The sequence below is a fragment of the Paenibacillus sp. PK4536 genome, assembly GCF_028594455.2.
Lineage (GTDB): Bacteria > Bacillota > Bacilli > Paenibacillales > Paenibacillaceae > Saccharibacillus > Saccharibacillus nuruki.
The window spans coordinates 2,600,105-2,715,447 of record NZ_CP126313.1 but is presented as its reverse complement, the minus strand read 5'-3'; the positions used below and the strand labels follow the sequence as shown (position 1 = coordinate 2,715,447).

The 115,343-nt window shown below is 39.9% G+C and carries 108 protein-coding genes, 2 tRNA genes, 1 riboswitch and 1 other annotated feature (2 of these 112 running past the window's edge); of the genes, 30 read left to right on the top strand and 80 right to left on the bottom strand.

The annotated features are described in order from the left end of the window. A protein-coding gene (locus PO903_RS12185) for an NAD(P)H-dependent flavin oxidoreductase (RefSeq protein WP_273593542.1) crosses the window boundary here: on the top strand, positions 1 to 291 show its final stretch. Its footprint begins 681 nt before the window's first position; 291 of the gene's 972 nt are visible here — the last part of the coding sequence; its start codon lies off the left edge, out of view; it ends in the stop codon at positions 289 to 291. A 109-nt stretch (positions 292 to 400) separates the two neighbouring features. Here the strand turns inward: PO903_RS12185 and mqnC are convergent, their stop codons facing one another. The 4 genes from mqnC to metA all read right to left on the bottom strand — a co-directional run bounded on the left by mqnC (position 401) and on the right by metA (position 5,393). Beyond that, on the bottom strand, positions 401 to 1,537 hold the full coding sequence (gene mqnC, locus PO903_RS12180) for a cyclic dehypoxanthinyl futalosine synthase (RefSeq protein ID WP_273593541.1): 1,137 nt from the start codon (positions 1,535 to 1,537) through the stop codon (positions 401 to 403). A gap of 502 nt (positions 1,538 to 2,039) precedes the next feature. Continuing rightward, entirely contained in the window at positions 2,040 to 3,206 is a 1,167-nt protein-coding gene (locus PO903_RS12175; RefSeq protein WP_069326894.1) for a trans-sulfuration enzyme family protein, read from the bottom strand. A gap of 6 nt (positions 3,207 to 3,212) precedes the next feature. Continuing rightward, positions 3,213 to 4,403: an aminotransferase class I/II-fold pyridoxal phosphate-dependent enzyme gene (locus tag PO903_RS12170; protein WP_069326893.1), complete on the bottom strand. Its 1,191-nt coding sequence runs from the start codon at positions 4,401 to 4,403 to the stop codon at positions 3,213 to 3,215. Positions 4,404 to 4,451: 48 nt separating this feature from the next. After that, the gene (gene metA, locus PO903_RS12165; protein ID WP_273593540.1) at positions 4,452 to 5,393 is read right to left on the bottom strand and encodes a homoserine O-acetyltransferase MetA; all 942 of its coding nucleotides are present in this window, start codon (positions 5,391 to 5,393) and stop codon (positions 4,452 to 4,454) included. A gap of 136 nt (positions 5,394 to 5,529) precedes the next feature. After that, positions 5,530 to 5,665: riboswitch (SAM riboswitch) on the bottom strand. 466 nt (positions 5,666 to 6,131) lie between these two features. Between metA and corA the strand changes: the two genes are divergently transcribed. Beyond that, positions 6,132 to 7,067: a magnesium/cobalt transporter CorA gene (gene corA, locus PO903_RS12160; RefSeq protein WP_069326891.1), complete on the top strand. Its 936-nt coding sequence runs from the start codon at positions 6,132 to 6,134 to the stop codon at positions 7,065 to 7,067. Between the two features lie 239 nt (positions 7,068 to 7,306). Here corA and PO903_RS12155 read toward each other — a convergent pair whose 3' ends face one another. The 14 genes from PO903_RS12155 to PO903_RS12090 form a co-directional block, all read right to left on the bottom strand. After that, positions 7,307 to 10,090, bottom strand: a complete 2,784-nt coding sequence (locus tag PO903_RS12155) for an HAD-IA family hydrolase (RefSeq protein WP_069326890.1) — start codon at positions 10,088 to 10,090, stop codon at positions 7,307 to 7,309. Positions 10,091 to 10,270: 180 nt separating this feature from the next. Continuing rightward, positions 10,271 to 10,735, bottom strand: coding sequence for a disulfide oxidoreductase (locus PO903_RS12150; protein WP_273593539.1), 465 nt, complete (start codon positions 10,733 to 10,735; stop codon positions 10,271 to 10,273). A gap of 4 nt (positions 10,736 to 10,739) precedes the next feature. Continuing rightward, positions 10,740 to 11,483 (bottom strand): DsbA family protein, encoded by a 744-nt coding sequence (locus tag PO903_RS12145; protein WP_069326888.1) that lies wholly within the window; start codon positions 11,481 to 11,483, stop codon positions 10,740 to 10,742. Then, the gene (locus PO903_RS12140; protein ID WP_069326887.1) at positions 11,473 to 12,375 is read right to left on the bottom strand and encodes an ROK family protein; all 903 of its coding nucleotides are present in this window, start codon (positions 12,373 to 12,375) and stop codon (positions 11,473 to 11,475) included. Before PO903_RS12140 ends, PO903_RS12145 begins: the two co-directional genes overlap by 11 nt. A 122-nt stretch (positions 12,376 to 12,497) precedes the next feature. Then, on the bottom strand, positions 12,498 to 13,583 hold the full coding sequence (locus PO903_RS12135) for a phosphodiester glycosidase family protein (RefSeq protein ID WP_273593538.1): 1,086 nt from the start codon (positions 13,581 to 13,583) through the stop codon (positions 12,498 to 12,500). Beyond that, a complete protein-coding gene (locus PO903_RS12130; RefSeq protein ID WP_069326885.1) occupies positions 13,584 to 14,462 on the bottom strand; it encodes a 5'-3' exonuclease in 879 nt (292 codons plus the stop codon). It abuts the gene before it with no gap. Positions 14,463 to 14,610: 148 nt separating this feature from the next. Continuing rightward, entirely contained in the window at positions 14,611 to 15,054 is a 444-nt protein-coding gene (locus tag PO903_RS12125; RefSeq protein WP_273593537.1) for a GNAT family N-acetyltransferase, read from the bottom strand. 252 nt (positions 15,055 to 15,306) lie between these two features. Then, positions 15,307 to 15,669 (bottom strand): arsenate reductase family protein, encoded by a 363-nt coding sequence (locus tag PO903_RS12120; RefSeq protein ID WP_069326883.1) that lies wholly within the window; start codon positions 15,667 to 15,669, stop codon positions 15,307 to 15,309. A 15-nt stretch (positions 15,670 to 15,684) separates the two neighbouring features. Continuing rightward, positions 15,685 to 16,677 (bottom strand): RluA family pseudouridine synthase, encoded by a 993-nt coding sequence (locus tag PO903_RS12115; RefSeq protein WP_502921640.1) that lies wholly within the window; start codon positions 16,675 to 16,677, stop codon positions 15,685 to 15,687. Between the two features lie 9 nt (positions 16,678 to 16,686). After that, positions 16,687 to 17,253, bottom strand: coding sequence for a cob(I)yrinic acid a,c-diamide adenosyltransferase (locus PO903_RS12110; RefSeq protein ID WP_273593536.1), 567 nt, complete (start codon positions 17,251 to 17,253; stop codon positions 16,687 to 16,689). Between the two features lie 31 nt (positions 17,254 to 17,284). Continuing rightward, entirely contained in the window at positions 17,285 to 17,830 is a 546-nt protein-coding gene (locus tag PO903_RS12105; RefSeq protein WP_273593535.1) for an LPS-assembly lipoprotein LptE, read from the bottom strand. A gap of 170 nt (positions 17,831 to 18,000) precedes the next feature. After that, positions 18,001 to 18,207: an aspartyl-phosphate phosphatase Spo0E family protein gene (locus tag PO903_RS12100; RefSeq protein WP_241669322.1), complete on the bottom strand. Its 207-nt coding sequence runs from the start codon at positions 18,205 to 18,207 to the stop codon at positions 18,001 to 18,003. A gap of 162 nt (positions 18,208 to 18,369) precedes the next feature. Continuing rightward, complete coding sequence (locus tag PO903_RS12095) at positions 18,370 to 19,572, bottom strand: aminotransferase class I/II-fold pyridoxal phosphate-dependent enzyme (protein ID WP_273593534.1); 1,203 nt, start codon at positions 19,570 to 19,572, stop codon at positions 18,370 to 18,372. 90 nt (positions 19,573 to 19,662) lie between these two features. Beyond that, positions 19,663 to 20,163 (bottom strand): Lrp/AsnC family transcriptional regulator, encoded by a 501-nt coding sequence (locus PO903_RS12090; RefSeq protein WP_069327277.1) that lies wholly within the window; start codon positions 20,161 to 20,163, stop codon positions 19,663 to 19,665. Positions 20,164 to 20,392: 229 nt separating this feature from the next. On the opposite strand from PO903_RS12090, the gene PO903_RS12085 reads away from it, so the two are divergent. Beyond that, entirely contained in the window at positions 20,393 to 21,643 is a 1,251-nt protein-coding gene (locus tag PO903_RS12085) for an NAD(P)/FAD-dependent oxidoreductase (RefSeq protein ID WP_069327276.1), read from the top strand. Positions 21,644 to 21,718: 75 nt separating this feature from the next. Here the strand turns inward: PO903_RS12085 and PO903_RS12080 are convergent, their stop codons facing one another. From PO903_RS12080 to PO903_RS12070, 3 genes are all read right to left on the bottom strand, one after another. Then, on the bottom strand, positions 21,719 to 22,339 hold the full coding sequence (locus PO903_RS12080) for a hypothetical protein (protein ID WP_069327275.1): 621 nt from the start codon (positions 22,337 to 22,339) through the stop codon (positions 21,719 to 21,721). A gap of 41 nt (positions 22,340 to 22,380) precedes the next feature. Continuing rightward, entirely contained in the window at positions 22,381 to 22,779 is a 399-nt protein-coding gene (locus PO903_RS12075) for a DUF350 domain-containing protein (protein ID WP_137222510.1), read from the bottom strand. 107 nt (positions 22,780 to 22,886) lie between these two features. Beyond that, the gene (locus PO903_RS12070) at positions 22,887 to 25,259 is read right to left on the bottom strand and encodes an endonuclease MutS2 (protein WP_069327273.1); all 2,373 of its coding nucleotides are present in this window, start codon (positions 25,257 to 25,259) and stop codon (positions 22,887 to 22,889) included. Between the two features lie 248 nt (positions 25,260 to 25,507). Between PO903_RS12070 and PO903_RS12065 the strand changes: the two genes are divergently transcribed. Continuing rightward, positions 25,508 to 25,954 carry a cytochrome c oxidase subunit II gene (locus tag PO903_RS12065; protein ID WP_245703465.1) on the top strand — a complete coding sequence of 149 codons (447 nt, stop codon included), beginning with the start codon at positions 25,508 to 25,510 and terminating at the stop codon, positions 25,952 to 25,954. Between the two features lie 89 nt (positions 25,955 to 26,043). Here PO903_RS12065 and zapA read toward each other — a convergent pair whose 3' ends face one another. The 6 genes from zapA to PO903_RS12035 all read right to left on the bottom strand — a co-directional run bounded on the left by zapA (position 26,044) and on the right by PO903_RS12035 (position 36,486). After that, on the bottom strand, positions 26,044 to 29,682 hold the full coding sequence (gene zapA / locus PO903_RS12060) for a cell division protein ZapA (protein ID WP_273593533.1): 3,639 nt from the start codon (positions 29,680 to 29,682) through the stop codon (positions 26,044 to 26,046). 181 nt (positions 29,683 to 29,863) lie between these two features. Next, complete coding sequence (pheT, locus tag PO903_RS12055) at positions 29,864 to 32,305, bottom strand: phenylalanine--tRNA ligase subunit beta (RefSeq protein WP_137222240.1); 2,442 nt, start codon at positions 32,303 to 32,305, stop codon at positions 29,864 to 29,866. Positions 32,306 to 32,324: 19 nt separating this feature from the next. Then, the gene (gene pheS, locus PO903_RS12050) at positions 32,325 to 33,338 is read right to left on the bottom strand and encodes a phenylalanine--tRNA ligase subunit alpha (RefSeq protein ID WP_069327295.1); all 1,014 of its coding nucleotides are present in this window, start codon (positions 33,336 to 33,338) and stop codon (positions 32,325 to 32,327) included. A 94-nt stretch (positions 33,339 to 33,432) separates the two neighbouring features. Next, positions 33,433 to 33,735 (bottom strand) — a binding site (T-box leader). An 84-nt stretch (positions 33,736 to 33,819) separates the two neighbouring features. Continuing rightward, positions 33,820 to 35,823 (bottom strand): ribosomal protection-like ABC-F family protein, encoded by a 2,004-nt coding sequence (gene abc-f, locus PO903_RS12045; protein ID WP_273593532.1) that lies wholly within the window; start codon positions 35,821 to 35,823, stop codon positions 33,820 to 33,822. A 506-nt stretch (positions 35,824 to 36,329) separates the two neighbouring features. After that, a tRNA-Gly gene (locus PO903_RS12040) sits at positions 36,330 to 36,400 on the bottom strand. Between the two features lie 9 nt (positions 36,401 to 36,409). Continuing rightward, positions 36,410 to 36,486: transfer RNA gene (locus tag PO903_RS12035), tRNA-Pro, on the bottom strand. A 161-nt stretch (positions 36,487 to 36,647) separates the two neighbouring features. Here PO903_RS12035 and PO903_RS12030 point away from each other — a divergent pair. Next, positions 36,648 to 36,971: a YbjQ family protein gene (locus tag PO903_RS12030; RefSeq protein ID WP_069327269.1), complete on the top strand. Its 324-nt coding sequence runs from the start codon at positions 36,648 to 36,650 to the stop codon at positions 36,969 to 36,971. Next, on the top strand, positions 36,968 to 37,228 hold the full coding sequence (locus PO903_RS12025; protein ID WP_273593531.1) for a hypothetical protein: 261 nt from the start codon (positions 36,968 to 36,970) through the stop codon (positions 37,226 to 37,228). The genes PO903_RS12030 and PO903_RS12025 overlap by 4 nt, the downstream gene beginning before the upstream one ends. 109 nt (positions 37,229 to 37,337) lie before the next feature. On the opposite strand, the gene PO903_RS12020 is transcribed toward PO903_RS12025, so the two are convergent. From PO903_RS12020 to leuB, 7 genes are all read right to left on the bottom strand, one after another. Next, the gene (locus tag PO903_RS12020; protein WP_069327267.1) at positions 37,338 to 38,309 is read right to left on the bottom strand and encodes an aldolase catalytic domain-containing protein; all 972 of its coding nucleotides are present in this window, start codon (positions 38,307 to 38,309) and stop codon (positions 37,338 to 37,340) included. 113 nt (positions 38,310 to 38,422) lie between these two features. Further along, positions 38,423 to 39,757 carry a hypothetical protein gene (locus PO903_RS12015; RefSeq protein ID WP_273593530.1) on the bottom strand — a complete coding sequence of 445 codons (1,335 nt, stop codon included), beginning with the start codon at positions 39,755 to 39,757 and terminating at the stop codon, positions 38,423 to 38,425. Then, on the bottom strand, positions 39,754 to 40,917 hold the full coding sequence (locus tag PO903_RS12010; protein WP_273593529.1) for a DUF58 domain-containing protein: 1,164 nt from the start codon (positions 40,915 to 40,917) through the stop codon (positions 39,754 to 39,756). The genes PO903_RS12015 and PO903_RS12010 overlap by 4 nt, the downstream gene beginning before the upstream one ends. Next, on the bottom strand, positions 40,918 to 41,916 hold the full coding sequence (locus tag PO903_RS12005; RefSeq protein ID WP_273593528.1) for an AAA family ATPase: 999 nt from the start codon (positions 41,914 to 41,916) through the stop codon (positions 40,918 to 40,920). It abuts the gene before it with no gap. A 126-nt stretch (positions 41,917 to 42,042) separates the two neighbouring features. After that, positions 42,043 to 42,447, bottom strand: coding sequence for a hypothetical protein (locus PO903_RS12000; RefSeq protein WP_137222228.1), 405 nt, complete (start codon positions 42,445 to 42,447; stop codon positions 42,043 to 42,045). Positions 42,448 to 42,629: 182 nt separating this feature from the next. Then, positions 42,630 to 43,178 carry a peroxiredoxin gene (locus PO903_RS11995; protein WP_069327262.1) on the bottom strand — a complete coding sequence of 183 codons (549 nt, stop codon included), beginning with the start codon at positions 43,176 to 43,178 and terminating at the stop codon, positions 42,630 to 42,632. 265 nt (positions 43,179 to 43,443) lie between these two features. After that, positions 43,444 to 44,538 (bottom strand): 3-isopropylmalate dehydrogenase, encoded by a 1,095-nt coding sequence (leuB, locus tag PO903_RS11990; protein WP_273593527.1) that lies wholly within the window; start codon positions 44,536 to 44,538, stop codon positions 43,444 to 43,446. A 377-nt stretch (positions 44,539 to 44,915) separates the two neighbouring features. On the opposite strand from leuB, the gene PO903_RS11985 reads away from it, so the two are divergent. Beyond that, positions 44,916 to 45,896, top strand: a complete 981-nt coding sequence (locus PO903_RS11985; RefSeq protein WP_069327260.1) for an aldo/keto reductase — start codon at positions 44,916 to 44,918, stop codon at positions 45,894 to 45,896. A gap of 297 nt (positions 45,897 to 46,193) precedes the next feature. On the opposite strand, the gene PO903_RS11980 is transcribed toward PO903_RS11985, so the two are convergent. The 13 genes from PO903_RS11980 to PO903_RS11920 all read right to left on the bottom strand — a co-directional run bounded on the left by PO903_RS11980 (position 46,194) and on the right by PO903_RS11920 (position 61,545). After that, the gene (locus PO903_RS11980; RefSeq protein ID WP_273593526.1) at positions 46,194 to 47,273 is read right to left on the bottom strand and encodes a hypothetical protein; all 1,080 of its coding nucleotides are present in this window, start codon (positions 47,271 to 47,273) and stop codon (positions 46,194 to 46,196) included. A gap of 191 nt (positions 47,274 to 47,464) precedes the next feature. Next, the gene (locus PO903_RS11975; protein WP_069327258.1) at positions 47,465 to 49,009 is read right to left on the bottom strand and encodes a 2-isopropylmalate synthase; all 1,545 of its coding nucleotides are present in this window, start codon (positions 49,007 to 49,009) and stop codon (positions 47,465 to 47,467) included. Positions 49,010 to 49,155: 146 nt separating this feature from the next. Next, positions 49,156 to 50,148, bottom strand: a complete 993-nt coding sequence (gene ilvC, locus PO903_RS11970) for a ketol-acid reductoisomerase (protein ID WP_069327257.1) — start codon at positions 50,146 to 50,148, stop codon at positions 49,156 to 49,158. Positions 50,149 to 50,320: 172 nt separating this feature from the next. Continuing rightward, entirely contained in the window at positions 50,321 to 50,809 is a 489-nt protein-coding gene (gene ilvN / locus PO903_RS11965) for an acetolactate synthase small subunit (protein ID WP_069327256.1), read from the bottom strand. Next, a complete protein-coding gene (gene ilvB, locus PO903_RS11960; RefSeq protein WP_069327255.1) occupies positions 50,806 to 52,554 on the bottom strand; it encodes a biosynthetic-type acetolactate synthase large subunit in 1,749 nt (582 codons plus the stop codon). Before ilvB ends, ilvN begins: the two co-directional genes overlap by 4 nt. A gap of 970 nt (positions 52,555 to 53,524) precedes the next feature. After that, entirely contained in the window at positions 53,525 to 54,487 is a 963-nt protein-coding gene (locus PO903_RS11955; RefSeq protein ID WP_069327254.1) for an ABC transporter permease, read from the bottom strand. After that, on the bottom strand, positions 54,487 to 55,566 hold the full coding sequence (locus tag PO903_RS11950) for an ABC transporter permease (protein WP_069327253.1): 1,080 nt from the start codon (positions 55,564 to 55,566) through the stop codon (positions 54,487 to 54,489). The genes PO903_RS11955 and PO903_RS11950 overlap by 1 nt, the downstream gene beginning before the upstream one ends. Beyond that, positions 55,559 to 57,097 carry an ABC transporter ATP-binding protein gene (locus tag PO903_RS11945; protein ID WP_273593525.1) on the bottom strand — a complete coding sequence of 513 codons (1,539 nt, stop codon included), beginning with the start codon at positions 57,095 to 57,097 and terminating at the stop codon, positions 55,559 to 55,561. The genes PO903_RS11950 and PO903_RS11945 overlap by 8 nt, the downstream gene beginning before the upstream one ends. A gap of 203 nt (positions 57,098 to 57,300) precedes the next feature. Continuing rightward, on the bottom strand, positions 57,301 to 58,338 hold the full coding sequence (locus PO903_RS11940; protein WP_137222218.1) for a BMP family lipoprotein: 1,038 nt from the start codon (positions 58,336 to 58,338) through the stop codon (positions 57,301 to 57,303). A 407-nt stretch (positions 58,339 to 58,745) separates the two neighbouring features. Beyond that, complete coding sequence (rplT, locus tag PO903_RS11935; protein WP_069327250.1) at positions 58,746 to 59,105, bottom strand: 50S ribosomal protein L20; 360 nt, start codon at positions 59,103 to 59,105, stop codon at positions 58,746 to 58,748. Between the two features lie 26 nt (positions 59,106 to 59,131). Beyond that, a complete protein-coding gene (gene rpmI / locus PO903_RS11930; protein WP_069327249.1) occupies positions 59,132 to 59,332 on the bottom strand; it encodes a 50S ribosomal protein L35 in 201 nt (66 codons plus the stop codon). 15 nt (positions 59,333 to 59,347) lie between these two features. Continuing rightward, entirely contained in the window at positions 59,348 to 59,842 is a 495-nt protein-coding gene (gene infC, locus PO903_RS11925; protein WP_069327248.1) for a translation initiation factor IF-3, read from the bottom strand. Positions 59,843 to 60,297: 455 nt separating this feature from the next. Then, positions 60,298 to 61,545, bottom strand: a complete 1,248-nt coding sequence (locus PO903_RS11920; RefSeq protein ID WP_069327247.1) for a glycosyltransferase family 2 protein — start codon at positions 61,543 to 61,545, stop codon at positions 60,298 to 60,300. Between the two features lie 696 nt (positions 61,546 to 62,241). On the opposite strand from PO903_RS11920, the gene PO903_RS11915 reads away from it, so the two are divergent. Beyond that, positions 62,242 to 62,769 carry a phosphatase PAP2 family protein gene (locus PO903_RS11915; RefSeq protein WP_069327246.1) on the top strand — a complete coding sequence of 176 codons (528 nt, stop codon included), beginning with the start codon at positions 62,242 to 62,244 and terminating at the stop codon, positions 62,767 to 62,769. A gap of 119 nt (positions 62,770 to 62,888) precedes the next feature. Further along, a complete protein-coding gene (locus tag PO903_RS11910; RefSeq protein ID WP_069327245.1) occupies positions 62,889 to 64,022 on the top strand; it encodes an MGDG synthase family glycosyltransferase in 1,134 nt (377 codons plus the stop codon). 37 nt (positions 64,023 to 64,059) lie between these two features. Here the strand turns inward: PO903_RS11910 and trmB are convergent, their stop codons facing one another. After that, positions 64,060 to 64,767 (bottom strand): tRNA (guanosine(46)-N7)-methyltransferase TrmB, encoded by a 708-nt coding sequence (gene trmB / locus PO903_RS11905; RefSeq protein WP_137222215.1) that lies wholly within the window; start codon positions 64,765 to 64,767, stop codon positions 64,060 to 64,062. Between the two features lie 469 nt (positions 64,768 to 65,236). Here trmB and mnmL point away from each other — a divergent pair, with 469 nt between their 5' ends. From mnmL to PO903_RS11880, 5 genes are all read left to right on the top strand, one after another. Next, on the top strand, positions 65,237 to 66,193 hold the full coding sequence (mnmL, locus tag PO903_RS11900; protein WP_137222213.1) for a tRNA modification radical SAM protein MnmL/YtqA: 957 nt from the start codon (positions 65,237 to 65,239) through the stop codon (positions 66,191 to 66,193). Position 66,194: 1 nt separating this feature from the next. Continuing rightward, on the top strand, positions 66,195 to 66,788 hold the full coding sequence (mnmM, locus tag PO903_RS11895; RefSeq protein WP_273593524.1) for a tRNA 5-(aminomethyl)-2-thiouridylate-methyltransferase MnmM: 594 nt from the start codon (positions 66,195 to 66,197) through the stop codon (positions 66,786 to 66,788). 54 nt (positions 66,789 to 66,842) lie between these two features. After that, positions 66,843 to 67,232, top strand: coding sequence for a VOC family protein (locus PO903_RS11890; RefSeq protein WP_137222208.1), 390 nt, complete (start codon positions 66,843 to 66,845; stop codon positions 67,230 to 67,232). Positions 67,233 to 67,317: 85 nt separating this feature from the next. Next, positions 67,318 to 68,286 (top strand): type I phosphomannose isomerase catalytic subunit, encoded by a 969-nt coding sequence (locus PO903_RS11885; RefSeq protein WP_069327240.1) that lies wholly within the window; start codon positions 67,318 to 67,320, stop codon positions 68,284 to 68,286. A gap of 154 nt (positions 68,287 to 68,440) precedes the next feature. Further along, positions 68,441 to 69,397, top strand: a complete 957-nt coding sequence (locus PO903_RS11880; RefSeq protein WP_273593523.1) for an alpha/beta fold hydrolase — start codon at positions 68,441 to 68,443, stop codon at positions 69,395 to 69,397. 56 nt (positions 69,398 to 69,453) lie between these two features. Here PO903_RS11880 and PO903_RS11875 read toward each other — a convergent pair whose 3' ends face one another. From PO903_RS11875 to PO903_RS11780, 20 genes are all read right to left on the bottom strand, one after another. Further along, on the bottom strand, positions 69,454 to 70,092 hold the full coding sequence (locus tag PO903_RS11875; RefSeq protein WP_273593522.1) for a LysE family translocator: 639 nt from the start codon (positions 70,090 to 70,092) through the stop codon (positions 69,454 to 69,456). Positions 70,093 to 70,271: 179 nt separating this feature from the next. Beyond that, positions 70,272 to 71,672 (bottom strand): phytase, encoded by a 1,401-nt coding sequence (locus PO903_RS11870; RefSeq protein ID WP_273593521.1) that lies wholly within the window; start codon positions 71,670 to 71,672, stop codon positions 70,272 to 70,274. Positions 71,673 to 71,798: 126 nt separating this feature from the next. After that, positions 71,799 to 72,263: a GNAT family N-acetyltransferase gene (locus tag PO903_RS11865; RefSeq protein ID WP_273593520.1), complete on the bottom strand. Its 465-nt coding sequence runs from the start codon at positions 72,261 to 72,263 to the stop codon at positions 71,799 to 71,801. Positions 72,264 to 72,282: 19 nt separating this feature from the next. Beyond that, on the bottom strand, positions 72,283 to 72,588 hold the full coding sequence (locus tag PO903_RS11860; protein ID WP_273593519.1) for an antibiotic biosynthesis monooxygenase family protein: 306 nt from the start codon (positions 72,586 to 72,588) through the stop codon (positions 72,283 to 72,285). Between the two features lie 165 nt (positions 72,589 to 72,753). Further along, the gene (locus PO903_RS11855; protein WP_137222195.1) at positions 72,754 to 73,491 is read right to left on the bottom strand and encodes a Bax inhibitor-1/YccA family protein; all 738 of its coding nucleotides are present in this window, start codon (positions 73,489 to 73,491) and stop codon (positions 72,754 to 72,756) included. 87 nt (positions 73,492 to 73,578) lie between these two features. Then, the gene (locus tag PO903_RS11850) at positions 73,579 to 74,307 is read right to left on the bottom strand and encodes a YgaN family protein (RefSeq protein WP_069327235.1); all 729 of its coding nucleotides are present in this window, start codon (positions 74,305 to 74,307) and stop codon (positions 73,579 to 73,581) included. Next, positions 74,304 to 74,798 (bottom strand): NUDIX hydrolase, encoded by a 495-nt coding sequence (locus PO903_RS11845; RefSeq protein WP_069327234.1) that lies wholly within the window; start codon positions 74,796 to 74,798, stop codon positions 74,304 to 74,306. Before PO903_RS11845 ends, PO903_RS11850 begins: the two co-directional genes overlap by 4 nt. A gap of 13 nt (positions 74,799 to 74,811) precedes the next feature. Then, positions 74,812 to 75,582: a tetratricopeptide repeat protein gene (locus PO903_RS11840; RefSeq protein ID WP_273593518.1), complete on the bottom strand. Its 771-nt coding sequence runs from the start codon at positions 75,580 to 75,582 to the stop codon at positions 74,812 to 74,814. A 27-nt stretch (positions 75,583 to 75,609) separates the two neighbouring features. Then, positions 75,610 to 76,140: a peptide-methionine (S)-S-oxide reductase MsrA gene (gene msrA / locus PO903_RS11835; protein WP_069327232.1), complete on the bottom strand. Its 531-nt coding sequence runs from the start codon at positions 76,138 to 76,140 to the stop codon at positions 75,610 to 75,612. 171 nt (positions 76,141 to 76,311) lie between these two features. Continuing rightward, positions 76,312 to 76,434, bottom strand: coding sequence for a hypothetical protein (locus PO903_RS11830; protein ID WP_273593517.1), 123 nt, complete (start codon positions 76,432 to 76,434; stop codon positions 76,312 to 76,314). A gap of 141 nt (positions 76,435 to 76,575) precedes the next feature. Then, the gene (locus PO903_RS11825) at positions 76,576 to 76,887 is read right to left on the bottom strand and encodes a hypothetical protein (protein ID WP_069327231.1); all 312 of its coding nucleotides are present in this window, start codon (positions 76,885 to 76,887) and stop codon (positions 76,576 to 76,578) included. Positions 76,888 to 76,918: 31 nt separating this feature from the next. Continuing rightward, positions 76,919 to 77,350, bottom strand: a complete 432-nt coding sequence (locus tag PO903_RS11820; protein WP_273593516.1) for a GNAT family N-acetyltransferase — start codon at positions 77,348 to 77,350, stop codon at positions 76,919 to 76,921. A 96-nt stretch (positions 77,351 to 77,446) separates the two neighbouring features. Then, complete coding sequence (locus tag PO903_RS11815; protein ID WP_273593515.1) at positions 77,447 to 77,947, bottom strand: DinB family protein; 501 nt, start codon at positions 77,945 to 77,947, stop codon at positions 77,447 to 77,449. A gap of 39 nt (positions 77,948 to 77,986) precedes the next feature. Further along, entirely contained in the window at positions 77,987 to 78,793 is an 807-nt protein-coding gene (locus tag PO903_RS11810; protein ID WP_273593514.1) for a YhfM domain-containing protein, read from the bottom strand. Between the two features lie 127 nt (positions 78,794 to 78,920). After that, positions 78,921 to 79,634 (bottom strand): DUF4309 domain-containing protein, encoded by a 714-nt coding sequence (locus PO903_RS11805; protein ID WP_273593513.1) that lies wholly within the window; start codon positions 79,632 to 79,634, stop codon positions 78,921 to 78,923. A 104-nt stretch (positions 79,635 to 79,738) separates the two neighbouring features. Then, positions 79,739 to 80,809 carry a hypothetical protein gene (locus PO903_RS11800; RefSeq protein WP_273593512.1) on the bottom strand — a complete coding sequence of 357 codons (1,071 nt, stop codon included), beginning with the start codon at positions 80,807 to 80,809 and terminating at the stop codon, positions 79,739 to 79,741. After that, positions 80,806 to 82,644 carry an HSP90 family protein gene (locus PO903_RS11795; protein WP_273593511.1) on the bottom strand — a complete coding sequence of 613 codons (1,839 nt, stop codon included), beginning with the start codon at positions 82,642 to 82,644 and terminating at the stop codon, positions 80,806 to 80,808. Before PO903_RS11795 ends, PO903_RS11800 begins: the two co-directional genes overlap by 4 nt. Positions 82,645 to 82,667: 23 nt before the next feature. After that, the gene (locus tag PO903_RS11790) at positions 82,668 to 83,105 is read right to left on the bottom strand and encodes a DUF7716 domain-containing protein (protein ID WP_273593510.1); all 438 of its coding nucleotides are present in this window, start codon (positions 83,103 to 83,105) and stop codon (positions 82,668 to 82,670) included. 30 nt (positions 83,106 to 83,135) lie between these two features. After that, on the bottom strand, positions 83,136 to 83,762 hold the full coding sequence (locus PO903_RS11785) for a hypothetical protein (protein ID WP_273593509.1): 627 nt from the start codon (positions 83,760 to 83,762) through the stop codon (positions 83,136 to 83,138). A 297-nt stretch (positions 83,763 to 84,059) separates the two neighbouring features. After that, entirely contained in the window at positions 84,060 to 84,731 is a 672-nt protein-coding gene (locus tag PO903_RS11780; RefSeq protein WP_273593508.1) for an HD domain-containing protein, read from the bottom strand. Positions 84,732 to 85,048: 317 nt separating this feature from the next. Here PO903_RS11780 and PO903_RS11775 point away from each other — a divergent pair, with 317 nt between their 5' ends. Beyond that, positions 85,049 to 85,957 (top strand): methyl-accepting chemotaxis protein, encoded by a 909-nt coding sequence (locus tag PO903_RS11775; protein ID WP_502921639.1) that lies wholly within the window; start codon positions 85,049 to 85,051, stop codon positions 85,955 to 85,957. Between the two features lie 175 nt (positions 85,958 to 86,132). Here PO903_RS11775 and PO903_RS11770 read toward each other — a convergent pair whose 3' ends face one another. The 4 genes from PO903_RS11770 to PO903_RS11755 form a co-directional block, all read right to left on the bottom strand. Continuing rightward, complete coding sequence (locus tag PO903_RS11770) at positions 86,133 to 86,429, bottom strand: hypothetical protein (RefSeq protein WP_273593507.1); 297 nt, start codon at positions 86,427 to 86,429, stop codon at positions 86,133 to 86,135. A 65-nt stretch (positions 86,430 to 86,494) separates the two neighbouring features. Then, complete coding sequence (locus PO903_RS11765; protein ID WP_273593506.1) at positions 86,495 to 87,289, bottom strand: PP2C family serine/threonine-protein phosphatase; 795 nt, start codon at positions 87,287 to 87,289, stop codon at positions 86,495 to 86,497. A gap of 15 nt (positions 87,290 to 87,304) precedes the next feature. Continuing rightward, a complete protein-coding gene (locus PO903_RS11760) occupies positions 87,305 to 87,955 on the bottom strand; it encodes a DUF3885 domain-containing protein (RefSeq protein WP_273593505.1) in 651 nt (216 codons plus the stop codon). 8 nt (positions 87,956 to 87,963) lie between these two features. Next, positions 87,964 to 88,434 (bottom strand): VOC family protein, encoded by a 471-nt coding sequence (locus PO903_RS11755; protein WP_273593504.1) that lies wholly within the window; start codon positions 88,432 to 88,434, stop codon positions 87,964 to 87,966. Positions 88,435 to 88,563: 129 nt separating this feature from the next. Between PO903_RS11755 and PO903_RS11750 the strand changes: the two genes are divergently transcribed. Beyond that, positions 88,564 to 89,100, top strand: a complete 537-nt coding sequence (locus PO903_RS11750; protein ID WP_273593503.1) for a hypothetical protein — start codon at positions 88,564 to 88,566, stop codon at positions 89,098 to 89,100. Between the two features lie 158 nt (positions 89,101 to 89,258). Here the strand turns inward: PO903_RS11750 and PO903_RS11745 are convergent, their stop codons facing one another. From PO903_RS11745 to recQ, 4 genes are all read right to left on the bottom strand, one after another. Further along, entirely contained in the window at positions 89,259 to 91,028 is a 1,770-nt protein-coding gene (locus PO903_RS11745; protein WP_137222167.1) for a B12-binding domain-containing radical SAM protein, read from the bottom strand. After that, on the bottom strand, positions 91,025 to 91,750 hold the full coding sequence (locus PO903_RS11740) for a thioesterase II family protein (RefSeq protein ID WP_273593502.1): 726 nt from the start codon (positions 91,748 to 91,750) through the stop codon (positions 91,025 to 91,027). The genes PO903_RS11745 and PO903_RS11740 overlap by 4 nt, the downstream gene beginning before the upstream one ends. Before the next feature lie 78 nt (positions 91,751 to 91,828). Beyond that, entirely contained in the window at positions 91,829 to 92,653 is an 825-nt protein-coding gene (locus PO903_RS11735) for a hypothetical protein (protein ID WP_273593501.1), read from the bottom strand. A 163-nt stretch (positions 92,654 to 92,816) separates the two neighbouring features. Further along, complete coding sequence (gene recQ, locus PO903_RS11730; protein ID WP_137222161.1) at positions 92,817 to 94,700, bottom strand: DNA helicase RecQ; 1,884 nt, start codon at positions 94,698 to 94,700, stop codon at positions 92,817 to 92,819. 168 nt (positions 94,701 to 94,868) lie between these two features. Here recQ and PO903_RS11725 point away from each other — a divergent pair, with 168 nt between their 5' ends. The 5 genes from PO903_RS11725 to PO903_RS11705 all read left to right on the top strand — a co-directional run bounded on the left by PO903_RS11725 (position 94,869) and on the right by PO903_RS11705 (position 101,296). Beyond that, positions 94,869 to 96,533, top strand: coding sequence for an AraC family transcriptional regulator (locus PO903_RS11725; RefSeq protein WP_273593500.1), 1,665 nt, complete (start codon positions 94,869 to 94,871; stop codon positions 96,531 to 96,533). An 86-nt stretch (positions 96,534 to 96,619) separates the two neighbouring features. Then, positions 96,620 to 97,600, top strand: coding sequence for an ABC transporter substrate-binding protein (locus tag PO903_RS11720; protein WP_273594648.1), 981 nt, complete (start codon positions 96,620 to 96,622; stop codon positions 97,598 to 97,600). Positions 97,601 to 97,618: 18 nt separating this feature from the next. After that, positions 97,619 to 98,626 (top strand): FecCD family ABC transporter permease, encoded by a 1,008-nt coding sequence (locus PO903_RS11715; protein ID WP_069327212.1) that lies wholly within the window; start codon positions 97,619 to 97,621, stop codon positions 98,624 to 98,626. After that, entirely contained in the window at positions 98,619 to 99,644 is a 1,026-nt protein-coding gene (locus PO903_RS11710) for a FecCD family ABC transporter permease (protein WP_273593499.1), read from the top strand. The genes PO903_RS11715 and PO903_RS11710 overlap by 8 nt, the downstream gene beginning before the upstream one ends. A gap of 41 nt (positions 99,645 to 99,685) precedes the next feature. After that, a complete protein-coding gene (locus tag PO903_RS11705) occupies positions 99,686 to 101,296 on the top strand; it encodes an alpha/beta hydrolase (RefSeq protein ID WP_273593498.1) in 1,611 nt (536 codons plus the stop codon). A 72-nt stretch (positions 101,297 to 101,368) separates the two neighbouring features. Here the strand turns inward: PO903_RS11705 and PO903_RS11700 are convergent, their stop codons facing one another. Together PO903_RS11700 and PO903_RS11695 are read right to left on the bottom strand one after the other, a co-directional pair. Beyond that, positions 101,369 to 102,295 carry an alpha/beta hydrolase gene (locus tag PO903_RS11700; RefSeq protein WP_273593497.1) on the bottom strand — a complete coding sequence of 309 codons (927 nt, stop codon included), beginning with the start codon at positions 102,293 to 102,295 and terminating at the stop codon, positions 101,369 to 101,371. A 39-nt stretch (positions 102,296 to 102,334) separates the two neighbouring features. Further along, positions 102,335 to 103,252: a LysR family transcriptional regulator gene (locus PO903_RS11695; RefSeq protein WP_273593496.1), complete on the bottom strand. Its 918-nt coding sequence runs from the start codon at positions 103,250 to 103,252 to the stop codon at positions 102,335 to 102,337. A 112-nt stretch (positions 103,253 to 103,364) separates the two neighbouring features. Between PO903_RS11695 and PO903_RS11690 the strand changes: the two genes are divergently transcribed. Continuing rightward, positions 103,365 to 104,678, top strand: a complete 1,314-nt coding sequence (locus PO903_RS11690) for an APC family permease (protein WP_273593495.1) — start codon at positions 103,365 to 103,367, stop codon at positions 104,676 to 104,678. A gap of 124 nt (positions 104,679 to 104,802) precedes the next feature. Here the strand turns inward: PO903_RS11690 and PO903_RS11685 are convergent, their stop codons facing one another. Next, a complete protein-coding gene (locus tag PO903_RS11685; RefSeq protein ID WP_273593494.1) occupies positions 104,803 to 106,767 on the bottom strand; it encodes a fibronectin type III domain-containing protein in 1,965 nt (654 codons plus the stop codon). Between the two features lie 243 nt (positions 106,768 to 107,010). Here PO903_RS11685 and PO903_RS11680 point away from each other — a divergent pair, with 243 nt between their 5' ends. The 7 genes from PO903_RS11680 to PO903_RS11650 all read left to right on the top strand — a co-directional run bounded on the left by PO903_RS11680 (position 107,011) and on the right by PO903_RS11650 (position 113,447). Further along, on the top strand, positions 107,011 to 107,721 hold the full coding sequence (locus PO903_RS11680) for a hypothetical protein (RefSeq protein ID WP_273593493.1): 711 nt from the start codon (positions 107,011 to 107,013) through the stop codon (positions 107,719 to 107,721). A 200-nt stretch (positions 107,722 to 107,921) separates the two neighbouring features. Further along, positions 107,922 to 108,665 carry a response regulator transcription factor gene (locus tag PO903_RS11675; protein WP_273593492.1) on the top strand — a complete coding sequence of 248 codons (744 nt, stop codon included), beginning with the start codon at positions 107,922 to 107,924 and terminating at the stop codon, positions 108,663 to 108,665. Next, on the top strand, positions 108,665 to 110,026 hold the full coding sequence (locus PO903_RS11670) for a HAMP domain-containing sensor histidine kinase (protein WP_273593491.1): 1,362 nt from the start codon (positions 108,665 to 108,667) through the stop codon (positions 110,024 to 110,026). The genes PO903_RS11675 and PO903_RS11670 overlap by 1 nt, the downstream gene beginning before the upstream one ends. A 37-nt stretch (positions 110,027 to 110,063) precedes the next feature. Beyond that, entirely contained in the window at positions 110,064 to 111,092 is a 1,029-nt protein-coding gene (locus tag PO903_RS11665) for an RluA family pseudouridine synthase (protein ID WP_083243433.1), read from the top strand. Between the two features lie 113 nt (positions 111,093 to 111,205). After that, positions 111,206 to 111,721, top strand: a complete 516-nt coding sequence (locus PO903_RS11660; RefSeq protein ID WP_137222140.1) for a hypothetical protein — start codon at positions 111,206 to 111,208, stop codon at positions 111,719 to 111,721. A gap of 391 nt (positions 111,722 to 112,112) precedes the next feature. Then, positions 112,113 to 112,934, top strand: a complete 822-nt coding sequence (gene speD, locus PO903_RS11655) for an adenosylmethionine decarboxylase (RefSeq protein WP_273593490.1) — start codon at positions 112,113 to 112,115, stop codon at positions 112,932 to 112,934. Positions 112,935 to 112,940: 6 nt separating this feature from the next. Next, entirely contained in the window at positions 112,941 to 113,447 is a 507-nt protein-coding gene (locus PO903_RS11650; protein WP_273593489.1) for a DUF6985 domain-containing protein, read from the top strand. A 96-nt stretch (positions 113,448 to 113,543) separates the two neighbouring features. On the opposite strand, the gene PO903_RS11645 is transcribed toward PO903_RS11650, so the two are convergent. Then, positions 113,544 to 114,200: a cyclodeaminase/cyclohydrolase family protein gene (locus PO903_RS11645; protein WP_273593488.1), complete on the bottom strand. Its 657-nt coding sequence runs from the start codon at positions 114,198 to 114,200 to the stop codon at positions 113,544 to 113,546. 277 nt (positions 114,201 to 114,477) lie between these two features. Between PO903_RS11645 and PO903_RS11640 the strand changes: the two genes are divergently transcribed. Continuing rightward, positions 114,478 to 115,343, top strand: partial view of a Gfo/Idh/MocA family protein gene (locus PO903_RS11640; protein WP_069327200.1) — the 5' portion only. It continues 121 nt past the right edge of the window; 866 of the gene's 987 nt are visible here — the first part of the coding sequence; its start codon is at positions 114,478 to 114,480; its stop codon lies beyond the right edge, outside the window.

Below are 115,343 nucleotides of genomic sequence, written 5' to 3'. Positions count from 1 at the left end.
AAGATCGTCGATTCATCTGCATCTGATTTATTACTTTACCGTACTTTGCCAGCATATTATCGTTCATTATCTACCCCACTTGTTGAGAAATTAGTCGAAATGGACAAGCAAGGCGCATCTCGAGAAGAAATTGCCAGTGCTTCTGGTGGTTCGAGTGCTATACGTATAGGGATGCTTGATGGTATTGGTGAAGGTGGTATTATTACCTTGGGGACTGGGATTACACCAATCAAGCAAATCCAAACGGTGCAAGAAGTGGTTGATGAATTAGCAGTAGGTATTCCACAATAATATAACTTCAGTATTACAATAATATCTTTTATATAGTTAAATGAAATACAAAAAAAGCTCAGCGATCCCTTTAAAAGGATCGTTGAGCTTTTTTATTTATATCTGTTGATTAGTTCTGCATAATAAAGTCATGAGCGACTTTTTGACTTTCATCATTAAACACTTTAAGGATATTGTACTTCGTATCACGTTGAGCAGGAATTTTGCCAGCTTCACGAATAATCTGCAATGTTTGCTCAATATTCACTTTATGCGTGGTACCCGCCGCAGAGACTACATTTTCTTCCATCATCGTACTACCGAAGTCATCACATCCATAATGAAGTGACATTTTACCCACTTCAGGTCCCATCGTTACCCATGAGGATTGGAAATGCTTGATATTATCAAGCACAATACGACTAATCGCTACATTTTTAAGATATTGTTCTGGAGTTTGCTTTTCAGCTTTCATATTGGTGTTATCCGGTTGGAATGTCCACGAAATAAAAGCAAGGAAGCCTTCAGAATCATAACCATTACGGATACATTCATCTTGTGCTTCACGTACACGTAATAAATGAAGTGCACGTTCTTCCATCGATTCTCCGAATCCAATAACCATCGTAGCTGTTGTGTTCATCCCAATTTTGTGAGCGGTCTGCATAACGTCCATCCAATCACGCCATGAACCTTTCAAACGGCTGATTTTACGACGAGTACGATCATCTAGAATTTCTCCACCGCCACCTGGCAATGAATCAAGTCCAGCTTCATGAATTGCACGTACAGTCTCTTCGAGCGACATGCCTGAGATTTCTTTCATTTTCATAATCTCAGCAGGTGAGAAAGAGTGCATCGTAATGTTAGGGAAGTTCTTTTTAATCTTTTTCAATAGATCGATATAGTATTCAAAAGGAAGATTTGGATTCACTCCACCTTGCATCAAAATTTCAGTTCCGTTCACATCTTCGGTTTCCTGAATTTTCTGCAAAATCACTTCATCCGATAATACATAACCCTCTTTCGAATTCGGGCTACGATAGAAAGCACAGAAACGACAAAAAACGTCGCAGACATTCGTATAGTTAACATTACGCCCAATTACAAAGGTTGTAATCGGATCTGGATTTTTGCGTAACATTAATTGATTGGCTACATGACCCATTTTCTCGATCTCATCGGACTCATATAGCATAATAGTTTCTTCTAAATCTAAGCGTTCGCCCCGTTCGGCTTTTTCCAAGATACGGTTTACCGCGCTCATATTGCAGCCTCCCTTATCCTATTCAGACATCTTACTGGTGTCTGAAGGTGAATTTGAGCATTGTCCTATATATAACCCATTTAGGCACAAAATGCATATCTAAAAATTGAAATAATGACAACACATTTATCGTACCATATTTCACAAATGAAAAATAGTCGTGTCGTGTGACAGGAAGGTGATATTTTTTAAGAATAATTATACATATGATATACAATAAATGCTGATTAAATAAAGGGATTTAGCGATTTTAGAGTTTGAAAATAATTTATTTTCATTTTAGAGTATGATATAGTATGACTATATACAACATTATATTTTGAATTAGATGCTTGTCGATTTTTAGATGTATGCTATAAAAAAAGCAGGAAAGATGTTAGCGCATCTTTCCTGCTTGGCAACAGTCTGCTTTAAGAGCAGTCGGCAGTTCAGGTAGATCTAATTTGTTGAAATAGACCGGTTCCTTGCTACAGGCGGTCTATTTCTTTTTGGTTTGTATTTGTTACTCTTGCAAAGCTTGCTCCAGATCAGCAATCAGATCGTCAATATCTTCCAAGCCTACAGAGAAGCGCAGTAGCCCATCCGTTATTCCACGTTCTTTGCGTACTCCTTCACCCATAGCAGCATGAGACATTGTTGCTGGATACGATAAAATACTTTCAACAGCTCCTAAACTCACAGCGACTAAAGGGATCTGAACGTTATCAAGTACTTTTTTGGCACGCTCGCCTGAACCTACATCAAAAGAAAGCACAGAACCTGCTCCTGAAGATTGAGAAGCATGAATAGTTGCTCCTGGATGACTTTCTAATCCCGGATAATAGACAGCTTCAATATCATCACGCTCATTCAACCATTGTGCTAGCTTGGCTGTACTTTTTTCAGAATGATTCATTCTTGCGGCAAGTGTCTTCATGCCACGAATCAATAACCAACAATCTTGAGGGCCAAGTACTGTTCCCAGTCCATTTTGTAAATGCTTCAGTTGAGCTCCAATCTCAGGTGTGCGGGCAACCGCAAGTCCTGCAAGCACATCACTATGTCCACCCAAGAATTTGGTAGCACTATGCAGAACAATATCGACACCCATTTCAATCGGACGCTGATAATAAGGGGTCATAAACGTATTATCTACCATGGTCAGCAAATGATGTTCTTTCGCCCAAGCCGTTACAGCACCGATATCTGTAATTTTCAATGTAGGGTTCGAAGGAGTCTCCATATAGACCGCTCTTGTATTCGGACGAAGTGCATGTTTCACTTGATCCAGATCGGTCATATCTACAAAGCTAATCTCAATATTCATTCGATTCAATACTGTAGTCAAAAAGCGATACGTTCCACCATATACATCTTCAGTCACAATCACATGATCACCAGCAGATAGAATCAGAAATGCAGTCGAGATCGCTGCCATTCCTGAAGCAAAAGCATATCCTTTGGCTCCTCCTTCTAGCAAAGCAATATAATCTTCCAATGCTTGACGAGTTGGGTTACCTGAACGACTATAATCATGAAGTGGCGGATTAGAGATATCTTCTTGGTGGAAAGTAGACGCCTGATAGATCGGTACACTCGATGCGCCTGTTGCTTTATCAAAAGCAGCCCCAAAATGAATTAGTTTAGTATCGATTTTGCGAGAAGATGAATGATCTGAAGAATAAGCCATACTCGATCACACTCCTTCTACTTCAATACGTGCAACTTCCAGCGCTTGATCTAGATCGGCGATCAGATCGTCAATATGCTCAATCCCTACAGAAAAGCGTAAAAGACGATCATCAACACCTATCGCTTCGCGAATCTCTGTTGGAATATCAGCATGTGTTTGTACTGTTGGATATGTCATTAACGATTCGACTCCGCCTAAACTTTCAGCAAAAGCAATCAATTGAATACTGCGCAAAATCGGTTCAATATAACGTGCATCTTTCACTTTAAACGAAAAGATACCTGTATTTCCGCTAGATTGGCGGTTCTGGACATCATAGCCCGGATGATCTGGTAATGCTGGATAAAACACTTCGGCAATTTGTGGATGATCTACTAAATGCTTAGCCATTGCTGTTGCATTGTATTCATGACGCTCCATCCGCAATGCTAATGTTTTCATTCCACGCATTAATTGATACGAATCGGTTGGGGACAACACAGCTCCGATTGAGTTGTGTAGAAAAGCCATTTCAGCAGATAACTCTTCCCCTTTGGTCATAATCAATCCTGCTAATACATCGTTATGTCCACCTAGATATTTGGTAGCACTATGAATCACAATATCTGCTCCCAGTTCAATCGGACGCTGGAAAAAAGGAGTCAACAGCGTGTTATCAACGATCGTCAGCAATTGATGACTTTTCGCCCATGTAGCAACGGCTTGAATATCAGTTACCATCATTAAAGGATTGGTTGGCGTCTCGATAAATACAGCTTTGGTATTGGGCTGAACTATTTTTTCTAATGCTTCTAGATCATTGGTATCTACATAAGAAGCAGTTACTCCAAATTTGGATAAAATACGTTCCAAAAGACGATATGTGCCGCCATACAGATCAAGCGATACGACCAGATGATCTCCCTGACCGAACAGCGCAAAGATCGTTTGCAAAGCAGCCATACCGGAACTACAGGCAAATCCTGCATCTGCTGATTCTAATGCTGCTGCGGCTTGTTCAAGTACAGCGCGAGTTGGATTGGTTGTACGAATATAATCAAAGCCTGTACTTTTACCAAGAGCGGGATGACGGAATGCGGTCGATTGATAAATAGGAAAATTAATCGCTCCGGTTGTCGGTTCATTGATAGAACCGATCTGTGCCAATCTGCTTTCAATGTTAAGAGTTCGTTCGCTTGAATGATGATCCGTCATACTATAATTCCTCCTCTGGAATAACAATCGATTGGGTTTATCACAAATTTAGATACAGTAATTACCAGCTTCAGCTTTAGCACTTTCCAAATCATACGGTGTTTCTTGGTATACATAATAATTCAGCCAGTTGGAAAATAATAAGTTCGCATGTGCACGCCATGTGGATGGTGGTGTACGCGATGGATCATTATTTGGAAAATAATTTTTCGGTGGTGCGACATCCATTCCTTTGGCGATATCACGTTCATATTCCCATTTCAGTGACAATGAATCATATTCCGAATGCCCTGTCACAAAAATTTGACTGCCGTCTTTAGTTGCCGCTAGATATACGCCAGCTTCTTCTGATTCTGATAAGATTTCTAATTCAGGAATCTTGGCAATATCTCCATGACGTACTTCGGTATGACGAGAATGAGGCGCAAAGTATAACTCATCAAATCCTCGTAGTAATTTTACATTTTCTTTATTTAAAGTGTGTGGAAATACACCAAAACATTTTTCTTCCAAATCTACTTTAGGTACGCCGAAATGATGATAAAGACCTGCTTGTGAAGCCCAACAGATATGCATGGTTGAAGTGACGTTCTTTTTACTCCAATCAAAAATATCTTGAATCTCTTCCCAATAATTCACATCTTCAAAATCCATCGTTTCTACAGGAGCACCCGTCACGACCAGACCATCAAAACGAAGATGTTTGACTTCTTCAAACGTTTTATAAAATAAGTTCAAATATTCAGTAGATGTATTCTTCGATGTATGCGATTGCGCATGTAATAAATAAATATCGATTTGAAGCGGACTATTTCCTAGCAAGCGCAATAATTGGGTTTCGGTTGTTTCTTTCGTAGGCATTAGATTTAAAATAGCAATCCGTAATGGACGAATATCCTGTTGAAAAGCTTGACTGTCGTCCATGACGAAAATATTTTCACCTGTTAATACTTCTTTGGCGGGTAAGCTATCCGGAATCTTAATTGGCATCTTCATTCACTCCTTGGATGTGTGTATTTCTTATCATTCAGGAGAAAGCTTCATTATGCGTATATACAAAAATGACCTTTCTCCTGATACTTGAGAAAGGTCATTTGCGATATTGTCGCGTATATAATAGACGCCTCTCTCATCTGTCAGCAGATATTAAGTCTAAAATAATGCTCTCAAACTTATATCTCTGCAAGAATTAGCACCGTGCGGTCATACCGCCGGTTGCCGGGTTTCATCGGGCTAGTCCCTCCACCTGCTCTTGATAAGATTTGCTTATTCAATTTGTAATTACATTAATTCAATACTTTTCTTATACCATAATTTATACTATTCTACCGTCTGTCGTCAAGTGCTGTCAAAAATGTCTTGTTTTGAACCGATAAATAGGTTGTTGGTAACTGTATTGGTTGATTTCCAAGCAGGATTCTTATTTAAGCTTGAAAGGCTTCCATGACCACGGTATACTTAACAAGTATTTGACGTTTTTTCATAGTTTTCATAAATATATAGATAACAAAGAGGTGAATTTCAAAATGGAAGGCGACCCGAGGCCCAGTTGGCAGCAGGACGGATGGACAAATTGCAGGAAACAAACGACAACCATAGGGCACTTGAGTAACGCGCCATTATTGAAAAATCTTCTCCGTTTTTCATAAATTATAGCGAAGCTTTGTAAATAAGTGTGCGGTTGCCGCTTCTTTCCCTGCTCATTTCATAATAAAGGGGTAGAACACAATGAAAGTTCGGCACGTCAATGCTGGAGCATTCACTCCAGTAGAAAATATTACCGACACACTGATTGCACCTGAAGAAGGATTTTATTGGATCGATGCAGATTTGGAAGATTTGATTGAATTACAACCGCTCTTTATGCTCCATGATCTGGCTGTAGAAGATTGTCTAAGTGAAGAAGAACAACGCCCGAAGATCGAGATTTATGAAAGTCATTACTTTATTGTCGTGAACAGTATTCGTTTTGATAACGAAGAGATTTTTTTGCGCGCCTTGAATATTTTTCTAGGACGGCATTATATTATTACAGTCACCAAGCAGAAAATTAATGAGTTACGTGTACTCAAACCTATTTTATGGGAAGAAGAAGTGAGTCGCGCCGATAAATTTATGTATTTATTAGTCGATCTGGTGGTTGATAATTACTTCGCTGTTGGTGATCGGATTGAAGATCAGATCGAACTGTTGGAAGAAAATATATTGATGCATACCAAAAAGTCGCATTTGAATGAAATTATTGGTCTACGTGGAGAAATTCTATGGCTCAAGCGTGTATTGGGACCACAGCGTGAAGTAATCAATACATTGAACAAAAAAGACTTACGCTTAATTGACGATCAATTGCAAAAATATTTCAGTGACGTATACGAAAATGCTGTCAAAGTCTCTGAGATGTTCGATACGTTCCGCGATCTGATGGGTAACTTACGAGAAGCTTATCAGTCCAGTATTTCGAATCGAGCGAATGAAATTATGCGTGTCTTTACAGCTATTACAACGATATTTATGCCATTGACTGTGATTACCGGTATTTATGGGATGAACTTTGAAGATATGCCTGAATTACATTGGCGCTTCGGTTATCCGCTCGTTATCGGGATTATGATCACGTTAGGTCTAACGATGTTTTTCACCTTCCGCAAAAAAGATTGGATCTGAAAAGATTAAAGCTGCCCTTATTCATCGTCATGTGATGAAAAAGGACAGCTTTTTTTGATTGTACTGGGTCGCGCTTATGGTGCCAAGCGCGGGTTGTAAGATATTTTGCTGGCGCAAAAATCACTTTCTCATTTTATGGGTCGCGCTTATGGTGCCAAGCGCTGGTTGTAAGATATTTTGCTGGCGCAAAAATCATTTTTTGATTGTACTTGGTCGCGCTTATGGTGCCAAGCGCGGGACTAAGGAAGTTGCATCCAGCGGATCATTGTTTCTAGGTTAAGTCCGTCCAGTCCTGGCACTGTGAAGTGTGCGCTATCGATTCGAGATTGGGAACTCACAGCGATAGTTTTCATTCCTATTTGGCGAGCAGATTGGATAGATTCAGTAGAATCTTCAATCACCATCGTATGGTACGGATGAATATTAACAGCATTTGCCGCTTTGATAAAAATCTCAGGATCAGGCTTACCATAAGCTACATCATTTGCTGTAATGATTCTGTTAAAGTGTTGGCGAATTCCTAGCTGTTCTACTACTTCTTCTGCATCATGACGATCGGATGCAAGCACAACAGCGATATTATGATCAGCAAAATGTTGTAGTAAGTCTTCGACTCCCGGTAACAACTCTGCTTTTTGCTCGGCATCTGCTTCTTCATCAATGACAGAAGTAACCACACCTTCTAATCCGAATACAATCGCACACAGATCACGATTGTTTGCTTCAAGCGGTTGGGTCATCGCAATAATATATTCTTGACCGTAATGTTCTATTGTCAATGGTTCTCCACGTACAATACTATATGTTGTTTTATTGCCTTCGACATTTACATTGACAAGGCGATCCTGAAATTGAACACGGAATGAATATTCTGTCCAACTTGGAGGTAATTTCGGTTCAAAATGCAAACGACCATCATACTGACGCATCCCTGCGAATCCGCCGATAATTGTCAGCCAGCTACCTGCCATCGAAGCCGCATGAATACCGTCTTTGACATTTCCATGAATATCATCCAGATCCATACGTGCTGATTCGATAAAGAAGTTATATGCATGATCCATATTACCAAGTTCGGCTGCAATAATCGCATGGATCGCCGCAGACAATGAAGAATCATGTGTGGTCAAAGGCTCATAATAGGCATAGTTTTTTACTTTTTCCAATTTAGTAAATTTCTCGCCAAGCAAATAGAATGCAAGAATAAGATCGGCTTGCTTAATCACTTGCTGACGATAGATCACTAATGGATGATAATGTAGCAACAACGGATAATTTTCAGCAGGTGTATTATCAAAGTCCCATACGCCTTTATCAAGGAAAGAATCATCTTGACCGATCAATCCATTTTGACGATGGATATAAATTTCATCTGCTGCACGAGACCAATCTGCTAACTCTTCTTCTGTTAATCCCATAAGACTGTGCATCGCTAGATAAGAATCTGGTGTTAATTCTTCCCATTGTTTTAGTTCATGTACAGTGAATTCCAGTGCATCTTTGACCATAATGTTGGTATACGTGTTGTTATTCACAATCGCCGTATATTCATCAGGGCCTGTCACTCCATTAATACAGAATCCTTTGCCTGTAATCCAATTCCCAACAGATAAGAAAAATCTTGAAATCTCGATCAACATCTCTAACCCTTTGGTCTGCAAAAAGTCTTGATCGCCTGTCGCTTCAACATACTGAATAATCGCATGAGCTACATCGGCATTGATATGGAATTGAGCTGTTCCCCCCGGATAATAAGCCGAAGCTTCTTCTCCATTAATTGTACGCCACGGGAACAATGCGCCTTCTGCTGCCATTTCAACTGCACGTTCTCTTGCTTTGGGCAATGTATAATAGCGATATTCTAACAGACGTAAAGCTAACTCAGGCTTGGTATATAAGAAGAATGGTAACATATACGTTTCCGTATCCCAGAAGTAATGTCCTTCATACCCTTCTCCCGTGATCCCTTTAGCACTGATATTGGTTTTGCCATCCCGACCTACAGATTGGAATAATTGATATGCATTGTATCGTAATCCCTGTTGTAACAGTTCATCGCCTTCTACATTCACATCTGCAATTTCCCAGAATTCATCCAAATATTCTTTTTGTTTTATCGTTAAAGCGTCCCAGCCTTTGGCTTTGACTTCTTTTAATGTAGATTGAGCCAAAATCAGCAAGTGATCGACTTCGTAATCTTTAGACGAATAATAAACGATCGATTTATCGAGTGTAACCGATTGTCCTTCGTCCACTTGCATGGTAAATGCTTTCGCTATACGCTCATCTTCTTGGATCGTAGATAACGTATATTCGTAATCTAACGTATGCTCTGCGCCACACAATAAATGAAACTCAGTTTCTGTCGTACGTTGCTCTAGAGCCATAAACGTATTTTCTTCATACGACTGAACCGTATGTAATACTTGCCCTCCAAAAGCCGATCCTGCTCGCGGATCATCTGCTGATATTTCATTGGTTACTTTACCATTCAATGCAGATACCAGTTTAATTTCACCTGTAAAATTAACAGGCTTCACCGTATAACGAACCATCGCTACATGTTTATTATCAAAAGAAATTAAACGCTGAGTATTCACTTCTACTTGCTTCCCTGTACCACTTTCCCATACAACATGACGGGATAATATCCCTTTTTGCATATCCAAAATGCGTTCGTATTCAATCACACGTCCACTCAATAAATTAAATTGTTCCCCATCAATAAACAATTCAATAATTTTGCTATCCGTGACATTGAGCATCGTCTGACGTTTGCGTGCATAACCAAAAGCTTCTTCTCCATACGTAATATCTGCTGAATCATAAAATCCATTCAAATACGTACCATTCAGTGCATTAATACCTGCACCTTCCAGTCCTTCTTCAAAATGACCACGCATCCCTAGATACCCGTTAGCGACTGTAAAAATAGTTTCTCCTCTACGGTTGTGAGCAGGGTCAAAAGAAGATTCACGTATCGACCACGGCTCAACTTCATATATTGAATTTCCTTCTCTCATGAGACATTCCTCCACTTTTTTCTAGTTATTGAACAGTATTCTCTTACTATAGTTAACCTTTAAACGTACTGATTACATCAAATCCATCAAAATTGATTAAAATCATGTTTATAAAAAAAGCCTTCTTTTCAACAATAGATGCTAAAAAGAAGACTTTGTACTGCTTTCAAAATGTAATGATTATTCGATTTCTTCATCTTCATAAACGATAGCGTCTGCTGCACGACTACCTCTCCACAGCAATAACGCAATCAAAATAAAAGCGATCAGTGCCATAAAAGGAATCGTAATAAAACCAAACCACTCAAAATAAGGCTTATTACAAGGAACCCCTGTTGTACATGGTAAAATTCGACTTAATGCTGGAATATGTTGCTCTGCATAATGGTAAATCGCTACACAAGCACCCAGAATAATGAGTGGCATTGAATATCTGACAATACGACGATCATTATGATATGCTGCAATTCCAAGTAAAATTACCTGTGGGTACATAAAAATACGCTGATACCAGCATAATTTACAAGGCTCCAGTAACATCACATCACTCAAATACAGACTTCCACCAGTGGCTACAATAGCTACTATCCATGCTAGAAATAAATAGTACCGTGCTAAAAAAGATGGAGGCGTTTCTGTATTCATAGGATTAGCCCTCCGATCCAGCTTCAGTTTTGGCTTTCTCGATAGCTGCTTTGAGTGCTGTATAATCTCCCAAATCACCTGTATATTCTACTCCGTTGATATAGATTGATGGTGTACCCGGCAGATTTAACTCTTTTCCTTTATCATATTGAGCTTGTATCTCTTTAGCATACGTTTTGTTCTCAATATCTTGACGAAGCTTAGTGGTATCAATAGAGGCATCTGCTTTTTTAGCTAAATTCACAAGGAAATCGGTAGTTGCCCATTCTGTGTTTTCATCTCCTTGATTGGTATAAACCGCATCAAAGAATTTCCAGAATGCATCATTATTTTGATGATAAACAGACTCTACAGCTAATGCAGCTGTGGTTGAATCCGGTCCCAAAAATGGGAAGTTCATAAAGTACATAGCTGCTGTTCCATTAGCGATAAAATCTTTTTGAATTTGCGGAACAATGATTTCGTTAAATTGCTTACAAATTGGACATTTGAAATCGCCAAATTCTACAATTTTGACAGGAGCTGTTTTTTCACCTTTCACCGGAAGCTGACTGTAATCAAAAGTAGTCGCTTCCGCTGTTTTGTTATTCGGTATAAAAACAATCAATAACACAATGACTGCTATAACAGCTACTGTTCCAATAATCAGATTACGCATTAACTTCTTTTGGCGTAACGCTTCTTTTTGTTTGTATTCTTGCTGTTGCTGTCTTTTGATTGCCGGATTTACTTTTTTCTTATTCGCCATGGGTTGCACCCGTTTCTCCTGATAATGCTAGATCAGCCAACGCAAGAGCTCCACACAATCCAGCGTTGTCTCCCAATTGTGGAGGAACAATAAACTGATCAATCTGTTCATTCAAGCTAGGATGTTGTACATAACCTGCTAATAGTTTTTGTAATTTTTCACGAATGAGTGGGAATAATTGATCTTGCTTCATCACGCCGCCACCCATTACAATTTTTTGCGGGGATAAGATCAATACATAGTTCATCAAGGCTTGCGCAAGGTAGTAAGCTTCCATTTCCCATGCAGGATGATCCGTTGTTAATTCAGAACCTTTAACATTCCAACGTCTTTCAATCGCAGGGCCAGCAGCTACACCTTCTAAGCAATCGCCATGATAAGGGCAGAAGCCTTCAAAATGATCGTCTGGATGACGACGAACTAGAATATGTCCCATTTCTGGATGCGATAGACCATGTAGCATTTTACCATCGACTACAGCGCCTGCACCAATACCTGTTCCTACAGTGATATAGATACAGCTATCTAACCCTTGCGCTGCACCCCATTTATGTTCTCCTAATGCCGCTCCGTTCACATCGGTGTCAAAGCCGATTGGTACATCAAAATGTTCTTTCATATGTCCAACAATATTGTATTGTCCCCAGTGTGGCTTCGGTGTAGTCGTTATGTATCCATACGTCGGGCTTCCTTTGATCGGATCAATCGGTCCAAAAGAACCGATACCAATCGCTTCGACTCCTTTGCCTTCAAAAAAGGAAATTACATTTTTCATCGTAATCTCAGGTGTCTCGGTTGGGAAACTGACTCTTTCTAGAATCTCCCCATTTTCTGTACCGATTCCACATACAAATTTAGTACCGCCTGCTTCAATAGCCCCTAATTTTTTCATAAATGACATATCTCCTTTGAGTTATCCGATAAGGATAGATTAGTATTCAAATAGATTAGTACAGAAATGCTCTATGTGGATCATATATGATATTGAAGTCGAGCTTATGTCGACGCTGTTACTTATGAACCGCTAGCACCAAAAATTAGCGTATTACTTAGTAATCGCCCGGGTGCAGTCTTGATACTTCCATTGGCATACATGCCCGATGAAGCGCCTCCATCTAAATTCATCGCTTGTCTGGCTCCAAGCTTTTGCATAATAGCTGCCCATTGCTTCATCGTTGCTCCGGGAACTGTCACTAGCATAATTGATCCATCTGCCATAATAGCAATACCACTACGAGCACCTGAATCTGTCAAAATTTTGGGATCTTGAAATCCTTCTGCCGCCGCATTTAAAGCGATTCGACTATCTTTTACTAAGCGAGGACCTGCACCGACCGCAGTGACTACCTTTTGCCATGGAATATCTTTACCATTGATATCTTGATAAGCAATATTCTGTTGCACTGTAGCCCCAACTGTAAATCGATCAGCCGCATATTTCTGATCACCTGTGTACACCAGCACATATCCATTAGCTGGAATAGGTGCTTTGTTATTATTGCCTTTACGAATCACTTTGCCATTCGCTACCGTTACTGCAATGCCTCCTGTAAATCCTGTGTTTTTACCACGATCAGGTGTATAGATAATCGAAGTACTGGACGTTCCCGGTAGACGATTCACCCAGATAGCATACCAGCTAGAAGATTTGCCATTGGTAGATTGAACGGTTCCTGTTATAGAAAGCCGTAACGAATCCATAAGAGCTGTACCATTCGCCAAAAAGCCAATAGTGGTTCCATATCTGCCTAGATGAGCAATACGTCCGCCTGTAATTAACGTTCCATAAGGATCAGGTGCGCCACCATAAGCTTCGAAAAAAGCACCGTTGATCGCTGCTTGAGCGTTATAGCTTTTAACGATGGAAGATAATGAAGACGTTTGCCCAACTTGTCGATCAGCTAGACCTACTCCTGTTGAAGTTCCTTTAGGAATATGCACCGTCTGGACTGTAAATGTACGTCCAGCAGCAGATACGTTTTGAGTCGAAGCTTTGATTCCAGATCCTGCTGCTACCGCTGAAGAACCAGCAGTAGGAAGCAAGCACAGAATCATCATTAGAGTGAGAACACCGATACCTAGACGAGACTGTATTTTCATTTAAAATACACCTACGCCTAACATCGAACAAAGACTTTTGATCTCTAATTCTTCAAATTTAGTTAGGATAATCTCATCTTCCAAAAGCAACAGACTCGCATCCAAAGAACAAACCACAGGCACTTCACGATGAATCGCTGCTAGACGATGCGATAGATGAAGCATCTCTAGATCATTTTCGATCTTTTTGCGAATCGATGGAGTTAATTGATCCAGATTTTCTAAGATACCTGCGATTGTACCGTATTCTTTGACCAGCTTAGTTGCTGTTTTTTCACCGATTCCTTTGACTCCTGGATAGTTGTCGCTAGCATCGCCCATCAACGCTTTCATATCAATAATCTGAGAAGGTGTTAATTCTTTTTCTTCCATTAACGATTCAGGAGTATAGACTTTGTAATTACCATAGCCTTTTTTCATAATAATGACGCTAGTCCGTTCATCCACTAGCTGTAATAGATCATGGTCTCCTGTCAAAATAAGAACTTCCATATCTGCTTCCAGTTCACGGGAAATCGTACCGATACAATCATCGGCTTCATATCCGGGTGCACTCAGATTAGGAATGCCCATACTTTCAGTCACTTCCAAAATCAAATCAAACTGTGGAATCAGATCATCCGGTGCAGCCGAACGATTGCCTTTATAAGCGGCAAATTCTTCGGTACGAAATGTTTTACTACTGACATCCCAACAACAAGCAATATGCGTAGGATTGTACAGTTGCACAGCGTCCCATAGATAGCGTACAAATCCATAAATGGCATTAGTAGGAATACCCGATTTTGTACGACGAATATAACCGGATTGTGCTGTTGCATAATAAGCTCGGAATAACAGCGCCATTCCATCGACTAGCATTATTTTTTGATCTTTCATTAGCTTCACTTCTACCTTCTCTCTTCAATACAGATGAATCCAATCTGAGTATATCATACCGAATTTCTGCGATACTGTACAAGTATTCACATACCTTTAAATTTTACCACTATTCTGGATGATGTTCTTTATTATGATACTATTTTTTTCAAATCGTACGACTCATAAATATATCTACTTCATCTTCACGATCCAGTGTAAATCCAAAGCGTTCATATAGCCTTCTAGCCGGGCTACCTTGTAACACATTAAGATGAACTACTTTATCTTGCAGATGCGATTGCGATAGCAATTGTTCAAGAGTCTGACTTCCTATCCCTTGACCTTGATAGACAGGATCAATATAAAAATGCTCTAACGTATAATCATTCGTATCCGGCTTTAAAGCCACGCAACCGGCTATCTTTCCTTCTACTTCGATCAACCATGTATCATTAGGTTCAAAAGCATCACGAAAGCGCTGACGAACTTTATACTCATCAAACCGACCCAGACGGGTAAGATCGTCACGAAGAACAACCGCTCTCAATTCTGCTAGCGATGCCATATGTATCGGTAATGCCTGACTCCAATCAATTTCTAATTTGCTCATAATCGCCATCCTTTATTGATCAACATGTATAACAATCGCTTTAGACCTAATTGATTATGCTATAGGTTCAGATCTAAAGCGACTCCAATATATTATATATTATTGTTTTTTAATTTTGTATATGTGTACCAAAATCGAAAACAAAAAAGCCTTTGAACCGGCAGATGACTGCTCAGTAAAAGGCTTTTGCTTAAAAGGTAATCTTATCATTATCTAGATCATTGTGTTTACTCCAAAATAGAAGTTCCGATTTTACGCTTTCCATGTTTCTTCGTACGTTGCTTCTTTGAAGCCTACAGTCACTCGATCGCCATCCGTCACAATCGGACGTTTGATCAATTTACCATTTTCGGATAATAATTGTAGTTGTTCTTGAGCACCCATGGATGGTAATTTTTCTTTGAGATTCTGACTTTTATACACTTCACCACTGGTATTGAAAAATTTCTTCAGTTCCAGTTCACTGTGTTCAACCAATTCCCGCAGTTGTTCTGCTGTTGGTGGAGACTCTACAATATGAATCAAGTTCAATTCATGCCCTTCTGCACGTAGCCATTTGATCGCATTACGGCATGTACTGCATTGTGGATATTGATATACGGTTAATTTACTCATTCGATTTACACTCCTTTAGTCCTTTGATTCCAGTCCTCGCAATTCCGCATCCAAGTTAGCCAAATCTTCTGGTAAAGGGGCTTGAAAAAGCATCTCTTCGCCTGTAACAGGATGAACAAAACCTAATTCAACCGCATGTAATGCCTGTCTACCTGCCAGTTGATCAAGTTGCGATATCGATGTAGATACATCTAAGTTCTTGTCTGGTCGTGCATAGCCATACAACCGATCTCCTACAAGTGGACAACCAATATGCTTCATATGTACTCGAATCTGATGAGTACGTCCCGTTTCTAATTCCAATTCAACCAAGGCTATATCTCGATCTACAAAAGATTCTAGCACTTGATACCGAGTGGCTGCGGCATATCCATCTGGAGTGACTACACGCATATGAGGTTCGATCAGATCACGATCTATTGCCCCTTCTATTCTGCCTTGCGATACAGTCGGAATATGATGCACATACGCATGATACCTTTTCTGAACCGAATGATTGATCATTTGCTCGGAAATGTGTTGATGTGCATATGGATTTTTAGCGATAGCCAGCACACCCGATGTATCCTGATCTAAACGATGGACAGGACGAAAACGGAATTTCTCTCCACGTTCTTGCCAGTAATGCACAACACCATTTGCCAGCGTATCGGTATAATGTCCACTGGTAGGATGCACAATTACGCCTGCTTTTTTGTTCACAATCAATAGATGCTGATCTTCATAGATCACATCAATCTGCTGAGCTTGTGGCAGAATATCATCGGATTGTTCACGTTCCATCCGAATCTCTAACTTATCGCCAGCCTGCACTTTGGTACTAACATAGACATGCTGACCATTGAGCATCACACCTTGATCCGTCATTTTGAGACGGGATAATAATTTGCGTGAAATTCCCATCCGCTTTTGCATAATATTTTTAAGAATCATACCTTGATCTTGCGGTTGTATAATATACAATATTGGATCGTAATAATCATTCGTTTCGTGCTTAGCATTAATCACAATAATCCCTCAATCACGGCGAAATACTTTTTGACTGCGGATATATTCAATATCTGTTATGCCTGAACGTACATTGGCAGTACGAGCAATCACAAAAAAATAATCCGACAGTCGATTTAAGTATTTACGCACATTTATATTAATATTTGTTATTGCACCTAAGGTAACCACTCGTCGCTCCGCACGCCGACATACGGTACGGCACACATGTAGTGAAGCGGCTAATGGATGTCCGCCAGGCAAAATAAAGCGCTCTATTGGAGGATTTTCAGTCTCATATTGATCAATCCATTGTTCCAGTTGATCTACTAACTCCGCATGGACTTTATATTTACTTTCGTCTAATGATACAAAAGCTAGATCGGCTCCGCAATCGAACAACTCATGCTGAATCGCTAACAATTGTTCTCGTACATCGGCAAGAGATTCTCCTTCTGCCATTGCCAGTGCTTGACCTACAAAGCTATTGAGTTCATCAATCGTCCCATAAGCTTCGACACGAGCATCGTCTTTACTTACTCTACCACCGATTACTGAAGTCTGTCCTTCATCACCTGTGCGTGTATAAATATTCATTTGTAGCCCTCCCCTCGATGATAAAGCGATATTATTCTGTCATAGCTTTTAAGATTTTGAGAGATTTATTGTAATCTGCAAAAACAGGAATCGCTGCATACAGATTATCCGGTGTATATTTGATTTTTTTGAACATACTCATTTGATCGACAGGAATCGAGAATAGATGCTTTTCTTGTTGATCTACATCTTCTTCAGATATGCTACCCATCGTTACACCACGCGAATACTTTTTGGAATCAAAATCTTTATCCAACATCACATGTCCACCATTAACCGAATAAGCTTTCATATCGTTCTCTGGCAAAATAATAATATCATCCTGACGATCCACATATTCTAGCGTTAATTTTTCAGCGGAGTAAATCGGTGTTGTATTCACAGTTACTTTCATCGTGCTACCTAGCTTGGTTTGCAACTCTTGTTTGACTTGTTCTGCTAGCTCTTGCGAGAATCCTTCACTGCCCATAATAAAGACAGTCACTTGATTAGGATCTTTCGGTTGATCTCCACCACAAGCGGTCAGCAGAAATACTATACTCATGCTTAACAGTAATCCTTTTATCCACAATTTCACCGAACGTTCCTCCTTCAATTCACTATATCCCATCATACCACAGCTATTTGACGTAAAAAAAGAAGCTCCTCTGTAAGGACCCCCTGTTGATTTAGGCTATACCTAATTATAGTAAGCACTTCTCATATGATGGATTCATCAGTCACTTGCAAAAAGAACCCTAAACGTGATTAACGTTTTTGATGAGAGCGCATATATTCATTAATTTTCAAGTCTAATAACATACTAATCTCAATCACTAACTCCGATGTGAACGATTGTTCTTCCAGAAATAGTTGTTCCATTCGCGTACGAAGTACATAAATTTCATCCTCTAGGGAAAGTATCTGTGAGGACTCTCCTGAGGACGTTGACCATACTTCATTATTCTCAGCAATAATATGTCCGCGATATTCTGGCAAATTATATTCGGCACAATACAAACAATCCCCTCCCTTGAGACATGATTTCCTGCTTCCAAAGACCCATTATATCATAGGATCGAGCAAATGAAAGCAGGAAAATTGTTAATTCAAGGAAAAAAGAAGATTATGTGACAATTATTTTATTTTAGCTACAAAGGAACCTATTCTTTCCAATGCTTCACTTAATTGTGCGACAGATGTAGCATAAGAACAGCGAATAAATCCTTCTCCACCTAGTCCAAAAACAGTGCCCGGAACTGCTGCAACTTTGCCCTCAACCAGAAGCTGTTGCGCGAACTCTTCCGAAGTCAGCCCTGTATTCTGAATACTTGGAAAAGCATAAAAAGCACCTTGAGGTTCATGACATTCCAGACCGATACTCCGGAATCCATCGACAATCAGACGGCGACGACGATTATACGACTCGACCATCTTATCTTTTTCACCTAATCCATTTGTTAAAGCTTCAAGTGCTGCCACTTGTCCCATTACAGGAGCACACATTACTGTGTATTGGTGAATTTTGAGCATCGCTGAAATCAAATCACGATGTCCGCAAGCATAACCCATCCGCCAGCCGGTCATTGCAAAAGCTTTGGAAAATCCACTAACCAAGATCGTCCGTTCTTGCATACCCGGTACAGATGCAAAGCTAACATGCTTGGTACCATACGTCAGTTCAGCATAAATTTCATCTGAAATTACAATCAGATCATGCTTTTCTACTACTTTAGCGATCGGCAACCAATCTTCATAGGTCATAATCGCACCTGTTGGATTACTTGGATAGCACAAAATCAAAATTTTGGAACGTGGCGTAATCTGTGCTTCAAGTGCTTCCGCTGTTAATTTGAAATTATCTTTAGCAAAGGTCTCAATACCAACAGGGATACCTCCACCAATCGCTGTAATCGGTGAATAAGAGATATAACAAGGTTCAGGGATTAGAATCTCATCTCCCGGTGTAATTAACGCCCGAAGAGCTAAATCGATCGCTTCACTACCGCCGACAGTAACCAGAATCTCGTCTTTGGGATCGTATGCGGTTTTAAATTCATTTTCCAGATAACCTGAAATAGCTTCACGAAGTTCAGGCATTCCGGCATTAGACGTATAACGTGTATATCCACGCTCTAACGAATAGACGCATGCTTCACGTACATGCCACGGTGTAATAAAATCAGGTTCCCCTACACCTAACGTAATAATATCTTTACTCGCACTCACCAGATCAAAAAACTTCCGAATACCGGAAGGCTTAATATCTTGAACCAATGGAGAAAGGTAAGAAGTCATCGACTTGGATGATCCGATCTGTTGTTCATTATTCACAATCATGGCAATCCTCTTCCTTCAGCGCTTTATAATCTAAGCGCGATTTCTTCTACTCTTATCTAATATAGATGGGTATAACGATATTGGTTACGTTTATGGAGAAATGATCAGGCGACGGTCATCTTCATGTTCTTCGAAGATAATGCCATCCTGCTTATATTTTTTAAGTATAAAGTGAGTTTTGGTAGACAGTACCGATTCAATAGGAGATAAACGATCTGAAACGAAGCTTGCTACTTCTTTCAAATTGGTTCCTTCAACTTCAACTAGAAGATCATAGGCGCCAGACATTAAATAGACCGATTTTACTTGTGGATACAAATAAATGCGTTCTGCTATTCCTTCAAATCCTCTACCACGTTCCGGTGTAATCTGTACTTCGATTAATGCTGTGACTTTCTCATCATCGACTTTACTCCAGTTCACCACAGATGTGTATTTCACAATCACATGCTCATCTTCTAATTCACGAATCGCTTGAGTCACTTCTGCTTCATCGACACCAAGTAAGGTAGAAAGAAGTTGTGGTGTGCGTCTTGCATCTTCTTTTAACAAATCTAATATTTGTAATTTAAGGTCGCTCAATTCTTTCATAACGTAATAGCCTCCAAGTGCGCAAGATTAATCATAAGTATGACATGAATCGCCCATTTCTGCCAACCCTTTGATTTGATCATTGCCTTCTGCTGACGTGCTTCTATACTTCTGTCAAACGATTATCTGAGCGAACTGCTTCAAGTGGATAACAATCAGGTTACTTAATCTTATTACTTAGACAGTCAGCATAGGTAGTACATTATTATACCTTGAGGAGCGAAACATTATGGATCTGCACACTAACCGTACCGCATGGGACAAAACTTTACCTGAATCTGAAACTCCGAAATATCAAGCGTTACATGACAATATTTCCTGTGATGTACTTATTATTGGTGGCGGAATGGGTGGAGCTTTATCAGCACGTGAACTTGCACACCGAGGTATCAATGTAGTACTTGTTGAAAAATCAAAAATCGGTCAAGGTAGTTCTGTTGCCAATACCGGTTTACTTCAATATACGAATGATAAAATGATGACTTCCTGTATTAATACATTTGGCGAACAAAATGGTGTACTATTCTACCGCTTGTGCCAGCAAGCGATGGAATATCTGATCGATATTGCTCCAACATTACCGATCGATGCCCAATTAATCCCACGCAGTAGTCTATATTATGCAAGTAATCCAGAAGATGTACCTGCGCTCAAAGAAGAGTATGAAAATCTAAAACGTTTTGGATTTGAAGCAGAATACTGGAATGAAGAAGAAATTGCGAAGCGTTTCTCTTTTCAAAAAGCTGGCGGATTGTACACTCATGGTGACGCTGAAGTAAATCCATATCGCTTTATCCATGCATTGATGGCAGATGCGATGAATCATGGAGCACAGTTATATGAAGGTGTTGAAATTACGAATCATGTGGCAGACGATACAGGAGTGACCTGTTATGCAGGCGATATCGCTATTCGTGCCCGTACTGTAATTTATGCAACAGGTTATGCGACCCAAGAAATGAAAAAAGAACGCGGTGCTTTTCTAGAAACCACTTATGCGATTATGACTAATCCTGTAGAAAGCTGGGAAGGTTGGCATGAACAAAGTATGGTCTGGGAAACGACTCGTCCTTACCTTTATATGAGAACCACTGCGGATAATCGGATTGTAGTCGGTGGATTGGATGAGCCTTTTACTGATCCTGAATGGCGTGACGTCCGAATGGTAAAACAATCGCAAAAATTACTGGAAGAAGTACAGACGTTATTTCCAAATGTAGGCGAGTTGTCAATCGATTATGCTTGGGCAGCTGTATTTGGTTCCAGCCGTGATGGATTGCCTTATATCGGTGGACATCCAGATTATCCTCACTGTTACTTTGTAGAAGGATATGGTGGTAATGGAACAGTCTATAGCGCTATTGCAGCACAATTACTAGCGGATACAATCACTGGAATCGAACGTCCTGAATTAGAACTGTTTGGCTTAACACGTACAACCAAGCCTTCCCCTGCAACAGTTGACGATATTGTTGTGTAATTGATAGCAAAAAGCTCTTATCCTCAACCATCATCGGGTCGAGAATAAGAGCTTTTTATATAATATTTGAATGGCTTATTGTTCGTTAAGATTGGTAATTTTATCAATAATCGCTACACGCTCATCTTCGCACAGACTTTGATGAACATGGAAGCAACTTGGGCAGACATATACATTGACTTTAAATGTAGAAGGTAAGATCGCAACATTATTAGCTGTTGCAGGCAAAGGAGTAAATCCAGTTCCGCCCATCTCTTGTGTTCCTGCAAGCAACATATATTCCTGACAATGCGGACATTGTGGAATCTCTTCTTGTTGATCCAGCAATTGTTCTACATTTTCTTCATATTGCACCATATTAAAGTTCTCATCACCATACTGCTCAATCGTTTTGAGTGAAGATAGACTTGGTTGTGTAAATAGCTCTGCATCATTTAACAGACTGGTCGCACGTGATGCAAACGATTGTTGCTGTTCTTCTTGCGGAGCAACAGGGGCTACAGGAGCTCTCCGAACTTCAGCAGGTGGCTTCTGTCCGCCTTCAACATATTCCTCATCTTCGTCTTCATCTAAAGCAATATTAAGCGTACGATAACCATTTAATTCATTATGACAGTGCGGGCACAATTCTTCCGGTCCAAATTCGGGGTCCCATACAATCTCACTATCGCACCAAGGACATATTGTTGTATCCATGTTGTAATTCCTCTCATCGCTTATATTTCTGTTCAAGCTTATTATAAAATAGTTGCCCCTATCACGTACGATAAGGATATAGAGATAATCATAGAGATTAAGCCAACAGCTTTGTTATCGGCTGCAATCTCTTCATCAATCTTAAATACAGGTGTCAAAAATTCAAATATAAAGTAAGCCGCTAGCAGTAAAAGAAAACCGATCACAGACCATCCAAGACTTTCATAGACTGTACTATGCGCTTCGATCGAAAAACGCATAATATTACAAATCCCAAAAATCTTACCGCCTGTTGCCATCGCGACAGCTACATTACCGCGTCTTATTTCATCCCAGCACTTATATTTGGCGACCATTTCGAAACACCATAAAAATACGATAAGCTGTAGTACAGCTACCGAGAAAAAACCGATCATCATCCCGACCGGATGTGCAAGCATCGGATCAATATAATCTTTCACACTACCTCATAGCCCCTTCCGGTACTGAAATCATCTACAGACATTTCTATTCATTACGCATGAACGCTGCAATGGTTTCAGCCGGATTATTTCAATACGGCTACAGTTACGCCGTTACCGCCTTCGTTATATTCACCAGTACGGAAACTTTTGACATGCTTATGACGACGTAAGAAATCTTGAATCCCTGTTCTCAGTACGCCTGTGCCTTTACCATGGATGATATAGATTTGCCCTAGATTAGCCAAAAAAGCTTCATCTAGAAAACGATCCACTTCCATTAATCCTTCTTCTACATTCGCACCCCGTAGATCTAGCTCAGAACGCATATTATCTTCGCGTGACCGTTTGATCGTTGTTGCTTTCTTCTGGGGCTGTGCATTGATCGTAGCGGCTGACTGTACTAATTCTAGATCACTTAATGCTACTTTCATTTTCAAAATACCCATTTGTACGACAGCTTCTTTGGTACCTGATAATTCTACGATATGTCCACGTTGATTCAGACTATAGACCATAACATCATCGCCAGGACCCAGTGGTTTTACTTTTTTCGCTTCGGTTGACGACGTTGATTTCTTCTTCGTACGTTGCCCTGGAGTCGCATCATCCAATTGCTTACGAGCTGCAATCAGCTTATGGTCTTTGACAGCTGCTCCTTCTTCTTGAGCAAGCTGACGTAAAGAGCGAATCACTTCATCGGCTTCTTTGCGTGCTTTTTCGATAATCTCACGTGCTTCTTCATCGGCTTTTTCCAGACGTTTGTCCCGTTGTTCTTCTAATTTGGCAAGATCACGCTCATAACGACCACGTAATTTCTCCATATCCGATCGTAACGTTGCTGCTGTATTGCGATCTTCTTCTGCACTCAGACGATTGCTTTCGAGAGAAGCGATCATATTTTCAACACGTTGATCTTCTTCGCCCACTTCACCACGAGCCACATCGAGAATCTTTTCAGATAATCCTAAACGTGAAGCGATAGCAAATGCATTACTACGTCCCGGCACACCAATCAATAAGCGATACGTAGGGCTAAGTGTATTGACATCGAATTCCATACTCGCATTAATCACGCCTTTGCGATCATAAGCATAAGCTTTCAATTCGCTAAAGTGAGTCGTAGCAATCATACGACAACCTTGAGAATGAATATGTTCCAAAATCGCAATCGCCAATGCTGAACCTTCTGCGGGATCGGTTCCTGCTCCCAATTCATCAAATAGCACCAGACTTTTCGGTGTCATATGTTCTAGAATTGAAATAATATTGGTCATGTGACTTGAAAATGTACTTAGATTTTGTTCGATACTTTGTTCATCACCGATATCTGCATAGATTGCATCAAACACACATAATTGACTGCCTTCATCTGCTGGAATAAATAGACCAGACATCGCCATCAGACTGAGTAATCCGACTGTTTTTAAGGTTACTGTTTTACCACCGGTATTCGGCCCGGTTACAATAATACTGGTATGTTCGTTACCCAGTTCCAGATCCGTAGGCACCACATGAGCAAGCGGAATCAATGGATGACGTGCTTTTTTTAATTTCAAAAATCCACGGTCATTCATCTTCGGCATTGTAGCGTCCATCGAACGAGCTAATTTAGCTTTGGCAAAAATAAAATCAAGGTCTGCCAAAATATCAATATCATAATTCAGCAATTCAACTTGATCGGATACTTGCGCAGTGAGTTTCTGCAAAATCACTTCGATCTCACGTTCTTCACGCAACTTCGCTTCACGTAGCTTATTGTTCATCGCTACAATCGCTTCAGGCTCAATAAATAATGTTGCTCCTGAACCTGATTGATCATGAACGATACCGCCAAAGTGAGCACGATACTCCGCTTTGACCGGAATGACAAAGCGATCGCCACGAATGGTGACTAATTGATCTTGCAACATTTTGGCTACACTTTGAGAACGAATCATACTATCCAGCTTCTCCCGAATACGTACTTCGCCTGAGCGTAGTTCACGACGTACTGCGGCAAGTTCAGGGCTTGCAGAATCCATCACATGAGCAGAATCATCGATACAAGCACGGATCGCTTTTTCCAGTGGACGTTGATCGGAGATCAGTTCTACTAGATCAGCTAGCATCGGTACAGGATTTTCTTCATGTACCATCTCAACATGGCGACGTGCACGTCTACCACCCATGATTGTATTTGCAATGCCTAATAATTCACTTGGATTCAGTGTTCCACCTATACGTGCACGACTAACCGCCGCACTAATATCAACGATTCCACCAAAAGGTGGTGTTCCTTTGAGGCGATCTACTAATGTCGCTTCATCCGTCGTTTGAAGTAATTTTTTGACATGCTCCAAATCCGTATCCGGTTGCAACGCCAGCGCTGTACGTTTACCGATCGAAGTGGCTGCATGTGAAGATAATGTATTCAAAATTTGACCATACTGCATGGTATGGAATATTTTTTCGTTCAACGTAATGACACTCCTCTAACTAACAAATTACTTTATAATATAATGCACTACTTCTTATTATACATCTAGACCAAATATTCACAAAATACTTAAATACCAAATGATACATTAGACTTATCATTTCTTTATTTAGCCATATTTGATTTAAATTTTGATCATATCGGTTACTCTTTATGTAGATCAGAGTTATACTATTTATGAATATTACGAACAACTATCATCATATATCACTATAGGAGGAATAATACATGTATACACCGTCTAACCCTAATCACAAAATGAGTCATTATAAAAGAACACTAATCATCGTTAGTATGATGATCGCTGTTATGGTTCTTTTATCTGCTTGTGGTCAAAAAAATGAGTCTGCTACTAATCCACCACAAAGCGGTGTCACCGAGACCGGCGTAGCGCCTGCGGATGGTACAGAACAATTGATGATCAAAGCGACTAATTATGCATTTGATCAAAAAGAATACCATGTTAAAAAAGGGCAACCTGTACAGATCGTTTTTGAAAGTGTACAAGGTAATCACGGCGTGATGATTCCTGCTCTCAATGTCGATCTTGATTCTCAAAATACAACAGCAACCGTCACTCCACAAGAAGCAGGTCAATTCGATATTGCTTGCTCGATTATGTGTGGTTCTGGTCATAGCACAATGGTTGCCAAATTGATCGTAGATGAAGCTTAATCGACTGAACTCATTTTAGTAGCCAAAAAATCCCTTTCTGTTTCACTACACCAGTATGCGTAGTGATAAGCAGAAAGGGATTTTGCTATCTAATTCTGATCCTGCTCGATCAATTCCATCCATTCATTGTACTCAATTTCCAAACGATGATGCTGTTCACGAAGCTGTTCAAGTTCACGAATAATACGTTCTTTCTCTTCACGCTGATCTTCCAGTTCAATATGAACCAATCTCAATTGATGTGAAGACACTTCATATTGTTGCAAAATTTCTTGCATTTCTTCAGACTTCTGCGCTTCTACTGTAGACAGTTGTCCTTGCTGTTCACGCCATTCACGTTCTTGTTGTTCCAACTGTAAAATCTGTTGGGCTTGCTGTTGTTGAACTTGTTCTGTCTCCTGAATACGTTGTTGCCATTCATTTAACTCTTGACGCAACTGATGACTTTGCTGTTCTAAACGCCCGATTTCTTCCAAATATCCTTCTTCATTACGACTCACTGTCCGATAATCTTCTTCCAGTTGAGTATATCGGTTGTTCCATTGATCGATATGGGTATTCGCTTCTTGCAAAATATGCTCTTGTTGCCCGAGCTTATCTTGTAAAGAAACCAATTCTTGATTCAATGTTGCTACTTGAGCTTGTGCATCTTGATGATGTTGCTGTTCTTGTGACCATTGTGCTTGTACTGTATTCAGCTCATCTTCTTGTTCACTAACACGCTCACGCCACATTTCCATCTCTTCTTGAATCGTCGATTTCTGTTGCTGTAATTCTTGCAACTGATGAATACGCTCCGATTGCAATTCTTCCAAGTCCTGATATTGATATTCCAACATCTGACGTTGCTCTTCATTCACACGTAGTTGTTCTTCCAAATTCTCACGCTCGGCTTGAGCCGCTGTTAATTGAGCCTGAAGACGATGAGCCTCCTCTTCTTGTTGAGTAGAAAGGTCACGCCATGTTGTCGCTTCTTCTTCGGCTGTTGTCAGCTGTTGTTGGATGCCTTCTAATTGTTGATGCAGTGTCGATTGCTGTGTTTCCAGTTGAGCACGTTGTTCTTCCAGTGCACGCAACTGCTCTTCCAACTGCTCAACCTGCTCACGAATTTGAGACGATTGGGCTTGAGCCTGCTCTACTTCTTGCTCTTGCTGGTTAGACAGTTCACGCCACGTGTCTGCTTCTTCTTGAGCACTGATTAACTCTTGCTGTGTCTGCTGAAGTTGTTGATTCAGAGCGATATGTTGCTCTTCTAACTGTACGCGCTGTTGTTCTACTGTACGCGCTTGTTCTTGAGTGTCTACTAATTCCGATTGAATCCGCTGGGCTTCTTGCTCTTGCTGTCCAGATAGCTCACGCCATGTATCTGCTTCTTCTTGAGCAACAGTTAATGTTTCTTTGATCTCTACTAATTGTTGACTGAGGTCAGATTGCTGTTCTTCTAATGTGTGCACTTGCGCTTGCATAGCTTCATATTCTGCTTGTACAGCATCATACTGCTGTTGCAACAATACCCGTTGTTCTTGGCTATTTAATAATTCCATTTGCATTTGAGCTACTTCTTGTTCTTGTTGATCCGATAATTCACGCCAAGTAGTCGCTTCTTCTTGTGCAGTAGTTAATGTAGCTTGTAGTTCAGCTAGTTGTTGCTGTACATTCGATTGCTCTGTTTCCAGTACATGCACTTGATTTTCCAGATCATTACGTTCGGTCTGGATACGATTAGACTGTTGCTGTAATGCTGTATATTGTTCTTGCACCTGAGCTAGTTCGGCTTGAACTTGAGTCACTTCTTGTTCTTGTTGAGCGGATAACTCATGCCAAGTACTAACTTCTTCTTGCGTTACTGTTAATGTTTCTTGGAGTTCTACTAATTGTTGCTGTAGATCGGACTGCTCTGTTTCCAGTACATGCACTTGATTTTCCAGATCATTACGCTCGGTCTGGATATGATCAGACTGTTGTTGTAATGTTGTATATTGTTCTTGTACTTGAGTTAATTCGGCTTGAACATCAGTGACTTCTTGTTCCTGTTGTCCCGATAATTCACGCCATGTACGTGCTTCTTCTTGCGTCCGTGTTAATGTTTCTTGAAGTGTAAATAATTGTTCATTCAGCTGAGTCTGTTGTTCTTGTAAAGTCTGTGCTTGATTCTGTAGTGATTCATGCTCGGTTCGTAATAATTCACTTGTTGCTTGTAAAGATTCATGTTCTGCATGCACAGTATCGTACTGCTGTTGCAGAGCTGTATATTGTTCTTGTACCTGTGCCAGTTCGGCTTGAACAGTCTGTAATTCTTGTTCTTGTTGTTCAGATAATTCGTGCCATGTAGATACTTCTTCTTGGATCGTTGTATTTTCTTGTCGTAGTTCTGTTAACTGCTGATCCAGTTCTGACTTTTGTTCTTCCAATTCACCCAGTTGTTCTTCGATTACCAAACGCTGTTCTTCGAGTACTACTTGCTGTTCTTGTGCTTCAGATAATTCGGCTTGAATACGTGCAACTTCCTGTTCTTGTTGACCGGATAGTTCACGCCACGTTTCCAATCTTTGCTTGGTTGCAGATACTTCGTTTTTGGCATCTGCTAATTGTTGATGCAAAATAGAGATTTGTTCTTTGGCAGCATTCGCTTGTTCTTCTAACGTATGACGTTGTTCTTGAACTTGAGTTAATTCGGCTTGTACTTTCTGTACTTCTTGCTCTTGTTGTTGCGCCAATTCATACCAGCGATTCGATTCCTCTTTGGATGATTCTATTTCTTGTTGCGCTGTATTCAATTGCTCTTGTACCTGTGTCAATTCTTGTTGAGACGTATTTAGTTGTTGTTCTAATCCTTGTTGTTGCTCTTGCAAAGTAGATAGATTTGTCTGAACAGTCTGCAACTCTTGTTCTTGTTGTACAGACAATTCACGCCATGTCTCTGATTCTTCTTGCGCTTCAGACAATTCTTTAGTGAGTAGCTGTTGCTGTTCTTCTAACGCTTTTAATTCAGTTAATGTGCGGTTATTATTTTCCTCCAGTTCGGCATGATCTTGTTGAATACGATCATGTTGTTGTTGTAAAAGCTGTACTTGCTCCTCTAACTCCATCACTCGCAAACTGGCAACTTCTTCATTTTCAGTCAAAAGGTTAATCTCACTGCGTAAATTTTCTGTTGTTTGTTGCAGATTCTGCTCTAGATCTACATTCGACTTCAATGCTTTTTGAAGTGCTTCTTCTGCTATTTTCCATTTATGCTGTATTTGTTCATTATTTAATTTGTGTTCTTGGTTTTGTTGTTGTAATTGTTTGTTTTGTCCTTCTGTCGACGCCAGCTTTTGCTGAGTCTGTGTCAATTGAGCCGATGTTTCTTTAACACTCTTTTGCAACTGTTCATTAGTACTGACTTGTTGTTTATTTTCCTGTTGCAATTTCTGTATTAATTCCTGTTGTTGCGCTTGTACGGTCTGTAGTTGCTCTAATTCTGTATTTAAACGCTGTTGTTCTGCAATCGCTTGATCAAATTCGGATTGATTCACTTGAGCATTAATTGATTCTTCTGCCATGTGTACTGCTGCTAATACAGCCAATTTGGCTTTATCTAAATGAGAATGGGCTTGCGATATATCGTTCATATGCTCGTCTACATAACGAGCAATTTGTCTCATATAATCGGCACTCGTGCCAACTAATTTATAAGTTGTTCCATAAATATCCACGTTTACTCTAATGCGTTCGGGTGTCGTCACAATCGTGCCCTCCTTTACTTCTTCTGTTTATTCTAGTTGGATGTAGACAAAAAAGCCACATCGATTGTTATTCGATGCGACCCTTGTCAATTCCTGCTATAGTCCCTAACAAACATGATTCTTTAATAACAGAGTCATTTAAGTAGGGACTCTAAGCAGTATGATTATAGAGCAAAATGTATTATTTACGTAATTCTGCACCAAATTGTTCAGATAATACAGTCAATACTTGATCATGCACAGCCGTTACTTCTTCATCTGTTAAGGTATGCTCAGCGTGACGATATACGATCGCAATCGCTACACTCTTCTTACCTTCGCCTACACGGTCGCCTGTGTACACATCAAAGACTTGTACCGTTTCTAACAATTCTTTCGCTGTCAAACGAATAGAAGCTAGTAATTCTCCTGCGGCTACTTCTTCATTGATTACAACAGCAATATCACGTTGTACTGAAGGGTAACGTGGCAATTCGCTGTATACGATTTTCTCATCGGCTTCTTCATACAATGGAGCCAATTGAATCTCTGCTACATACGTATCTTCAAGATCGGATTCGCGCTGAATATCAGGATGAATCTGTCCAATCACACCAATCCATTGTTGCTGACTACCTACTTGTAAATATACAGAAGCAGAGCGTCCTGGATGAAATCCTTGTGGTTGATCTGCTTTGTACGTAATCAGTGATTGTAGTCCTAGATATTGAAGTAGACTTTCGAGTGCACCTTTAAGATCAAAGAAATCGACACGTTCGTTACCTGTATTCCATTGTGCTTGTTGGCGTCTACCTGTAAGTAGCAATCCAAGCAAAGGAACTTCTGTCGGTTGACGAGTCAATTCTTGCTCAGAACTGAAGAACGCACTTCCGATTTCAAATAAAGCTAGATTTTCCTGTTTACGATTGCGGTTAAATGAAGCTGTTTCTAACAACTGCGGAATCAACGTACTCCGTAGCACACTACGATCTTCACTCATCGGCATCGCAAGGGCAACTTGTTGTTGCTCTCCACGTAATTGCGGGAACAGATCATTTTTGGCTGGATGTGTGAACGAATACGTGATCGCTTCTTGATATCCACCATGAGTTAGCAAATGACGCACAGTACGACGTAAGCGTTGAGACTTAGTCAATGCTCCTGGTGTTGTTGTGCCTTCGATCGAAGTCGTTGGAATATTATCATATCCATATAAACGAGCTACTTCTTCGATCAAATCTACATCGCGTACAATATCACCACGACGTGTAGGAACACGTACTTCTAATAAGTCTTGTGCTACATCGCCATAAGGGAATTGAAGACGGGAGAAGATCGTTTTAATTTCAAGTAAAGACAATTCTGTACCTAAATAACGATTTAATTTGCTCAAAGACAACTGAAGTGTTTTCTCTTCTGCTACTTGTACCACTTCTTCTACAATACCTTCGTGAATCAATCCATGACCATAACGAACGATCAATTCAGCTGCACGATTAAGCGCTGGTACTACCGCAGATGGATCGACTTCTTTTTCAAAACGTTGACTCGCTTCTGAACGAAGCCCAAGACGACGTGATGTTTTGCGGATTGTTCCACCATCGAACTTAGCAGATTCTAGCAAAATATTAACAGTAGAGGCTGTCACTTCTGTATCAGCACCACCCATAACGCCAGCAAGGCCTACAGGCTGTCCGCCACTTGTAATCAGTAACATACGATCATCTAATTTACGTTCTTGATCATCTAATGTGTTAAGAACTTCACCTTCACGTGCCATCCGTACTTCAATTGCACCTTGATTTAATTTGTCTGCATCATAAGCATGTAGAGGTTGTCCGTATTCTAACATCACGAAGTTGGTAATATCGACAATATTACTAATCGGACGAATCCCTGCTGCAATCAGACGGTTTTGTAACCATAGTGGAGAAGCTCCAACTGTGATCCCGCTGATATAACGAGCTGAGAAGTGACTACATTGCTCTGTCGCTTCAATGTTTACCGAAATATGATCTGCCGCTGCATCACCAGCTTCTACAAAATTCAATTCTGGCAATTGTACATCACGACCTAGAATAGCGCCTACTTCATAAGCTGCACCTAGCATACTCAAGCAGTCAGAACGATTCGGTGTTAGATCGAAATCAAGTACAGCATCGTCCAAGCCAAGTAATTCTACAATCGGTGTACCGATTTCTGTATGTTCAGGTAGAACCAAAATACCTTCTTGTTGATCTTTAGGAAGCAATTTATCGTTAATACCTAGTTCTTTGGCAGAACAGATCATCCCTTGAGATAATACGCCACGCAACTTGGCTTTTTTGATATCCATACCGCCCGGTAATTTAGCACCTACAAGAGCGACTGGAACTTTTTGTCCAGCATCGATATTTTTAGCACCACATACGATCTGTAAGTCTTCACCTTGTCCGGCATCAATTACACAGACGTTTAATTTGTCTGCATCTGGATGCTTTTCTTTACTTTTCACATAACCAACAACAACGTTTGTAATCCCTTGATTACGGTATTCAACGCTATCGATTTCGATTCCAGAACGTGTAATGCGCTCTGCTAGTTCTTCTGGAGTGACTTGATCCAAAGAAACATATTGAGACAGCCATTGTGTAGATACTTTCACTGCTATTCACTCCTTTATATTAGATACGTGAGAATTGTTTAAGGAAACGCATATCGTTACTGTAGAAATGACGAATATCGTCAATACCGTATTTTAGAATAGCTATCCGTTCTACGCCGATACCAAATGCAAATCCACTATATACTTCAGGGTCAAAACCGCCCATTTCTAACACTTTAGGATGAACCATACCGCAACCTAACACTTCGATCCAGATGCGTTCACCATTCTTTTTCACAAAGGTAACGTCAACTTCTACGCTAGGCTCTGTGAAAGGGAAAAAGCTAGGACGCAAACGAATTTCAGTAGACTCTCCGAACATTTCACGAGCAAATTGAAGTAATGTTCCTTTAAGATCACTCATACGAATCCCTTTATCAATCACCAATCCTTCGATTTGGAAAAATTGGAAAGAGTGAGTCGCATCGTCATCATCACGACGATATACAGCACCCGGGCAAATCACTTTCAAAGGTGCTTTTCCTTTAGCCGCTTCCATCGCACGAATCTGCACAGGAGAAGTATGGGTACGCATCAACAATTCATCGGTCAGATAGAAAGAATCTTGCATATCACGAGCAGGGTGATTTTTCGGCAAATTCAATGCTTCAAAGTTATAATAATCACTTTCTGCTTGAGGACCTTCAGCTACGCTGTATCCCATGCCTAGGAAAATATCTTCCATTTGTTCGATTACTTTGTTGATCGGATGGATACCGCCTTGTGGCAATCCACGACCAGGCAATGTTACATCGATTTTTTCAGCAGCAAGACGTTCGTTCGTCTCTGCACGTACAAATTCTTCTTGTTTGCGATTGATCACTTCTTCGATCGCTTCACGCACTTCATTAGCCACTTGACCCACAACAGGACGTTCTTCAGCACTAAGCTTACCCATACCACGTAAAACTTCGGTTAAAGCTCCTTTTTTACCAGAGTATTTAACACGTAGATCTGCTAGTTCTTTCGGTGTGGCTACTTTTTCTAATACTTCCAGTGCTTCGGATTTCAAAGCAAGCAAATGTTCTTGCATTTGGACGATTTCGCTCATCGTTGTTAAGCCCCTTTCTTCCTATCACGCAGTGTGTAAACCTTATTAAAACAACAAAAAAAGGCCTTCTCTCCCCTTAAGGGACGAAAAGACCGTGGTACCACCCTTGTTAGAAATTTATAATCTGTATCTCAATATAGAGTCTCCTCTAAATCAATCACATGTAGATTATAAGCTTCTCGCTCGAAACGACGATAACGGATCGTTACACCGGCTATTCCTAATCTATAGATCAGCTTAATCATACAGCTCACTTATATTTCAGAACGCTGCTCCAGAGTGAACTTCAACAGTCTGCTTCTGTAAAAATGCTCTCAATCTAATGGCATTTTCTCCCTGTACGACAGTACTGTTTACTCTTCTCTTTCGTTGCAGATGTCATAGTGAAAATAGATACTCACTATTTTACAAATAACCAGCCTTCCCGTCAACGATTGTTATGCAAAAAGAACTTTCTATTTATTTAAGACTGAGACGAATAGGACGCTAACTCTTTGCGCAACGATTGAATTTCTTGCCAGACTGGATCATTGTTGTTCTGTTCCAAGTTGAGATTCTCAATCGATTGTGTAGCATTAGGCAAATGATCGCTTGATCGAGATATAGAAGGATTCGTCTTTTTCTGATCGGCAAGTCCAGATAATAACTGAGACAGACGCAACTCAAGCATCATACGCTGTTGATTCGCTTCTACCCCACCTGCTTGCACTTCTTGTTGCTGATGTGCCTGAGCAGCTTCATACTCCTCTACAGTGCCTTCAAACCATTGATATGGACGATCACGTTCCAGCTTCAACAGACGAGTCGCTAATCGCCGAACTAACATCCGGTCATGAGAAACCATAATAATCGTTCCTGTATACTGTTCTAACGCAGACTCGATCACTTCTTGGGCAGCGATATCGAGATAGTTGGTCGGCTCGTCTAGAATTAATACATTAGCACCACCAAAATATAAACGGATTAATGCCACTCTGCACTGTTCTCCCATACTTAAATGACCAATCTGCTTGTACACATCTTCTCCACGGAATAAAAAGCAACCTAGAATCGTCTGTGCTTCTGTTCGTGTCATCGCTGGTAATACCAATAGACTATCTAGCAGAGTCATTTCTAAAGGCAACCCTTCCAGTTCCTGTGAAAAATACCCTATATTTAATGCTGGATGATGCCATAGCTCACCGCTAGAAGGTTGTAATTGTCCGAGGAGTAACTTGATCAATGTTGTTTTGCCCGAGCCGTTCGGCCCTGTAATCGCTATCCGATCGCCACGTTGTACATTCATATCCAGATGTTGAATTAAAGCGTGTTTGCTATAATCACTATGCTGATCTTCTTGATCTGAATGGTTTGAATAACCAAAGCTTACATCGTCCAACCGAATCAACGTATGCCCTTTAAACTCACTAGCTTCTAGTTCAAAATTCATTTTGTCCGTAGCACGCGGTTTTTGCACACTTTCGGTATCTAACCGTTCCAGTGCTTTTTCTTTGGCGTGATAACGTGAAATATTTTTATTCGCTTTGTCTCTGTAGTAGCTTTTAGTTATTTTCACTTCATTTTGCTTCCCTGCTGCATGATGAGCCTGTTCAAACCACTGTTGATAATTGCGAATCGATTCTTGTAATGCTTTACGCTGTTGTTCTTGCTTTTTGTACAATGATTCTTGTGCTCGTAACTCACGCTGTTTGTGTTCACGGTAATCACGGTATCCACCTTTATATTTGGTCATTCCTGTAGAAGTTAATTCACAGACAGACGTTGCCATCCGATCTACAAATTCTCGATCATGGGATACAAATAACAGTGTACCTGTATACTGATGTAATCTCTTTTCTAACCATTCCATCGTTTCGGTATCCAGATGATTGGTCGGTTCATCCAAGATCAATAACTGGGTATCCCGTGTTAACACAGAGGCTAGACGTACTCTGGTCTTCTGACCGCCGCTTAACTGAGTATAAGGTACATTCCATAGCTCTGAAGCAATGCCGATCACTGTCAATTGCTTTTCGACTTCAATCTCCCATAAGAATCCGTTGTTTTTTTCATACGTTTCTAACGTACTCCCATATTGTTCTAGCACTTCATTGTAAAGTTCACCTTGTTGTTCAACCGAAATATTTTGAAGTTGCTGTTCTAATTCATCTAGTTGCTGACGCAAATCCCATAACTCAGGCTTCCCTTGACGAGCTATTTCTAAAGTAGTCCATCCTTGCCCAATATGCTTTGCATCATCTTGCTGTCTCATCCAATCCCACTGTGTTAACGGTAAAAATCGTTCGATTTTGCCTTCTGTGCCTTCAGTATGATTCATCAGCAGTTGGATCAGTGTACTTTTGCCACTTCCATTTTCACCGATAAGAGCTAAACGCTCGCCTGCTTCTATTTGTACATTCACTTGTTCAAAAATCCGTTTTCCATTCCAGTCTTTCGCTAAATTGCTTACTTTTACGATGGTTGTCATTGAACATCATCCTCTCTGAAATCATAAAAAAACCGCCAGAGCAGATGCCCTCGCGGTTGATAATGCTAACGTCAGATCGTTCATCATCCATATGTAAAATAAGCAAAAGGATATAAGTGTATAGTGCTTCTACTTTACGATTATTCATGCCTCTTGCTAGCCTAAGACATCGTTAATCGTCAAAGTAAAACCATCTTCATCCTGAACTGTTTATCATAACAGTTTCCTATTGCTATCCATGGACATACGTATCCCGTTTGCATCAGCCGCTTGAGCTGTCTGCCTGCTTCTATCCTGTGCAGTTCGTAGGGAAATTCGTATGTTTACTTCATTGGACAATAGGACCCTCTCATTTCTTCAGAATGGTCAGCTTAAAAAATATAAGGTGTATCATTACCGCTGACAACGACAGTATAACAAAATTTTGGAGAAAAACCAAATTTCAGTGAAATAAACAACAAAAAAAGCCTTTGCTTATGCAAAGACTTCCTCTTGGTATTTCGGTAAGCGGGTGATGGGAATCGAACCCACGCTATCAGCTTGGAAGGCTGAAGTTCTACCATTGAACTACACCCGCATGAATGGATGGTCGGGATGACACGATTTGAACATGCGACCCCCTGGTCCCAAACCAGGTGCTCTACCAAGCTGAGCTACATCCCGAGGTCACGTTTGGAAAGTCATTAGGCTTTCTTAACGACAAGATATAATATATCATATTCAATTTTATCTTGCAACTTCTTTTATTTATGTATCGTTTCAGATCGCGTTACGTATATAAAAAGTATAGTATACGCTTTATCAATCAGATGGGAGTGATCGAAATGATTATTGTAACGACTGAAAATATTCCCGGTTACCGAGTAACTAACGTTCTGGGCTCGACTTTTGGTGTCGTTGTGCGTGCACGTGGAATAGGTGGCGATATTATGGCTTCTTTTAAAGGATTAGTCGGTGGTGAAATCAAGCAATATACTCAAATGATCGAAGATGGTCGCCGTCAGGCATTAGATCGAATGGTTGAAAGCGCTCATACCATGGGTGGTAATGCAGTGGTGATGATGCGATTCGATAGTGGCGATATCGGTAGTAGTATGAGTGAAATTGTTGCTTATGGTACGGTTGTGACCATTGAGCCGATCACATGAGTTTTTTTAATGTAGGAGCTATCTATTTTACTTTACAAATTGGTGGTTTCCTGGCTCTTCTTTTAATAAGCTGGTACTTTTTTGATAAACGATATAAAGGAAAACAGCGCTCTTCCCAACAACAAGATGATCTTCTCAAGCATTCACATCCTACTTCTGAAGTCTTTGTCGATCCTGCCGATGGTAAAACATATCGAGTCTATTATCATGAACAGACAGGTACACGTTCATATGTTGAAGAATATTCTCAATCTTAAAATATCCTAAATGGATCTTTACTTAGAAAAATATATACAAAAAGAGCAATCTTCCATACTAACTGGAGATTGCTCTTTTGCTATATTGAGTATGCCTTTTTAGCTAGTTTTACTTATTGCCTTTAGAAGAATCAAAGCTTACTTCTGGAGTCGTCAACTTATCGTAGAAATCAACAGAATTGTCTTTGTCATCTGAAGCACGAAGTGCCATTGCAGAACGTGGATGCTCATCCAATGATCCTGTGATCATATAAGGAATGATATAGCCCCACTCTTCTTTTTCACGCAAAGCAATCATATGCTTGTCGATCATTTCTAAGACTGGACGCAATGTATACTTGGTATTTTTTAAATGAGTCACTAGCAATTCAGTCGGACAGTTACCTGCTGCACGTCCCATACCGTATACAGAAGCATCTAGTAATTCAACGCCATGTTCTGCTGCTACAAGAGTGTTAGAGAACGCCATTTGCATATTGTTATGGGTATGTACACCCAGACGTTTGTTAGGCAAGTTGGTTTTGAATTTATCTACCAAGTAAAGCATGTCTTTATAATCTAGACTGCCGTAGCTATCTACAATATAAACAACATCAACTACACTTTCGTTGATCAATTCAAAAGCTTCTAGCAATTCATTTTCCATTACATTAGACAAAGCCATAATATTGATTGTTGTCTCATATCCGCGATCATGGAACGTCTGTACCAATTGAAGAGCTTTGTCTACATCTTTGATATAACAAGCTACACGGATCAGATCTAACATACTTTCTTCACGTGGCAAAATATCTTCTTCAGCTACACGACCGATATCTACAAGCGCAGATAATTTAGTTGTTCCTTTTTGAGGAATAACCGTACGCAAGAAATCGTCGTCTAGAAAGCGCCACGGACCTGCTGCTTCTGCACCTTTAAGTAGTTTGGGAGAGTTTTTGTAACCAATCTCCATATATTCTATACCTGCTTCGTTCAGACCTTTATACAAATCCTGTACAAATTCTACGCTGAAATCCCAGTTATTCACCAGACCTCCATCACGAATCGTACAGTCTACAATTTTGCTTGGATTAAGTTTCATTGTTAATCTCCTTTCAACCTTTTCATTCTCTCCATGATACTGTAAGCATCCTTTAAAAGTAAAGAATTTTCTAACACGCTTTAAAGCTTCACATGAATAAATTCATTAAATATTCAACCTTTTTTCTCCCAGACTTTCAGTTCTTCGGCATCTATAGACTTAGCGCCATAACGAATCTGATTGTACCAACGAATCAATACAGATATACGCTGTTCAGAATCCATCGATGTCTCTTTTTTATTTAAATGAATCATTTTGCGTCCAAGTATAGTCGGTGTATCGCCTTGATGTTGATCTAGACCATGTTTGAGTCCACGACGAATCAATTTTTCATAATGATAACGAACTCGCTCAGCAGGATCGTCCGGTACTTTTCTTTTCAAAGGAATGCGGAAAGACGATGGTTTGGAGTGAATCTTCTCTGTCTGATCTACATATCCAGCAGATGGTTCCTCAGCCGGTAAAGGAATAGCACTTTCGATCCCCAGAATACGCAATAACCATCGCCAGAGTGGTGGGCCATACTTACGAATTAGACGATATATAAATAGCCCTACGCCAATCATAAAAGCGGCTAACGCAGCAATCATAATGATCTGAGCGATTCGTTCAATCCAAGCAGGGTCCAGAATAGATGGGCTTTGCTCAGGTAGATCCATTGGTGGTAACAAAGGTGGCGGGTTCATCGGCTCAATCATTTGACTAGGTATAACTGTTTCATTGGATTGAAAAAGAGAAAGTATCTTCTGCCACAACCAGCTCAGCATCATAGATAATTGTGTACTGCCTCCAATAATAGCAATGACTCCTATTAAGATCCATGTCCAGCGCCGACTTCGACGGATAACCAACTGTAATGCTGCGATTGGAAATCCATCTTCCCATACCGAATAGTTAATCTGGCGTGCACCACACCGCATAAGAATAGCAAATAAATGAATCATACCTGCGATATAAATAGAAAAGTGCGCAGATGACAGATCACCTGCTGAACCTGTAATCACATAAAATATCCATGCTACGATCAGCAAGATCAATTGTAATGTTAATGGAAATAACCGATCCCAATCGCCCATCACTAGCATATTGCCCCGGAATAATCCGACGACTAATAGACTTATGCTGGCTATCCATATAGATGTCCAACTGACATGATCCAGCATCATCCAACATACCAAGGCTCCTATAATGATCCATACTACAAACCAGCTTATCGTTTTCCATTGGACAGCAGATCGTCTGACAGCGATACGTAATGTCATACCTAGCCCCCCTGCACATAGAAGCCACAATGCCCATAAAACAGGTTGACCAGTATGAAATAAATATCCATCTAGCAGAACAAGAATAGGAAAGCATGCCGCTACTTCTGCCAGCATATAAGCAAGAGGTTGCCAGTGACTAGAGATCGAATAACCTACTGCTTTGGAAGAATCCTGAGTTGTCATCCGCTCACCTTCCTGCTTGGTTTATCGTATACACTCTGATTCCAGTGGGACTTCTTCAACTGCTCTATATCAGGTACATTCAAAATACTAACTGTTGACCCCGCCTGCTCTAATATCGTAATCGCCTGCTTGATCGGTTGAGATACATGCGGAGTGACGATTAAAATATCCATTTTGTGGATAGGTTCATTTTCCTGACTGGATTGGGGTACAAAAGATTGCAAAAATTCATGAAATGGCTGTCTGCTTTTTAATTGTACTTCTGCCATACATTGAAGTAATGCAGATAATTGTTCACTGCCATAAGCAGGTAGAATCCGGGCATCTTGCTCATCTTCTGTCGCTATAATCGCATTGTGTCCAAATCCTGCTTTCATTCCTTTACCAATGAGATCAGCAGCAATCGTTGCACAACAACTCAGACCGTACTCTGCTACCATCGGTTCTGTTACGACTCTCCACATCTGTTCATTGATTTCAATATTGAATAGAATCATGACTTCTGGATCAGCACTATACCCTTGACGATACACTTGTAACTGACCTGTACGTGCTGTCGCTTTCCAGTGAATCTGATTCATCGGATCACCTGAACTGTATTCTCGCACTCCTGTAATCAAAAAAGGATCTTCATTTGTCCAGCGTCTCACTTCGACTTCTCCTTGCCAGCTTCGATAAGCTTCTGGCATGTCATCTATCGCTGTATAAGCAGGATAGACAGTCATACGGGTCTCAATACGTAGTGGACGATTGGCACGAGCAAGTCCAAATACATCGCCGGCACTCATTAAAGCGCTATCCATATGAAAAACACCACGTTGTCGGCAAGTAATCTGATGTGTGCGTGTAATACGTGTCTGCGCAGATAAGCTAAACAGACTGGTATGATTCTGGTATAGCGTGCCTTCACTGATCGCCGTCTCTGCTTGATGTCCAAATTGGAACCCCGCAGGTAAAATCGATTCTAATCGGAGCCAGGGTACAGGAATACGGCGCTTATTCTGAATAATCTCAATCATCTCAATATCATCGCCCACATGACAGTGACTTCGAGATAATTTGCGTTCATAGTCAATCTGCCTAAGAGATCGTCTGCCTAGGACTAGAGCTTGAAGCAATACAACGACTCCAGCAATCAGAAGTAGCCAGAAAAACTCCATTTACTTCACTCTACTTTCCAGATTAGCTTCAGTCGGTACAACTTCAGTGTCCAAAATCGATTGAATCAATACATGTGCTTTATTTTTATCATTTTGATGTCTATTTTTGAATACGAGACGATGAGACAATACCGGCGAAGCCATTGTCTGAATATCATCAGGCAATACATAATCTCTACCTTGTATAGCCGCATAGGCTTGAGCAGCTCGCAGTAAGGCTTGTGTTGCCCGCGGACTGGCACCTAGAGCAATCTCTTGATGCTCACGGGTTGCTTCTGCAATACGAACAATATAGATTAACAGGTCATGGTGAATAGTCACTGCCTGACATTGCTCTCTGGCTTCAATAATTTGCTCACGACTGACTTGTTCGAAAGTAGTCGTTTCACCCGATTCTATAGCTACTTCTTTGTTCACTAATGAAGATGATGCTGTTCGACGCAAAATCTCAACACCTTCTTCTGCTGAAGGATAACCCATCGACATTTTCAACATAAATCGATCCATCTGTGCTTCGGGTAATGGAAACGTTCCTTGATTATCGACCGGATTCTGAGTGGCAATCACCATAAAAGGATGTTCTAGTTTCATTGTCTCTCCATCGACACTAATCTGCTGTTCTTCCATACATTCCAGTAGACTGGATTGAGTACGTGGTGTTGCACGATTGATCTCATCCGCCAGTACAATATTGGCAAATAAAGGCCCTGCTCGAAACGTGAATTCGCTTTCTTTTTGATTGAAAAAGTGAATTCCTGTAAGATCAGAAGGCAACAAATCCGGTGTAAACTGAATCCGCTGAAAATGACAACTCATCGCTGACGCTAGTGTTTTGGCAAGCATTGTTTTACCTGTGCCTGGAACATCTTCCATCAATACATGACCGGAAGCAAATAAAGCCGTGAGTAGCAATTGAATCTCATGATCTTTCCCTACGATCACTTTACCTACTTGTTGTTGAAGTCGATTCGCTAAATGTTGAACTGTATATGTATCCATCGTATTGATCTTCCTTTCTCTACTTATCTCGTTTTATCATACCTTGATTTGGATGAAATGCAAAAAAGAGAAGCTTGATATCGCTTCTCCTTTTTAATATATTCAATTATGGCTTACATTTATAACTTACTTGTGTTGAAGACGAGAGCGACGTAGACTCATGACAGCAAGGCGTCTTTTCAGATCACGTTCCCATTTTTCATCATTGATCTTTTTGGCTACAGCAAGCAAATCCAGCCCCATATCGATCTGACTTTGAACCATAGTCATAGGATCATCTTCTTCCATATTCACGCAGTTCTCGAACATGGTCGCTTCATCTTCCATAACATAGTCCTGAAAATCGATCTCAGGTGTACCGTCTCCATGCGCATACTCAGCCAAAATCTCATATTCACTTTCTACTTTGTAGTGAACTTCAACACGCTCACATACAGGACATACGAGTAGGGGAACATTATGAACCTGGGTTCGAAAATGTTTTAACGTCCCTTTCGTACCTATCATACTGCCGCCACAGCAAAAGCTCATGTTGCTCACCCTCCATACATTATTCTATGATTTTCAACCTTACCCCAATATCATCAAAATAATTGATTGTGAATGATTATTAACCAGCTTGTGTCCATTCTACACTTTTTTGGGAGAAGACAAAACCCCCCCATTCGTAGAATATACGAATGAAGGGGCAAAATAGATTACTTTTTCTTATATTAAGAAGTAACTAAAGTTTTTTGTCCTGGTTTCCAGTTCATAGGGCATAGTCCACCGGATTGTAGAGCTTGCAATACGCGAAGAGTTTCTTCTACGCTACGGCCTACATCGTTATGGTTAACTACTTCATATTTCAATTCGCCTTCTGGATCGATGATGAATAGACCGCGAAGTGCTACGCCTTCTTCTTCGATCAATACGCCATAATCAGAAGCAACTTTTTTCGTAATATCGGAAGCCAATGGGAAGTTCAATTGACCTAGACCATTGTTTTCTGGAGCAGTGCTAATCCAAGCTTTGTGACTGTGAATAGAGTCAGTACTTACACCAACAATTTCAGTATCCAATGCTCTGAATTCTTCTGCTGCATCACTAAGTGCAGTGATTTCTGTAGGGCATACAAAAGTGAAATCTAGTGGATAGAAGAAAAATACCAACCATTTACCTTTGTAATCGGACAATTGAACGCGTCCAAAATCTTTACCGTCACCAGAAACGGTCTCCATGTTAAAATCTGGTGCTTGTTTACCTACTAAACGATCTGCCATAATCCAGTATTCCTCCTTTTATATAAGAAAAGCTAACAAACACTTTTCTTTCCTATCATTATCATAACTCTAAAACGCTATGACAAGAATGTTATCATCGACCCAAATCAAAGTCAAGATTAGAAGAGATACTTTATTATAATAATTCTAAATAAGGATTTTTTCGTACAATTTAATGTCTTCTGGCTCTAGCGAAGAGAGCTTTATTCACACTTTGATCACATTTTGCAACTTCATTCTGCTTATACAAATCATAAAAGGTAGATTATGCTTTTTGCATGGCTGCTACGATCAAATCACCCATTTGTGAAGTGGATAATGCCTTGCTCTTATCAACAGCAATATCAGCTGTACGATGACCTTCATCTAATACTTTAGCTACTGCTGCTTCAATAGCATCTGCTGCTTCTGCATAATTAAAGGTTAGACGGAACATCAACGCTACAGACAAAATAGTTGCAATCGGATTTGCTAATCCTTGTCCTGCGATATCAGGTGCTGATCCGTGTACCGGCTCATACAATCCAAAGCTACCTGCATCTGTGCTATCTCCCATAGACGCAGAAGCTAACATTCCGATCGATCCTGTCAACATAGCTGCTTCATCACTCAAAATATCACCAAACATATTTTCAGTTACGATCACATCAAAACTAGATGGACGACGAAGCAATTGCATCGCACAGTTATCAACCAATACGTGCTCTAGTTCTACATCTGGATAGTCAGGAGCAATCCGGTTAACTGTCTCACGCCATAGACGAGACGTTTCAAGTACATTGGCTTTATCTACAGAAGCTAGTTTCTTACGACGTTTTTGAGCAATTTCAAAAGCTTGACGTGTGATCCGTTCAATCTCAGTTACATTATATACACATGTATCTACAGCTTCTTCCCCATGCTCACCTTGTCTTCTTAGCTTCTCTCCAAAATAAATACCGCCTGTTAATTCACGAACAACCATCAAGTCTGTTCCTTCAAGCACTTCTGGCCTAAGTGTAGATGCTTCTTTCAGACAATCGAATACAACCGCTGGACGTAAGTTAGAAAATAGTCCCAAAGCTTTGCGAATACCTAGAAGACCTGTTTCTGGACGAAGTTCTTTAGAGTTGTTATCCCATTTCGGTCCACCGACAGCTCCAAGCAATACAGCGTCTGCGCTTTTACAAATCGCTAGTGTTTCTTCTGGAAGCGGTGTTCCTTTTTCATCTATTGCGATTCCGCCAAATAAAGCATGTTCCGTTTCAAAAGAATATCCGTATAGTTCTTCTGCTTTTTTTAATACTTTTTCAGCTTCTGCTACAACTTCTGGTCCGATACCATCACCGGCAATTACTGCGATTTTTTTTACGTCTGTCATATTAGAAGTCTCCTTTTATGTTGAGTTCGTTCATTTCACCTATACACAGTTTTATCATACATGTCAGGTCTTAGCCAAGATATACAAACTATGACCTTCATAGGCAAATCCTATAAGCTTCTTTTCATAGATAGATTGATAGATTTTACTACGGCATAAATCGATATCAAATGATCTGTAATTAGATGGATAAGCTATCTGACAAACCATTGATATACTCATCTTCACTTCCGTATTATTATATGCTATAGCAACATAGGAATTTGTACCAAATATTGGATAAGGAAATTTGCTGTTCACAGATACAAGGTCTAAAATAATACAAGAGCGCATTTGGTTATGCAGTTCAATATTTTAAAAACAGAGGAGTGCATATTATGGATTATTCATATCTTGGTAAGTCAGGGTTAAAGGTCAGCCGTATTTGTTTGGGCACGATGAATTTTGGACCTGTTACAGATGAGAAAGAATCATTCCGAATTATGGACGCTGCTCTTGATGCAGGCATCAACTTTTTTGATACTGCCAATGTATACGGATTTAAAGTAGGTGTTGGAACAACAGAAGAGATTATCGGACGTTGGTTCAAACAAGGCGGTAATCGTCGTGAGAAAGTGGTGTTAGCTACTAAAGTATATGGCACAATGCATAAAGATTTAGATGGCCCTAATAGCGATGGTGGATTATCAGCTTACAAAATTCGTCGTCATCTTGAAGGTTCTCTCAAACGCTTACAAACCGATCATGTTGAATTGTATCAAATGCACCATATTGATACCAATGTAAGTTGGGATGAATTATGGGGTGCATTCGAAGTCGCTGTTCAACAAGGTAAAATCGGTTATGTCGGTTCAAGTAACTTTGCAGCATGGCATATTGCAATCGCTCAAAAAGCTGCTGAAAACCGTAATTTCTTAGGTTTAATTTCAGAGCAACATAAATATAGTCTATTATGTCGTCAACCTGAATTGGAAGTTCTTCCTGCTGCTCATGCGCTTGGATTAGGCGTTATTCCTTGGAGTCCACTCGATGGCGGACTATTGGGACGTAATGCACTACAAAAAATCGAAGGTTCACGCAGTGGGGGAGATGCCAAAAGAGTGGATCAACATAAAGAACAACTAGAGCAATACGCTGAACTATGTAAAGAACTGGGCGAGCCTCAAGATGTGGTCGCTTTAGCATGGGTTCTTGCTAATCCAGCAGTAACAGCTCCAATCATTGGACCACGTACAGCAGAACAGTTTGAAAGTTCTTTACGTATTATCGATGTGAAGCTAGATGAAGCTACAATGACTCGTTTGGATGAAATTTTCCCGGGTCCAGGTGGAGCAGCTCCTAAAGCATACGCTTGGTAAATCTTGCTTTTCAACATAAAGTAATTGTTTTTAATATACATGTATGATGATATACAGGCAGTAATAACAACTACTCTCTCAAACTAGATCATCCTAATATGAATGCAATTATTTCTTTTGGATGATTTAGATGATGCAGAAAATCATCATTGTGTAGACAGTTATTCGGTAAATCATTATTTTGATCAAAAAAAAGCTCTTCCTAAGTGTCTGCAAAGACAAAGGAAGAGCTTTTTTGTTACTATTCATACGAATCTATCGGATGACTCTCATACACCATTTTGGACTTGATATGTTTTATAATGTTTCTACCAAAATACCTAGCGGTGTAGACGAAGCGCCTGCAATCATCAGAGCAAACGTATATTTACTATTTCCGGGAGGAGCATTAACCGTATAGACAGGACATGCTTGTGTGTTGGTACGCATTAAAGGTACACCGTAAGTCTGCCCATCTTTACGAACAGCACCACCATAACTACCACCACGTGGATTTAGTGAAATTTTGATTGTACGTGCTTGTGAAGACGGGTTATTTACAGGAACAGTGACATTGTATACAGCTCCGAATTGAGCACGATTATCAAGAGAAGTAGGTAATTCACTATTAACCGCTGTAAATAGTTGATCCGCAGGCAATGTTCCATCTTTTTTCAACTTGGTAGCCGTTGGATAAATAACACGTGCTGATCCTACTGTATATACAGGTGTGATCGCATTGGTTTCTGAGAAATTCCAACTGCCACGCGGATGCGCTTGTGGTGCAAGCGGTAACGGAGCTGACTTAATTAATGTCAGATCATAGGCTGTATCACGCGAAGCGACTGTACGTACTTCGTAACTGATCTGCCCGCTATCTGTACTTTCAACCGTAAAGTCATACATAAATCCAAGCAATTTACCCGGTGGTACAATAAAGCTTTCGATTAAGCCTGATTGCAACTGTTTAATCAATGGATTTTCAGCAGTACGTTGATCTGCTGTTCCTCCAAGTGTCGCTCTTGAAATACAAGTACCAATATCACTGATCCAATTTACATCATCTCCACCAACTCGATACTCACGAGCAATCGATGTGATTCGAAGAGCACCATGATTTGCTTTATTTTCAAGCGTAATACCCACTTTAACTGGATCTTTAAGCACATTGTAATGCCATGCAAAAATACGATGTTGTACTGTTTTGTTATTCGTCTGCACAACATCATGCCATAATGTACCATGACGTACAGGAAAATTGGCTTCACTCAATGTCTCAGGATTATCACTTACCATTAAACGGCGAGTGCCTCCCTTGGTTGCAGAAGCAATATCATACTGAACAATTCCGGCGGTATCTACTACTTCGATAGGCAAGTCTTTACCTTGACAAGTCATACTGTATTCCTCCTCTGATTGAATATGATTTGAACTGGGCGACTGACTACATTTCTACTTCTCACTCTACTTCTGCTAAATAAATAACCACACTGTCATTTACAACAGTGTGGTTAAAAGGTCTTTCATTATATAAAGTAAAAAATAACAGTCTTTTTACAACCTAAATGATTATTTTTTGTAAATCTTTTTTAGATCATCGAAATATTATCACGTCTACCGTATGTTTTACGCTTTTCGACAAGACGATTCAAAGAGTCTACATAAGCACGTGCGCTGGCTTCTAGAATATCTGTACTCACGCCACGACCTTGCGCAGTAATACCATCTTGAGTAAGTGCTACATGAACTTCACCCAGTGCATCTTTACCTTGTGTTACCCCTTTGATCGAGTAATCTGCTAGCTTCACTTCTTCTTGTGAAGCTTTATCAATAGCGTTGTAGATCGAATCCACAGAACCGTTACCGCTAGATTCTTCTTCACGTACTTCACCATCGGATGTCGACAAACGGATCTTCGCTGTTGGAGAACCTTCACTATCAAAGGAAACAAACAACGAATCCAATTGGAACAATTCAGGTGCATCTGCAAGACGTTCTTCTAACAAGGCGAATAGATCATCATCCGAGATTTCTTTTTTCTTATCTGCCAAAATTTTAAATTTAGCAAATGCTTCATTCAATGCTTCTTCTTCCAAGTTATAACCGAGTTCAATCAAATGTTCACGGAATGCATGACGACCTGAGTGTTTACCCATCACTAACTTGGTTGCTTTAAAGCCTATCGTTTCTGGACTCATAATTTCATAGGTTGTTTTCTCTTTCAACATACCATCTTGATGAATACCAGATTCATGGGCAAATGCATTAGCTCCAACAATAGCTTTGTTCCCCGGGACGACCATACCTGTCAATTTGCTCACCAAACGACTTGTACGTGCGATTTCCGAAAGGGTCAAGCTTGTTTTGGCATTAAAGAAATCCTGACGTGTTTCCAGTGCCATCGCTACTTCTTCTAACGATGTATTACCGGCACGTTCACCAATTCCATTAATTGTACCTTCAATCTGATCTGCACCATTCAAAATTGCGGCTAATGCATTCGCTGTTGCCATGCCTAGATCATCATGACAGTGAGCGCTCAATTGTACTTTTTCGATATTAGGTACATTTTCTTTCAAATGTTTGAAAATATTGCCGTATTCATAAGGTGTCAAAAAGCCGACCGTATCTGGAATATTGACCACGTAAGCGCCTTCTTCGACCGCCATCGTTACCATTTCCACCATAAAGTCATACTCTGTACGTCCTGCATCTTCCAATGAAAATTCCACTTTGTCAAAATACTGACGTGCATAGCGAATAGCTGAACGTGCTGTATCTTTAACCTGTTCTTTTTCCATACGAAGCTTATACTGACGGTGAATCGGTGAAGTCGCCAAGAACAGATGTAGGCACGGATCTTGCGCACCTTTCAGTGCCTCGCGTACCGCATCGATATCTTGTTCTCTAGCTCGTGACAGACCAATGATACTTGCATTTTTAACTGCACGTGCTACAGCATTAACCGCTGCCAAATCTCCAGGCGATGCTGCCGGGAATCCAGCTTCTATCCGATCGACACCCAACTTTTCGAGTTGATAAGCAATCTCTACTTTCTCGCGAGTATTCAAGTTCACTCCCGGCGATTGTTCTCCATCTCTCAATGTGGTATCAAAAATATAAATTTTGCGCATCATCGCACCTCCTTGTTTTTTTGAAAAAAATACCGGTATGCAGTAAGGCATATATATTCCTATTCCCTACTACATACCGGTCTTTACTCTACTTTTTACTTCAATACAACCGTCATAGACAGTCTAACGTTATAGATTAAAATTCTTTATTTTTTGATCCAGTGCATCATACCGCGAAGTTCTTTACCTACTACTTCTAGTTGGTGCTCGGATTCGTTACGACGAGTCGCTGTCAAGAATGCACGACCGGATTGGTTTTCAAGCATAAAGTCACGAGCAAATTTACCTTGTTGGATATCAGACAATACTTCTTTCATTGCTTTTTTCGTATCTTCAGTAACAATACGAGGACCTGTTACATAGTCACCATATTCTGCTGTGTTACTGATGGAATCACGCATTGTGGACAAGCCACCTTCATACATCAAGTCAACGATCAATTTCAATTCATGCAGACACTCGAAGTATGCCATTTCAGGAGCATAACCCGCTTCTGTCAATGTTTCAAATCCAGCTTTAACCAATGCACTTACGCCACCACATAATACTGCTTGCTCACCGAACAAATCAGTTTCTGTTTCTTCACGGAATGAAGTTTCGATAACGCCTGCACGTGTACAACCGATACCTTTAGCATAAGCTAGACCGATTTCTTTAGCAGAACCTGTAGCATCTTGATGAATAGCGATTAGGCCAGGTACTCCAAATCCTTCTTCATATGTACGACGTACCATGTGTCCTGGAGATTTAGGAGCGATTAGCAATACATCGTTACCTTCTGGAGCTATGATTTGTCCAAAGTGAACATTGAATCCGTGAGCAAATAGTAATGCAGCATCAGGTTTCAAGTTTGCTTCGATGTCGCTTTTGTATACACTTGCTTGTGTTTCATCAGGCATCAAAATTTGTACAAGGTCTGCACGTTTTGTTGCTTCTGCTACAGATAGTACTTCAAAACCATCATTTTTTGCTTTGTCAAAAGATTTACCTTCACGAAGACCAATAACTACAGACAATCCGCTATCACGTAAGTTTTGTGCGTGAGCATGTCCTTGACTTCCGTATCCGATAATTGCGATTGTTTTACCTTTCAATACGTTCAATTCTGCATCATTTTCGTAGTAAGTTGTTATAGCCATTTTTTTCTTCCTCCTCTAATGTATGAAGCTGGTTTTCGGTATAGACCGATAGTACATAGTACGCAACCCTCTGACAAGAGCGGGTATTTCAAAAGACAACCCTATCCAAATTATATTTTATCTAGCAGTTATCTTTTCAAATTACCCGCTCTTGCCGGAAAAAATAAATCTTTTATACGTTACCGCGTATCATCGCTGTCGCGCCTGTGCGGGAAAGTTCACGAATACCATAAGGCTTCAGTAATTCAAGCATAGCATCAATTTTATGCGTATCCCCTACAACTTGAACCATAAGGCTATTTGGACCGATATCGACAACAGATGCACGGAACGTTTCAACAACACCCATAATTTCTGGACGTTCTGCTGGCTCTGATTTTACTTTAATCAATGCCAGTTCTCTTGTAACCATTGGTTTTGAGCTAAGGTCAATAACTTTAATAACATCGATAATTTTGTATAGTTGCTTTTCAATCTGTTCTAGTGTTTTCTCGCCGCCTGTAGTCACAATAACCATCCGTGACAAGCCCACTTCTTCCGATTGACCTACAGTGATACTTTCGATATTGAATCCCCGACGGCCAAAGAGTCCTGAGACTCTTTGAAGAACGCCGGGCTGATCATTTACTAAAACTGCGATAGTATGCTTCATGATATTCATTCTTCATCCCCCATTAACATTTGATCAATGGTAGATCCCTGAGTAACCATTGGATACACGTTCTCATGTTTGTTGACTACAAACTCAACAACGACAGGACCCGGTGTATCCATAGCTTCTTTCCAAGCTGCTTGTGCTTCTTCTTTATTCGTAGCCCGTAGACCTTTTACGCCATATGCTTCTGCTAATTTTACAAAATCAGGGCTTCCTGCAAGATCGATATGACTGTAACGATTATCATAGATCAATTCTTGCCACTGACGAACCATACCCAATACCTGATTGTTCAAAATAACAATTTTGACTGGAATATTATTGATCGCGCAGATCGCTAATTCTTGTGAACACATCTGCATGCCACCATCACCGTTGATTGAAATAACCAGACGTTCTGGATTAGCCATCTGTGCACCAATTGCTGAAGGGAAACCAAAGCCCATTGTTCCAAGTCCACCCGAAGTTACCCATGAACGAGGTTGGTTAAAGCGATAATACTGTGCAGACCACATTTGATGCTGTCCTACATCGGTTGTTACGATCGCTTCACCATTCGTTGTATCATTTAACATTTCTACAACCCATTGCGGCTTCAACACTTCTTCTGAATCATCATAGCGGAAAGGTTTGTCTTTTTTCCAGCCTGCTACTTTTGCACGCCATTCATCTGCTTTTGCTGCATGAGGTACATTAACATTGAGCATTTCCAATACGGTTTTCACATCACCTACGATAGGAATATCAACGGCTACGTTTTTACCGATTTCAGCAGGATCAATATCGATATGAACAATTTTGGCATGTGGTGCAAATCCATCTAATTTACCTGTTACTCGATCATCGAAGCGTGCTCCGATATTAATCAGTAAGTCAGATTGTTGAATTGCATTATTAGCAGTATAAGTTCCGTGCATCCCGGGCATTCCGATCCATAGATCATTACCACTCGGGAATCCACCTAGACCTAGCAAAGTTGTAGTAATCGGGATACCTGTAGCTGTAATGAACTTGAACAATTCTTCATGTCCACCAGAGTAGACAACTCCACCACCTGCAAGAACCAATGGACGCTCTGCTTCAGTAATCGCTTGATGCAATTTATCCAATTGTAATTTGTTAGGCGTAACTCTTGGATTGTAACCACGCATAGCCACCGGTTCTGTATGTGGTTTGAATAATGCTTTTGCTGCCGATACATCTTTAGGGATATCGATCAATACTGGACCTTTACGACCTGTATTGGCAATATGGAAAGCTTCATGAATCACTCTTGGCAAGTCTTCTACATCACGTACAAGATAACTATGCTTAGTGATTGGCATTGTAATCCCTGTAATATCTGCTTCTTGGAAAGCATCCGTACCGATCAATGTAGTAGCTACGTTACCGGTAATCACAACCAATGGTGTTGAATCCATATACGCTGTTGCAATACCTGTTACCAGATTCGTTGCTCCTGGACCCGAAGTAGCGATACACACGCCAACTTTACCACTAGCACGAGCATAACCATCTGCTGCATGAATAGCACCTTGCTCATGACGTGTTAGTAAATGTTTGAAATCTTCAAATCCATGCATAGCATCATAAATATATAATACAGCTCCACCAGGATAGCCAAAGACACAATCTACACCTTCAAGTAGTAAGCTGCGAAGTAACATTTCCGAACCTGTAATCACTTCCGGTTTCATCCATTTCTCACGTAATTCTTCTGTTGACTGCACATTAGGTATTTTCGTGCTCATTAGTCATCCTCCTCCCAAAAATTCACATCAATCTTACATTGGCAAATGAACGATATCCCTTATGCTGCTTGGGATGAACAGTACAGATTTTCTGTTATAACTGGAAGAAAGACATCAAAAAAGCCTTTCGCCGCCTCAAACAGAAAAATCTGTTATTGAGGGACGAAAGGCTAAGCTTCCGTGGTACCACCCATATTTGCGCACAGCTTCACAGCATAAGTACGCCTCATAAAGTAAAGTAGATTAAGACTTTACTTGTCGTCTGTAACGTAGACCTTACGATTTTCCCTAATAATCATATGGGTAAGATACAAATCAATACGATTTATAACTATTGCATATGCCTTTCAGGAAAACAGCTCCGAGGTGAGCTCGTATATAAGGGATTCTGATGAAGCTTACACCAAATGCTTCACTCTCTGGACAAAAGAGCCCTTAAAACTTCGTCCTCTTCATTGCCGATACATAGTATTCAATGATTACTGCCGCTTACGCTTGTCAGCGACTCAAATGATTTAGGAATATTATATGATTCATTTTCGATAGAGTCAACACTTCTTTTTTGTCATTCTTTACAATCTGATTTTGACATATCATTTGTTACATACTTAAGAAAAGTAATTATAGCAAGCTTTATAGCATTCTCACAAAACCTATTATACTTAGTAACTAACTATGTATTATGTCACTTAAGAACAAACGTATTAAATAGTGTAAAAGAAATCTTTGTCTAATAAGCACTAAAAGTTGGAAAAAATGCTGTTTAGCTTGCTTGAGAGTTAGAATGCCTATGTATCTCCTTTTTCTTTTTCTGCTCCTTCAATCGCTCACAATGATCTATATAAAATTCAATCTTTTATTTTAAATATCTTTTATTGCATACAAGATAGAGATAAAAAAAGCCGAAGCTCGGAAAAATCCAAACTTCGACTTGATTCAATTATCTAAAAATAATCGTTTAGCGATCTTATTAACGTTTACTTGGATCATATGGCTGTCCGAGTGCAGAAGGCGCACTTGAACGTCCTACTGCTGCAACCAATACAATAATCGTTAATACGTATGGCAACATGTAGATTACTTCTTGCGGAATGCTTTGTGTCCAGGCAAATAGCTGTACATAGTTACGCACCGCTTGAGCAAGACCAAAGAATACAGCCGCTCCAAATGCTCCCCATGGATTCCATTTACCAAAGATCATCGCTGCAATCGCAATATAACCTTGCCCTGAAATCGTATTATGTGAAAATGTACCTGTGGTTGTGAGTGTAATTGTTGCTCCACCAATCCCAGCAAGCGCTCCACTCAGCATAACTCCGATATAACGTAACCGATTTACTTTGATCCCTACGGTATCTGCTGCACTTGGATGTTCCCCAACAGAACGTAGACGTAGACCAAATGGTGTTTTGTACAAAACAAAGTAAGTCACAATCACAGCAACTACTGCTAAATAAGTAGTAGGGTACGCATGGAAAAACACATCACCAATCAATGGAATCGTAGATAGATAAGGAATATTCACTTTATCAAATCCAGAGATCAATCCCGTTTCACCCGCACCATCAAATAACAATTTAACCATGTACAATGTACTACCTGCCGCTAAAAAGTTAATAACGATACCACTGATAACCTGATCAGCTTTGAATGTGATCGAAGCAACCGCATGGATAAGAGAAACTAAAATTCCAAATACCATCGCTGCCAACACACCGACACAAGCAGCACCGAAGCCGCTTAATCCTGCATCTTGAGCATAAAAACCTGCTACCCCCGCTGCAAATGCACCAAAAATCATCAAACCTTCTAACCCTAGATTGGTTACCCCAGATTTCTCTGAAAAGATACCGCCTAAAGATGTAAAGATAAGTGCTGTAGCAAAGACTAGCGTCGTATTAATAAGCTGTCCAATAATAGTCAACACGTCCATTACAACACCTTCTCTTTCTTACGTTTTGCATAAAAAGGTTTTAAGACCCAACGTACAATGCCTTGTGCTGCAATAAAGAAAATAATCGCTCCGATAACAATACGAACAATCTCTGGTGGAACATCAGCGCTAAAGCTCATACCTGCTGAACCATATGTTAAAGTACCAAACAAAATTGAACCTAGAATAATACCAAATGGATTATTCAAACCAATAAGAGCAACTGCAATTCCATCAAATCCAGTACCTGGCGAACTTGCCATCACCGATTGATATTGGAATACGCCCAATACTTCAAAAGAACCGGCAAGACCAGCAAACATACCACTGATAAACATCGCTTTTACAATATTACGATTCACGTTCATCCCTGCATATTTGGAAGCATCCTGGTTGAAACCAACAGCACGAAGTTCGTACCCTTGTTTTGTTTTCCACATAAATACATAGAAGAATACAGCAGCAGCCAAAGCAATGGCTGTTCCCCAGTGTACACGAGCATTACCCATCATTTCAGATAACCACATGATCGCAATCGATGCACTTGGTTGAATATCTTCAGAACGATTTTGCCCTTGTAACAACATAAAGTGATTAATCACAAAGTTGGCTAGATACAGACCGATCCAGTTCAACATGATACATGAGATAACTTCGTTTACTCCTCGAACCGCTTTGAGGAAACCAGCGATAGCCGCCCATAGCCCTCCGAAGATAGCTCCTGCGATAATCGCAAGCGGTGCATGAATATAAGCAGGAAGACCGTGTAATTGAACAGCAACCACTGTAGCAGCTGTCATTCCAATCAGAAACTGTCCTTCTCCGCCGATATTAAATAGCCCTGCGCGTGCTGCAAAAGCAAAAGCCATACCTGTCATAATCAAAGGCGTCATTTCACGAATAGCTTCACCAAAATCATACGGATCACCGTATACACGGGTCAGCAATGCAGAATAAGCATCAATCGGATTGTATCCACCAATCAACATTACAATCGCACCCAAAATGAGTCCCATAATAATCGCTACAATTGGTAATACAAACGAATCTTTGGTTATAGCTTTGAGAATATTATTCATGTGCTGCACCTCTCTTCGCGGTGCTTCCTGCCATCATCAAGCCTAATTCCTGATCATTGGTTTTCTCTGGTAGCACTTCGCCTACAATTTGTCCTTCATAAATAACAGCGATGCGATCAGATACATTAATAATTTCATCCAATTCAAAAGAGATCAATAATACAGCTTTACCTTGATCACGTTGTGCAATCAATTGTTGTTGAACAAATTCAATCGCACCTACGTCCAGACCACGAGTAGGCTGAGCAGCAATCATTAATGTAGGATTTTTATCAATTTCACGCGCAATAATAGCTTTCTGCTGATTACCACCGGATAGTGAACGCGCATGAGTAGCAATACTTGGTGTACGCACATCAAAGCGTTCAACTAAACGTGTAGCATGCTTATCAATCGCATCAAAGTTCAAAAATCCACCTTTGTTAAATGGAGGCTTATAGTACGTTTCCAGTACCATATTCTCACTTACAGAGAAATCGAGTACCAGACCATGTTTGTGACGATCTTCTGGAATATGAGATACGCCTGATTCTGTAATTTTACGAGGAGACATATTCGTAATGTCTTGACCTAATAATTTCACCGTACCACCATCCACATGTCTTAGACCAGTAAGTGCTTCAATCAGTTCACTTTGACCATTACCATCTACTCCAGCAATCCCTAGAATTTCTCCAGCTCTTACTTGTAGATTCAAGCCTTGTAATACCGCAGTACCTTCTTTGTTGTTAGAAACGATATTTGCCATTTCCAATACTACAGATCCAGGTTCAGCTGGCTTTTTGTCGACTTTGAACGTAACATTACGACCGACCATTTTCTCAGCTAATTCTTGTGGAGTCGTTTCTGACTTTTTGACAGTGTCGACTACTTTACCACGACGAATAATCGTTACATTGTCGGCAATTTGCATAATTTCTTTAAGCTTATGTGTAATCAGAATAATTGATTTGCCTTCAGCCACAAGACGCTTCATAATCTCCATTAATTCTGAAATTTCTTGAGGGGTCAAAACGGCTGTGGGTTCATCGAAAATCAAAATTTCTGCACCACGATATAATGTTTTCAGTATTTCTACCCGTTGCTGCATACCTACTGAAATATCATGGATTTTGGCATTTGGATTAACTTGTAGACCATATTGTTCGGAAAGCTGGCGAATCTCTTCGGTCGCTTTTTTATAATTGATTCGGGTTCCTTTTTTCGGTTCTGAACCCAGAATGATATTCTCAGTAACTGTAAATGGTTGAACGAGTTTGAAGTGCTGATGCACCATACCAATCCCGAGCTCAATCGCTCTGTTAGGACTGTCAATGATCACAGGTTCTCCATTAACTTCGATACTACCTTCTTCAGGCTGATATAAACCAAATACAACATTCATCAATGTTGATTTACCTGCACCATTTTCACCTAACAGAGCATGAATTTCTCCCTTGTGCAGCTTAAAACTAATAGAATCATTGGCAATAATACCAGGAAAGACTTTTGTTATTTGTTTCAACTCTACCACAGGGGTTGCTGCACCCATGAGATCACCCTTATAAGCGTATTGATTGGCATAGACGTATGATTAACAGTCTATTACCGAAAGCTAAAAACATCGTATTTTCCCAAACGACAATCAACATTATACTAAGCCATCCGGCTGTAAACGTGACAACAAGGCTAGTATCTGTTAACCAGCCTTGTTGTTTGTTATTTATTTAAGAACATTCCATCATGAAAAAGAAATTACTCGCTAGGAACAGTCAATTCGCCGCTAACAATTTTAGCTTTGTATTCATCAGCCAATTTGATTACATCAGCAGGAACGTTTTTGGAAGAAGTATCTGCTAAGCCTACGCCATCCTCTTTAAGTCCCAATACTTCTGTACCACCAGCAAATGTACCGTCTACGACTTCTTTAGATACTTTCTCTACAGCAACGTCTACACGTTTAACCATAGAAGTCAAAGTCACTTTATCACCGAATTCTAGTGATTGGTCTTTATCTACACCGATAACCCATGCTGTTTGACCAGAGTTAGAACGGGAAGCTGCTTCATTAAATACGCCTGTACCTGTACCACCAGCAGCATGGAAAATGATATCCGCGCCATCGTTGTACATTGTAGCTGCTGCTGCTTTACCTAGATCAGGCTTATCAAATGCACCTGTGTAGTTTACAAGCAATTCAGCATCAGGGTTTACTGCTTTAATACCTGCTTTAAAACCAACTTCGAATTTTTTGATCAATGGACTATCTACCCCACCGACAAATCCGATTTTGTTGGATTTTGTCATTTTACCTGCTACAACACCTACTAAGAAGGAACCTTCGTTTTCAGAGAATGTTACAGATTTAACGTTAGGAGCATCAACTACACTATCAATAATAGCTAATTTTGCATCTGGATTTTGTTTAGCTACAGTAGCAATACCATCTGCTAAGCTAAAACCAATTCCCCAAGTTAAGCTGTAATCGCCTTTTACAAATTGATTCAAGTTAGGAATATAATCCTGATCGGATTTACTTTGCAGATATTTCACTTCTGCTCCGCTTTCAGTTTTTACTTTTTCAAGAGCTTCCCAAGCAGATTGGTTAAATGATTTATCATTTACGCCACCTACGTCAGTTACCATACCAATTTTAACATCGCTTTTTGCTGCTCCGCCTGTAGCATCGCCACTCCCTGCGTTGTCAGTACTGTTGCTTTTGTTCCCACAAGCTGCTAGTACCAATGAAAATGCTAGCAACATAATGAGTGAAAGTTTGTACGCCTTCTTCATGAATCTTTTTCCCCCTTAGAAGTATAAGCTATGATCTGCTGCCTCTCTGTCTGGATACGAACATTTTTACCCTTATCGAGCTCAATATTCGTTATAGGTGCAGATTTAACAGTCGATGAACAAATTATACAATCAAGTGGTAAGAAAATCTACTATTTAAATTACTATTGGTTAATTAATTTACGATTTTATTTTCTGAAAGCGCTTTATTATGTAAAAATATACTATTTAATGTTAATCTCGTGTAACATTATCGTTCATAGTCTTTACACGTTTTACGTTTTAATGCGTTAAACTGTTATTTATGTGTTATGTTTTATTACTATGTATACTTTTAGAATAATTTGCGTATAAAAAGAGCCACCGGATCATCCGACGGCTCTTTATGCAACACAGAAGAATAAATCTTATGCGTTAATTTTTTCTTTAGCTACAGTAGCCAATGAGTTAAACGCGTTAACATCATTTACAGCCAATTCAGCTAACATTTTACGGTTAATATCAACACCAGCCAATTTAAGACCGTGCATCAATTTGTTGTAAGACAATCCGTTGATACGTGCTGCTGCGTTAATACGAACGATCCACAATCTGCGGAAGTTACGTTTTGTCTGACGACGGTCACGGTAAGCATACACCAAAGATTTGTTAACTTGCTCTTTTGCTGTTTTAAAAATACGGTGTTTGGAACCGAAGTAACCTTTTGCTAATTTAAGAATTTTCTTATGTCTGCGACGTGTGACGAATCCGCCCTTCACTCTTGCCATATCAGTAAACCTCCCAGTAAATTAAATTATTTAAGATTAGATAATTGTTGTTTCAAACGTTTTACATCGCCGCTAGACATCAACGGGTTTGTTCCCAAAACGCGTTTTTGACGTTTGGATTTGTGAGAAAGCAAGTGGTTTTTAAACGCTTTATAACGTTTGATTTTACCTGTTCCTGTAATTTTGAAGCGTCCTTTTAAACTACTATGAGTTTTCATTTTAGGCATTTTAATATCCCCCTTTTAATTTTTCGGCGCCAAGATCATGATCATGCTGCGGCCTTCTAATTTTGGTTGGCGCTCAACTGTGCAAAGTTCTTCAACTTCAACTTTTACACGATCCAATATTTTTTGACCAATACTTGCATGTGTAATTTCGCGACCGCGGAAGCGGACCGAGCATTTCACTTTGTCGCCATCTTTTAAGAATTTTACAACATTGCGGAGTTTAGTTTGATAATCATGCTCCTCAATGTTAGCACGGAACCATACTTCTTTAAGATCAACGATCTTTTGGTTTTTACGTGCTTCTTTTTCTTTCTTCTGTTGCTCATAACGGAATTTACCGTAGTCCATAATGCGACATACAGGTGGTTTCGCTTGTGGAGCTACATTTACAAGATCCATGTTCAAATCGATTGCCATCTGCAATGCTTCACGAGTAGGCGTAATTCCGATCTGTTCACCTTCAGCACCAACCAGGCGTACTTCTTTAACCCGGATTTCGTCATTGATCATATGTTCTTTACTAATAACTTTCCACCTCCATATTATGATCGTGCAACTATAATAAATATACAAATTAAAAAGGGATGCAGGTCTAGTCACCCGCATCCCTTGATCAGCTAATATCCATAACAAGAAAAATCTCGTCAATAAATCTCAGATCAATGAACCAGCCGACTATTATCGGGCAGGTGAGAAGCAAAGCTTCTACTTTATATATTCTCAATCACGTACTAAAATATTGTATCATATCCATTTGATATATACAACCCTTTTTATAAAATAAATTAAATGCCTATCAAACATATATTCAGACTCATCGTATTCATCACATTCTATTACATAAACCATCTATCTAATTATAGTAGAAATTATGTTATAGGCTATGTATAAACAAAAGACCGATATAACAACTTAGCTGTTATATCGGTCTTTTTTAATTTTAGCTATATTTCATTATATGGTTATTAACCTTGTTTGCTTTGTACTTCTTCCAAACGTACAACACGCGTATGTTGAGTGTGACTCCATTGCTTGTTGTTTTGTGTGAAGAAAGCATAAAACGTAATTGGCCACCAAGATAGACCGTAGATTGGGAATAACAACAAGTATAGATATACTTTCCAAGACTTCACTTTTTCTAATGCCATTGCAAGAATAAAAGTAACAACATTGGCACCAATTGCTGTAATAGCTACCCACATTGGCAAGTAGTTATAGATTGTAGCGATATGTGGTCCACCTAGAATAGCTGTATCAATCCACATTGCCGCAGTCATTAAGAATGTAACTAAAACAATATATACGTTGACACTATACAGTGCCAAGTCGAATTTGATAATACTCATTTCTTTTACACTTTTCCATAGTAGCGGGAAGAAATAACGACGAGCTACTGTAAAGTGACCTTGCATCCAACGCAAACGTTGACGAGAAGAAGCTTTGAATGTTAACGGCTTTTCATCAAATACTTTTGCATCATAACTAAAGCGTGGGTAAATTCCTTTTTCTGCACAACGCATTGTAAATTCTAAATCTTCTACAAGGCTTGTTGCGCCCCAGCCGATTTCTTTCAATAGTTCATTTTCAAAACACATTCCTGTACCACCAAGGAAGTTCGCCATATTCAAATTATGACGAGACAATTGCCATAGACGGTTGATGTACCAGTAAGATACGCCATAAGCAGCAGTGATCCAAGAATCTTCTGGATTCTTTGTATCAATATAACCTTGAATAACGCGTGCACCTTCACACATGTCGTTGTTCATTTCTGTCAAGAATCTGTGGTCTGCCAAGTTATCAGCATCAAACATAACGATACCATCATACTGACGAGGCATACTCCACAATTCTCTTAGCATCCACTCGATCGCGTATCCTTTACCGCGTTCTGCTGGATTAGTACGTACACAAGCATTCATTCCGTGACTACGTACGATATCTGCTGTACCATCTGTACAGTTATCACAGATAACAAACACATCATATAATTCAGCCGGATAATCCATATTTTTCAGATTTTCCATTAGTGCTCCAATAACGGTTTCCTCATTATGCGCTGCAACAAGTACCGCGAATGATTTCTGTGGAGCATGATCCGGTCTTTTTTTCCTTTTAACAATTCCAAATAGCGAGAATGAAAACTGATATACACCGATAACTGCCAGCATAACCTGGAGCACGATAAATATAGCATCAATAACGTTTCCCATAATAACTGTGAACCTCCTTAAATTTTAAAACCCCAATATAACAAATTCACTCTTTTTCTCTAGATCACTAATTTCAAGACGTCACATTTTAAATTTAATTTTTAGCATGAGTCGCTTTAAAACTTTTCACCCCAGATGATTATACTATGACGAACATTAAAGTTATGTTACAAAACGATTACAAGCGACATTAAGATTTTGCACATTTTTTGTGGATTTGTCAAAATTCTAAAAGAGGGTATACGGTTAAAAACCATGGAATTACGACCAGTTATATGCAATAAATGTTACAGAACAAGGTTTAACGCCATTTTATGCCTGTTTATGTTCTATTTGCTTATTTTTATTGCTAATGGTGTTTGATTTGTATGAGGATCAATAATGGAGCTATGGTGACTGTGAAGCTTGTGGTTGTATTTCTTTGAATTTTTAAACGTATTTAATTAAGTTGAACCATCTTATTGATAACGATTTACATATTGGTTGAACTCGATGTGAATGACTTTAGCCATTCTCGGGTAAGGGTAATAAGAAATACTTTTGGATTATTTTGCAAATCAGGTTTAAACTATTGGGTAACTTACAAAAGTTGTATCTATTTTAACACTCTGTTAACGTTATAAAGCTTGAAAAGCGTACTGAATAAAAATATGATGAATATAAGCCGAAAATTGGCAATTAATACGGGGGTCTCTCATGCGTCATTTTCTTATTCGCCTACAAACGATGGAGCAACACATTTTCAGATGGTTTAACTCAAGACTTCATAATAAGTTTTTAAATCTTTTCTTTTATTACTTAACGAATCTAGGCGGAGCGACATTCACCATTATAGCTACTCTGGCGGTATGGCAATTTGCACCCGCACCTTGGGGCCGCGCAGGACTTCAAGCTGCTGTAGCATTAGCCATTAGCCATGTCCCTGTAGCTATCGTCAAAAAGCTGTACCCACGTATTCGTCCTTATCTGGCTATCCCAGAAACGATTACGTTCCGCAATCCATTAACAGACCATTCGTTTCCATCAGGACATACGACAGCGATCTTTTCTGTTACTGTTCCATTTATGTTGACAGATCCACTCATGATTCTGTTGCTGTTGCCATTCGCACTGATTGTTGCTGTATCACGTATGTACTTGGGATTACATTATCCTTCAGATGTACTGGTGGGAGCTGCGATCGGAACATCGGTAGCGATGGGTACATTTGCATTATGGCCATAAAAAAGCTATTCTAGCAATATTACCGGATTGTTACAGTAGTGTTACAGAGAAGGCTTAATACTTATCCTTCCTCTACTCCATTTTATTAGAGAATACCTTGCAGAAAAGGTGAATTGGACGTGTCAAAATATAGAGTGCTGCTTTTGTCGGAAGGTTTTGGTTCGGGTCACACACAGGCTGCTTATGCATTAGCGAGTAGCTTACGCAAAATCTCGCCGAATATTCAGACTAAGGTACTGGAACTCGGTAGTTTCCTTAATCCTAAAGTGGCTCCATTGATCCTAACCGCATACAAAAAAACGGTCATCTCGCAACCAAGACTTGTGCGTATGATGTATCGTAGCCAATACAAAAAATCGATCAATCGGCTAGCTACGCTAGCTTTGCATCGTCTTTTCTATACACATACTCATAATGTTGTTCGGCAGTTAAAGCCAGATGTGATTGTATGTACGCATCCGATTCCTGGAGCAGTGATTTCACGGCTTAAACGTTTGGGACTGCGTACACCATTATGTATGGTCATTACAGATTACGATGCTCATGGAACATGGGTGAGTCCAGAAGTGAACCGTTATCTAGTCTCTACACCTGATGTACGTTCCAAATTAATACAGCGTGGTGTACCTATTCAGAAAATTGAAGTCTCTGGTATTCCTGTACACCCTAAGTTCTGGGAACATACAGGCAAAGTCGAATTTCAACAGAAGTTTGGACTCAAAAATATGCCGACTGTGTTAGTGATGAGCGGTGGTTGGGGATTGATGAGCGATGATGTGGTCAATGCGTATCTCACCAGCTTCAGTGATAAGATCCAATTTATTTTTTGTTTTGGTAACAATGATAAAGCGTATCGCAAAGCTGAGCAGAATGTGAACTTTAATCATCCTAATATTCATTTAATTCGATACACCAATGAAATTGATCAATTGATGGAAGTTTCGGATCTTCTTGTAACCAAACCGGGAGGAATGACATGTACAGAAGGATTAGCCAAAGCGATCCCGATGTTATTCTATAATCCTTTACCCGGACAAGAAGAAAAAAATTCTCAGTATTTCACGCAACAAGGTTGGGGAGAACCGATTACATCGATTGATGTAGTTACCGAATGGATGGAATTGTTGATCAATGATTATGATGCTGTGGTAGAACAACGTAAGCAAAATATAGCTCAGATTGATCGTTATAATCCAACGCAAAGTGCCCATAGTATTGCTGAAATGGTAGAAAAAAGTAAGGTCTTATCCTAAGTCGCTGGATAAGACCTTACTTTTTTTGTGGTACAAATCAATATTTATCTAAACGCATGGCTTGATATTCACGCAATACTTCTTCACCGATCAGTACTTCACAACGATGAATATTCATGCCTTTACCCATAAATTTAGCTTCGTATTCTGTCATCACATGCTCTTCATTGATCCCATCGCGATGAAGATTCAGACTCAAATTGGTCATTTGTAGACCATAATCTGCAAATGAATTCAAAGAGAACTCAAACAATGTTTCAGAATCGGTTTTGAAATGAATTTCACCACGAGCATTTAACAACTTACAATACATTTCCAAAAAGCGTGGATGTGTTAAGCGACGACGTCCGTGTTTCTTTTTCGGCCATGGATCACTAAAATTAAGATAGATTCGCTCGATCTCACCCGGTGCAAAAACCTCTTCAATCTTCTCAATATTCGCGCGGGCTAGCTGAATCGTTGTAGGTTCACCACGCTCTGCTTCTTCCCAAGCTATTCTTGTTTTTTCACTGGCACGGCGTACCAATTCATCGTACATATCAAATCCAATATAATTGACATTTGGATGCTTAACGCTCATCTGGCTAACAAATCTTCCTTTACCCATGCCAAATTCAACATGAATCGGTAGATCATTATCAAAACGTTCTTGCCATTTCCCTTTATATTGTTCAGGATTCAGCACGACTAAATCTTCCTGCTGCTCCAATCCTTCACGTATTCCTTTTCTACCTCGTAAACGCATGTCGTTCCTCCGATTTCAATGGTGTATATAGTTATCCTACTACTAAGGCATTATTGTGACGAAGAAATGAGAAAAAGTAAAGCATTTATCTGCATATCTATCTGTAAACAGGAAAAAAGGATCTCCCTTCTCTGCAAGCAGATTAGAAAATCCTTTTCTCTATATTTGGAATTGGGGTCCAACAAATTTAGCAATCATAGTCTACCATTTTTTGCTCAAAAATTAAATGATTTGTTGTAATAAACTATGAAAAAATAAAGCTTTTAAGTTGTTTCTAACAATGATTACCCCTTTTTTAGTCGAATGAAGCGAGCCTTACTTTTAAAACATTTATTTTGTGAATAATATTTGGAAGTTCGTCACCTGCCGCTATCTTTTAAATAAAAATGTTTGTTACAATATAACCTGAATTAGACGTATGATTCATACTTTAAATATCGTAATCAAGAACGATCGAAGGAGCTTCACTATGCTTACAACTCAAGCTACCTCCACTCCCTTATTATGGAGTGATAAAAGGTTCCATACGTGGAATACCGAAATGCGTGAACAATTTGGAAATAAAGTATTCAAAGTCACCTTAGATGCTGGATTTACCTGTCCCAATCGTGATGGATCAATCGCCAAAGGGGGTTGCACATTCTGTAGCGCTCGCGGTTCAGGAGATTTTGCAGGCAGTCGTCGTGATGATCTGGTCACTCAATTTAATCATATTCGTGATCGTCAGCATCAGAAATGGCCTCATGCTCAGTATATTGGTTATTTTCAGGCGTATACAAATACATATGCTCCTGTCGAACAATTACGTGAGTACTTTGAAATTATTTTGCAGCAACCCGGTGTGGTCGGATTATCAATAGCGACTCGTCCTGATTGTCTACCTGATGATGTAGTCGATTATTTGGCTGAATTGAATGAACGTACTTATCTATGGGTCGAAATGGGATTACAAACGATTCATGAGTCTACTTCAGAGCTAATCAATCGTGCTCATGATAGCCAATGTTATGAAGAAGCGGTCGCCAAGTTACGTGCTCGTGGTATTCGTGTCTGTGCTCATATTATATACGGACTGCCTCAAGAAACGCATGAGATGATGTTAGATACAGGTCGTGCTGTAGCCCAAATGGATGTACAAGGTATCAAAATTCACCTGCTCCATCTTATGCGCAAAACACCGATGGTTAAGCAGTATGAAGCGGGATTATTACGCTTTTTGGAAAAAGACGAATATATTAAGTTGATCGTAGATACCCTTGAAATTTTACCACCAGAGATGATCGTGCATCGTCTTACAGGAGACGCACCTCGTGATCTATTGATCGGTCCGATGTGGAGTTTGCGAAAATGGGAAGTGCTTAACGGGATTGATGATGAATTGAAGCAACGGGACACATGGCAAAGCAAATATTGGAGAGCACTTTGATATGGGATTTCTATCTGTTTTAAGTTATGCTCATAAATTAGTATTGGAAAGTCTGGATGCTCATTCAGGTTATGCGATTGATGCGACTGCTGGCACAGGTGTAGACACGCTGATGCTTGCTAAAGCCGCTGGAAGACGTGGACAGGTATTTAGCTTTGATATTCAACAAGATGCACTGGATCGTACACAGGAGCGTTTAGATAAGGAAGACCAAGCTAAGCTTGCTTCTGTGCAATTGATTCTGGATAGTCATGCTACAATGAGCCAGTATATTCCTGAAGCTCAGCATGGTAAGATTCAAGTGATCATGTTCAATCTTGGGTATCTGCCTACAGGAGATCCGAGTATTATTACTGAACCTGAGTCTACATTGACGGCTTTGGCTTCTGCTTTTGACTTATTAGCTATTCGGGGAATACTCACCATTGTTCTCTATCCCGGACATGCTGGCGGAGCAGAAGAAGCAAAGGCTGTGCAAGATTGGGCTTCTTCTCTGCCTGTCGCTGTAGCACAATCGATTATTTATCGACAATTGCAACGGCAAGATGCACCTTACCTGATTGCGATTGAGAAAAAAGGATCATCAACACCATGAATAAGTATCCACTGCTGTATTGGAAGTAACATTATATTGAAGGAGTGAGTATTGATGGCTGTACGCAAACTAGAGCATGTAGGTATTATGGTGAAATCGATCGAGGTGTCGATTGCTTTTTATGAAGATGTTATAGGTTTGAAACATCTCGAAAATGCTGGACATATCGATGAGCATATCAAACTCGCTTTTCTTGCTTTTCCAGATCAATCGCAAACCGAAATCGAATTGGTTGAAGGATACACAGGTGAGCTCGCTAATGAAGGCAAAGTACACCATGTGGCTTTTGCAGTAGATGATATTGAACAAGAATATGTACGAATTCAAGCCTTAAATTTGCAAGAATTAGATGCAGAGATTACCACTCTTCCTAATGGCAGTCGCTACTTTTTCTTTAGTGGTCCTGATGGAGAGCGTCTGGAATTTTTCCAATCGTCACGTTAAGATAGAAACAGACCGCTTGGAGACACAGACGGCATGGGATACATAGAACAGTTGTATACCTATTACACTTGGAGGAGAGATAATAATGACTAATCCATACCCGCTTCAATTTCAACCGGAATTTAAAGAACGTGTGTGGGGCGGACGTGCCCTTGAACAATTTGGCTGGGATATTCCTGAAGGCGTGATCGGTGAAGGCTGGATGATCGCAGATCACCCGAATGGTACCACTTCTGTTATCGGTGGCGAATTAGATGGTGTAAGCTTAACTGAACTTGGACAACGATTCGGACGCGATTGGTTCGGTACCAAAGGTGTATCTGAAGTCAACGGACGTTTTCCATTATTGATCAAACTATTGGATTGTAATGACGACCTTTCTGTTCAGGTTCATCCTACAGATGATTATGCAGGGCTTCCTAAAGGGGAACTCGGCAAAACAGAAATGTGGTATGTGCTTGCGGCGAAGCCTGGTGCTAAGATCATTTACGGTCTTAAAGAAGGCGTGACTCGTGAATCCTTAGCAGAAGCGATAGAAAATAATAAAATTACAGATACATTGCAAGAGGTTTCGGTAGAAGCAGGCGATACATTCTATATTCCTGCCGGTACTGTACATGCTTTGTGCGCAGGAGTACTGGTTGCTGAAATCCAACAAAATTCAGATACAACGTATCGTTTATACGATTATGATCGTCCTGGATTAGATGGTAAACCTCGTGAGCTCCATATTGAAGATTCACTCAATGTCATCGCTTATGAAGGCGCTGGCGCAACGACGATGAAAACAGATGGTCTTGCAGCTGGAGAATGGTTAGAACTCGCTGCTTCTCCTTACTTTATTGTTGAAAAAGGGGTCGTAGATGGTGCTTGGTCATTATCAACAACCGCAGAAAGTTTTACTATTCTAGTCATCGCTGATGGTGAAGGTTCGATTGCATGGGGCAATGAAAGTGTTCCTGTCAAAGGTGGACAATGTTTCTTATTACCTGCTAATCTAGGCGACTACACATTAGATGGTCATTGCACGGTTATTCGTTCTTATTTGCCTTAAAAAGACAGAACAGTTCTAGTTAGCTTTGATTCAATAATGGGAATAAATGGTTAACATTAGTTAGATTATAGGTTCCAAGTTAGACAACAATAGACCTGTACAGATCTACATCAATTATGTAGATTTGTACAGGTTATTTGCAAGGAGGAATACGATGCTAGAACGTACATTTAAAATGACCGATCCTGAAAATGTAGCTGTCCATGTATATGAATGGCTTCCAGAAGATGATCAGAATCATCGACCTTTACGCGGGATTGTTCAGATTACTCATGGCATGTCTGAAACTGCCAAACGGTACAAACGATTCGCAGAATCGCTAACCGAGCAAGGATTTATAGTCTATGCTCATGATCAACGTGGACATGGATTAACGGCTTCAGGGCCTGAATATTTAGGCGATCCAGGAGATAACGGATTTTATTGGATGACTCAGAATGTGATGCAATTATCTGAGTGGATTCGAGATCATCATCCGAATATGCCTCTTTTCATTATGGGACATAGTATGGGTTCTTTTATTATTCAAAAGGTGATGTATGAGCAACCTGATCTGTATGATGGATTTATGTTGTCCGGTACAAATGGAAAGCGTAATCTACTCCGTGTAGGTAAGCAGATTGCTCATCTTCAGCAACGACTGCGTGGACAAGTACATCGTAGTCTATTGTTAAATATCATTGTGTTTGCTTCATACAATAAAGGGCTCCCACGTCCACGTAAAACGTTTGATTGGTTATCACGTGATCCTGAAGAAGTATCTTTATTTATGAATGATCCACTTTGCGGAAAGTTACCTTCTGTTCGTTTTTATGTTCACTTTTTTGAATTGTTGTTAGAGATTCACCAACCCGATCATATGAAGCGTATTCCACCGAATAAGCCTGTGTATTTATTTAGCGGTGAACGTGATCCTGTCGGACAATATGGTAAAGGGGTCAAGCAGTTGTATCAACAATATCTTCAGTTGGGGTTAGAAGATGTGAAGCTCGATTTGTATCCAGACAGCCGACATGAGACGCTAAATGATACCAATCGTGATGAAGTGACTGCAAATGTGATTCATTGGCTAAACGCACACCTATCTACTCAATCCGTGACATCCAAATAAAGCCATCTCTCCTATGTAGGTAGAGACGGCTTTATTTTTTTCAAAATGATAAAGAATTACGATGAAACATTACGCGAAGTACGTAACAGATTCAGACCTAATAATATAAAAATACTACCTGTAATCTTGTTCATATATGTAGAGATACGACTGGATTGAAGACGCTTTGCCATTTTACTAGAAAACAGAACCAATAACATACACCATAGTATTCCGGTCGTGCTAAAAGTAAGTCCGAGCAGGATAAAAGGAACCGCTCCATACGTCTGTTCAGGGCTGACAAATTGAGGGATAAACGCTAAATAAAACAGCGCAACTTTGGGATTCAGTACATTGGTCATCATGCCTTGCAAATACACTTTACGATTGCTTTGTGACTCTACAGCTTGCATCGATGGGTTATCTTCGTGCCGAGCCATAATCGAACGAACACCCAACCAGATCAGATAGGCAGCCCCAATCCATTTAACAATATTAAAAGCAAGCGCAGATTGCATAAGAATAAGAGAGAGTCCAAGACCCGCAAGTAATGTATGTACTAATGAACCTGAGACAATACCATATACTGACATGATCCCTGCCTTTTTCCCTTGAAAAATACTACGACTTAAAATATAAATCGTATCACTGCCCGGTGTTATATTGAGCAAAATACTAGACAAAATAAAAATCCAATAATGTTCGATTCCCCACACGGTTCCTCACTCCTATCTTTTTTTATATTTGAAGATTATATCTGCTTTGAAGAGAAATGGGTATAGATAATATAAAAAAAATACAGACAACAGCATCTTAAAAGATACTTTTGTCTGTATGTGTAGAAATAAAGCCTACAACTATTTAATAAATTAGTGTATAGCGATACATGTATACCTCATTGACGATTTTCTAATTTTCGCGGATCAAGGCTAGTGTTGGTCGTCATCTCTACACCTTCATGTAGACCTGCATCAATCGACTGCCATGGCACAAGCTTGAAGTTTTGATTAAGCTTTTTGCCATTTTGCAAATTCTCATCATCTTGAGCAATAAATACACCATACGGATACTGGCTACCCATATTCGCACCTAATACATCAATACCATCGGTTTCTGTCGTGCCATCGATACCTTTGCCATCGTTAATCGTAAAGTTAGCGATGTATGAATTGTTATTCTGGCGATCATAGACAGCATACGTATTATTACCTTGACTTGAAGCCATCAAGTAACCTGTTCCATCTGCACCATAATAAAGGGTTAACCCTTCGATATCATCATGGAGACGACGACCATCTGCAACATCAACTGTGCCTAAAGCTTTGGTACCACCATCAGGCTCTGCACTGTATTTCCAGATCGCTGCATCTTCTTCAGCAATATATAATGTGCCATATTCATCATCAGCAACCATACCTTCTGATTGCGTATCCAGCTTGAATTGACGCACTAATGATCCTTTTACTTTGCCTTTACCATTATCCATTAATTCATATTGTTCGAATTCGCCTTCTTTACCCAAAACAAGCGCATAGTATTTGTTTGTTTTTACACTATGGTACAAGCTAAATCCGTATACTTCACCCATTTTGGATTTGATTGGTGTAGCAAGGATATTTTGAAGTGCGCCTGTTTGACCATTAAACGAAAAGATATCAATCGTATTGCTTGAACGATTGGTCGCACCAACAATATCCACTTTTTTACCGTTCAATGGAAAATCGTAACGAAGGTCGGTATTGTTCATTTTACCTGTAGGATAAGATTGTAACTCTTTGCCTTTCAGATCATAGACCAACATGCCTCCGCCTTTGTTCGTAGCAATAATCTTGCTGTTGGCTGCGTTGGATGGATCAAGCCAGATCGCTGGATCATCTGCTGCATCTTCACCTGATTCTACAGCAGCTGTCTCGCCTGTAGGCTGAACCGAAAATACAGGGATAGCATCAGCAGGATCATTGAATTTGGCATTTTCAGCAGTGATCATTGTCAGCAAGCTTTGTGGAATATAGGTAGCTCCCTGTTGTAAATGAGCAGCTTGTTCCAATACGCCACTTTTGCCAGCCAGTCGGTATTTCTTCTCACCCACTGTAATCGAACCTGTAATTCCATTTTTCAATTGGAAAAAGGCTGCTTTATCTTCTCCGTCCCAGTACATTTTGCCGCCTATAGCCTCGATCGATTGTCTAAGCGGAACGGATGAACCTTCTGCTGCATGTACCAGCGGACTCGCTACCGCTGCTGTAATACTGATTCCTGCCATCAATAAAGCCGTTTTACCTATGTTCTTCAACATTTCATCTGCTCCTTGTCGCGATTACGCTATGTATGGCGTGTCATACCCATCGATTTAAATATAGGCGATGATTGTTAGCGTGGAGTCTGTATTGTGTAAAGTTCAGGTAAAGCGCTAGAATAGTATTTATTTATCCAAATCAAGCTTTTTCTCATAGCATAAACTAATACCATCATCTTTATAATCCGCAAAGACAGGAATACGATAATAACCATTGCGTTCATAAAAAGCTGTCGCTTCAAATTGTTCTGCACCTGTCTCCAAGCGAATCCATTGACAACCCTGTTCAATCGCTCTCTGCTCTAATGCTTGTAGCATTTTACCAGCAATCCCTTGTCTACGATATGTAGAGTCGACGAAAAATCGTTTCAATTCTACACTGTCTGCATCCAACGAACGAATAGCACCACAACCTGCCGGTGTATCATCTACATAAGCAACCATAAAAGTCATTTTAAGGGTATCAGGATAATCCAGATCAATTGTATAAATATTTTCTTCATCATACCGCTGTAGTAGATCTTCATCTAATGCCTGAATTAATCTTCTCAAATGCTGATCAATAGGTAGAACTTGTTCTATACGAACCATAGATATAACACTCCTTCGATTATAGGGATTGAGAAGATTCTACGATTTCATAATGATGTACCGTCGGGAACGGATCATAGTAATGATGAAGTAATTGCTTCCACTCCTGATATTCTGCTGATCCGCGGAATCCTTCGGTATGATCGTCTAGTGTCTGCCAACGGACTAACAATATGTATTGATTGTCAACTTCAAGGCAACATTGTAACTCATGTGATATGTACCCTTTCATACCAGATATAATCTGAGAAGCTTGACGGAAACTTTGCTCAAAATCTTCGGTTTGACCTGCTTTTACTTGTAAAATAGCTACCTCTAATATCATCACATCACTCCTCCATATCTGTTCCTTATAGCACTATATAAATAATTGGGCACTACCCATAATGGGTTTGATTTAGTATAAAGGTGTTCGCTCTTTCATTCAACTGAACAATACAAAAAGTCTTGCTCCTACGATCAGGAACAAGACTTTAGATTTACCTACCCGTTAGTTACGACTATTCAGCTTAGATAACAAACGTAGAATTTCCATATACAACCAGATCAAGGTCACCATTAGACCAAAGGCTGCATACCATTCCATATACTTAGGTGCACCTGATTGAGCTTCAGTCTCAATGAAGTGAAAGTCTAGCAATAAGTTCAGTGCAGCAATCGCTACGATAAATAAGCTAATCCCGATGCCGATCCAACCGGTTTCATGAATAAACGGTACACTGATTCCAAAAAATCCTAAAATAATATCAATCAGATAAACAAGTGCAATTGAAGCCGTACAAATCACGATGCCAAGTGTAAATCCTGGTGTGACTTTGATAATACGTAGTGTATAGATCGCTAACATCAAGAATAATGTCCCTACCGTAATCAGAATCGCATTGATAACAATTCCCGGATAACTATAATCTGTCCACGCCGAGATTGCCCCTAACATTAATCCATTCAAAATCACATATAAAGGTGCTGTTACAAAGGCTGCTCTTTTGAAAAAAATAGTAATTAGCGAAGTCACCAGACTACCGATCAAACCTACGATCAGAAAACCAGTCACATCTTGTCCTTGATAATACAAATACCATGTGTACACTGCTGCAACCATTAGCAAAGCAAGAAGTACCATTGTTTTTCCAACAGTACCGCCAACCGTCATTGCTCCTGCTTTAAAATCACTTTCTTTAAAATCCGAAAATGCTTTTTCACTAAGTGCTGGATTGTTTAACGCCATACGATCATCTCTTTTCTGTCTAAAATATAAATAACCCCTCTACATCATCGTTCTACGGATGACTTGTTCATTATAGGTGGGAATGATTCATTTGGACAACCCCACCCATTTGGCACGTAACACAAATACTTCTTTGTTATTTTTGATCGTTTCAGCTAGATTGCTACTTGTCATAGTGTGTTGACCATCATTGTTGACACGCATAGAAAGATCAACCGTCGTATTGATCGGAATTGATCGCTGATCCAACAAGGTACTCGACATGGATGTAGAAGCATGTACTGGAAGATATGTATACTCTAAGCTGGTAGAATTTAATCCCACTTGAATCATAATCACAACCGTCTCATGGCGATTATCTTCTCTTTTAGAATAAGAGCTAATCGACATTTCTTTTTCTCCGTCTGGAATAGCAAAATTGTTATACAGCATTTGTTCTTTGAACTGTCCATTACGATAATGATCGATCCATGTTCGCACGGTACTTACTTTTTGCTGATTTATATTCACTTTCGCGATAACGATATTATCCCATGTCTGTGCTTGTAACTTTTGATATTCAGCATCGGTATTCGGTACAACATGTAATTGGATCATTTTCTGTTGTTTTTTCGCTTTTTTTGTAGCTTCTTTGGCTTCATACTGTTCGATCAGATCTGTGGTTAATCCTTTTTCTGAAGTGGGTGCCTCAGTAGTATTGGTTACAGGTCGATCAGGTGTTCGAATGACTTTAGCTGTTACCGGTTGTGTGGGAGTAGACTGATTTTCACATCCAACCAATACAATAAGCAACAATACGATAATGGTTTTTTTCAATCGTTTGGATTCCTTTCGGTGACAGCATCACGATCACTTCCTAGAAATGATTGCGTAAAAGATTGAATAATAGGACGATCAGGTGGATTGATCATCTGTGGTAATACAAAAAGGTCAAAAAATTGTAATTCTTGGACTTCAGAACATTGCGCTTGAAGTGAACCTGTATACTCTCTACATACGTAAGCTGCTACAACATTATAGACTTCATCCCCATGCGGATATTGATAATATAGATCAGGGCCGGAGAAGATATCCAGTAGCTGCAAATGCACAGCTACCAAACCTGTTTCTTCTTCTAGTTCTCGCTTAGCGACTTGTTCTAATGTCTCGCCAAGTTCCATACTTCCACCGGGTAATCCCCAGCAATGATTATCTACACGCTTTTGCAAAAGGATCTGTTGTTGATCATTTACTAATATAACAGTAGCACCAGCCATAATAAGAGGTCTGCTTCCTACAACTGCTCTTAGTTCAGTGATATAGCTCATCCACCTTTGCTCCTTATTGAACAGCTATAATTTGCTGTTTGGTCTGTCGTGCTATTTCTCTGCCTTCTTCATCTAGCGAAGCATCTAACATCGCAAACCATGTATCAATATCCATTTTATCTTTGCGAGCTGTCAAAATAATTTTGGCGGCTTCCATCGTATGAGGTAACATAGGCACTCCACGCATATATAAGAACGTGTCATCTGTAATATGAAGTTGCTTATGGATATCAACTAATTCATTTAATACTTTAAATGCACGATCATATTCCTTAGCATCTGCAAGTGCACGGCAAGCATAGTACATCATCTGCGGAATAGGTACACCTTCATCATTTTCAGCGTGTGCACGTAATTCTTTGGCTTGTGTATAAGCTTCCATGCCCTGATCGATTTTACCTGCCAGAATAGCCGAAGTCATTAAATTAAACCAATCATTGATATCTCCATACTCATTGCATAACCATTCAAATGTAGCTCGTGCTTGTTCATATTGCTCTAATCGAAAATAAGACAAAGCAGTCAAACCATACGCTTCTTTCACCACATACGTATCTAAAGAGGAACGATAAGGTTCAACTTCTTGCAAAACTTCACTAAATTTCTCTTGTTGAAACAATTCACGCAGCCGATCCATTTCTTGAAATTCAGGATTGGCTAGATTCACTTTCTGTGGTTCTGTAGCAGACTCTGTTGGAGAAGTGGAAGTCTTTGGTGTAGACTCTTCATGAGATTCAGTCGTGTCATCTGACTTTTTACCAAACAGTGAACGTAACTTTTTCATTGTCTATTCTCCTTTACTCTTGCTATTTTAAGACTGTTGCCAGTTGCTATCAATAAATTCGTCCCGACCGGATTGCTCACGATCTTCTTTATAATGTTTTGGATTCTTTTTGTGATAATCTTGATGATATTCTTCAGCTGGATAGAACACAGATGCAGGCAAAATTTCAGTGACAATCGGTTGTGTAAATCGACCACTTGCTGCCAGTTCTACTTTGGACTGAAGTGCTAATTCTTGCTGTTCTTCATTATGATAAAAAATAGCGGTACGATACTGTGTTCCACGATCTTGGAACTGTCCGCCATCATCGGTTGGATCGGTCTGTGGCCAGTACAATTCTAACAATTTCTCGTAAGCAAATAATGACGGATCAAATGTAATTTCAACGACTTCATAATGACCGGTATTGCCTGTTTTGACTTGTTCGTACGTTGGATTTTTGATATGTCCACCTGTATATCCAGATACGATTCCATGAATACCTGGTAATTCTTCGAATGGAGTAACCATGCACCAGAAACATCCTCCGGCAAATGTAGCTTTTTGTAATTCTGACATGTACATAATCCCCTTCTGTATATGAGTAGGTTAAATATATCTTCATTATACGTATGTTTAGAAAGCATTACAAAAGCCGCAACACTTAGATGATCACTCATCTATGCTTGCGGCTGATTTTCAAAAAAATCATATGGCTTATCGATCGATAAGACGATTATAGACTACCTGCTATTTCTGTTCAGGAATATAGACGACAAACCCGCTATCTTCACAAAACACATCACTGAATTGATATACCTGTTTGTTATCGACAAACAACCATTCCAGCACTCTACGGATGACTTGCAGCATGATAGTCCCCTCTCTTCATTTCAACTTCGCCTATGTGGCTTATCGTCATTTTAAGGGGGAGAACTATCGTTGTCAATCCAGATTTTTGTAAATAAAAATAGAAAATATCAACGCAGTGTAAACGCTCTAATATATACAGCTTTATGAGGAAGATATATCAAAGTAATGACCAAATATTCCTAACGATTTGATCGTCAAATTTCCTTTATTGGTCGAGTATTCATCTGTCGTTTTTTTATAAAGAAACAAATGACGTTCTGTTTTGTCTTTCCGTTCAATCGCTTGTCCATTAATACTACAATCTCTCGTTACTGTATCACTTGTACACTTTAGATTGTATTGAGTGGCTAACCATTGATTATAAGACTTTTCACTTGGGACAGTAGCCACCATACTCAAAATCAGTGCAAAAAAGATCAATATCAAAATCCATTTTTTTCTTTGTTTCGGCAAAACAGAATCAGCTCCTATACATGTGAGAACATTATAATACTTTGTAATGAGTACGATGTGGATCATAAGAATCCGGCTTAAATCCTAGCGCTAGATAGAACTGACTGGATTGCTCACTATCTGCACGCAGTACCAGTATATTATAGAACTTGTTTGCTTCAGAAGTCACTTTTTGCACCAATTGCGTACCAATTCCTAGATGACGATAGTCTGGATGAACATACAATCGGCGTACACGACCTGTAGATTGATCGGAAAAAGGATCTTGATTCAGTCCGATGACACCGACAATCTGCTCTTGTTCGTGGGCAATATATAGTACTTCGCCTTGACCTGAAAATGTATTTTCTCCTGACTGATATTCATTAACCAATCGACGGATATGTCTAAATCCTTCTTGTTCACTTTGGAGCACCAAAGGTTCAAGTTCCTCTACTTTCAATTCTTTAATCACAGAGATCATCGTATGTATAACCTACTTTCCTTATCAAATAAATGCAAATAGATCATATCCCTGTATGACAGTAGGAATATGATCTGTATGAATATACTATTTTATTTAACTATGTTCAACTTTGGACTTTTTACTTTGGTTAATCATCGTCTCAATACGTTCATTACCAAGAATCTGACGGAAATGATGAATCATATGTTCAATATAATCCGCAGCTAACCAGTCGAGTGTCGCACTTTCACCGGAAGGAAAAATACCTTCTTTGGTATAATCTTCTTCTGGAATCTGTGCCAGTACAGTAGCAATCTGAACATTACGATTGATCCAGAGCTGAATCACATCATATGGATCATAACTATTATGATAATCATTCAGTTCTACCCAGCGATCTTGATCATATCCTTCAAGTGGAATCGGATAATCCGACAGAGCTATTTTGACAAAGCGTATATAATTATTCGCAGCCGAATCACACAAGTGACCCACAATTTCTTTTTTAGACCATTTGGCAGGATGCGCTTTGGCGCTGAATTCGTCTTGAGGAATACGGTTCAATTCGGTCTGAAAATGCAACACCAGATTCTGAAGTCGTTGACTATAATTCATTGAAAATCCTCCTTTGACAAAATAAGATCCTTTTTGAGCTTAACGAATATGCACGCCAAAATAATACTGACTATGATTATCTTTGTTCCATGTAGCAGAAATCATATACTGTGCATAACCACGTTGTTCAGAAACTCGACATTTTCCATTAGTATCTATCTCTACTGGAAAATGTTCTCCATTTTTTACCATGTATACTTCTATTTTAGCAGGCTTAATAGGAAAGTCGACTTTTATTTGTGATTGAGGAGTTAGTGAAATCGCCTGGCTCTGGATCGCCTGATTTAATATCTCAGGTGCCTGTGGTATAGCACAAACATTTTCTACCGAATATGTCTGCTGATTCCAACTAGAAGAGCAATAAGCTCCCCAATAAACAGCCATTTCTTGTCCTTCTGATTGTACAGTAGGCTTGGGTAATCCTTCTGAAAAAGTAGCACTTTGAAGAATTCTATTTCTTAATTGATTCGTATCTGTATTGGACAGTCTATAACCTTGATGATCATTAGAACGATCAATGATTAATCCTTCAGTCCGTGCATTATGTTCAAATCCTAACGAAAGCGAATAATGATACACTGTCTCATCTGCATAAAGTAACTCTAAATCATACTCAGTAGCCGTATCAAGTATCCCTTCTACCGGTCGAGCATCTTGTATTGCTTTTATAATGGGTTGTAAATCATCTTTATTTGTAAAAGAAGCATCTATACATGCATCATTCTTCCATTGAACCTGACAGCTAAAGGTTGCTTTCTGGATAGTAGCCTGAGGGTCTTTTAACCCTAGATGAAAAACACCTTGATCTGCTTCATGATTATAGATCGCTAAAGAGACTACAATCACAACAAGTAATAAGATACGTGTATAGATTATTATCGACTCCTTTTTTACATAATATGTATAAATAATATCATTTTATACCCAAAACAAAAAGACACTCTATACGAGTGCCTCTGTGATCTAGTGCGTATTACTGGATATTGGCATATAAGCGAACATATTGTACCTGTTGCGATTGAGTATTATACGAAAAGACAAGAAAGTACTGAGCAAACTCTTTATTCGCAAGCTGATACGTAGCTTCAGCCGTATAAGCTACATCTTTAGACGTATCGTTCATTTCATCAGGCTTGCCTAATTCAGTAATAATACGGTTCATTTTTAACTTCTTATATTGCTCGGTGCTTGAAGTGAGTTCTACTATGTTGTCTTTTGCATCGAAAACCACATCTAATGTACCATAACTCAACATTGGAACATCCGTATCACCTAATTCTGGCTTCCCTTTTAATTGAAATAATGTCTCACGGCTTGATCCTAATACTAGACCTTTAGGCAAATCAGGCAATGTGCCTTCTTTAGCAGCTTTGAGAATTGTTGTTCCTGAAAAGGTATCCGTATCGTCTGTATCTTCACTTTGGGTTGACTGTTCGGGAATAGTTTCTTCTGACGATTGTGTCTCTGCTGTCGCCTGCGTAGACGCTGTGACGGACGGTTCTACAATATTATTGTCGGATGGAGTCGTGGATCCAGAAGTTGTAGGTGTTGCTTGTTGCTGAGAATTACCACACCCTGCTACGATCATCAAGCCTACGATCAATAGACTGATTTTCCATAGAGCTGATGATATCTGCAATCGACTCCATTGTTGGTTATCGTTATTTTTACGTATAGACCTATTCATTCTCTGTTCTCTCCTCTTTGTCAATGATTCGTTAGGTTTAGTATATAGAGAACATGTATCTGCAATACGAACGAATGTATCTAACTTGTAAATAACAGCCTGATTTATAACTGCTGAATCAAAGTCGTATAATAACGATTTCCATTGCGCTGATCTAATCGCCCTGCTGTTTCTAGTGCCATTTGTTCTAGACGACTCGCTATAGCTGGCAAATCATTAGCTTCTTCTGGATAGGGATAGCCAGCTGGTAATTTGACAGATTTTACATTGCCATCAGCAACCAGACGCTTGAACAGTACAGCTGCATACGCATTAAACATCATCTTATCACGCGGATTCTCATGATCCAAAGATAATCCAACCCATTGTTCAAATACTTCCAAAGCCTGCAAAAGATCGATATTTAACAGGTAATACATATGCTCACCCGAATGAAGTACAAAGTCACGATTGCCTTTGATCAGGCGATAGCCTTGTTTTTGATATTTCTCTGCTTCTTCTAATTTACCCAGACGATATAATGGCATTAACACTTTCGATAATGTCAGATGAGGAACTTCGCCACATGTCATTCGACCTCTCAAAATAGGTCGAGCTGTGCGAATAATCTGCTCGTCATTGCCTTTCATCACTTCAAACTCTACGAATTGATGTTGTTCACATGCTTCACAATCGCTCATCTCATCACGATCCATTGCTTTGGTCTTATCCAAAAATTGTTGAGCTTCTTCTACTTCACCATAATCTTTGAGTAGTGAAAAGCGATAGTAATAATAAGAACGCTCACTGTATCCGAATTGTTCGTAACGTCTACGCATATCAGCTAGCAATTCTTCAATTTGTGCCCGGTTAATTTCTGGAAACGAAGCAATCGAATCTAGAATCCATTTGTAAGACCATAATAATGTAAAATCATCGTATTCATCCGGTTGTTGATCAAATTGTCCAAGTAACCATGAAAATGCCACTAATGCTTTCATCGGATGACCGCTAAAAGTACATGTTTCTACTAATTCTTCACGTGCACTATAGCCCTGTTCAACATCACCAAGACTATCTGCAATCCGAATCGCTTCTTCTAATAAAGCAATCTTGGCTCGTCCATTTGGTAAACTATAAGCTTGATCCATAATATCTTCAAAATCTGGATTCATCTGTTCTGGTTGATGATTCATTCCGTATGTCCTCCTTGATCGTTATTCGCCGATAATCCCCAATCCAAAAAGCGAACAATTCCTTGATTTAATACTTGCATCTCTTGTCTGTTCATCGGGTAATGTCCCATCATTAATGCATTTACATATAACATCTCAATAGCCACAACGATCATACTTTCATTTTTGGCTTGGAAAATACGTTCTACAACCGAATTGTTAATATTCAGATACAGTGTCGAATAAGCAGATTCTTGTAGCGAAGAACTTAAGCTCTGCAAGACCGAAGTTAATGCTAGCGGACTGACTGATTTGGATGTTTCAATCGAGCGCAGATCAGAAGCTTCTTGCGACAAAGTAAATAATGCTGGCAAATCTTCCGGCTTGAACCGTTTAAGTTGAATCTGACAGCGGAATCGTTGCAAAGCCACATCCGCATAGCGAACAGCCTCATAATACTGCTTACGTTCATCTGCGGTAATATCGGTAAAAGCAAGCGAGACATCTTCTGGAATCAAGCGCTCTGTCTGCGCTTCTGCACAAACTTCAGGAAGTAAAGCAATCAGTTCGGCATCATACACATAACCACCATTGACCACTAACAATGATTGAGCAGAAGCCACATGTGTAATCTGACGATATTCATCCAGACTTGTCGTATAATACATCTTCTGTCCATCTGCCATTAATTCATGCACTTTACGGCGACCATATGTCGTCTCAAAAGGCAACCAGCGATAAATAATCTGGAAAAAGGATATATCTTCAACCGCCAGAGCTTTCATCGATAATGCATGTAATTGAATAATCCGTTGTAGTCGATCAGGATCGTATTCAGCCATCCGTAACAATTCAGCACGAATACTATCTCCTAACTCCTGACGTACTTGTTCCAGCTTCTCATTTTCATAAAAATGTTCACGAGATGCTGTCGGCTGTAACTCATCGGTCCAGATGATACTTTTCACAAAAAACGCCCAGTCTGGCAAAATGTTTTCTGCTTTTTCTGACACCAACATATATTTGAGATACACACGATTGGATTTTTTAACATTCAGATTGACCGAGTGTGGCAAAATAAACGCAATTCCACCTGTGCGTCCAGAAGCAGTCTTCAAAGGGATATAATCTTGAAATTTCTCTCCTAGTAAACGTTGTCCCAATTGCAATACTTCTTCACGATGACCACGTGCTCGCTCTGGATCATCTAACCATAACGGACGCTGATCGTTCACAATACGCTGAGTCTGTTCATCACGGAATGTAATCGGGTATGGCAATAGCGCACCATAATCATAGATCCATTGTTGTAACAACTCCGATTCATAATACATTTCACAATCAGGCTTACAACGTAAATATACTTTGGTTCCTGGAGATAACTCTGTCTCTAACTCACGAATATGATATGTACCATCTGGATTACCACGCCATTCTAGCGCTTTGCCACCTTTGGCAGATTGAGTCACCATCACAATCTCATCACTGACCATAAAACAAGATAATAATCCAATCCCGAATCGTCCGATAAATGAGGTTTCTTGCGTAAACGCATCTGCTCCACCACGCTTAGACGATTGACCGATCATTGCCAAAAACTCATGCACATCTTCTCTAGTTAAGCCAATTCCATCGTCTTCGATCATCAATGTCGACCCAGCACCTGAACCGGTTAATTCAAGATGGATACTTCCTTGATACGTAGGATCTTGCTGAGAACGAGCGGTTACAGCATCAACTGCATTCTGCAATACTTCACGTAAAAACACTTTAGGATTACTATACAAATGATTGGATAAAATATTGATCATTCCACTAAGATTTACTTGAAACCGATATGTATCTGACTCACTCATACCATACAACTCCTTCAATAATATTAATGATTATCTATTCTAGCGACCACGTCATCATATTCTAGAAAAGCATCGTATTCATAATAATAATTAATCGCAATCACCATCATTTCAGGTGTTGGTGTCTGCCCGGTATTGCTCAAAATATCAATAATATCTTCAAACGTCGCTAATTCTAACCATGTCTGTATCGCATGATCATCCACCCAATCCGGAAAAATATCCTCACGAGCATTCGTAATGGTTCCGCCTTGATACTCCAATTCATTGAGCCAATCTTCATTAAAATAATAAATAGGTGTAGCCAGCGGATTCTGTTCCCATTTCTTCACATTGAGATATAACCATTGATTTTCAATCTTATTCATCACAGGCAACAGCTCTACAAAATGATCAAACTGAGCATGCTGTAATTCTCCTTTTTCATGCAAATCAACGATGTGCTGTTGATGTGGATTCATAGAATATTCCTCCTCTTTGGGCAAATAGCATCACACCATACTATAGGTATGTTCGTACTTATGCTGTAACTTGTGTAACGCTTTGACGATTCCATCTCTATTTTTAGCGTCTTTCATATACTTGGGTAATCGATATGATGCATGACGCTTAATATACAGAGAAGGCTTGACCCGTAGATCAGCCGAAATATAATCAATCAGATAATTTAAATGTTCATGATTGAGTGCCCATATTAATTTGCCCCGATAATGGGTCAGCAAATATAGGTTCAGTTGAAACAATGGATCTTTCCCATCTCTAATCTCAAATCCTAAAGAATATCGGTTGGATGTTTTCTTGTTGAGAGGTACTTGATTAGTGGTCTGGCAATACGGACAGCGAATATGTACATTTTTATGATGATGCTGTCCTTTATCTGTGACTGACTCATTAAACCAGCGCTCACAAAAGGTACATACACCGCTTGCTGTATAATCATAGTCTATTTGATACGTTTGACTATAAAAACAATGAGAACATTGCATTTCGATTGATTCATTATCGGTGATAGAAGCAGGGCCTGCACATTTGGGGCACTCTACCAGTACAGGTTTGCCATGATGTAATGAATACCAGAAACTATATGGTTCTCCTAATTCATCAAAAAAACGTTTCATGTTGTATCGCTCCTTGATGTAGTATTTCTTGTAGATTGATCTCTTTAACTATCCATCTCCCAAGAATAATATCAGCTAGAAGTAGGTATTGTAACAAAGTAGTACTTCAGTAAATACAATAGAATTTAGTATCAATTTTCGGTAAGATCTTACTTTCCAGTATACCGTTTCATAAAGAACAGAACAACCGAGCGACCTCAGTAGTGTACATAATCTTTTGCCTATATCGTTGTATATACAAAAAGACCTGTGAAAGATTATTCTCTTTGCACAAGTCTTTGTATAGGATGTCTACATTTAGATTTCGCCATTCCATTCTTTATAAAAACGATCTACATACTCTTGCATATAGCGGTGACGCTCTTCGGCTATAATACGGGCAGCAGGCGTATTGATCTTATCTTTTAATTTGAGTAATTTTTCATGAAAATGATTGATCGCTGTACTCTTCTCATTGCGATATTGTTCAGGTGTCATGGATGTGCGTACCGGAATAGCTGGATCATGAATCGGACGACCCGTATGCCCTGAATACACAAAGACACGCGCAATAGAGATCGCTCCAATCGCATCCAAGCGATCCGCATCTTGTACAATCTGTCCTTCCAGTGTACGCACAGGAGGATTATTTCCACCGTTGTAAGACATCGTAGCAATAATATCCACAATATGTTCTATATCTTGTTCATTGATTGGTTGAGTCTCTAACCAGTCGGTCACTTTACGCATACCTGCTTCTTTGGAATCATTTAACTTCTCATCAGCTACATCATGAAGTAAAGCCGCCATTACTGTAATGAATCGGTTAGCTCCTTCAGCCGCTGTAATCCGTTCTGTCATTTGTACCACCCTATGAATATGCCACCAATCATGACCACTGGTATCTTCACCAAGAACAGATTGCACAAATTGTGCTGTGTCCTGAATAATTTGCTCTTGTGCTTGTTGATTCTGATCTGCTGTTGTCATTATATATGTACCGTCCTTTCGCTATCTAGATAATAAAGATGACTTGACCGAGAATGAAGTATACATGACTTTATATAAACTGTATATCACTACACTATTTTATCTTGTTCCAATAATTCCTCCAAATCAAACGATATGTCATTCTTTTAATGAAATATATGATTTAAATGCTCATTAAACATTTAGAAACGGTCGATATTATAATAAATATAAATTTTTTACCTCTATCCAAAAATAATACCTACTTATAATCGTATCTACTTTTAAAAAAAAGAATAGCTGAATTGGATGATTTTATTTGTGAGAGGGAGTTACTTGTGCAAAATTACAATCAAGAAACAATGGATACTTTAGTCGTCAAAGCTTTGGAAAATAACCTTGCTATTATTCGGTTTGATGTTCATCGACGTGTAGCTTATGTAAACGATATTTTTGCGCGGACAATGGGATATACACGCGAAGAGATGCAAGGTATGGAGCATCAAAGGTTTTGTTTTCCTGCATTTGTAAATAGTCCTCAATACGAATTATTTTGGAAAAGCCTGTTGTCTGGAGAAAGTTTTCAAAATAAAATCGAGCGTATGGATGCTCAAGGTCAGCCGATCTGGCTAGAAGCTACGTATATGCCTATTTTTGAAGATAGTACCCGGAAAGTGATCGGGGTCTCCAAGATTGCTACTAATATCACTCAAAGACAAAATCATATGACTCATGTAGTGACTGAACTGCAACATATGGCGGATAGTATGAGCGAACGTGCGAATAAAGGGATTCAACGTAGTCAAGAACTGCTACAAAGTATCAACAAAATTGCAGATGTCTCTGCTGAAAATAAATATACACTCGTTAATCTTCAACAACAAGCACAATCGATTCAAGGAGTCGTACAGACGATTCGTGAGATTTCTTCTCAGACTCATTTACTTGCGCTCAATGCAGCAATTGAAGCGGCTCATGCTGGTGAATTTGGACGTGGATTCGATGTCGTTGCCAAAGAAGTTCGTAAGTTATCAACCATGGTTGAAAAATCAATTATTGAAGTACGTGATAGTGTAGATTCAATTACTCAAGAGATTGAGAAAATCGCTAAAGGCACAAATGAAGCACAATCGACTGTAGAACAAAGCCAACAACAGATTCAAGTAGCGATGAGTGACTTCACTAAAATTTCGTCAGCTGCGCAAGAATTAGATATTCAAGCACGCGAAGTGTCTGTCATCATTTAATAAGAAGAGTACAAGCACTTAACAGTGTAAGGACGACTTTTTCTAGTCTAATTCAAAATTATTCTGTGCAAAATAACATAGCTCACGTTAAAAAGACCGTTCAGTCATAGCAACGGTCTTTCATTTTATAACCAAACAGCAAGTACTCCATCTCACTCTAAGATTCAAACTATACTTAATTCGGATTTTGCTGTGGTTCTTCTTCGATTTCCTGCTGTTTCTTAATAGTCATTAGCTGACGTTTACGCTCATTGTCTTCTACTTCTGCTTGATATAGATACACAATTCCCGCCGCTAAAGCTATCCAACTGAAATACAAAGGGGCTTGACCTACACTATTCGAAAAAGTATTAAATAAATCGCTGTTCCATGTATTTGTTCCTGATCCCCATATCACAGCACTCATGTATTTCACACCATACAAAAATGCGGCTATGGCAATCAGGCTGATGCCTGCTGCTCGTTTGTTCATCACAATCTCCATTCTTGCTCGCTAGTATAGTTGAGAATGTAGTAATCGCTGAATCTTATCTTCATTCAGGGCATATCTGATGGCATCTGTGGAGCTTGAGAATTGCTGTACTCCCAGCTTATGATGGTGGCGCTATCTTTTCCACGTTGGGTATGAATATGGTCTAAGATCGACTGTATATTCGGCTTGAGCTTATCATCATTGACCAATGCTTGATACAGATGTTCAGGACGTTGAAAATACTGATCAGGCGTATCGATTACACCGTCAGTCATTAAGACGATGATATTATGCCCTGCTCGCAGTTGCCTTTTGCCAATCGTGTAACAAGGGACTTCCAGATCGAACGTATTCACCTGTCCGATCCATTCGTAGAATTGACGTTGATTAAGACCATACTGTCCCCAGTGAGCTAGATTGGGATGAAGCAAATATGCCATACAATCTCCTACCGAGAACCACCATAGATACGATTCTTTTTGCAAAACAATTAGACAAGACGTTTCTCCGGTGACCTGCTGACAAGCTTGGCGAAATGCAACACTTGAGAACAAGTCCACAGTATACTTTTCAAATACGTCGAATACATCAGGATGCTCTAATATCGCTTGAAGTTTAGCTTCATCCTGTTGCAATGTCTGTACAATCAATGCTGCACTGGTTGCTGTCTGATGAGCATCCAGAAGAACAGCTAATTTGACAGAACCATCTTCACTTTGCATGATGAATAAACCATCTTCATTTTTATTCGCCCCTGCTTCTGTATGGCCACCGTACCATCCTATATGTATCCCTTGTTGCTCTGTGATCATTGGCGTATCTAAAAAAGGTCGCTCACTTCCGATCCATGTATAGCTCATAAATACCTCCTTTGTTTATATACCAAAAACCTGATTCATCTTTTCCAAATCATAAGGTAAAAGCCAATCATAATATTGGTGATACAAGCGCTGTAATGACTCTTGTTGCATACCTACAATATCCAATCCACGATCATCGTACATATGGAAAATGATTTGTTGCTTGGGTTCTATAAAAAATACTCTTTCTACTAAAGAAGCTTCTCGCTCTGGAAAATCAGTATAACCAATTGCTTTCAAAATACCTGCATAATCAAGATCACCAATCGTACACCATACATATTTACTTTGAATATATCCCATTAATTCTGCTGTATCTTCATCATAATCAGGTTGTTCAGAGTGAATACTAACCTGTGAAACACATTCTGGTTGTAGATAATTTTCTAACACCTGAACTTCATTGCGCTCAATATGCTCAATATCCGATAATGCAGTCTGATAGGTAAAAGTCATTACACATACTTGTTCACTTTCAGCAAATACAGCTTCAAATAAAGAGATAGCACGCTGCTCAAGTTGTTCAAAATAAGTCGGATCATCAATCCCCCGATAAGGTACTCCTAATTCAAACCGTAATCCTAAAGGAAAGTTATAAAACAAAGGCACTTCTAACTTCATTTGCGGAAAAGTCTGCTCTAACCATTGATTAAAATCATGATTCATAAATGTGCTCACTCTTTACCTCGCTTGGACTGTAATTCTTCCCATTCATACAAATACATCATCTGTTCTTGATCCGATGTGTCTAATTCGATAGGACAGATAAATTCTAATAAGTTGCCATCAGGATCATCGAAATAAATAGCGGTATGCGCTTGAGGTCTATTCGGTAATACGATCGGCGCAATCGGTTGAAAACCAAACACTTCACGTACAGCGATTCCTTTGGCTTCTAACCATTCTTTGGCTTGCTTGATATCTTCATAATCGACGCGAAATGCAATATGACGCAAAGAAGGATGATATGGAGTATTGACCTGTTCACCTTCCCATAAGCCTAACCAACTGACCCCTTTTTCGATCCATACAAAACTCAAACTTTCGCCATGATGAGCGATTTCTAGCCCTAACTTTTCATAAAAAGCGAGCGATCTATTCATATCTTTGACAGGTAACAAGGCTTCGTATAATCCTTTAATCATGATAATCCTCCATTCATATAGGTGATATTCAACTTCTATCTACCATTCTACCTCAATATTAAAACTTGTCTAATTTCACAAAATAGGGTTATATACACATATATCCGTTTACGATGAGGGGGCATTTTGATGAAATCCAATTCATATACCACTGTACCTTATGGACAAGAACCTGTGATTGAAAAAAGCAAAGGCACGCTAATCTACTACGATTCGTTTGAACATACAACAGATGACGATCTCAATCTGGCACTACGCACGATGGATCATATGCAGTTCACACGCTTGGTGCTCTATCCACTGCATGAACTGACGGTTAAACGCATGTCCAAAGAACCGGTATCCGCTTATTACAAACGGGAAGATCGGCTTCATGCCTGGAAAAGAGAAACTGGTCGCAAAAGCATTACGGTTGAAAATTGGGACGGCAAGCGTAAAAAGTACACCCCGATCGAAGCGGCATTACGTACATTAGTCGATCACTATCAATCGCCTTATTTTCTACTGATGACTCCTGAGATGGCGAACTTATTTGCATCGTTTTCTTCATTTGAAGAATGGATTAGCAAGCTCAAAATCGTTTTGACGGAAGAACCCAAAACACTACATCCACGGATGGAAAAGTATAGTAAGCGTTGGGTAGTGGCAGGAGTGGAACCGGAGTAATCGCTTTCAATACATCTATGGCTAAACCATCCTTACGGGTGGTTTTTTATTATTGATAACGATATGTACGATCAAAAATAATAAAAAGATGCTACGTGTCATTGATACACGAGCATCCTTTTATTATCTTATTAAGATGAATATTGGACTACTATATCTTACATTGCTGCCCCTTTAGGCGATAAAGCAGTGGTGAAGAATATTGGTTTTTGCTGTTCATTCTGTTGATACGCTACCAGTAACAGACTGCGTCCTTCACTAGCTGATAACGGTTCGCCAGCCAGAATTTTATCCAGACGGAATGGTAATTCTTCCATGACTGTATGCTTGTGAAGTTCTTTGTCATTCAATTTCAATTCGACAAACTCGGTTGAAAAGTCTTCCGGTTGTTGAATCGCATGTCTGATATGGCTAGACATCTGGTCTTTGTTCATCGTGAAGTCCCACCAGATTTTGCGTGGTTTGTATTTGTGATTAAGGAAGTAGTCTAACTTCATCAGTCCCAGTACAACATCCATCCGCGGGGTCTGACGATCCATTAAGAATGCTTGTAAATGGGTAAATAAATCTTCCAGCTGATGACCGATCTTTTGCCAGCCTTGCGCTTCCCAGTAATTCCCGAACTCTTGGAAAAAGTCGAATGGCGACTGGAATTCGTTATACAGCAGATAGTTCAGCGTATAATCCATCCGATGCGCATTCCAATACTTCTCTAACACATCTTCCAGACGCTTCAAGCGCACGATATCGTCAAAGGTCAGCTTATCGCTACTCAAAATCTCATACGGTGCATGATCCATGTACGTGTACTGATATTTCTCGGCATCGATCCGAAGCCCTGTTCCCCGTAACATTTTGAGGAATCCTAATTGCAATTCTTCCGGCCCTAATGCAAACACATCGTTAAATGTTTTGCGGAATGTATCGTAATCTTCGAGTGGCAATCCTGCGATTAAATCCAGATGCTGATCGATATTCCCAGACTCTTTGATCTTCGTTACGGTACGACTTAGCTTGGTAAAGTTCTGACGACGCTTCACCAATTCGTTGGTTGGATCATTGGTCGATTGCACACCAATCTCAAAGCGGAATACACCTGGAGGTGCATGTTCTGCCAGATAATCCAATACTTCTGGACGCATAATATCTGCGGTAATTTCGAATTGGAAGGTACATCCATTATGATTAGCAATTAAGAACTCAAACATTTCCATCGCATAGTCACGCTTAATATTAAATGTACGATCGACGAACTTGATTAATTTGGCTCCTTGTTCGATCAAGTACAGAATATCGCTTTTGGTACGTTCGATATCAAAGTACCGCACACCTACCTCAATACTGGATAAACAAAATTGACAGCTAAATGGACACCCACGACTCGTTTCAAAATATACCACTCGCTTCGCCAGTTCAGGCACATCTTCGACAAAACGGTACGGTGAAGGCAATTCATTCAGATCAAGCTTCGGACGACCGGGCATCATAATCAGTTCTTCACCTTTACGATAAGCAACCCCGTAGACAAAATGATATTTGCCTGCGCCTTCGATCTCTTGCAGTAAATGGTGGAACGTTTCTTCGCCTTCTCCAATTACGATAAAGTCGATATTGTTTACACGTTTCATCCAGTATTCGGTATCGTAAGATACTTCTGGCCCACCGAGCACAATCTTCACTTCGGGCATTACTTTTTTGAGAATATCGATCACTTTAATCGTTTCTTCAATATTCCAGATGTAACAAGAGAATCCGATTACATCAGGCTTACGTTGAAATAAATCAGATACAATATTCATCACTGGATCTTTGATTGTAAATTCAGCAAGTTCAATATCAAAGTCCTTCTCACTAAAGGCTTTGAGACAACGAATCGCCAGTGATGTATGGATATACTTGGCGTTCAATGTGGATAATACGACTTTCATAGCGATAAGCTCCTCTCATGCTCTAACAAAATCATTCGGATATCGGCAAGCACCTGTTCTGCGCAAGTATTAATAAAGAAATGTCCACCATCATAAGATTTAAATGTCGCATTAAGCGATGAATACTCACTCCATGCTTCGATATCTATCGTTGTCATTTGATCCTGTTTCCCGGTCAACACTGTGATCGGAAATGGAAATACTTTATACTGCCTGTCATAGCGATATTGCTCTACAAGGCTAAAATCTGCACGCAATACAGGAATAATCATCTCCAATAATTCCTTATGTTCCAGTATAACATCCGGTATTCCGCCGAGGGTAATGACTTTTTCAATAAACGCTTGATCGGGTAGCTTACTCCATTGTTTTTCACTACGGATATGGGGAGCAACTCTGCCTGAAAATAGACTTGTTACCGGATAACGTCCTGTTTCGGTATACACTTTATGTATCATTTCAAAAGCAAGAATACTGCCCATACTATGCCCGAAAAAAGCAAATGGACGATGGTCTTGAAAATAAGGTTGTATATGTTGCCAGACATCATTCACGATACTCTGTGTATCGCTAACTAAAGGCTCAGATATCCGTGCTCCATGACCGGGAAGTTCTATCGGGATCAATTCAATCTGCGGTTGCAATGATTTTTTCCATGAATTATAAATATAGGCGTTGCCACCTGCATAAGCTAACGTAAATAAACGAATTGCATTATTCATGTGTATACCTCCATAAGGTTGTTTGGATATCGCGATGCAGTGAGTTGGCATACTGATGTTGAATGTAGATCACGTCTGCTACAAGCAGCCCAGTACCCATCCTTCTAATAGACTCAGTTGATCTTCTGCTGGGCTTAATGTAGGCAATGCAAGATAAGGTGCTAACGTATCTTCTTGGTCACGTTCACGCATCCACTCTGCAATATAATAAGCATCCCGTTCATGTTCACTGTAAGTCGAAACATTGAATAGATGAGGTTCTGTTATCATTCTTCTTTTATATAACGATGGATAAGCTTCGACGATCACATGATGGTGTTCCGGTATTATTTTACCATCAAATGGCCAGAAGTGGATGTTCATTCCATGTCTTTTTTGCCAGTATCGTAGCCGATAGATCCACGGTAATCCGGTATGGGTAGAATAAGAGACTGCACCTTGCATCCCTGAGACTCGATCCAGATCGACTACACTTTTGGTAGAAGGTACAAATTCGCGTTCAACTAATCGCTTAGCAGTTGAATTGGTGTAATGAGCTTGATCTTTACTTTGCTTCATTGTAAGTCTGGTCGTCTGCCATGTCTGATTACTCCATTTGAGAAAATCATCCCACTGATCCAATTCTAGTTGTTGCAACACAGATAAAGGATAGGACAGCCCATGATCGATTCCGATAATCATTCGTTCTTGGCTAGAGAGTAGCTGATTCCGTAGCCAGAAATAGACTTCTTCTCTCGACCATAAATGTTCTTTGTCTGAAGCTGAATACTGAGCAGTAGATGGATAGACTAAAGACGCAGGTGATCCTTGACTGGATTGCACTACCGCTAATCCTTTAATTTTGGATCTGGGCTTATCTGCACCGGAGTAATCTATTCCGATATATTTGTCAAATAAAGGCATGTCTATTCCTCCGAATCATTGATTCTATAATGTATTTTGATCTATATCGTTTTAGTACATATATGTAGCAAAAAAACCGATACTTGTTACGATTAAGCTCTTTTCAATATACGTTGTGAAAAGAAACTGAACCAGACAAAGTATCGGTTGTTGGATGTTTAATTTAGAATTCTTCCATATCGTAACGCCCTTGATCCAGTTCCAAACTTTCCTTCTGGAAAAAAGCAAGGAATGGTTCACCATACTTACGGAATTTCACTTCACCGACACCTTTAATCTCCAGCATTTCGCCTTCGCTTTGTGGTTCGACGACACTCATTTCACGTAAAGTAGCATCATTGAAAATGATATAAGACGGTACACCTTCACGTGATGCCAGTTCACGGCGAATCAGGCGCAATTGCTCGAAGATCGTCTCATTCACTGCTGAAGCATCATTATTACGGCTTGTTGTACGGCTACGGCTAGAACTTGAACTGCTAGAAGCAGAAGCCGCCATTGGACGTGGCGCACGTTGCATCACTTTACGCTGTCCTTTAAGAACTTCGGCTGCGATCGGTTGTAATTTCACCACTGGATATTGTCCTTCTGTTAGGAGTAGATACCCTTCTGCCGCCAGTACATTGATACGTTCTGAGATTTCTTTTTCCGACAAATGGGACATTAATCCATGGGTGGGTAATTGATCGAACTGGTATTGCAGTACTTTTTTATTGCGTGAACCTTTAAGGACTTGCGCAACCACAGATACACCGAATCGCTCACGTAAACGATGGATACACGAGAATATTTTCTGCGCATCTATCGTCATATCGACTAACTCGCGCGCATCACGGCAAGAACTACATTGTCCGCAAGGTTCACCGGAATGTTCTTCATGAAAGTAATCAAGCATCGCATTACGCAGACATTTGGTCGTATAGCAGTAATCCACCATCTGTTGCATTTTGCGATAATCGTTATGCTTGCGATCTCCTTCATGCATATTTTGTTCGAGTAGAAATTTCTGTGTCATGATATCTTGCGGACTAAATAGCAAAATACATTCACTAGGATCGCCATCACGACCGGCACGACCGGCTTCTTGAATATAAGCTTCCATATTTTTGGGCATATTATAATGAATAACATACCGAACGTTAGACTTATCAATACCCATCCCGAATGCATTCGTAGCTACGATCACACGAATATCATCATAAATAAAAGCTTCCTGACTCTGATCTCGTTCATCATCGCTCATTCCTGCATGATAACGTCCAGCTGCTACACCACTACTAAGCAGACGACTGTACAGATCATCTACATCTTTACGAGTAGCTGCATAAATAATACCGGATTCATTATCATGAGACTTGGCATAATCAATGACAAAATCACGACGCTGTGTACCACGCATAACCGCCATTGCTAGATTATCTCGACCCAGCCCTGTGATAAAAACTTGCGGATCATCTAATCTCAATAAACGCAAAATATCGTCACGCACTTCCGGTGTAGCTGTTGCTGTAAAAGCAGCAACGATGGGACGCTGTGGCAATTGATTCACAAACGGTGAAATTTCAAGATAACTGGTACGAAAATCATGACCCCACTGAGATACACAGTGTGCTTCATCAACAGCGATACATGTAATATTCACACCGTTCATTTCTTCACGGAACCAATCCAGTTCTAATCGCTCAGGTGCTACATATAGTAACTTCAGGTCTCCACGACGTGAAGCACGAATCCGTTCATTCACTTCTTTACCTGTTAACGTACTATTAATATAAGCCGCAGGAATACCTGCTGCTGTCAGCGCATCGACCTGATCTTTCATTAATGAGATCAGCGGTGAGATCACTAGTGTTACTCCATCATTGACCATCGCTGGAATCTGATAACAGATCGACTTACCGCCACCTGTTGGCATAATTCCAAGGGTATCTTGACGTTGTAACAGACTATTTACTATCTTCCGTTGACCTTCTCTAAAGTCTTCATATCCAAAATACTTCTGTAACAAAGTCTGTGCTTCCTGCATCACAGGCGCTTGCACGCTCATTGCCAAAACTCCTTATCCTAATTCTGTAGTGATGATATAACTTTCTTCTGCTTCAAATCTATCCTTCTATTTTAACAGAGAATTCATGATAATTCTCAGCAACTTATACAATCTGATATAATAATTATGATAATGATTATCATTTTCATATGTAAAGGAGAATCAACATTGAACTTTCCAGATTCACTATCGTTAACAGCTCCACCACATCCTTATCTGTTACAACTGCATCATGCAGATATTCATCATATACAGCCTCAGTCTTCATTAGCTTTGACACAGATTATGGCGACACATCTCACTATTCTTGTGCTGATTGAAGGAGAATGTGTCTTAAAACGTGAAAATCATCCTTATCCTATGAGACAGGATACCGTCTATATCTGTCATGCTGGAAGTACATTTTCTTTATCTTCAGAACATATCCATACACATGTAGCCATGCTCCATATCGAACTGTATTTTCCACATCCAGACGATTCGAAGCAATTACTATTAGCTCGTGATATGCAATCTCTTTCTTTACCCGAAGAAGCTACATTTCTATATGCTAGTGCGAAATGTCAGCAGATCTGCTCTGCTTTTCGTTCGACTCATGCATTACATCGCTGGCGAGCACAGATCGATGCGACTGAATTGCTATTTGAAATGGTGACAGCGGTCAATGCCAATTCAGTGTATCACCCACAACCTGAAGATGGGCTGGTACGTGCTCGCAATTATATAGCAAAACATCCTGAACAGACGCTGACTTTGGAACAATTAAGTCAACTCGCTGGACTGAGTGCCAAGCATTTCTCTGATGTTTTCAAAAAAACATACGGGCAAAGTGCGCATGACTATATAACAGAAATTCGGCTTACCCAAGCCAAACAACTGATGCTTCGTTCAGGTTACAAGCTCAAAGATATCGCTCATGAAGTTGGTTATCGAGATGAGTTTTATTTTAGCCGTGTATTTAAAAAAGAAACCGGAGTCTCTCCTTCACAATACATAAACAAACGGAAGCAAAAAGTAGCTGCTTATGCTTGTGTTTCTACACTTGGGTATTTGTTGCCACTTGATATTGTGCCGTATGCCGCACCTTTACATCCTAAATGGTCAGGCTATTATCTAGAACGATATGGTGCAGATATCCCTTATCATTTGGAATATGGTCATGCAGATCCGCAGGATCATGCTGTAATGAGGCGAATCGAAGAAGTGAACCCTGATTGGATACTATGCTCCCATGCTATTCAACCATGGGAATATCATCGGTTAAGTCAATATGCCAAAGTGATAACATTGCCTGAAGAACAACAAGGATCATGGCGAACAGGATTGTATGAACTAGCTGATCTATTCGATATGTATGCAGAAGCAAAGCAATGGATTCATACCTTCGATCAGCGTACGGCTCATGCCCGCTCGTTACTCACACGTTCAGATGGTTCCAGACCTTCTGTGTTATTTGTTCGTATGCTTCGTGAGCAGTTATACAGTCTAGGTTCAGCAGGATTATTAGATTATGTTTATCACGAATTGGAGGTACAGCGTCCTCAAGATGCACCTACAGACAATAATGAAGACGACTTAGTGACATGGGAACAGCTACAAGCAAGCGATGTAGAACATATCTGTATTTTAATTCGTCAAGACTCGGAGACCTTAGAACACTGGCATCGGTTACGTCAATCTTCCCGATGGCTGGATCTTCCTGCTGTTCGTCAACATCGATTGCATATTCTAAGTTCCAGTCCATGGCGTGAATATTCTCCGATAGCTTTGACCAGAATACGTGAAGAACTGATCCAGTATCTGTCCGCCAAAAGTCCATGTACGATCCGCTAATTGTCTATGGAAAAGAAGAAACATAACCTCTATCATAGCTATTGAGAATCTTTCTCACTGATAACGAGGGGAGTTATACTATTATGATGAAAAAAATATCCATATCTATACTTATGATGGTCATGTTTGTGTTATTGGCAGCATGTGGCAATAGTGCCAACACCACAGCAACACCAGCAGGAGCGAACGCTACAACAGCTTCTACCTATGCAACTTCTACAGCTACACGAACAATAACGTATCTGAATCAGTCGTATACGATTCCAGCCCAAGCCAAACGAATCGTGATTACAGGTTCTTTGGAAGCGATGGAAGATTCAATTTTACTTGATATTCATCCAGTTGGAGCTATTTCTATTTCTGGAAAATTCCCGCCTTTATTCGCTTCGATTACAGATCAAGCTGAATCGATAGGTGAAAAAGTTGATCCTAACTTTGAAAAGATTTTGTCACTCAAACCAGATATTATTCTGGGAACGACCAAATTCGATCCTGCGGTACTGGAAAAATTAAAACAGATCGCACCGACTATTCCATATTCGCATGTCGCTACCAATTGGGAAGCGAACTTGAATCTTTTGGGTGACATTAGTGGCAAGCAACAACAAGCTACTCAAGAAATTAATGAATACAAAGCCAACTTAGAAAAGGCTAAAACATCCTTACAACCTACACTACAAGATAAGCAAGTCTTGCTCGTTCGTATCCGTGAAGGATCGGTCTGCTTGTATGGACCCGACTTGTATTTCAATCCTGTATTATACAGTGATCTAGGATTGGCTATTCCAACTGAAGTTGCATCTGCACAATCACAAGAAGCGATATCGATCGAACAATTTGCTCAGATGAATCCAGATGTATTGTTTATCCAATTCTCTGAAGACGAGAATCCAGATGCTACAGGCGCACTGGAAGATTTGCAGAATAACCCGATTTTCCAAAGTATTCAAGCGTTTAAAGATGGCAATGTATTTGTCAATGTAGTCGATCCACTGGCTCAAGGTGGAACTGCCTATAGCAAAATTCAATTTCTGCAAGCTTTTGTCGACAAGTTACAATCCAAATAAGAAAGTAATGAATCTAATATGTACAAAATAAATAAACTACCGGCAGTGATTTTCACACTTGCTCCGGTAGTTACTATTTTAATGATGATCTTATCTATTCTATATGGAGCCAAAAATATCTCATCACTGGATGTCTGGAATGCTATATTTCATTTCGATGCTGGTAATGTAGATCATCAGATTATACGTCATTCTCGATTACCTCGAGCCATCGGTGCACTATTGATCGGGGCTTTTCTAGCGATGTCTGGAGCGGTTATGCAGGGTATTACTCGTAATGATCTGGCTTCTCCATCATTACTCGGTGTACTTGATGGGTCTGTATTTGCGATTACATTATGTATGATCTTTGCTCCTTCTGTGCATGGAAGCAGTCTGATTGTCGTATCTATGCTGGGTTCAGCTTTTGGTATGTTGCTGGTATTCGGGATGTCCTCATTGATTCCAGGCGCACAATCACCAATTGTACTCGCGATTCTTGGAACATTGACCGGTATGTTTTTGAATGGATTGGCTGATGCGATAGCAATGTACTTTCATGTGGCTCAACGGATCAGTTATTGGTATAACGCTCGCTTGTATCAGATTGATCCTGAACTGATTCAGTTGTCGATTCCATTTGCTATCGTAGGCTTTGTTATCATGCTGTTACTCGCTCGCTCAATTTCTGCACTATCGCTGGGTGATGAGATCTCTAAAGGTCTCGGGCAACGGGTCAAACTCGTTAAATTTGCTGCTTTTATCGCTGTTGCTTTGCTATCTGGTATCTCTGTCGCTTTAGCTGGAAAAATTGCATTTATCGGATTAATCGTTCCTCATATCGCTAAAATGATCGGCGGTACTGATTATCGACGTATTATTCCACTATCCGGCGTTCTTGGAGGTATTTTTCTTGCTTGTTGTGATATTTTATCTCGATTTGTGAATTATCCATTTGAGACACCGATTGGTGTGATCACCGCTTTGTTCGGTGTTCCTTTTTTCCTGTATTTGATTCGTCGCAAAGGAGGAAAAAGCCATGGATAAGTTCGCTCAAAAACGGTATCTCATCCTAATGGGTGTAGGCATAATAGCGATCTTGCTTATGATCTGTATCGGGCTAACGTATGGTGAAATGAAACTCTCACTGATCGATGTTATATCGACTTTGTTTCATAGACCAAACGATCCTTCTTATACCGTAGTCATTTTTCAATTTCGTTTGCCTCGTATTGTATTAGGGTTGTTGATCGGTATCTCGCTGGGTATCGCAGGGACGGTTGTTCAAAGTCTAACTCGTAATCCACTGGCTGATCCGGGGATTCTAGGTATTAACGCAGGAGCGAGCATGTTTATTGTGCTATTTATGTTTTTGCTTCGCGATCAGATTGATCTGACAGGCAATCTAGCGATTATGCTTATGCCTTTATTCGGGATTGCAGGCGGTCTTTTGTCTGCACTGCTTATCTTTTTGCTAGCCAAAGATCAAAATGGGTTAAATCCGCAACGACTTATTCTGGTCGGCATAGCGATTACCACTGGATTCTCGGCGATTACTTTATATGCTTCACTCAAAATGGACCCGCAAGATTTTGAAAAAGCGGCTTCATGGTTATCAGGTAGTCTCAACTCTGCCAATTGGTTATTTGTGATCTCTCTACTTCCATGGATGATGATATTGCTTCCATGGTTACTGTATCAGACACGTCTACTGGATGTGATGCGTCTGGGTGATCATACCTTATTAAGTCTGGGTATTCCTTTGCGTCAAAAGCGAACGATATTGATGTTTATCAGCGTAGGGCTTGTCGCCTCAGGTGTGGCTGTGTCTGGAAGTATTGGCTTTGTAGGCTTGATTGCTCCGCATATGGCAACTCAACTTGTTGGACTGGCTCATCGGCGTGCGCTTCCACTTAGTGGTGTGATCGGAGGATTATTAGTATTAATTGCGGACTTTATCGGACGGACGTTATTTTCACCTGCTCAATTGCCTGTCGGGATTGTGCTTTCTATTATTGGAGCTCCTTATTTTGTCTGGTTGTTAAGTCGGCGGCGTAAAGTCTAAGACCACCTTCATAAATTCATCATAGAAAGGAATACGACGCTATGAAACATAAAGATGAACTTGATATTCTAGGACGCAAAGTGACGGTATACTTGCCTCCTTCGTACCATTTGTCTGAACGTCATTATCCTGTCGTGTATGTGCATGATGGCGGTCAACTGATCGCTAACTGTCAGAACTATCTAGATCGTTTATTTCGTGAAGGATTACTTACCGAATTGATTTTAGTAGGAGTACATACAGATCGACGTACGTATGAATATACGCCATGGGTTGCACCTGCGTTAAAGCCCTCCTTCCCTGATTTTGGTGGACAAGGTAAGGTCTATATCCATGAACTTGCAGATCAGGTCAAGCCTCATTTGGATCAGCGATATCGTACTTTGCCAGAAGCTGAATCTACCGGGATGATCGGTGGTTCTTTGGGAGGATTGGTGACCATGTGTACGGCGTACTGGAGAGCCGATGTATTCGGTCGTCTGGGTATGCTTTCTCCTTCTTGCTGGTACAAAGGGTTAATGGACTATATCGAAGCACAACCTGCGCCTGCTTCACAGTCCAGATTATATGTATCTGTAGGCAATCGTGAAGGATTTTATAAGCACAATGAGCAACAAGCGATGGTCAAAAATATTCTGCGGGTATGTCAATTATGGCAAGATAAACGTTTCCCTGATCAGCATCTTTTGTTAGATATTGAGGACGGTGGTACACATGATCTTATGTTTATGACGCAATATTTTGTGAAAGCATTACAGTTTCTTTTTCCTCAATCTTCCGATGATTCTGTTATGTATTCGGCTTCTTCTGCTAATGCTCTAGCACAACATCTTACACCGTCTGATCGCTACGCTATACCGGGAACAACTACTTTTGTGATGCGTTCCAAGCAGACAGGATTAGAGTATCAGATTTTTGTCTATCTGCCCGTAAAACCTCCTTCTGCTGAAGGGTATGCGGTTCTTTATACGGTGGATGGAAATGCTTATTTCGGTTCGATTGCAGAAGCAATGCGGTTGCAGACACGTCACCCACGCGGACTACCCTCAGGCATGATTGTCAGTATTGGTTATGTTACAGATGAACCTTTTGTATCTGAACGTCGCTTTCGTGATCTGACGGTACCTGATATTCAATCTGGCTTACGACCGGATGGCACACCATGGCCTTGCAATGGAGGAGCCGATGATTTTCTAGACTTTATCGAACAGGAATTAATGCCTGAGATTCAGCGCCGTTATCCAGTAAATCCGCAAAATCAGGGATTATTTGGACATTCATTAGGCGGATTCTTTACCTTATATACATTGATCACACGTCCATCCTTATTCCAGACGTATATTGCAGGTAGCCCTTCCTTCTGGTGGAAAGATCGCGTTTTATTTGATCTATTGCCTGCACTGGAGAATGCTTTTGCAGAACAAAACGTGAACATCCATCTTATGCTAGCGATAGGAACAGATGAGCATCAAAGTATGCTTGATGATACTCGCTTATTTTATGAAAAGATAAAGCCTTACCAAAACACACATGATATTCGTCTAAAACATATCGTATTTGAGGGTGAAGGGCATATGTCTGTGTTGCATCCTTTGATCAGTCCGATGATTCGATTTATGTTTGCTCAAGAAGGCGTTAAGCTTTATATCTAGATATTTAAGTACACAAAGAAAGCAGACCTGATCGATGTCAGGTCTGCTTTTGATCATCACATGAATCTTGTGTTAACGGTAAATCATCGTCGCTACATCGTGTAAGGATTGTCTGGCTGCGATACTGATTCCGGCTAATTGGAAAAACCCATGATTCACACCTAGGTAACGACGACAATGTGCTTGTACATCTGCCTCTAACAATTTACGATAAAAGGTTTCATTTTCAAATAATAACGGATCGAATTCAGCAGTTAACATATACGTTTCTGGCAGTCCGGTCAGATTCTCTGCATATAATGGACTGACTTCAGGATGATCCAAAGGTAAATCGCCAAAATAAGCTTCATATCCACTAATTAACACATCTCTTGTTATGATATAATCATTGCCATATTGTGCATACGTGGTGCTTGTACCGCTTGCGTCCAGCATAGGATAGATTAGAATCTGACGCTGAGGCAACCAATCACCCTGTTCTTTCAATCGTAAACAGGTCACAAGTGCCAAATGTCCACCTGCACTATCACCAGCGATTGTGATTCGATCTGTATCTCCGCCCCACTCTGCTAGATGTTCACGAATAATATGCACAGCGTGTAGCGCATCATCATGTGCTGTTGGATATGTATGTTCTGGTGCTAAACGATAATCCACTGCAATCACCAACGATTGACTCTCTAGCGCCAATTGACGCATCTGCTGATCATGTGTCTCCAAGTCTCCACTGACAAAACATCCACCATGATAATAGATCAACACCGGTAGATTAGACTGATCGACGGATTGATAGATGCGGAAAGTAATCTCATCTATCGTAATATCGTGAACTGCATAAATATCTGCTTTGTCTCCTGCTAAAGCAATTGTACTCAGATATCCTACACGACGTTCTTCGATACTTTGATGAAGAACCGAAGGACGACCTGCTTCTACAAACTCTTCTACCAGTGTGCGTATCCCTTTTTCCAAATGATCTAAATGTTCTACTTTATGCATAATTGATTACTCTCCTTCATAATTCGAAATCATCTGTATTTAACTTGTATGAATAAAAGCCTCTTCTTGCCAGCTCTCTGCATGACGATGAACGATCTCCAAGAAAGCATCTAAAGCAGGCGATTGCCACTTTTTCAAATGATAACTCAGTTGTGTATATACTTGTTGTTCACGATCATCCCAATCTAACCGTGCTAATTTGTTCTCTCGCAATTCACGCTCAACAGCTACTAATGGTAAAAAAGAAATACCTAGTCCAGCCATCACGCACTGCTTAATCGCTTCCAGACTCCAAAATTCTAGACTAGGATCAGGAAAAATGCCATGACTATTTAAATATTGTTCGAATAATGTGCGATACGTACACCCTGATTCTGTATGCAAAATTGTCTCATGGCGTAAGTCTTCAGGTACAATATGCTTTTTGCCTACAAGCGGATGATCGATTGGCGCAATCATCGCCATTCTCTCATGCGTCAGTGTCTCCATATGCAGTTCACGATCTTCCATCTCAGGTTGCAATAGAAATGCGATATCTAAACTTCCACTACGAATCATCTCTAGCAATTCTGCGCAGGCACCTGGTTTGAGAATAATTTTGACCAATGGATGATGCTTGCGATATTCACGAATAATATTCGGCAAGCGAAAAGCAGCCAGCGATTCTGGAGCACCTATCGTTAATGTACCCGACAGATCGGCATCCGAACGAATTGCATCTTTAGCAAGAGCATGCATTTTGGATATTTCTTGTGCATAAGGTAACAAGCGTCGACCTGCATCTGTGAGCAAAATCTTTTTGTTCATACGATCAAATAAAGGCGTACCCAGCTCTGCTTCAAGCGCTTGAATCTGCGCAGTAATACTGGATTGCGCATAATCTAGTCGCTGGGCTGCACGTGTGAAACTTCCGACTTCAACCACAACTAGAAACGTAAATAAATGTCTAGATTCCATTATTTGATCTCCCATCGGTTTTTTAGATGGATCACATTTAAAATTTCTGTTTTTCCGATAACACTATTATCTGCTACGCTATAGCAAATGACAAGGAAAGCGGGAAAATAAAATGACAACGTCTCATTCATCGGGTTTGCAACGCACGATAGGGCTCCCTCAAGCGGTTGCTCTATATATTGGAGCTGTTCTAGGATCAGGTGTATTGCTTGTTCCCGGACTTGCCGCTCAGATGGCTGGCCCTGCTTCACTAATAGCATGGGGATTTATGACCTTATTGATTTTGCCGATGGCTTTGTCGATGGGATTATTGTCTGCCAAGTTCCCTAACGCTGGAGGCGTTTCTCATTTTGTCAGTCTAGCCTTTGGTCCACGTGCAGGTGCTCTAGTCGGGTGGTTTTTCTTAATGTCGGTTCCGATCGGGGCTCCTGTAGCCGCCCTAACTGGAGCAGGGTATATGACTGCTGCGATGGGATGGAGTGATTCGGTTCGAATTTTGATCGCTGTATTGATGTTATTAGCAGGGCTCATTACGAACTGGTTCGGGATGCAAGTCGCTGGCAAAATACAGATTGCGGTTGTGATTTCGATTGTAGCTGTACTTACATTTGCGATTATAGCGGCTGTACCTGAGATCCAAGTGGTTCATTTTACTCCATTTATGCCTCACGGTTGGAAAAGTATCGGTCAAGCGGCTGCCATTCTGTTCTGGTGCTTTATCGGCTGGGAAGCTGTTTCTCATATGTCCGAAGAATTTAAAGATCCACGGAAAGCCGCTGTGCGTGGCGTTGTGATTGCTGCGATTGTAGTAGGAATTTTATATTTTCTGACTGCACTAGCGACAGTGGGGACACAAAGTTATTTGTTAGGCGGGTCTGATGCTTCCCTTGTGTGGGTAATCAGTCGTTTGCTAGGTTCGTGGGGCGCTGTGTTAGCAGGGGTTACAGGGATTTTTATTTGCACAGCGACTATTATTGCTTATGTAGGTGCTTCTTCTCGGGTTGCTTTTGCATTATCCAGACAACATCATGCTCCCAAATGGATGAGTCTACTATCTGCCCGATACAATACACCTATAGGTGGGATTCTTTTTCTAAGTGTTTGCTTTGGATTAATCACTGTTCTATACGCTAGCCACACTGTCTCTTTAACCACACTGATTCAATTACCTAATGCTACTTTTATTCTGACCTATTTAGGAGGATGTGCGGCAGGGATTCGATTATTACGTGAAAGTCGATTTGGCGTTATCATTAGCTGGATTTCTTTTGTAGCGACAGCGCTTATTTTTCCATTTACAGGCTGGGCGATTCTGTATCCAGTCGCTATCACTTTGCTTTTCGGAATCACCGTTTGGGTACGATCTAGATATTCATTGCGCAAAGCGATTATTTTGGATAAAGAGTTGAAATCCGATATCGAATAATAAAAAGCTGTTTTGTACGCAATTGCCTACAAAACAGCTTTTTTTGGATAGATTACTATTGTACTGTTGGGACTCCTAACTTTAATACGACTATTCCTTTTTAGAATGTCTCTGTGACTTCCAATTAATACGTATCTGTACTTACAGTAGGTATAGATACAGAACTATACGTATCAGTCAGCACCGTACCGTTGGTATTAGCGCCATAGAATAATAACAATTCTTGAAAAGTCACCCATGTGGTTGTCGTTTCAGTCAAAATCATAATTCCTTCATATTTGCCGGGTGGTACAGGAATAGCTGGTAGAACTCCACCGAAAGGATTAAAGTAAGCTTGGATTTTGCCATCATATAATAGATTCCAATTGTTGCCTTGTAGACCATAGATAGTGAACGCTTGTTTACCCGGTACATTCAACATACTGACTAACTGAATCGCACTTAATTGAACAGGCTTAGGGAAACGGTAGTTAATCGTTCCACTCTTATGATCACCTGTATTCGGTATCCAGTAGGTCGATAGATCGCCATCTATCGTATTTTCAGGTGGTTTGTTATCGTAATAACCGAGAGTGGTGACGGTGGTTCCTTTGGGTACAGGATTACCTGTCGCATAACTCATCGGTGTGGCATGGACGAGATTGGAATAGTTTTGATTTTGCCCATTGATTACAGCATTCACAACAAAATAATAAGGTACACTGTTATTATCAAGCCCTGTCACTGTATAATCTTGATACGTATCTGCTTGAACGGTAATCGTCTGACCATTTAACACATCAGGGTACTGCTTCATATACGTAATTCGATATTCATCCGCTTCGGGAACCGCATCCCATGTCAGATGTACCTGTCCATTTTGGGGTGTAGCTTGTAATCCTGTCATCGAAGATCGATCGCTGATATATAATAACTCGTTGACCTCTACTGGTGCGGCGGTTGAACTGATTTCGATTTTAAGTAATTGATACCAATCCGGTTCAATCGGAATACTCTCGATACGCACAGGCGATAAGGAACCAGCTACATGCACTGTTTTTTGCCCGATCAAGGTATTACCATTTCGCCCTTGTTCATATATTTTGTATGTGATATCACTTTCAACAGGAGCAGTGATCACAAATTGTAATTCGTCAATATACAATGGATAGCGTATCCCATAACTTAGCGTTGCATTTTTACTGTTATTTTGTGTTTTCCATTTGGATAGTATATCTCCATCCATAGTATATTCAACCGGATTACGATAGTATTCGCTACTTGCACCCTTACCTGTATTTTCTGGAAAAGGATTGCCACGTATACGCATTCCACCGACTTCATTGGAATAATTCGTTCGGATGCCATTGCGTACTCCTGCTACTGCAAAATAATAAGTGACTCCTGTAGCTAGGTTAGGAACGGTAAAGTTGTTATATGTGTCTGAGGCTACGGTAACTGTATCTGTATATTGACCAGAAGTGGTACCGTAACGTATTTGATAATGATCTACATCTGCAATCGGTTTCCAAGAAAGAGAGACTTGTTCATTTTTGTTGAGGGCTGGGAGTTGTGCTGGAGGAGTACTTGTTGTTGTAGGTACAAGATGAACTTCACTCATCATCACCCAATTACGTGTAGAACTAACGGCAATACTAATCCCATCATACCAGCCTATTTGTACGGAAATAGGGGTTAATGCTTGATTGCCGCCTGTAGTGACATGAAAGGTACGCGTAGCGATATTACGCCAGTATCCATTTTGTAGACCTCGAATCGTATACGTTTCATAACGATCTCCGATTCCACCTGTAGAGACTTGTACACTTTTGAGATTCACCGCCTCGGCAAACTTCATTTGTATTATTCCTGTATTTGCAGATACTTTCCATATACTGTACCAATCACCATCTCCAATATTTTGAGGCTCAAATGTAGGATCATACGTACTTGATGTATACGTGGTACCCACAGGAATCCGATTGCCTACCAGTCCTTCACTTCCATCTAATGCCGCTTCCGCTGTCTTCGCTTGAGGAACACAAATAACAAGCAAACTAAAGATACATACATATAGCCAACCTTTACGCCACTGAGATTGATTTTGCATTATTACCCTCCTTTTTTGATCGTTATGAACTACAGATGCTGTTATCAACGGGTTATGTATACAAGTAAGTGTTTAATTAATAGCACAATATGGGTTTAATGTATATTTTTATTTTATTATATTTTTGAAAAAGAAAAGATTATCGCTGTATTATCATTTAATACACTTTTCACACATCTATTCCACGATTCTCACATAACCTCTTGATAAGATAAATTTACATTCTAAGAAGAGGTGATTCCAATGAAAAAATGGACAAAAAATGCAGCAGTATTATTAACAACAATTAGTGTATTAGGAGGCGCAACAAGCGCATTCGCAGCTACACCAACAACAGCAACTTCAACAACACCGAAAAACACTACACCTGTCACTGCCACTCACAAAGCAGCACCTTCTACAATGACTACAGCAACTCCAGCTAAAAAAGTAACAACGACTACCAAAGCGACGCCTACAACAGCCAAAGCGATGAAAGCCAAACACAGAGCGACCAAAGCTAAGCATAAAGCGACAAAAGCGGCTCATAAAGTAGCTCACAAAGCAACAAAAGCCAAACATAGAGCAACCAAAGCCGCTCATAAAAAAGCGACTGCACACAAAACAGCCGGTACTACCAAACATAAAGTAGTAACAACAACTCCAAAACACAAAGCTACTCGTCATGTTAGCCAATCAGTAGCTACCAAACACCATGCTAAAAAAGTAAATCATAAAAAAGTCACTCACCAAAAAGCTACTGCTCATAAAAAAGCAGGCACTACACACAAAGTAGTAACAACAGCTCCAAAACACAAAGCTGCTCGTCATGTTAGCCAATCGGTAGCTACCAAACACCATGCTAAAAAAGTAAATCATAAAAAAGTAACACATCATAAAGTCACTCATAAAAAAGCCGTTGCTCACAAAGCTACGACTACTAAATCTACTGCTAAAACAACGACACACAAGTAAAATAATGCATTAGGTAGCGCTCGTTCTTTTCATTCATGAACACAAGCTTGATAAGTTATGACTAAAACTCACTCTTAAAGACGGGGACTGCCTAGCAGGTCCTGTCTTTTTGCTTTAGCGAACTTTGATATTATATATACCGCTCTGCTACATTAAGAATAAGAACATTTATATTTCTGGAATGATAAGGAGTTCCCCCTATGACCAAACTATTTGTTGTCGATGATGATCCGTCTATTTTGCAATTAATTTCTGAATATTTACGCAAAGAACAGTATGAAGTGTTCTCGTATGCGCATGGACAACAATTAATTGAACATGTACAGCATGAACATCCGGACTGTTTGATTTTGGATATTATGATGCCCGGTATTGATGGGCTTACCTTATTAACAGAACTTCGTACATTTACAGGTATTCCTATTATTATGATCTCAGCGCGGGGTGAAGAAGTGGATCGAATCAATGGATTGGAGTTAGGTTGCAATGACTTTTTGAGCAAACCTTTCAATCCACGCGAATTGGTTGCCCGTGTAAAAGCAATGCTACGCTTAATCGACACTGGCAAACGTACAAGCAACTCGATCAGTCTATCTAGTGTTGCAGATATGACTCCCCCAACCGTACCTGAAACGTCTACCTCTTATGTCTATGCAGGCAATCTATCCATTTCAGAAGAATTTCGGCAAGTACTCATTCAAAATAATGAATTGTATTTTACCTCACGCGAATTTGAATTGTTATTATTTTTGGCGACCCATGTACAGCGTCCATTCAGTAGAGAACAATTGATTCAGCAAGTATGGAATTATGATTTTTTCGGCGAATTACGAGTGGTTGATGATCTGGTCAAACGGATACGCAAAAAGCTAGTCCAATACCAATCGACACTTACGATTGATACCGTATGGGGATTCGGCTACAAAGCCGCTATTCATGAATAATGAAAACGATTCGTGGCAAAATGTTGCTGTCCCTCTGTGTAGGTATGCTGATGACGGTAGCTATTACCGTCTTTTTCTTCGTGCAATTAATGGATGATATTTTACTCAATCAAGTGAAACAGCAGTTATCTGCTCAGACGATCAAAGCAGCACATATTTTGAAAGATCAAGATATTGACGGATTGGATAGCACAGATTTTCGCTTTTTTATTAAAGACATTTTGTTTTACGCGGACTATTTTGTACTTGATAAAAATAATAAAATCGTTACTTCCAGCGACACTCAAAACAATGGAAAAATCCTCAAAAACTTTTCCAGCAATCATCAAGGATATATGCAGTTAAATGGTAGCAAAGTGTTGTATAGCGAAGCTCAATTAAACCATCAGCCTTTTCGCGTGATTCTATATTCTCCTTTATCATCGGTACGTGCACTATATATCCCTTTATTACGAACGACTTTGTTATCAATAGGCGCTAGTTTTATCGTTATTTTGTTTATTGCCTTGTTTGCTGTCTGGCGTATGGTACAACCACTAAATCGTTTAAAAGAAGCGGTAAGTCGGTATGAACCTCATTTACAACCGAACGAGCACTTTTTACAAGCTGATCATACCGAAATTGGTGAATTAATCAGTACTTTTCAATTGATGGCCAATCGATTACAACGACAGCATCAATATCAGATCGAATTTCTACAAAATGTATCGCATGAACTCAAAACACCATTGATGTCGATCCAAGGATATGTGTATGCGATTCAGGATCAAGTGGTGACCACAGAGCAAGGGTTAGAGATTATCACCACTCAATCGAAGCGATTAATTCATATGGTTGAGAAATTACTGCAATTATCCAGACTCGAAAGTGTCGATGAAGTATGGCAACAGACTACGATTGATCTCAAAACGATGGCAGAAGAAGCGATTCATTTACTATTACCAGCGGCGCAACCGCGTAATATACAGCTACAATTGATTGGCCCTTCACTAATGATCACTATTGCTGCGGAACAAGTATTTCAGATCTTGCTGAATCTGCTTCAAAATGCTATTCGTCATACCGCTACGCAAGTACAATTGACGATTGAAGTGTCTGATGATCATGAGATCTGTCGTATTCATATTGACGATGATGGTGAAGGATTATCCAGCGAAGAACAACAACAGATTTTTCAACGTTTTTATACAGGTAAAAGTGGAGTGACCGGTCTAGGACTGGCGATCTGTCAACAAATTGCTTCCCATTTACAAGCAGAGCTCGTATGCACTTCTTCCCCACTTGGAGGCGCTAGATTTAGCTTAATCTTGCCCAAAAGCACAGAATTAACAAATACGGGTGCAAGATCACTTTCTCCATGATATAGTGAAGGGGTTAATTACAGGAGGCTTACAGCTTATGCAAAAAAATAATTCCCGTTCAAATTCATCTTCAAATCGCTCAAAACCAACAAAATCCGGTCATAAAGGTAAACCGACCGCTCATGCATCCAAAGCGAAAAGCACGTCTTCTCGCAATGGTTCCTATCGCAGTAAACCGATTCCACCTACGATCTATACAGTCAAAGAAGCGACAGAACTTCTTCCTTTTTTACTGGACAATCTTACAAATATCAGCCGTAACTCGGTGAAATCGATATTGGCGCGTGGTCAGGTCATTATTAATGAAAGAACCGTTACAGCGTACAATCATATGCTTCGTCCCGGTCAAGAAGTGATGGTTCATAAAGAACCACCGGTTGCCGCACCTGCTATGGTCGGTCTATCGATTATGTTTGAAGATGAGCATTTAATTGTGATTCACAAAGATGCTGGACTACTCTCGATTGCATCAGATAAAGAAAAAGATGTCACTGCTTATCGTCAATTAACCGAGCATGTTCGTGCGACTGATCCTGAGCAACGTATCTTTGTGGTTCATCGGTTAGATCGAGATACATCCGGTGTCATGATGTTTGCCAAATCTCATGATGTTCAACAACAATTGCAGAACACATGGCGTGAGAGCGTAGAAGAACGTACTTATGTGGCTCTTGTTGAAGGCGAAGTGAAAAAGCCTGAAGGAACGATCTCCTCTTGGCTGAAAGAAAGCAAAACGCTCAAAATGTTCTCCAACTCGCATGATAATGGTGGGCAACATGCAGTCACTCATTTCAAACGATTGCAAAAAACAAGAGAATACTCCTTATTAGAAGTTCGCTTAGAAACAGGACGCAAAAACCAGATTCGTGTTCATATGGAAGATCTAGGACATCCTATCGTAGGTGACAAAAAGTACGGTGCTCGCGCTCAAGGTGTCGGTCGTCTTGGACTCCATGCACGCGTACTCTCCTTTATTCATCCAGTAACAGGTGAAACGATGCGCTTCGAAACGGATATTCCTAAAAGCTTCAAGCATCCTTTTAAAGATGCGCCTGAATCCAAATAAGTCATCATGTATGCTGTTACGAAAACAGGTGCTGAATTGCACCTGTTTTTTAATGCTTATCGCTTTTTATCTATGTTATAATCACCACTACTCAACACTCACAGGAGGCAATTATGCTTAATTTTGAACAAAAGCTTGAACTGCTACAATCGTATCCGCAATTGCAACGCAAAGATGTTTCTCTCGGTCGTGTGAATTTCCATTATGAAGACAGTGCCTATGAGAAAAAGATTGTCGCTTTCCATATTCATCCAAACGGTAATGGTTACATTTATGCGGGTCTACTGCATAACTACCAGACTGATGATAAAGGATTCGTCAATATCCGTGATTATTCAGAAGAACAATTACGCACGTTATTAGATGAAACGATCAAAGCGATGTCATATAACCACAAAGCAGTAGAATCGAAAGAGCAAGCAGAAGCTACAGCTTCTTTCAAATTAGCTACTACCACTTCTACAGGCGGTACATGGATCGATGAAGATGGACATATTTTAACGCTGAAATATGAAGATGAGATGTGGTGCGTGTATTCAGGTCTGAATTTAGATATGGCTTTCGAATCTCGTAGTGAAGCAGGCAACTATCTCAAAGACGAAGGATTTAAGCCACAGACTCAAGCTTAATTTTAATAGTGCATGTTTAAGTTACAGCAAAAGACCATTTTCTTTGTACGTTAAAGGAAATGGTCTTTTTGTTATTAAAGTGGTTATAGAACGCTATAAACATAGGCTTGATGTATGTTCTACTTTTATTCTACATTTTACACACTTCATTGACAGAGAAAATAAAATCGGTTTTTCTAGTGCAGATATATCCATATGGAGTGTTATGTTATAATATAGGTTTTAGTGCCTGCTGTTTTTATATGTACAGATTGGGTATAGTAAAAGTATTTGATTCTTTCCTTATTAAAAGTACAACATCACTGTATATACTAATAAGACATATAGAATCATCGTTAAAATAGCATTTTATCGCCATTTCTATGGAGATCAACACTGAGGGGGAATACAAATGGGATTGACACCGCAACAGCGAATTCAGCTTCATAATTTTAACAACTTGACTAAATCATTAAGCTTTAATATGTACGATATTTGTTATACATGCACGAAAGAAGAGCGTGAAGCATATTTGGCTTATATTGATGAACAATACAATGCAGATCGTTTGGGCAAAATCTTAACGAATGTATGTGATATTATTGGAGCTCATGTGCTGAATGTGGCGAAGCAAGATTATATTCCACAAGGTGCAAGTGTAACGATGTTGATCTCTGAAGGTCCTGTAGAGACAGCACCTAACGCTTCTTTCGAAGAATCACCTGGTCCATTACCAGAGCATGTACTCATGCATCTGGATAAGAGTCATATTACCGTGCATACGTATCCTGAATACCATCCTGATGAAGGTATCAGTACGTTCCGTGCGGATGTTGATGTATCTACTTGTGGCGAGATTTCACCACTTAAAGCGCTAAACTTCCTCATTCACTCTTTTGATACTGATATTATGACAATGGATTATCGAGTACGCGGATTTACGCGCGATATTCATGGACATAAACTCTTTATCGATCATGATATTAGTTCTATTCAGAACTACATTCCATCTGAGATCAAAGACACATACGATATGATCGATGTGAACGTATATCAAGAAAATATTTTCCATACGAAATGTAAATTAAAAAAATTCGATCTGGATAATTATTTGTTCGGCTATACCAAAGAAACATTGACTGAAGAAGATCAAGATCAAATCACTCAACGTCTCAAAATGGAAATGGACGAAATCTATTACGCTAAAAATATGAATACAGATCGTTCCGTATAGTGAATCATGAGTGAACATTTAACTCATATTCAGCGCCATGAGCAGGACTGGGAAGCTCAGTTTCACTCTTCTCTTTTTCAATCTGAGGTGTCTGTGATCGCTTACGATCTGGATATTTCTACAGAACAAGCAGAAGTGGCTGTACTGGCTTTTAACCATTTAGACGAACACGTTATTGCTTCATTATGTCAGTTTTCTTGGGATTACTGCATTAGCTTTTGCGAATATGTGGGTGATGTTAAAGCCCCTTCTATTCAGGAGCCGTTGGAGATTTTGAAATATATCAAGCCTACTGCTTTGATCGTCGAACACCTCCCAGAGCAGACAGAACCTATTGTTCATGTTGAACTCGAATGTGATTGGGAAGTAGAACACGGGTTAGAATGGCTTGTTCGTGGACAGCAGATTCTATATGTAGGTAGTTTTGAAGGTGTAAACTCGCTGGAAAATGAAAGTTATTATCAAAACTATAGCTTGAACTTTGCCTATGGCAATACCTACGATAATCTGTAAAAAAACATCAAAAGCTCCAAACGACTCCCTTTCGGTACAGTGAGTCCGTTTGGAGCTTTTTTTAACATTTGAAATCCATCTGATGATTTGGATCGTCTATGCATGATCACTAACGATACGTTGTTGCACTTGTACTAATAATGTTTGTTTGAGTTTGTTTATTTTCTGCATTAACAGGTCTGCACGTTGCTCATAATAACGTTGTTGTTCTTCATCGGAAAGCGTCACCAGATTAATCTGTACAGTTAACGATAAAGACTGTGCTGCCGCTTCGAACAAAATAAGACTAATGCCTACATCAGAGAGCACTGTTCGATTACAGATCTCAATCAGCGGTGAAGCGCTATATAGACCATACAGACAGCATTCCATTAATTGTAGTGGAATATCGATCGATTGGATTTTCATCGTTTGAAGTGTTTCTTTGCGGTCATGCTGTTCTTTTTCCGTACGATGTGGGAGTCGCAATGCTTCAATATATTGTCCAAACGATTCCATATCTTCATCCATCAAGTGTTCACAAGCACTTCTAATCTTCGCCATATCTTGTAATGCTTGTTCCACTTCTACTTGTACTTCTTTATACTCTTCTCCCTGTGAAAAGTGGGCGGTCATCGAAGTCATTGCCGCACCTAGCGCTGCTACAATCGCAGATACACTACCTCCGCCCGGTGTAGGTTCTGCTTTACCTAATTGTTCCATCACTTCACGTAAAGACTGATCCCAAGATACTTTATTCACTTCTATATTCACTGATATGCCCTCCTGATAAAATCATCTTATGATGTATTTTACCCTGTTTGATCACGATTCACTTACTACGTGATAAAAAGATTGGCGAATAAGATCAATATCACTGTTTATTTACTCAGATCAAGCAACTAGATAAGATACTTCTAATGAATCTTGTTTCTTTTTCAAACATGCTTTGTCATATCACGGGTGACTCGGGTATAATATTGTATATTGAATACATGTATCCGTACATATTTCGGGGTACCCATATATGACGAATAGAGAGGACGATTCCATGATCCGGTTTGGTATTATAGGCACTAATTTTATAACAGAGCGATTTATTGATGCTGCACAACGTAATGATGACTTGCAGATTACTTCCCTTTACTCACGTACGCTTGAACGAGCAGAACAATTTGGTGGTAAACATGATATTCCACATGTGTTTACAGATATTACAGCTATGCTAGAAAGTGGACAGGTAGATGCCGTCTATATTGCTAGCCCTAATTCTTTTCATGCCGAGCAAGCGATTCTATGTATGAATCATGGCAAGCATGTCCTATGTGAAAAGCCACTGGCGTCTAATGTAACGGAAGTGACTGCTATGATCGAAGCAGCGAAGCAAAATAACGTTACTTTGATGGAAGCCATGAAATCAACGATGATGCCGAATCATATTGCGATTCACGATAATTTGTATCGTATCGGGCAAGTCCGCCGTTATTTTGCTAATTATGGTCAATATTCTTCTCGTTACGATGCTTACAAAGAAGGCAATATCCAAAATGCGTTCAAACCTGAATTCTCCAATGGCGCTTTGATGGATCTCGGGGTTTATTGTCTGTATCCGCTTGCAGTGATGTTTGGTCGTCCGAATGAAGTGAAAGCGACAGGTGTCATGTTAGAATCCGGTGTAGATGGTGAAGGCAGTATTATTTTGTCTTATGATGAAATGGATGCTGTAGTCATGTATTCCAAAATCACCGATTCTTCGCTTCCGTCTGAAATTCAAGGCGAATTAGGTAGTGTACGCATCGACAAGATCAGTGAGCCTCAACAAATTACGATTACGTATCGTGGAGGATATGAAGAAGAGATTAATGTAAGTCAATCCGAGCCACCAATGTATTACGAGATTCGTGAATTCTTGAACCT

Excerpts from the sequence above, each read along its gene's own strand:
- mqnC (WP_273593541.1), bottom strand. The coding sequence starts at position 1,537 with ATGAGCGCGGTAAACCGTATCTTGGAAAAAGCCGAACGGGGCGAACGC.
- PO903_RS12175 (WP_069326894.1), bottom strand. The coding sequence starts at position 3,206 with ATGGCTTATTCTTCAGATCATTCATCTTCTCGCAAAATCGATACTAAA.
- PO903_RS12170 (WP_069326893.1), bottom strand. The coding sequence starts at position 4,403 with ATGACGGATCATCATTCAAGCGAACGAACTCTTAACATTGAAAGCAGA.
- metA (WP_273593540.1), bottom strand. The coding sequence starts at position 5,393 with ATGCCAATTAAGATTCCGGATAGCTTACCCGCCAAAGAAGTATTAACA.
- corA (WP_069326891.1), top strand. The coding sequence starts at position 6,132 with ATGAAAGTTCGGCACGTCAATGCTGGAGCATTCACTCCAGTAGAAAAT.
- PO903_RS12155 (WP_069326890.1), bottom strand. The coding sequence starts at position 10,090 with ATGAGAGAAGGAAATTCAATATATGAAGTTGAGCCGTGGTCGATACGT.
- PO903_RS12150 (WP_273593539.1), bottom strand. The coding sequence starts at position 10,735 with ATGAATACAGAAACGCCTCCATCTTTTTTAGCACGGTACTATTTATTT.
- PO903_RS12145 (WP_069326888.1), bottom strand. The coding sequence starts at position 11,483 with ATGGCGAATAAGAAAAAAGTAAATCCGGCAATCAAAAGACAGCAACAG.
- PO903_RS12140 (WP_069326887.1), bottom strand. The coding sequence starts at position 12,375 with ATGAAAAAATTAGGGGCTATTGAAGCAGGCGGTACTAAATTTGTATGT.
- PO903_RS12135 (WP_273593538.1), bottom strand. The coding sequence starts at position 13,583 with ATGAAAATACAGTCTCGTCTAGGTATCGGTGTTCTCACTCTAATGATG.
- PO903_RS12130 (WP_069326885.1), bottom strand. The coding sequence starts at position 14,462 with ATGAAAGATCAAAAAATAATGCTAGTCGATGGAATGGCGCTGTTATTC.
- PO903_RS12125 (WP_273593537.1), bottom strand. The coding sequence starts at position 15,054 with ATGAGCAAATTAGAAATTGATTGGAGTCAGGCATTACCGATACATATG.
- PO903_RS12120 (WP_069326883.1), bottom strand. The coding sequence starts at position 15,669 with ATGAGTAAATTAACCGTATATCAATATCCACAATGCAGTACATGCCGT.
- PO903_RS12110 (WP_273593536.1), bottom strand. The coding sequence starts at position 17,253 with ATGAATATTTATACACGCACAGGTGATGAAGGACAGACTTCAGTAATC.
- PO903_RS12095 (WP_273593534.1), bottom strand. The coding sequence starts at position 19,572 with ATGATTGTGAATAATGAACAACAGATCGGATCATCCAAGTCGATGACT.
- PO903_RS12090 (WP_069327277.1), bottom strand. The coding sequence starts at position 20,163 with ATGAAAGAATTGAGCGACCTTAAATTACAAATATTAGATTTGTTAAAA.
- PO903_RS12085 (WP_069327276.1), top strand. The coding sequence starts at position 20,393 with ATGGATCTGCACACTAACCGTACCGCATGGGACAAAACTTTACCTGAA.
- PO903_RS12080 (WP_069327275.1), bottom strand. The coding sequence starts at position 22,339 with ATGGATACAACAATATGTCCTTGGTGCGATAGTGAGATTGTATGGGAC.
- PO903_RS12075 (WP_137222510.1), bottom strand. The coding sequence starts at position 22,779 with ATGCTTGCACATCCGGTCGGGATGATGATCGGTTTTTTCTCGGTAGCT.
- PO903_RS12065 (WP_245703465.1), top strand. The coding sequence starts at position 25,508 with ATGTATACACCGTCTAACCCTAATCACAAAATGAGTCATTATAAAAGA.
- pheS (WP_069327295.1), bottom strand. The coding sequence starts at position 33,338 with ATGCAAGAACATTTGCTTGCTTTGAAATCCGAAGCACTGGAAGTATTA.
- abc-f (WP_273593532.1), bottom strand. The coding sequence starts at position 35,823 with ATGACAACCATCGTAAAAGTAAGCAATTTAGCGAAAGACTGGAATGGA.
- PO903_RS12030 (WP_069327269.1), top strand. The coding sequence starts at position 36,648 with ATGATTATTGTAACGACTGAAAATATTCCCGGTTACCGAGTAACTAAC.
- PO903_RS12025 (WP_273593531.1), top strand. The coding sequence starts at position 36,968 with ATGAGTTTTTTTAATGTAGGAGCTATCTATTTTACTTTACAAATTGGT.
- PO903_RS12020 (WP_069327267.1), bottom strand. The coding sequence starts at position 38,309 with ATGAAACTTAATCCAAGCAAAATTGTAGACTGTACGATTCGTGATGGA.
- PO903_RS12015 (WP_273593530.1), bottom strand. The coding sequence starts at position 39,757 with ATGACAACTCAGGATTCTTCCAAAGCAGTAGGTTATTCGATCTCTAGT.
- PO903_RS12010 (WP_273593529.1), bottom strand. The coding sequence starts at position 40,917 with ATGGAGTTTTTCTGGCTACTTCTGATTGCTGGAGTCGTTGTATTGCTT.
- PO903_RS12005 (WP_273593528.1), bottom strand. The coding sequence starts at position 41,916 with ATGGATACATATACAGTTCAACATTTAGCGAATCGACTTCAACAACAA.
- PO903_RS12000 (WP_137222228.1), bottom strand. The coding sequence starts at position 42,447 with ATGAGCTTTTGCTGTGGCGGCAGTATGATAGGTACGAAAGGGACGTTA.
- PO903_RS11995 (WP_069327262.1), bottom strand. The coding sequence starts at position 43,178 with ATGGCAGATCGTTTAGTAGGTAAACAAGCACCAGATTTTAACATGGAG.
- leuB (WP_273593527.1), bottom strand. The coding sequence starts at position 44,538 with ATGACAGACGTAAAAAAAATCGCAGTAATTGCCGGTGATGGTATCGGA.
- PO903_RS11985 (WP_069327260.1), top strand. The coding sequence starts at position 44,916 with ATGGATTATTCATATCTTGGTAAGTCAGGGTTAAAGGTCAGCCGTATT.
- PO903_RS11980 (WP_273593526.1), bottom strand. The coding sequence starts at position 47,273 with ATGACTTGTCAAGGTAAAGACTTGCCTATCGAAGTAGTAGATACCGCC.
- PO903_RS11975 (WP_069327258.1), bottom strand. The coding sequence starts at position 49,009 with ATGCGCAAAATTTATATTTTTGATACCACATTGAGAGATGGAGAACAA.
- ilvC (WP_069327257.1), bottom strand. The coding sequence starts at position 50,148 with ATGGCTATAACAACTTACTACGAAAATGATGCAGAATTGAACGTATTG.
- ilvN (WP_069327256.1), bottom strand. The coding sequence starts at position 50,809 with ATGAATATCATGAAGCATACTATCGCAGTTTTAGTAAATGATCAGCCC.
- ilvB (WP_069327255.1), bottom strand. The coding sequence starts at position 52,554 with ATGAGCACGAAAATACCTAATGTGCAGTCAACAGAAGAATTACGTGAG.
- PO903_RS11955 (WP_069327254.1), bottom strand. The coding sequence starts at position 54,487 with ATGGACGTGTTGACTATTATTGGACAGCTTATTAATACGACGCTAGTC.
- PO903_RS11950 (WP_069327253.1), bottom strand. The coding sequence starts at position 55,566 with ATGAATAATATTCTCAAAGCTATAACCAAAGATTCGTTTGTATTACCA.
- PO903_RS11945 (WP_273593525.1), bottom strand. The coding sequence starts at position 57,097 with ATGGGTGCAGCAACCCCTGTGGTAGAGTTGAAACAAATAACAAAAGTC.
- PO903_RS11940 (WP_137222218.1), bottom strand. The coding sequence starts at position 58,338 with ATGAAGAAGGCGTACAAACTTTCACTCATTATGTTGCTAGCATTTTCA.
- rplT (WP_069327250.1), bottom strand. The coding sequence starts at position 59,105 with ATGGCAAGAGTGAAGGGCGGATTCGTCACACGTCGCAGACATAAGAAA.
- rpmI (WP_069327249.1), bottom strand. The coding sequence starts at position 59,332 with ATGCCTAAAATGAAAACTCATAGTAGTTTAAAAGGACGCTTCAAAATT.
- infC (WP_069327248.1), bottom strand. The coding sequence starts at position 59,842 with ATGATCAATGACGAAATCCGGGTTAAAGAAGTACGCCTGGTTGGTGCT.
- PO903_RS11920 (WP_069327247.1), bottom strand. The coding sequence starts at position 61,545 with ATGGGAAACGTTATTGATGCTATATTTATCGTGCTCCAGGTTATGCTG.
- PO903_RS11915 (WP_069327246.1), top strand. The coding sequence starts at position 62,242 with ATGCGTCATTTTCTTATTCGCCTACAAACGATGGAGCAACACATTTTC.
- trmB (WP_137222215.1), bottom strand. The coding sequence starts at position 64,767 with ATGCGTTTACGAGGTAGAAAAGGAATACGTGAAGGATTGGAGCAGCAG.
- mnmL (WP_137222213.1), top strand. The coding sequence starts at position 65,237 with ATGCTTACAACTCAAGCTACCTCCACTCCCTTATTATGGAGTGATAAA.
- mnmM (WP_273593524.1), top strand. The coding sequence starts at position 66,195 with ATGGGATTTCTATCTGTTTTAAGTTATGCTCATAAATTAGTATTGGAA.
- PO903_RS11890 (WP_137222208.1), top strand. The coding sequence starts at position 66,843 with ATGGCTGTACGCAAACTAGAGCATGTAGGTATTATGGTGAAATCGATC.
- PO903_RS11885 (WP_069327240.1), top strand. The coding sequence starts at position 67,318 with ATGACTAATCCATACCCGCTTCAATTTCAACCGGAATTTAAAGAACGT.
- PO903_RS11880 (WP_273593523.1), top strand. The coding sequence starts at position 68,441 with ATGCTAGAACGTACATTTAAAATGACCGATCCTGAAAATGTAGCTGTC.
- PO903_RS11870 (WP_273593521.1), bottom strand. The coding sequence starts at position 71,672 with ATGTTGAAGAACATAGGTAAAACGGCTTTATTGATGGCAGGAATCAGT.
- PO903_RS11865 (WP_273593520.1), bottom strand. The coding sequence starts at position 72,263 with ATGGTTCGTATAGAACAAGTTCTACCTATTGATCAGCATTTGAGAAGA.
- PO903_RS11860 (WP_273593519.1), bottom strand. The coding sequence starts at position 72,588 with ATGATATTAGAGGTAGCTATTTTACAAGTAAAAGCAGGTCAAACCGAA.
- PO903_RS11855 (WP_137222195.1), bottom strand. The coding sequence starts at position 73,491 with ATGGCGTTAAACAATCCAGCACTTAGTGAAAAAGCATTTTCGGATTTT.
- PO903_RS11845 (WP_069327234.1), bottom strand. The coding sequence starts at position 74,798 with ATGAGCTATATCACTGAACTAAGAGCAGTTGTAGGAAGCAGACCTCTT.
- PO903_RS11840 (WP_273593518.1), bottom strand. The coding sequence starts at position 75,582 with ATGAAAAAGTTACGTTCACTGTTTGGTAAAAAGTCAGATGACACGACT.
- msrA (WP_069327232.1), bottom strand. The coding sequence starts at position 76,140 with ATGTCAGAATTACAAAAAGCTACATTTGCCGGAGGATGTTTCTGGTGC.
- PO903_RS11830 (WP_273593517.1), bottom strand. The coding sequence starts at position 76,434 with ATGCTGCAAGTCATCCGTAGAGTGCTGGAATGGTTGTTTGTCGATAAC.
- PO903_RS11820 (WP_273593516.1), bottom strand. The coding sequence starts at position 77,350 with ATGATCTCTGTGATTAAAGAATTGAAAGTAGAGGAACTTGAACCTTTG.
- PO903_RS11815 (WP_273593515.1), bottom strand. The coding sequence starts at position 77,947 with ATGAATTATAGTCAACGACTTCAGAATCTGGTGTTGCATTTTCAGACC.
- PO903_RS11805 (WP_273593513.1), bottom strand. The coding sequence starts at position 79,634 with ATGAATAGGTCTATACGTAAAAATAACGATAACCAACAATGGAGTCGA.
- PO903_RS11800 (WP_273593512.1), bottom strand. The coding sequence starts at position 80,809 with ATGAATCATCAACCAGAACAGATGAATCCAGATTTTGAAGATATTATG.
- PO903_RS11795 (WP_273593511.1), bottom strand. The coding sequence starts at position 82,644 with ATGAGTGAGTCAGATACATATCGGTTTCAAGTAAATCTTAGTGGAATG.
- PO903_RS11790 (WP_273593510.1), bottom strand. The coding sequence starts at position 83,105 with ATGAATCCACATCAACAGCACATCGTTGATTTGCATGAAAAAGGAGAA.
- PO903_RS11785 (WP_273593509.1), bottom strand. The coding sequence starts at position 83,762 with ATGAAACGTTTTTTTGATGAATTAGGAGAACCATATAGTTTCTGGTAT.
- PO903_RS11780 (WP_273593508.1), bottom strand. The coding sequence starts at position 84,731 with ATGACAACAGCAGATCAGAATCAACAAGCACAAGAGCAAATTATTCAG.
- PO903_RS11770 (WP_273593507.1), bottom strand. The coding sequence starts at position 86,429 with ATGAACAAACGAGCAGCAGGCATCAGCCTGATTGCCATAGCCGCATTT.
- PO903_RS11765 (WP_273593506.1), bottom strand. The coding sequence starts at position 87,289 with ATGAGCTATACATGGATCGGAAGTGAGCGACCTTTTTTAGATACGCCA.
- PO903_RS11760 (WP_273593505.1), bottom strand. The coding sequence starts at position 87,955 with ATGAATCATGATTTTAATCAATGGTTAGAGCAGACTTTTCCGCAAATG.
- PO903_RS11755 (WP_273593504.1), bottom strand. The coding sequence starts at position 88,434 with ATGATTAAAGGATTATACGAAGCCTTGTTACCTGTCAAAGATATGAAT.
- PO903_RS11750 (WP_273593503.1), top strand. The coding sequence starts at position 88,564 with ATGAAATCCAATTCATATACCACTGTACCTTATGGACAAGAACCTGTG.
- PO903_RS11745 (WP_137222167.1), bottom strand. The coding sequence starts at position 91,028 with ATGAAAGTCGTATTATCCACATTGAACGCCAAGTATATCCATACATCA.
- PO903_RS11740 (WP_273593502.1), bottom strand. The coding sequence starts at position 91,750 with ATGAATAATGCAATTCGTTTATTTACGTTAGCTTATGCAGGTGGCAAC.
- PO903_RS11735 (WP_273593501.1), bottom strand. The coding sequence starts at position 92,653 with ATGCCTTTATTTGACAAATATATCGGAATAGATTACTCCGGTGCAGAT.
- recQ (WP_137222161.1), bottom strand. The coding sequence starts at position 94,700 with ATGAGCGTGCAAGCGCCTGTGATGCAGGAAGCACAGACTTTGTTACAG.
- PO903_RS11720 (WP_273594648.1), top strand. The coding sequence starts at position 96,620 with ATGAAAAAAATATCCATATCTATACTTATGATGGTCATGTTTGTGTTA.
- PO903_RS11715 (WP_069327212.1), top strand. The coding sequence starts at position 97,619 with ATGTACAAAATAAATAAACTACCGGCAGTGATTTTCACACTTGCTCCG.
- PO903_RS11710 (WP_273593499.1), top strand. The coding sequence starts at position 98,619 with ATGGATAAGTTCGCTCAAAAACGGTATCTCATCCTAATGGGTGTAGGC.
- PO903_RS11705 (WP_273593498.1), top strand. The coding sequence starts at position 99,686 with ATGAAACATAAAGATGAACTTGATATTCTAGGACGCAAAGTGACGGTA.
- PO903_RS11700 (WP_273593497.1), bottom strand. The coding sequence starts at position 102,295 with ATGCATAAAGTAGAACATTTAGATCATTTGGAAAAAGGGATACGCACA.
- PO903_RS11695 (WP_273593496.1), bottom strand. The coding sequence starts at position 103,252 with ATGGAATCTAGACATTTATTTACGTTTCTAGTTGTGGTTGAAGTCGGA.
- PO903_RS11690 (WP_273593495.1), top strand. The coding sequence starts at position 103,365 with ATGACAACGTCTCATTCATCGGGTTTGCAACGCACGATAGGGCTCCCT.
- PO903_RS11685 (WP_273593494.1), bottom strand. The coding sequence starts at position 106,767 with ATGCAAAATCAATCTCAGTGGCGTAAAGGTTGGCTATATGTATGTATC.
- PO903_RS11680 (WP_273593493.1), top strand. The coding sequence starts at position 107,011 with ATGAAAAAATGGACAAAAAATGCAGCAGTATTATTAACAACAATTAGT.
- PO903_RS11675 (WP_273593492.1), top strand. The coding sequence starts at position 107,922 with ATGACCAAACTATTTGTTGTCGATGATGATCCGTCTATTTTGCAATTA.
- PO903_RS11670 (WP_273593491.1), top strand. The coding sequence starts at position 108,665 with ATGAAAACGATTCGTGGCAAAATGTTGCTGTCCCTCTGTGTAGGTATG.
- PO903_RS11665 (WP_083243433.1), top strand. The coding sequence starts at position 110,064 with ATGCAAAAAAATAATTCCCGTTCAAATTCATCTTCAAATCGCTCAAAA.
- PO903_RS11660 (WP_137222140.1), top strand. The coding sequence starts at position 111,206 with ATGCTTAATTTTGAACAAAAGCTTGAACTGCTACAATCGTATCCGCAA.
- speD (WP_273593490.1), top strand. The coding sequence starts at position 112,113 with ATGGGATTGACACCGCAACAGCGAATTCAGCTTCATAATTTTAACAAC.
- PO903_RS11650 (WP_273593489.1), top strand. The coding sequence starts at position 112,941 with ATGAGTGAACATTTAACTCATATTCAGCGCCATGAGCAGGACTGGGAA.